The organism is Streptomyces sp. NPDC012466, assembly GCF_042955215.1.
In the GTDB taxonomy this organism is placed as follows: Bacteria; Actinomycetota; Actinomycetes; order Streptomycetales; family Streptomycetaceae; genus Streptomyces.
Genome location: NZ_JBIBEQ010000002.1, coordinates 960,774 through 1,057,358, shown reverse-complemented (window position 1 = coordinate 1,057,358; position 96,585 = coordinate 960,774). Strand labels below are relative to the sequence as shown.

The 96,585-nt window shown below is 72.1% G+C and carries 71 protein-coding genes, 1 rRNA gene and 1 other RNA gene (1 of these 73 cut by a window edge); 44 read left to right on the top strand and 29 right to left on the bottom strand.

The annotated features are described in order from the left end of the window. Window positions 1–92 (top strand): 5S ribosomal RNA (rrf, locus tag ACFY9E_RS12310); the annotation flags it as partial. Window positions 93–172: 80 nt separating this feature from the next. On the opposite strand, the gene ACFY9E_RS12305 is transcribed toward rrf, so the two are convergent. From ACFY9E_RS12305 to ACFY9E_RS12285, 5 genes are read right to left on the bottom strand one after another with little or no spacing between them, the layout of a single operon-like run. Then, a complete protein-coding gene (locus ACFY9E_RS12305; protein WP_390981996.1) occupies window positions 173–1,483 on the bottom strand; it encodes a DUF58 domain-containing protein in 1,311 nt (436 codons plus the stop codon). Beyond that, entirely contained in the window at window positions 1,483–2,472 is a 990-nt protein-coding gene (locus tag ACFY9E_RS12300) for an AAA family ATPase (protein ID WP_390981993.1), read from the bottom strand. Before ACFY9E_RS12300 ends, ACFY9E_RS12305 begins: the two co-directional genes overlap by 1 nt. Continuing rightward, window positions 2,472–3,668 (bottom strand): DUF4350 domain-containing protein, encoded by a 1,197-nt coding sequence (locus tag ACFY9E_RS12295; RefSeq protein WP_390981991.1) that lies wholly within the window; start codon window positions 3,666–3,668, stop codon window positions 2,472–2,474. Before ACFY9E_RS12295 ends, ACFY9E_RS12300 begins: the two co-directional genes overlap by 1 nt. Next, a complete protein-coding gene (locus tag ACFY9E_RS12290) occupies window positions 3,665–4,432 on the bottom strand; it encodes a DUF4129 domain-containing protein (protein ID WP_390981988.1) in 768 nt (255 codons plus the stop codon). Before ACFY9E_RS12290 ends, ACFY9E_RS12295 begins: the two co-directional genes overlap by 4 nt. Before the next feature lie 4 nt (window positions 4,433–4,436). Further along, complete coding sequence (locus ACFY9E_RS12285) at window positions 4,437–5,795, bottom strand: hypothetical protein (protein WP_390981985.1); 1,359 nt, start codon at window positions 5,793–5,795, stop codon at window positions 4,437–4,439. A gap of 140 nt (window positions 5,796–5,935) precedes the next feature. On the opposite strand from ACFY9E_RS12285, the gene mtnA reads away from it, so the two are divergent. The 7 genes from mtnA (at window position 5,936) to ACFY9E_RS12250 (ending at window position 15,220) form a co-directional block, all read left to right on the top strand. Beyond that, on the top strand, window positions 5,936–7,084 hold the full coding sequence (gene mtnA, locus ACFY9E_RS12280; RefSeq protein WP_390981983.1) for an S-methyl-5-thioribose-1-phosphate isomerase: 1,149 nt from the start codon (window positions 5,936–5,938) through the stop codon (window positions 7,082–7,084). A gap of 233 nt (window positions 7,085–7,317) precedes the next feature. After that, window positions 7,318–8,007 (top strand): two-component system response regulator MtrA, encoded by a 690-nt coding sequence (gene mtrA, locus ACFY9E_RS12275; protein ID WP_009188938.1) that lies wholly within the window; start codon window positions 7,318–7,320, stop codon window positions 8,005–8,007. A 1-nt stretch (window position 8,008) separates the two neighbouring features. Then, window positions 8,009–10,204 (top strand): MtrAB system histidine kinase MtrB, encoded by a 2,196-nt coding sequence (mtrB, locus tag ACFY9E_RS12270; protein WP_390981980.1) that lies wholly within the window; start codon window positions 8,009–8,011, stop codon window positions 10,202–10,204. Further along, window positions 10,194–12,023 carry an LpqB family beta-propeller domain-containing protein gene (locus tag ACFY9E_RS12265; RefSeq protein ID WP_390981978.1) on the top strand — a complete coding sequence of 610 codons (1,830 nt, stop codon included), beginning with the start codon at window positions 10,194–10,196 and terminating at the stop codon, window positions 12,021–12,023. Before mtrB ends, ACFY9E_RS12265 begins: the two co-directional genes overlap by 11 nt. Before the next feature lie 314 nt (window positions 12,024–12,337). Then, window positions 12,338–13,261 carry a ComF family protein gene (locus ACFY9E_RS12260; RefSeq protein ID WP_390981975.1) on the top strand — a complete coding sequence of 308 codons (924 nt, stop codon included), beginning with the start codon at window positions 12,338–12,340 and terminating at the stop codon, window positions 13,259–13,261. A 311-nt stretch (window positions 13,262–13,572) separates the two neighbouring features. Then, window positions 13,573–14,268 (top strand): ribosome hibernation-promoting factor, HPF/YfiA family, encoded by a 696-nt coding sequence (hpf, locus tag ACFY9E_RS12255; RefSeq protein WP_033308245.1) that lies wholly within the window; start codon window positions 13,573–13,575, stop codon window positions 14,266–14,268. A gap of 205 nt (window positions 14,269–14,473) precedes the next feature. Beyond that, window positions 14,474–15,220 carry a response regulator gene (locus ACFY9E_RS12250; protein ID WP_390981972.1) on the top strand — a complete coding sequence of 249 codons (747 nt, stop codon included), beginning with the start codon at window positions 14,474–14,476 and terminating at the stop codon, window positions 15,218–15,220. 8 nt (window positions 15,221–15,228) lie between these two features. Here the strand turns inward: ACFY9E_RS12250 and ACFY9E_RS12245 are convergent, their stop codons facing one another. Both ACFY9E_RS12245 and ACFY9E_RS12240 read right to left on the bottom strand, forming a co-directional pair. Then, window positions 15,229–16,401, bottom strand: a complete 1,173-nt coding sequence (locus tag ACFY9E_RS12245) for a DNA glycosylase AlkZ-like family protein (RefSeq protein ID WP_390981969.1) — start codon at window positions 16,399–16,401, stop codon at window positions 15,229–15,231. Between the two features lie 69 nt (window positions 16,402–16,470). Beyond that, window positions 16,471–17,037, bottom strand: a complete 567-nt coding sequence (locus ACFY9E_RS12240) for a GNAT family N-acetyltransferase (protein ID WP_390981966.1) — start codon at window positions 17,035–17,037, stop codon at window positions 16,471–16,473. Window positions 17,038–17,317: 280 nt separating this feature from the next. On the opposite strand from ACFY9E_RS12240, the gene secA reads away from it, so the two are divergent. Then, a complete protein-coding gene (gene secA / locus ACFY9E_RS12235; protein ID WP_390981963.1) occupies window positions 17,318–20,164 on the top strand; it encodes a preprotein translocase subunit SecA in 2,847 nt (948 codons plus the stop codon). Between the two features lie 65 nt (window positions 20,165–20,229). Here the strand turns inward: secA and ACFY9E_RS12230 are convergent, their stop codons facing one another. Further along, entirely contained in the window at window positions 20,230–21,225 is a 996-nt protein-coding gene (locus ACFY9E_RS12230; RefSeq protein WP_390981961.1) for an Rv3235 family protein, read from the bottom strand. Window positions 21,226–21,536: 311 nt separating this feature from the next. Between ACFY9E_RS12230 and ACFY9E_RS12225 the strand changes: the two genes are divergently transcribed. From ACFY9E_RS12225 to ACFY9E_RS12205, 5 genes are all read left to right on the top strand, one after another. Then, window positions 21,537–22,052, top strand: coding sequence for a DUF6912 family protein (locus tag ACFY9E_RS12225; protein ID WP_390981959.1), 516 nt, complete (start codon window positions 21,537–21,539; stop codon window positions 22,050–22,052). An 84-nt stretch (window positions 22,053–22,136) separates the two neighbouring features. Next, on the top strand, window positions 22,137–22,802 hold the full coding sequence (locus ACFY9E_RS12220; protein WP_390981956.1) for an HAD family hydrolase: 666 nt from the start codon (window positions 22,137–22,139) through the stop codon (window positions 22,800–22,802). Window positions 22,803–23,260: 458 nt separating this feature from the next. Then, window positions 23,261–28,210 (top strand): NAD-glutamate dehydrogenase domain-containing protein, encoded by a 4,950-nt coding sequence (locus tag ACFY9E_RS12215; protein ID WP_390981953.1) that lies wholly within the window; start codon window positions 23,261–23,263, stop codon window positions 28,208–28,210. Between the two features lie 112 nt (window positions 28,211–28,322). Then, entirely contained in the window at window positions 28,323–28,781 is a 459-nt protein-coding gene (locus ACFY9E_RS12210) for a GtrA family protein (protein WP_390981951.1), read from the top strand. Then, window positions 28,765–30,255, top strand: a complete 1,491-nt coding sequence (locus ACFY9E_RS12205; protein WP_390981948.1) for a hypothetical protein — start codon at window positions 28,765–28,767, stop codon at window positions 30,253–30,255. The genes ACFY9E_RS12210 and ACFY9E_RS12205 overlap by 17 nt, the downstream gene beginning before the upstream one ends. A gap of 151 nt (window positions 30,256–30,406) precedes the next feature. Here ACFY9E_RS12205 and ACFY9E_RS12200 read toward each other — a convergent pair whose 3' ends face one another. The 4 genes from ACFY9E_RS12200 to ACFY9E_RS12185 form a co-directional block, all read right to left on the bottom strand. Beyond that, on the bottom strand, window positions 30,407–32,053 hold the full coding sequence (locus ACFY9E_RS12200) for a glycosyltransferase (protein WP_390981945.1): 1,647 nt from the start codon (window positions 32,051–32,053) through the stop codon (window positions 30,407–30,409). Next, complete coding sequence (locus ACFY9E_RS12195; protein ID WP_390981942.1) at window positions 32,050–34,245, bottom strand: CDP-glycerol glycerophosphotransferase family protein; 2,196 nt, start codon at window positions 34,243–34,245, stop codon at window positions 32,050–32,052. Before ACFY9E_RS12195 ends, ACFY9E_RS12200 begins: the two co-directional genes overlap by 4 nt. A gap of 79 nt (window positions 34,246–34,324) precedes the next feature. After that, the gene (locus tag ACFY9E_RS12190; RefSeq protein WP_390981940.1) at window positions 34,325–35,155 is read right to left on the bottom strand and encodes an ATP-binding cassette domain-containing protein; all 831 of its coding nucleotides are present in this window, start codon (window positions 35,153–35,155) and stop codon (window positions 34,325–34,327) included. Beyond that, on the bottom strand, window positions 35,148–36,062 hold the full coding sequence (locus ACFY9E_RS12185; protein ID WP_390981937.1) for an ABC transporter permease: 915 nt from the start codon (window positions 36,060–36,062) through the stop codon (window positions 35,148–35,150). Before ACFY9E_RS12185 ends, ACFY9E_RS12190 begins: the two co-directional genes overlap by 8 nt. Before the next feature lie 186 nt (window positions 36,063–36,248). Here ACFY9E_RS12185 and ACFY9E_RS12180 point away from each other — a divergent pair, with 186 nt between their 5' ends. Next, on the top strand, window positions 36,249–36,875 hold the full coding sequence (locus tag ACFY9E_RS12180; RefSeq protein ID WP_390981934.1) for a TetR/AcrR family transcriptional regulator C-terminal ligand-binding domain-containing protein: 627 nt from the start codon (window positions 36,249–36,251) through the stop codon (window positions 36,873–36,875). 134 nt (window positions 36,876–37,009) lie between these two features. Here the strand turns inward: ACFY9E_RS12180 and galE are convergent, their stop codons facing one another. Next, entirely contained in the window at window positions 37,010–37,990 is a 981-nt protein-coding gene (galE, locus tag ACFY9E_RS12175; RefSeq protein ID WP_390981933.1) for a UDP-glucose 4-epimerase GalE, read from the bottom strand. A gap of 72 nt (window positions 37,991–38,062) precedes the next feature. Further along, window positions 38,063–39,718 carry a glycosyltransferase gene (locus ACFY9E_RS12170; RefSeq protein ID WP_390981930.1) on the bottom strand — a complete coding sequence of 552 codons (1,656 nt, stop codon included), beginning with the start codon at window positions 39,716–39,718 and terminating at the stop codon, window positions 38,063–38,065. Window positions 39,719–39,875: 157 nt separating this feature from the next. Between ACFY9E_RS12170 and ACFY9E_RS12165 the strand changes: the two genes are divergently transcribed. Continuing rightward, entirely contained in the window at window positions 39,876–41,426 is a 1,551-nt protein-coding gene (locus ACFY9E_RS12165; protein WP_390982095.1) for a hypothetical protein, read from the top strand. On the opposite strand, the gene ACFY9E_RS12160 is transcribed toward ACFY9E_RS12165, so the two are convergent. Next, window positions 41,356–41,871, bottom strand: coding sequence for a MarR family transcriptional regulator (locus ACFY9E_RS12160; RefSeq protein ID WP_390981928.1), 516 nt, complete (start codon window positions 41,869–41,871; stop codon window positions 41,356–41,358). The two genes, ACFY9E_RS12165 and ACFY9E_RS12160, sit on opposite strands and share 71 nt — an antisense overlap. Window positions 41,872–41,966: 95 nt before the next feature. Between ACFY9E_RS12160 and ACFY9E_RS12155 the strand changes: the two genes are divergently transcribed. Continuing rightward, entirely contained in the window at window positions 41,967–42,380 is a 414-nt protein-coding gene (locus tag ACFY9E_RS12155) for an organic hydroperoxide resistance protein (RefSeq protein WP_030837644.1), read from the top strand. Window positions 42,381–42,399: 19 nt separating this feature from the next. On the opposite strand, the gene ACFY9E_RS12150 is transcribed toward ACFY9E_RS12155, so the two are convergent. From ACFY9E_RS12150 to ACFY9E_RS12110, 9 genes are all read right to left on the bottom strand, one after another. Continuing rightward, window positions 42,400–43,959: a hypothetical protein gene (locus ACFY9E_RS12150; protein ID WP_390981925.1), complete on the bottom strand. Its 1,560-nt coding sequence runs from the start codon at window positions 43,957–43,959 to the stop codon at window positions 42,400–42,402. Window positions 43,960–44,031: 72 nt separating this feature from the next. Further along, a complete protein-coding gene (locus ACFY9E_RS12145; RefSeq protein ID WP_390981922.1) occupies window positions 44,032–45,870 on the bottom strand; it encodes a hypothetical protein in 1,839 nt (612 codons plus the stop codon). Then, window positions 45,867–48,107 (bottom strand): CDP-glycerol glycerophosphotransferase family protein, encoded by a 2,241-nt coding sequence (locus tag ACFY9E_RS12140; RefSeq protein WP_390981919.1) that lies wholly within the window; start codon window positions 48,105–48,107, stop codon window positions 45,867–45,869. The genes ACFY9E_RS12145 and ACFY9E_RS12140 overlap by 4 nt, the downstream gene beginning before the upstream one ends. Window positions 48,108–48,115: 8 nt before the next feature. Then, window positions 48,116–50,326 (bottom strand): CDP-glycerol glycerophosphotransferase family protein, encoded by a 2,211-nt coding sequence (locus ACFY9E_RS12135; RefSeq protein ID WP_390981917.1) that lies wholly within the window; start codon window positions 50,324–50,326, stop codon window positions 48,116–48,118. A gap of 158 nt (window positions 50,327–50,484) precedes the next feature. Continuing rightward, on the bottom strand, window positions 50,485–52,743 hold the full coding sequence (locus ACFY9E_RS12130) for a CDP-glycerol glycerophosphotransferase family protein (RefSeq protein WP_390981915.1): 2,259 nt from the start codon (window positions 52,741–52,743) through the stop codon (window positions 50,485–50,487). A 142-nt stretch (window positions 52,744–52,885) separates the two neighbouring features. Further along, entirely contained in the window at window positions 52,886–53,746 is an 861-nt protein-coding gene (locus tag ACFY9E_RS12125) for an ABC transporter permease subunit (protein WP_390981913.1), read from the bottom strand. Beyond that, window positions 53,743–55,089 carry an ABC transporter permease subunit gene (locus ACFY9E_RS12120; protein WP_390981910.1) on the bottom strand — a complete coding sequence of 449 codons (1,347 nt, stop codon included), beginning with the start codon at window positions 55,087–55,089 and terminating at the stop codon, window positions 53,743–53,745. The genes ACFY9E_RS12125 and ACFY9E_RS12120 overlap by 4 nt, the downstream gene beginning before the upstream one ends. 4 nt (window positions 55,090–55,093) lie before the next feature. Further along, window positions 55,094–56,506, bottom strand: coding sequence for an extracellular solute-binding protein (locus tag ACFY9E_RS12115; protein ID WP_390981908.1), 1,413 nt, complete (start codon window positions 56,504–56,506; stop codon window positions 55,094–55,096). Window positions 56,507–56,680: 174 nt separating this feature from the next. Beyond that, entirely contained in the window at window positions 56,681–60,712 is a 4,032-nt protein-coding gene (locus tag ACFY9E_RS12110) for an FtsK/SpoIIIE domain-containing protein (protein WP_390981905.1), read from the bottom strand. Window positions 60,713–61,075: 363 nt separating this feature from the next. Here ACFY9E_RS12110 and ACFY9E_RS12105 point away from each other — a divergent pair, with 363 nt between their 5' ends. From ACFY9E_RS12105 to ACFY9E_RS12090, 4 genes are all read left to right on the top strand, one after another. Continuing rightward, a complete protein-coding gene (locus tag ACFY9E_RS12105; RefSeq protein ID WP_390981902.1) occupies window positions 61,076–62,782 on the top strand; it encodes a protein kinase in 1,707 nt (568 codons plus the stop codon). Between the two features lie 122 nt (window positions 62,783–62,904). Next, window positions 62,905–64,152, top strand: a complete 1,248-nt coding sequence (locus tag ACFY9E_RS12100) for a protein kinase (RefSeq protein ID WP_390981899.1) — start codon at window positions 62,905–62,907, stop codon at window positions 64,150–64,152. A 58-nt stretch (window positions 64,153–64,210) separates the two neighbouring features. Then, a complete protein-coding gene (gene prfB, locus ACFY9E_RS12095; protein ID WP_390981896.1) occupies window positions 64,211–65,314 on the top strand; it encodes a peptide chain release factor 2 in 1,104 nt (367 codons plus the stop codon). Window positions 65,315–65,604: 290 nt separating this feature from the next. After that, window positions 65,605–66,228 (top strand): hypothetical protein, encoded by a 624-nt coding sequence (locus ACFY9E_RS12090; RefSeq protein WP_390981894.1) that lies wholly within the window; start codon window positions 65,605–65,607, stop codon window positions 66,226–66,228. Between the two features lie 104 nt (window positions 66,229–66,332). Here the strand turns inward: ACFY9E_RS12090 and ACFY9E_RS12085 are convergent, their stop codons facing one another. Continuing rightward, the gene (locus ACFY9E_RS12085; RefSeq protein ID WP_352118143.1) at window positions 66,333–66,524 is read right to left on the bottom strand and encodes a hypothetical protein; all 192 of its coding nucleotides are present in this window, start codon (window positions 66,522–66,524) and stop codon (window positions 66,333–66,335) included. Window positions 66,525–66,813: 289 nt separating this feature from the next. Here ACFY9E_RS12085 and ftsE point away from each other — a divergent pair, with 289 nt between their 5' ends. The 5 genes from ftsE to ssrA all read left to right on the top strand — a co-directional run bounded on the left by ftsE (window position 66,814) and on the right by ssrA (window position 70,715). Next, the gene (gene ftsE, locus ACFY9E_RS12080) at window positions 66,814–67,503 is read left to right on the top strand and encodes a cell division ATP-binding protein FtsE (RefSeq protein ID WP_003990615.1); all 690 of its coding nucleotides are present in this window, start codon (window positions 66,814–66,816) and stop codon (window positions 67,501–67,503) included. Window positions 67,504–67,543: 40 nt separating this feature from the next. Next, on the top strand, window positions 67,544–68,461 hold the full coding sequence (gene ftsX, locus ACFY9E_RS12075; protein ID WP_390981891.1) for a permease-like cell division protein FtsX: 918 nt from the start codon (window positions 67,544–67,546) through the stop codon (window positions 68,459–68,461). Window positions 68,462–68,529: 68 nt separating this feature from the next. Continuing rightward, complete coding sequence (locus ACFY9E_RS12070) at window positions 68,530–69,699, top strand: S41 family peptidase (protein WP_390981889.1); 1,170 nt, start codon at window positions 68,530–68,532, stop codon at window positions 69,697–69,699. 46 nt (window positions 69,700–69,745) lie between these two features. Further along, on the top strand, window positions 69,746–70,228 hold the full coding sequence (gene smpB, locus ACFY9E_RS12065) for an SsrA-binding protein SmpB (RefSeq protein WP_030837684.1): 483 nt from the start codon (window positions 69,746–69,748) through the stop codon (window positions 70,226–70,228). Window positions 70,229–70,326: 98 nt separating this feature from the next. Further along, window positions 70,327–70,715, top strand: a transfer-messenger RNA (tmRNA) gene (gene ssrA / locus ACFY9E_RS12060). 110 nt (window positions 70,716–70,825) lie between these two features. Here ssrA and ACFY9E_RS12055 read toward each other — a convergent pair. The 3 genes from ACFY9E_RS12055 to ACFY9E_RS12045 all read right to left on the bottom strand — a co-directional run bounded on the left by ACFY9E_RS12055 (window position 70,826) and on the right by ACFY9E_RS12045 (window position 75,371). Then, window positions 70,826–71,836, bottom strand: coding sequence for a substrate-binding domain-containing protein (locus ACFY9E_RS12055; protein WP_390981886.1), 1,011 nt, complete (start codon window positions 71,834–71,836; stop codon window positions 70,826–70,828). After that, window positions 71,836–74,085, bottom strand: coding sequence for an alpha-xylosidase (gene yicI / locus ACFY9E_RS12050; protein WP_390981884.1), 2,250 nt, complete (start codon window positions 74,083–74,085; stop codon window positions 71,836–71,838). The genes ACFY9E_RS12055 and yicI overlap by 1 nt, the downstream gene beginning before the upstream one ends. A 77-nt stretch (window positions 74,086–74,162) precedes the next feature. Then, complete coding sequence (locus tag ACFY9E_RS12045; protein WP_390981881.1) at window positions 74,163–75,371, bottom strand: MFS transporter; 1,209 nt, start codon at window positions 75,369–75,371, stop codon at window positions 74,163–74,165. Between the two features lie 249 nt (window positions 75,372–75,620). Here ACFY9E_RS12045 and ACFY9E_RS12040 point away from each other — a divergent pair, with 249 nt between their 5' ends. The 10 genes from ACFY9E_RS12040 (at window position 75,621) to ACFY9E_RS11995 (ending at window position 85,848) form a co-directional block, all read left to right on the top strand. After that, complete coding sequence (locus ACFY9E_RS12040) at window positions 75,621–75,866, top strand: hypothetical protein (protein ID WP_283973015.1); 246 nt, start codon at window positions 75,621–75,623, stop codon at window positions 75,864–75,866. Window positions 75,867–75,878: 12 nt separating this feature from the next. Next, window positions 75,879–76,718, top strand: a complete 840-nt coding sequence (locus tag ACFY9E_RS12035) for a hypothetical protein (RefSeq protein WP_390981878.1) — start codon at window positions 75,879–75,881, stop codon at window positions 76,716–76,718. A 77-nt stretch (window positions 76,719–76,795) separates the two neighbouring features. Then, window positions 76,796–77,761 carry a LysR family transcriptional regulator gene (locus ACFY9E_RS12030; protein ID WP_390981875.1) on the top strand — a complete coding sequence of 322 codons (966 nt, stop codon included), beginning with the start codon at window positions 76,796–76,798 and terminating at the stop codon, window positions 77,759–77,761. A 271-nt stretch (window positions 77,762–78,032) separates the two neighbouring features. Continuing rightward, window positions 78,033–78,938, top strand: a complete 906-nt coding sequence (locus ACFY9E_RS12025) for a hypothetical protein (RefSeq protein ID WP_390981873.1) — start codon at window positions 78,033–78,035, stop codon at window positions 78,936–78,938. A gap of 410 nt (window positions 78,939–79,348) precedes the next feature. After that, complete coding sequence (locus ACFY9E_RS12020; RefSeq protein WP_390981871.1) at window positions 79,349–81,547, top strand: polysaccharide deacetylase family protein; 2,199 nt, start codon at window positions 79,349–79,351, stop codon at window positions 81,545–81,547. Continuing rightward, a complete protein-coding gene (locus ACFY9E_RS12015; RefSeq protein WP_390981869.1) occupies window positions 81,544–82,854 on the top strand; it encodes an acyltransferase family protein in 1,311 nt (436 codons plus the stop codon). Before ACFY9E_RS12020 ends, ACFY9E_RS12015 begins: the two co-directional genes overlap by 4 nt. Before the next feature lie 78 nt (window positions 82,855–82,932). After that, entirely contained in the window at window positions 82,933–83,562 is a 630-nt protein-coding gene (locus ACFY9E_RS12010; protein ID WP_390981866.1) for a hypothetical protein, read from the top strand. Beyond that, entirely contained in the window at window positions 83,559–83,861 is a 303-nt protein-coding gene (locus ACFY9E_RS12005; RefSeq protein WP_390981863.1) for a hypothetical protein, read from the top strand. The genes ACFY9E_RS12010 and ACFY9E_RS12005 overlap by 4 nt, the downstream gene beginning before the upstream one ends. Further along, window positions 83,858–85,249 carry a hypothetical protein gene (locus ACFY9E_RS12000; protein WP_390981860.1) on the top strand — a complete coding sequence of 464 codons (1,392 nt, stop codon included), beginning with the start codon at window positions 83,858–83,860 and terminating at the stop codon, window positions 85,247–85,249. The genes ACFY9E_RS12005 and ACFY9E_RS12000 overlap by 4 nt, the downstream gene beginning before the upstream one ends. Window positions 85,250–85,257: 8 nt before the next feature. Next, the gene (locus tag ACFY9E_RS11995; protein ID WP_390981857.1) at window positions 85,258–85,848 is read left to right on the top strand and encodes a hypothetical protein; all 591 of its coding nucleotides are present in this window, start codon (window positions 85,258–85,260) and stop codon (window positions 85,846–85,848) included. Here ACFY9E_RS11995 and ACFY9E_RS11990 read toward each other — a convergent pair. Continuing rightward, window positions 85,831–86,373 carry a hypothetical protein gene (locus ACFY9E_RS11990; RefSeq protein ID WP_390981855.1) on the bottom strand — a complete coding sequence of 181 codons (543 nt, stop codon included), beginning with the start codon at window positions 86,371–86,373 and terminating at the stop codon, window positions 85,831–85,833. The genes ACFY9E_RS11995 and ACFY9E_RS11990 overlap by 18 nt on opposite strands. Window positions 86,374–86,497: 124 nt before the next feature. On the opposite strand from ACFY9E_RS11990, the gene ACFY9E_RS11985 reads away from it, so the two are divergent. The 8 genes from ACFY9E_RS11985 to ACFY9E_RS11950 form a co-directional block, all read left to right on the top strand. Continuing rightward, window positions 86,498–87,418 carry a hypothetical protein gene (locus ACFY9E_RS11985; protein WP_390981852.1) on the top strand — a complete coding sequence of 307 codons (921 nt, stop codon included), beginning with the start codon at window positions 86,498–86,500 and terminating at the stop codon, window positions 87,416–87,418. A gap of 158 nt (window positions 87,419–87,576) precedes the next feature. Next, window positions 87,577–88,962 (top strand): NarK family nitrate/nitrite MFS transporter, encoded by a 1,386-nt coding sequence (locus ACFY9E_RS11980; protein ID WP_390981850.1) that lies wholly within the window; start codon window positions 87,577–87,579, stop codon window positions 88,960–88,962. A gap of 116 nt (window positions 88,963–89,078) precedes the next feature. Continuing rightward, complete coding sequence (locus ACFY9E_RS11975) at window positions 89,079–90,230, top strand: uroporphyrinogen-III synthase (RefSeq protein WP_390981847.1); 1,152 nt, start codon at window positions 89,079–89,081, stop codon at window positions 90,228–90,230. A 548-nt stretch (window positions 90,231–90,778) separates the two neighbouring features. Further along, complete coding sequence (locus ACFY9E_RS11970) at window positions 90,779–91,372, top strand: ABATE domain-containing protein (protein WP_390981844.1); 594 nt, start codon at window positions 90,779–90,781, stop codon at window positions 91,370–91,372. A gap of 353 nt (window positions 91,373–91,725) precedes the next feature. Continuing rightward, on the top strand, window positions 91,726–92,247 hold the full coding sequence (locus tag ACFY9E_RS11965; RefSeq protein WP_010039908.1) for a sigma-70 family RNA polymerase sigma factor: 522 nt from the start codon (window positions 91,726–91,728) through the stop codon (window positions 92,245–92,247). Beyond that, on the top strand, window positions 92,247–93,074 hold the full coding sequence (locus ACFY9E_RS11960; RefSeq protein ID WP_390981841.1) for a zf-HC2 domain-containing protein: 828 nt from the start codon (window positions 92,247–92,249) through the stop codon (window positions 93,072–93,074). The genes ACFY9E_RS11965 and ACFY9E_RS11960 overlap by 1 nt, the downstream gene beginning before the upstream one ends. A gap of 99 nt (window positions 93,075–93,173) precedes the next feature. Further along, the gene (locus ACFY9E_RS11955) at window positions 93,174–95,498 is read left to right on the top strand and encodes a UvrD-helicase domain-containing protein (protein ID WP_390982092.1); all 2,325 of its coding nucleotides are present in this window, start codon (window positions 93,174–93,176) and stop codon (window positions 95,496–95,498) included. Window positions 95,499–95,839: 341 nt separating this feature from the next. After that, a protein-coding gene (locus ACFY9E_RS11950) for a malic enzyme-like NAD(P)-binding protein (RefSeq protein ID WP_390981839.1) crosses the window boundary here: on the top strand, window positions 95,840–96,585 show its 5' portion. 688 nt of this gene lie beyond the right edge of the window; only the first 746 of its 1,434 coding nucleotides appear in the window; its start codon is at window positions 95,840–95,842; its stop codon lies beyond the right edge, outside the window.

Sequence of the window (96,585 nt, the reverse complement as noted above, 5' to 3'; positions counted from 1 at the left end):
CGCCCGGTTACATTCCGAACCCGGAAGCTAAGCCTTACAGCGCCGATGGTACTGCAGGGGGGACCCTGTGGGAGAGTAGGACGCCGCCGAACAATTTTTGGGAAAACCCCCGCATCTTCGGATGCGGGGGTTTTCTGCGTTTCAGGGGCCCCTTTCGGGGCCCCTTTTTCGTTTAGAGGCGTCCGGCCGCCTTCAATGCCAAATACGCATCCGCCAGCGCCGGCGCCAGATCGTCCGGTGTGGCGTCGACGACCGTGACACCGTGGCGGCGGAGTTGCTCTGCGGTGCGGTGACGCTCCGACTGGGCCTGGGCGGCTGCGGCGGCCTCGTAGACAGCATCGACATCCCCGCGGGCCTTGGCCATGTGGGTGATGTGCGGGTCCGATACCGAGGCCACCAGGACCGTGTGGCGCTGAGTGAGCTGGGGGAGCACCGGGAGCAGGCCCTCTTCGACGGGAGCTGCGTCCAGAGACGTGAGCAGGACGATCAGGGAGCGGCGGGGCGACGTGCGCAGGGCGGTGGCGGTGAGGCCTCGGGCGTCCGTCTCGACGAGTTCCGGTTCGAGCGGGGCCATCGCGTTGACCAGGGCGGGAAGGACGTCGCCTGCGGTGCGGCCCTGGACGAGGGCGCGGACCTTCCGGTCGTAGGCGAGAAGGTCCACGCGGTCGCCGGCGCGGGAGGCGAGGGCGGCGAGCAGGAGGGCCGCGTCCATGGCGGCGTCCAGGCGGGGTGCGTCGCCCACGCGGCCAGCCGAGGTGCGGCCGGTGTCGAGGACCAAGAGGATGTGGCGGTCCCGCTCGGGACGCCAGGTGCGTACGGCGACCGTGGTCTGGCGGGCTGTGGCGCGCCAGTCGATGGAGCGGGTGTCGTCGCCCGGGACGTATTCGCGCAGGCTGTCGAACTCCGTGCCTTCGCCGCGGGTGAGGACGCTGGTGCGGCCGTCCAGTTCGCGCAGGCGGGCCAGCTTGGACGGCAGGTGCTTGCGGCTGGTGAACGGAGGGAGGACGCGTACCGTCCAGGGGGCCTTGTGGGTGCCCTGACGGGCGAAGAGGCCGAGGGGGCCGTACGAGCGGATGGTGACGCGGTCGGTCTGGCGGTCGCCTCGGCGGGTGGGGCGTAGGCGGGTCGTCACGCGGCGGCGTTCGCCCGGCGGGACCGTGACGCGGTGGCGGGAGGCCGTCGTTTCCGTGCCCGGCGTCCAGCTGCTGGGGGGCCAGGCGTCACGGAGCCGGGCGCGGAGGGGACGGCGGGACGGGTTGGTGAGGGTGAGGGTCACGTCCGCCGTGTCGCCCAGGCGTACGGAGGTGTCGCCGGAGCGGGTCAGGCCGAGGCGGCGTACGGGGGCTGCCAGCGCGAAGTCGCAGGCGCAGGCCGCGGCCAGGGGAGCGTTGACCGCCAGGATGCCCGTCCAGCTGGGCTCCCAGATGCCGACGGGGAGGGAGCCCAGGGCCGCGAGGAGGGCGGCGCGTCCGGTGAGTGCCATCAGCGGGGGACGGGGACGTGGGCGAGGATCGCGTTGATGACCGAGTCGGCTGTCACGCCTTCCATCTCGGCCTCCGGGCGGAGCTGCACGCGGTGCCGGAGGGTGGGGAGGGCGAGTGCCTTCACATCGTCCGGGATGACGTAGTCGCGGCCGGTCAGCCAGGCCCAGGCGCGGGCGGTGGACAGGAGGGCCGTGGCGCCTCGTGGGGAGACGCCGAGGGTGAGGGACGGCGACTCGCGGGTGGCGCGGCAGATGTCGACGACGTAGGCGGTGATCTCCGGGGAGATGGTCGTCTTGGCGACGGCGGCTCGGGCCGCTTCCAGGTCGGCGGGGCCCGCCACGGGGCGGACGCCGGCGGCCCGGAGGTCGCGCGGGTTGAAACCCTCGGCGTGGCGGGTGAGGACGTCGATCTCGTCCTGGCGGGACGGCAGGGGGATGGTGAGCTTGAGGAGGAAGCGGTCCAGCTGGGCTTCCGGGAGGGGGTAGGTGCCCTCGTACTCGACCGGGTTCTGGGTCGCCGCGACCAGGAACGGGTCGGGGAGGGGGCGGGGGGTGCCGTCGACGGTGACCTGGCGTTCCTCCATGGCTTCCAGGAGGGACGACTGGGTCTTGGGAGGCGTGCGGTTGATCTCGTCGGCGAGGAGGAGGTTGGTGAAGACCGGGCCGGGCTGGAAGGAGAACTCGGCGCTGCGGGTGTCGTAGACCAGGGAACCGGTCACGTCGCTCGGCATGAGGTCGGGGGTGAACTGGACGCGTTTGGTGTCGAGTTCGAGGGCGGAGGCGAGGGCTCGGACCAGGAGGGTCTTGGCGACGCCGGGGACGCCTTCGAGGAGGACGTGGCCGCGGCAGAGCAGGGCGACGACGAGGCCGGTGACGGCGGGGTCCTGGCCGACCACGGCCTTGGCGATCTCGGCTCGCAGGGCCTCCAGGGCGTCTCGGGCGGTGCCCGGGTCCCCGGTCTGCCCGGCGTTGTCAGTGGTCGGGTCCATCATGGACGGCGTACCTCTCTTTCGAGGGCGTCGAGTCGGTCGGCGAGTGCGATGAGGGCTGTGTCGTCGCTGGGCGGTGGTCCGAAGAGGAGTGCGTGCTGGTCCCGGCCGTCGCCCTGGAGGTGGGCGGACAGGGCGGGGAGCAGGGCCTCGGGCGTGTGTGCCTGGGTGACGGGGACGCCTACGAGGGGGGCGAGGCGGGTGCGGGTGGTGGAGCGAAGAGCGTCGGCCGCGCGGTCGCGGGCGTCGGCCTTGCGGTAGAGGCGGGCGCGGCCTTCGGCGGTTTCCGAGGCGCGGATCGCGACGGGGAGTTTCTCGGGCACGAGGGGGCCGAGTCGGCGTGCCCTCCAGAGGGCGGCCAGGGCTGCGGCGATGAAGAGCTGCAGGGTGCCCCAGAGCCAGCCCGAGGGGAGCAGGTCGAAGAGGCTGCGTTCGTCGTCGGCGTCGGTGGCCGACGTGTCGGAGAGCGAGGGGAGGTACCAGACCAGATGGGGGCGGGAACCGAGGAGTTGGAGGGCGAGCGAGGCGTTGCCCTGCTCGTCGAGGCGGTCGTTGAGGAGGATGTCGGGCGCGCCCAGGGCGATGATGTCGCCGTCCCCGCGTGCGTCCGGGACGCGCAGCAGGGTGGCCAGACGTTCGCTGGGGTAGCACTGGTCCGCGCCGAGGTGGGTGGTGGTGTAGCGGACGCCGCCGGTCTCGGCGGTGCCGGCGCGCCGGGCGGCGGGCAGGGAGCAGTCCGGGGAGAGCGTCGAGTCGAGGCTGGTGGCGGGGTCGGCGGTGACGCCGGGGGCGAGCCGTTCGATGGAGGCGCTGCCGGAGGCGACCAGGACGGTGCGGCCGCGGGAGTCGGCGAACGCGCGGTGCAGCCTGGTCTGCTGACGGGGGGTCAGCAGGTCGGGGACGGCCACCAGGAGGGTGGTGTCGGGCCCGGCTGCGGAGGCCGCGTCGTCCAGGCTGGTGACGACCCGGGTGTCCACGCCCCGGTCGGCGAGGAGTTCGGCGACGGCGCGGCTGCCGTTGGGGTCGGCGGAGCGCGGGTCGAGTTCGCCGTGGCGGGCGTCGGAGCGGATGACGGCGATGGCGACGGCTCCCACGACGAGCACCACGAGGGCGAGCGCGATCCCGCGGGCACGGGTCCACACCTGGCGGGCGGTGGGCGAGGCCGAGGTGGAGGAGAGGGTGGCCTCGGTGGTCATTCGGCGGCTCCCTGGCTGCTGTTGGGGGCCGTGCTCGCGCTGCTCGCCGTGAGCTGGGGCTTGGTGCGTTCCAGGTCGCGGTCGAGTTCCGCGATGCGATGGTACGACTGCTCGGTCGCCGAGCGGCCGCCGTACGTCACGTCGTCGAAGTCGCGGGCGGCGGTGCGCAGCCGGTCGGTGTGGGCCGGCAGGGCGCGGCCGGCTTCGGCTGCGGCCTCGTCGGCGGTGCGGCCGGGGCGGACGTCGAGGAGGGCGCGTTCCTCCAGGGCGCGGACGAGGGCCCGCATGCGTTCCTGGACGGCCTGGTTCCAGTGGCCCTGTGCGGCGTGTGCCTCGGCGGTGGCGCGGTGGTCGGCGGCGCTGCGGGGGCGGTCGTCGAACAGGGCGGCGGAGGAGGTGGGTTGGCGGCGGGGGGTGCCCAGGCGCCACCACAGGGCGGCCAGGAGCGCGATGACGGCCAGGATGATGACGATCAGGCCGAGTGTGCCGCCGGGGGTGGCGGACGAGGTGGCGTTGAAGAGTTTGCCGAGCCAGTCCCAGAAGGCGTCCAGGGCGCGCTGGAACAGGCTGGGGTCGTCCTCGTGGTACATCCGCTTGGACAGCTCGCGCCGGGCCGCCTCGCGGGCGGGGTCGCGCGGGATGGTGAGGGGCGGATCGTCGGCGGAGCGGGCCGGCGACAGCAGGGGTGTGTCGCCGGCGCTCAGCAGCGTCCGTATCCCGGCGCGTGGCAGCGCCGTGGTGAGAAGTTCCCCCGCCCTGCTCACCGCATCAGCTCCCCGGAGTGGCGCCGGGGGCGGGGGAGCCGTAGCCCTGGACGCCTGCGGCGCGGGCCAGTTCGAGGTCGAGGGCCTCGCGGCGGATGCGCTGGTCGATGTACAGGAGCACGGTGACGCCTGCCGTGATCGGGAGCGTGATCATGGAGCCGATCACCGAGCCGATGCCGCTGATGATGAGGAACGTCCAGCCGAGGCTGCCGACACCGGTGTTGAGCCAGCCGGTGAGGCCGTCGCCGCTGAGGGCCGCGGCGAGGAGGGTGAAGGGGATGACGATGATCGAGGCGACGACGTTCGCGATGAGCGTGGCGAGCAGCTGGATGCCGAAGATCCGCCACCAGGTGCCCTGGACCAGCTTGACGGAGCGGAGCAGGGCCTTCTTGATGCCCTGCTTCTCCAGCATGAGGGCGGGCGAGGCGAGGGAGAAGCGGATCATCAGCCACAGGGCGACGATGCCGGCGCCGATGACGCCCAGGACGGTCAGGGCGACCCCTGCTCCGCCGTTCACGGCGACGCCGACGAGGATGCCAGGCAGGGTGCCCACGGTGACGATGCCGGCTGTGATGAGCAGCAAGAGGCAGATCAGGCCGAACAGTTTGAGGACCTGAGGGCGGGCGTCCCGCCAGGCCTCCCCGATGGTCACCGACTTGCCGAGGACGGCACGGCTGGTGACGGTGGTGAGCAGCGCGGTCGCGATGACGGTGCCGACCAGGGAGATCACGAAGACGACGGTGGAGTTGAGCATGGCGTCGCCCATGGCGCGGGTCAGCTCGCTGAGGGTCGCGCTGGGATCGTTGAGGGCGTCGGTGGTGGAGTCGTCCAGGACGAGGCCCTGGAACAGGACGACGATGACCTCGGTGAGGACGGCGACGGTGAGCGAGATGCCCAGGACCGTGCGCCAGTAGGTGCGCATGGTGGAGACCGCGCCGTCGAGGATCTCGCCCACGCCGAGCGGGCGGAGCGGGATGACGCCGGGCTTGGCGGCGGGCGGGGGGCCGCCCCAGCCGCTTCCCCAGCCGCCGGGGGCGCCGTGTCCGGGTCGGCCTCCGGGGCCGTATCCGCCGGGACCGTGGCCGCCGGGAGGCTGGCTGCCCCAGCCCGGGCCGGGCGGCGGGGGCGGGGGGGCCTGGCCGGGGACGGCCGGGCCGCTGGGGGCGGACCACTGGGCCGGTGGCGGCTGCTCCTTGGACCACTGCGGGCCGGGGCCCTGCGAGGTCTGGCCGGGCTGTGCCGGCTGGTCCGCGGGCTGTGCGGGTCCGGGGCGGTCGGTGGGCTCGGCAGGGCCGGACTGATCCGGCTTCTGCCCGTCGGACGGGGCGGATCCGGGCGAGGCCCAGCCCGGAGTGTCGTTCATCGTCGCTCCTTCACGGTGCCCGTCCGCGGTCGCGGCGGCAGGTTGGCAGCCATCGTGCCATGGGGTGGTCTTCGAATGACCGGCCGCGGTATGGGCTGCGTCCCTTCAATTGTCCGCTGGATAGGGGGCAGACTGACGGCATGGCTGATCAGTACGCGCGCAGCGGCGATGACAAGCGGCCGACCGACATCCCTGCGATCCGCTGGGAAGAGCCACCGGAAGGCCCCGTTCTGGTCCTGCTGGACCAGACGAGGTTGCCCGTCGAGGAGGTCGAACTGGTCTGTACGGACGCGTCCGCACTCGTGGAGGCGATTCGCTCGCTCGCCGTGCGCGGAGCACCCCTGCTCGGCATCGCGGGGGCGTACGGGGTCGCGCTCGCGGCCGTGCGGGGCTTCGACGTGGACGAGGCCGCCTCCGCGCTGGCGAGTGCCCGGCCGACCGCGGTGAACCTGGCTGTGGGGGTGCGCCGGGCCCAGGCGGCTCACCAGGCGGCGCTCGCCGAGGGCGGTGACGTCCGGCAGGCGGCCGCGGCGGCGCTGGCCGCGGCGCGGCAGCTGCACCGGGAGGACGCCGAGGCCAGTGGGCGGATGGCCGAGCACGGGCTGGCGTTGCTCGACGAGCTGCTGCCCGGCGGCGGGCACCGGATCCTCACCCACTGCAACACCGGTTCGCTGGTGTCGGGCGGAGAGGGGACGGCGTTCGCGGTGGCGCTCGCGGCGCACCGCACGGGGCGGCTGCGGCGGCTGTGGGTGGACGAGACGCGGCCGTTGCTGCAGGGAGCTCGCCTGACGGCGTACGAGGCGGCCCGCAGTGGGATGGCGTACACGCTGCTCACCGACAATGCGGCGGGGTCGTTGTTCGCCGCCGGGGAGGTGGACGCGGTGCTGATCGGGGCGGACCGCATCACGGCGGACGGTTCGGTGGCGAACAAGGTCGGGAGCTATCCGCTGGCGGTGCTGGCGCGCTACCACCATGTGCCGTTCATCGTGGTGGCGCCGGTGACGACGGTGGATCTGGACACCGCGGACGGTGCGTCCATCGAGGTCGAGCAGCGGCCGGGGCACGAGGTGACGGAGGTGACCGCGCCGCAGGTGCCGGTGGCCGGTGCGGAGGCGGGCGGCGGGATTCCGGTGGCGCCGCTGGGGACGCAGGCGTACAACCCGGCGTTCGACGTGACTCCGGCCGAGCTGGTGACGGCGATCGTCACGGAGGAGGGTGTCGTTTCGCCTGTGACGGCTGAGGCACTCGCCGAGGTGTGTGCGCGGTCGCGACGGGTGTCGGCGGACTGAGCAGGGCGGTTGCGGAGGGTGCGCGGGGCGGGGCGGGCTCCGGGCACCTTCGCTTCTCGTCCGTTCGGTTCTGCGGTCTTCCCTGCCCCTGAGGGGCCCGGAAACCGGGCGGGTCCCGTCCGCGTCGAGATCATCGGCGGGCGGGCGAGGGCAGACAGTAGCGCTTGCTGCGACTATGGTCACTGGCCGGTGAGCTACCTCACCACTGCCTTCGCCACTGTTATGAGAATGGGATGATGTCGTTTATGAAGGGACGAGTCCTTGTCGTCGACGACGACACCGCACTGGCCGAGATGCTCGGCATCGTGCTGCGTGGTGAGGGTTTCGAGCCGTCGTTCGTGGCCGACGGCGACAAGGCGCTGGCCGCTTTTCGCGAGGCCAAGCCCGATCTGGTGCTGCTCGACCTGATGCTGCCCGGCCGGGACGGCATCGAGGTGTGCCGCCTGATCAGGGCGGAGTCGGGCGTGCCGATCGTGATGCTGACCGCGAAGAGCGACACCGTCGATGTCGTCGTGGGCCTGGAGTCCGGTGCCGACGACTACATCGTGAAGCCGTTCAAGCCGAAGGAGCTGGTGGCCCGCATCCGGGCGCGGCTGCGGAGGTCGGAGGAGCCCGCTCCGGAGCAGCTCGCCATCGGTGACCTGGTCATCGACGTGGCCGGGCACTCCGTGAAGCGGGACGGGCAGTCGATCGCGCTGACGCCGCTGGAGTTCGACCTGCTGGTCGCGCTGGCACGCAAGCCGTGGCAGGTGTTCACGCGCGAGGTGCTGCTGGAGCAGGTGTGGGGCTACCGGCACGCGGCGGACACGCGGCTGGTCAACGTGCATGTGCAGCGGCTGCGCTCCAAGGTCGAGAAGGACCCGGAGAAGCCGGAGATCGTGGTGACCGTCCGTGGTGTCGGGTACAAGGCAGGGCCGAGCTGACATGTCCGGCGACAGTGCCGCTTCGGCGCCCGGCCGGTCCGGGGCCCGCCCGGAGCGGCCTGTCGGGCGGAAGAAATCCGGCTCCCGCTGGGCGCGGTTCCTGGAGAGCGGGCTGCTGCTCCAGGGCGGCGTCCAGGGCAGTCCGGTCATCCGTCTGTTCATGCGGTGGGTGCGCCGGCCGTTGCTGCCCGTCATGCGGCTGTGGCGGCGCAACATCCAGCTCAAGGTCGTCGTCACGACGCTGCTGATGTCGCTCGGCGTGGTGCTGATGCTGGGTTTCGTCGTCATCGGGCAGGTGCGCAACGGCCTGCTGGACGCCAAGGTGAAGGCGTCGCAGAGCCAGGCCACGGGCGGGTTCGCGGTGGCCGGGCAGCGGGCCGACGAGGCGGCGAGCGGCACCGGCGCCGACATCGCCACGTCGGACGGGCGCCCCGCGCAGAATGTCGGCCCGTGGATGAGCGAACTCGTCTCCTCGCTGTCCAGCGGCGGCCAGGGCGCCTTCGAAGTGGTGACCCTACCGGCCTCCGGCGCGGACGGCGCGGGCGGCCGTGGGCAGCGTGCCTCCGGCGAGGTGGACTGGAGCAGGAGCGTGCCCGCCGACCTGCGCGAGCGGATCGACAGCAGTACGACGGCCGCGCAGAGCTACACCCGCATCACCTACAACAACGCGGCCAAGGACTCCCAGCCGGGCCTGGTCATCGGCAAGCAGGTCAGCGACCCCAACGGCGACCCGTACCAGCTCTACTACCTCTTCCCGCTCACCCAGGAGGAGAAGTCGCTGAGCCTGGTCAAGGGCACGCTGGCGACGGCCGGGCTGTTCGTCGTCGTCCTGCTCGGGGCCATCGCCTGGCTCGTGGTGCGGCAGGTCGTCACGCCGGTGCGGATGGCGGCGGGGATCGCCGAGCGGCTGTCGGCCGGGCGGCTCCAGGAACGTATGAAGGTCACCGGCGAGGACGACATCGCGCGGCTCGGGGAGGCCTTCAACAAGATGGCACAGAACCTCCAGTTGAAGATCAGCCAGCTGGAGGACCTGTCGCGGATGCAGCGCCGGTTCGTGTCGGACGTGTCGCACGAGCTGCGTACGCCGCTGACGACCGTCCGGATGGCCGCCGACGTCATCCACGAGGCGCGTGTGGACTTCGACCCGGTGACCGCCCGGTCGGCGGAGCTGCTCGCCGACCAGCTGGACCGGTTCGAGTCGCTGCTCGCCGACCTGCTGGAGATCAGCCGGTTCGACGCGGGCGCCGCGGCGCTGGAGGCGGAGCCGATAGACCTCAGGGACGTCGTGCGGCGGGTGGTCAGCGGGGCCGAGCCGCTCGCGGAGCGCAAGGGCACCCGCGTCCGGGTCCTCGGGGACCAGCAGCCCGTCGTCGCCGAGGCCGACGCCCGGCGCGTGGAGCGGGTGCTGCGCAACCTCGTCGTCAACGCCGTCGAGCACGGTGAGGGCAAGGACGTCGTCGTGAAGCTCGCCGCGGCCGGTGGTGCCGTCGCCGTGGCGGTGCGGGATTACGGGGTCGGGCTGAAGCCGGGCGAGGCGACCCGCGTGTTCAGCCGCTTCTGGCGGGCTGACCCGGCACGCGCGCGTACCACCGGTGGTACGGGTCTGGGGCTGTCGATCGCCCTGGAGGACGCGCGGCTGCACGGTGGCTGGCTGCAGGCGTGGGGCGAGCCGGGGGGCGGTTCGCAGTTCCGGCTGACGCTGCCCAGGACCGCCGACGAGCCGCTGCGTGGTTCGCCGATACCGCTGGAGCCCAAGGACTCGCGGCGCAACCGGGGGCTCGACGACGCCGGCCTGCCGAGCGGCGGGGACGACGAGAAGCGGGCGACGGTGCCGGCGCAGCCGGTGAGCGGTCCGGTGTCGCAGGCCACGAAGCGGGACCCGATACCGCCGCGTGTTTCTCCGACGGCGGATCCGACGGCGCTGCCCGGCAACGGTTCGCGCGTGGTGCCCAGGCCCGCCTCGGGCACACGGCGGCAGGACGAACCGGCCGGGGCGGAACAGTCCGCTTCAGGCGGGGGTGTGAGCGGCCCGGAGGAGACGGGGCCCGACGAGGGTGCCGGCGGCCGTGCCGGGCAGGCTCGGGAAACGGTCGTGCACAGGCCGCGGGACGAGGACAACCGCTCCGCGGGGCCGGGCGGCCGGGAGACCGAGCCCGGGGGCGTGGACAGGCAAGGGGAGGCATCTCGTGGGCGCTGACCGCGAGGGGCGCGGCCGGCGCAGGCCCGCGCGCGTGATGGCGTACGCCGCCGGTGGCGTTCTGGTGCTGGCGGGGTGCGCCTCGATGCCGGACAGCGGGGATCTGCGGGGCGTGGAGTCCACCCCGCGCCAGGAGACGCAGGTGCGGGTGTTCGCCGTGCCGCCGGGGGAGGACGCGCCGCCCTCGGAGATCGTGCAGGGCTTCCTGGAGGCGCTCACCAGTGACGATCCGCACTACAAGACGGCACGCCAGTACCTGACCGGCGACGCCGCGAAGACCTGGCGGCCCGAGGCGTCCGCCACCGTGCTGGCGGACGGGCCGGGCGCCAAGCCCGAGGCGGGCGGCGGTGGGGAGGACAGCGGCGAGATCTCGTACATGCTGACCGGCACCAAGGTCGCCACCGTCGACGCGCAGCAGGCGTACGCGCCCGCGACCGGGGCGTACGGCCGCAGCGTGCACCTGACGCAGGACGACAAGCGGCAGTGGCGGATCGACGCGCTGCCGCAGGGTGTCGTGATGGGCGAGTCGGACTTTCAGCGCAACTACATGTCCGTCAGCAAGTACTACTTCGCTTCGAACACCGACGCGGCCGGATCGAAGTCGCAGCCCACGGCGGTCGCCGACCCCGTCTACGTGCGCCGGCGGGTGGAGCCCATGACGCAGATGGTGAGCTCCCTGCTCAAGGGACCCACGCGGTGGCTGGGGCCCGTGGTCAGGTCGAGCTTCCCCACCGGTACGGCGCTGGCGAAGGACGCCGGGGCGCTGGCGCCCGACGACCGGAACAAGCTGACGGTCCCGCTCAACGACAAGGCCGCGGGCATCGGCACCAACCGGTGCGACGAGATGGCCGCCCAGATGCTCTTCACGCTGCGGAACCTCAGCCCGGCGGTGGACGAGGTCGAACTGCGGGCCGACGGGACGGAGCTGTGCTCGCTCACGCAGGGAGCGGCCGACGCGGCGGCTTCCCGCAGTTCGGCGCGGCACCCGGACTACCTGTACTTCCTCGACGGCAAGCACCGGCTCGTGCGGATCGCCGCGGGCAACAGCGACACCGATCCGGAACCGGCACCGGGGGCGCTCGGCGAGGGTGACACGGCGCTGCGGTCGGTGGCGGTCTCGCGCGACGAGCACACCGCGGCCGGTGTCAGCCTCGACGGCAAGTCGCTGTACGTGGGCTCGCTGGTCTCGGGCGGTTCGCTGGGCGAGCCGGTGCTGCGCAGCCAGGGCGGGGCCGAGAACCAGCGGCTGACGACGCCCAGCTGGGACGCGGACGACGGTCTGTGGGTGGCCGACCGCGACCCCGACCGTCCCCGGCTGCTCCTCCTCCAGGAGGGCAAGGGCGATCCGCTGGAGGTGCGCATGCCGCACCTGGACGGACGGATCCAGTCCGTGCGGGTGGCCGCCGACGGGGTGCGGATCGCGCTCGTCGTGGAGAAGGGCGGTAAGAAGACCCTGCTCATCGGGCTGATCGAGCGGGGCGAGAAGCAGGGCGGTGAGCCGGCCGTCAGTGTGGTGGAACTGCGCTCCGCGACACCGCAGTTGGAGGAGGTCACGGCCATGTCGTGGGCCGGGGACAGCCGGCTCGTGGTGGTCGGGCGCGAGCACGGGGGCGTCGAGCAGATGCGATACGTCCAGGTCGACGGTTCCACGCCGGACGTGCCGGCGCCCGCGGCCCTGACCGGCGTGAAGGACGTCACCGCCGCCGAGGACGACCAGCTGCCGCTGGTGGCGTACTCGGTGGACGGCATCGTCCGGCTGCCGTCGGGCGAGCAGTGGCAGAAGGTGACGGAGGGGACGGCGCCGGTTTATCCGGGGTGAGGTGTGAGCGTCCCGGCGGCGGGTGTGGCCGGGGTGTGCTGAACGCGGGCGGCCGCTTCTGCCGAGGGTCGACTCGGGAGGGGCGGCCGTCGGCGTTCGGGCGAGGCGGTTCACCGGGCTGCCGCTGGTGTGGGGCGGGGTTCGTGGGGGTCAAGCCTGGTGCGGGCGTCGCCCTGCGGGCTTCACTCGCGCGGGCTTCACTCGTTCCGGCTTCACTCGTGTGGGGGACGGCCAGGTCGCGGCGCGGCTGGTTGTCCACAGGGGGTTGTTCACAGGGGTGGTCGGGTCGGGCCCGGGTGGGCACAGTGGTGGCCATGCGGGGATGGTGGCAGGACCTGACCGACCTGGTGCTGCCGGGCGAGTGCGGGGGCTGCGGGGCGCTTCGTACGGTGCTGTGCGCGCGGTGCCGTGCGGTGCTGAGCGGAGCGGCGGTGCGTCGGGTGCGGCCGGTGCCGGAGCCGCCGGGGCTGCCCGTGGTGCACGCGGCGGCCCGGTACGCGGACGAGGTCCGGGCGACGCTGCTGGCCCACAAGGAGCGGGGCGCTCTGGCGCTGGCCGGGCCGCTCGGGGTGGCGCTCGCGGGGGCCGTGCGGGCGGGGCTCCGGGGCGCCTCGGCTCCGGCTTCGGCCGGGATGGCACGGTCCCGGGGTGGCAGAGCTCCTGTGCTGCTCGTGCCGGTGCCGTCCGGGCGGCGGGCCGTGCGGGCCCGGGGGCATGATCCGACACGGCGGATCGCGCTCGCGGCGGCGGCGGAGTTGCGGCGGAGGGGAGTGTCGGCCCGGGTGCTCGGCGTGCTGCGGCAGCGGCGGGCCGTGGCCGATCAGTCGGGGCTCAACTCCCGGCAGCGGCTGGACAATCTCGCGGGCGCCCTGGAGGTGGCTCCCGGAGGCGCCCGGCTGCTCTCCCGAGGGCCCGTCGTCCTCGTCGACGACGTGATGACCACCGGGGCCTCTCTCGCCGAGGCCGCACGAGCCGTGCGGGCGCTGTCGTACAGGCTCGCGATCCCGTACCGGGCGACGGGGCCGATTCCGAACCTTGCGGGGACTTCGGCCGTGTACGGGCGAGAGACGTGGGAAAGCAGAGAGGAACAGAACGTCGGATCAAGGCGAGAGAGGACGGGCCGGTGGCCCGCCCGGCAGGGAATCGCGGGCGCGGATGACGCCGACGGGGTCGTCGACGTGGTGTGCGGGGCAGTCGTCGCGGCATCACCGGACTCCTTGGAAATAAACCGGAACTGACTGAGATCTTGTGTCGTTGCAGGTAACGAGAGGGCCTATTCACCTGAACGGAGGTACGCCGCAGTAGAGGGTGACGACATCCGTCCGGGCGAGATATGTTCGGTTGAGAGGGAAAGCCGCAGGCCACACCTCTCAAATCCGAATGCCGTGCCGCGCGTTTTTCTTCATCACTCGCGACGGTGGAGTGGAGATCTTGCCCACGGGGGAGGAGGTGGAAGTCACCGAGTCCGAGGTTCCGGGGCTCACCGGAACCTGGTGCAAAAGGGAGACGCTCCGCATCGAAGCGGAGCGATCCGGGAACGGAGTTCTGCGTGGACATCGTCGTCAAGGGCCGCAAGACCGAGGTGCCCGAGCGGTTCCGGAAGCACGTGGCCGAGAAGCTGAAGCTGGAGAAGATCCAGAAGCTCGACGGCAAGGTGATCAGCCTCGACGTCGAGGTGTCCAAGGAGCCGAACCCCCGACAGGCCGACCGCTGTGACCGAGTGGAGATCACGCTCCGCTCCCGCGGTCCGGTGATCCGGGCGGAGGCAGCGGCGAGCGATCCGTACGCGGCGCTCGACCTGGCGGCGGAAAAGCTGGAAGCCCGGCTGCGCAGGCAGCACGACAAGCGGTACTCGCGCCGTGGAGCGCGCCGGATCCCGGCCGCCGAGGTCGCCGACCACGTCCCGGGCGTGGCGACGCTCAACGGCAACGGCCTGGTGCCGGCCTCCGAGGAGGAGCCCGAGGCCGTACCCACGAAGAAGATCGGCTCGCTGGAAGTGCAGGGTGACGGCCCCATCGTCGTCCGCGAGAAGACCCACGTCGCAGCGCCCATGACCCTCGACCAGGCTCTCTACGAGATGGAGCTGGTCGGGCACGACTTCTACCTGTTCGTCGACTCCGAGACCAAGGAACCGAGTGTCGTCTACCGACGGCACGCCTACGACTACGGCGTGATCCACCTCAGCACGGACACGATGGTCACCCAGGCGCACTCCCCCGACGCGGGCGGTGCGCTCGGCGGCTGACCGTGCCGGGTGACAGCGGAACAGGTGCCCCTGGAGCGCGTGTGCGCCCCCAGGGGCACCCCCGTGCGACCACTTCGCGCCCCGCTCCGGCACCCCGGTGCCGTCCGGGCATGAAATCATGGTGGCCACGGCCCAACCGGTGGGTCGTTGCTCTGGGTTGGCGATGGCTCAGGACCTCAGGCCACAGCCTTCAGGGGGAGGAACGATGGCGGACAGCTTCGGACCGATGCGTGACAAGGATGCCGACGACGGCGTCGTCGCCATGGGCCCGGACTCGGGGACTCCACGCAAGGAACCGATCAGAGTCCTCGTGGTGGACGACCACGCCTTGTTCCGCCGTGGTCTGGAGATCGTGCTCGCCGCCGAGGAGGACATCCAGGTCGTGGGAGAGGCGGGCGACGGCGCCGAGGCCGTCGAGAAGGCCGCCGACCTGCTGCCCGACATCGTCCTGATGGACGTCCGGATGCCCAAGCGGGGCGGGATCGAGGCGTGCACCTCCATCAAGGAGGTGGCACCCAGCGCCAAGATCATCATGCTGACGATCAGCGACGAGGAAGCCGACCTCTACGACGCCATCAAAGCGGGCGCGACCGGCTATCTCCTCAAGGAGATCTCCACGGACGAGGTGGCCACCGCCATTCGCGCGGTGGCCGACGGGCAGTCACAGATCAGCCCGTCCATGGCGTCGAAACTCCTCACCGAGTTCAAGTCGATGATCCAGCGCACGGACGAACGCCGGCTGGTGCCCGCGCCGCGCCTGACCGACCGCGAACTCGAAGTCCTCAAGCTCGTCGCCACGGGAATGAACAACCGCGACATCGCCAAGGAGTTGTTCATCTCCGAGAACACCGTGAAGAACCACGTCCGCAACATCCTGGAGAAGCTGCAGCTGCACTCCAGGATGGAAGCGGTGGTGTACGCGATGCGGGAGAAGATCCTCGAGATCCGCTAGGTCCCGTCTCAGCCGAGCAGGCGGGCGAGTTCCTTCGCCAGGGGCTCGCGCAGGTCCGGCGCGTCGACCCGATCCACGCGGACGTCCGTGCAGTCCACCCAGGTAGCCGCCTCGGCCAGGGCCTGGGCGACGGCCGGGACCGCCTTCGGGCCGTCGAGCGTGACCTGCTTGGCCACCAGCGTGCGGCCCTCGCGGGCCGGGTCCACGCGGCCGACGAGACGGCCGCCGGCCAGCACCGGCATCGCGAAGTAGCCGTAGACCCGCTTCTGTCTGGGGACGTAGGCCTCCAGGCGGTGCGTGAAGCCGAAGATCCGCTCCGTGCGCGCCCGCTCCCAGATCAGGGAGTCGAAGGGCGACAGCAGCGTCGTACGGTGACGCCCCCGCGGGGACGTCTCCAGGGCCGCCGGGTCGGCCCACGCCGGCTTGCCCCAGCCTTCGACCGAGACCGGGACCAGACCCGAGTCGGCGATCACCGCGTCGACCTGTTCACCCTTGAGGCGGTGGTAGTCGGCGATGTCCGCACGGGTCCCGACCCCGAGCGACCGGCCCGCCAGGCGGACCAGGCGGCGCAGGCACTCCGTGTCGTCCAGCTCGTCGTGCAGCAGCGCCTGCGGGACGGCCCGCTCGGCCAGGTCGTAGACGCGCTTCCAGCCGCGGCGCTCCACGCACACCACCTCGCCGTACATCAGGGCGCGTTCGACGGCGACCTTGGAGCCGGACCAGTCCCACCAGTCGTTCGTCTTCTTCGCGCCGCCCAACTCCGTGGCCGTCAGGGGGCCTTCGGAGCGGAGCTGCTTGATGACCCGGTCGTAGGCGTCGTCGGGCAGCTCGTGGTTCCAGTGCGGGCGGTCGCGGTAGGCGCGGCGGCGGAAGGCGAAGTGGGGCCACTCCTCGATCGGGAGGATGCACGCGGCGTGGGACCAGTACTCGAAGGAGTGGGTGTCCTGCCAGTAGGCGTCCTCGACCGTCCTCCGGCCCACCGCGCCCAGGCGGGCGTACGGCACGAGTTCATGGGAGCGGGCCAGGACCGAGATGGTGTCGAGCTGTATCGCGCCCAGGTGGCGAAGGACGCCGCGGACGCCGGAGCGACGGTCGGGCGCGCCGAGGAAGCCCTGGGCGCGCAGCGCGATTCTGCGGGCCTCGTCTGCGGAGAGGTCTGCTGTGGGGCGCGGGGTGGTCATGGTCGCAGCGTAGGGGGTGGGACTGACAACGGGGTGTGACCTGCGGGTTCGCCAGGGCGGCCGAGCAGGTCAGCGCGCCGGCAGGTACGGGGCGGTCGACGGGAGGCCCAGGTCCGAGGGGAGCAGCGAGCCCACCCAGGTGTCACGGCGTACCCCCTTGTTGTTCGTCGCGGAGCGCAGTGTGCCCTCGATCGTGAACCCCGCTCGTTCGGCCACCGCGCGGGACGCCCGGTTGCCCACCTCCGCGCGCCATTCGACGCGGTCGAGTGCGGCGCGGGTGAAGGACCAGCGGCAGGCGGTCAGGGCGGCCTCGGTGACGTAGCCGTTGGCGCGGTGCTGTTTCGCGGCCCAGAAGCCGATCTCGCCCATGCCCAGGGCGCGCATCGTGATGCCGAGCATCCCCGCCAGTTCTCCGGAGTGCAGGAAGACACCGAAGGTGAACATGGAGCCGTCCGCCCAGCCCTGCGGGGCCAGTTGCTCCGTGAAGTTCCGGGCGTGCTCGCGGAGGTAGGGAGAGGGGATCGTGGTCCAGCGCTGGATGTCGGGGTCCTGGCAGGCGTCGTACACCGCGTCGGTGTCCTGGGGACCCACCGGGCGAAGCAGCAGGCGGTCCGTGGTGAGGGTGACGGGGTCCATCGGCCGATTCTGCTCGGAGGCAGGCCGCGACGCCATGGGATTGCCGTGCGTGAGGGGGTGATCACGCATTGTGTGATTCGGCCGAGAGGTGCGGCACCATCCGGGAGGGCCGGACGTTGTCCCCTTTGAAGCAGACGTGAATCAGAATGGAAGCAGCGGACGGTCGCCGTCACGGCAGGCCCTCCCGGCGCGGTGGGGTCCTCGCATACGATGGCCGTTGCTCAGTAAGTCAAGTGGTAACCGACCGTCCCAGGCCCGACCGGCAAGGAGACCAACCCCCGTGTCCGTCCTCTCGAAGATCATGCGTGCAGGCGAAGGCAAGATCCTGCGCAAGCTGCACCGCATCGCGGACCAGGTCAACTCCATCGAAGAGGACTTCGTCGACCTCTCCGACGCCGAGCTGCGCGCCCTCACCGATGAGTACAAGCAGCGCTATGCCGACGGCGAGACCCTGGACGACCTGCTGCCCGAGGCTTTCGCCACCGTCCGCGAGGCCGCCAAGCGCGTCCTCGGCCAGCGTCACTACGACGTGCAGATGATGGGTGGCGCGGCGCTGCACATGGGCTACGTGGCCGAGATGAAGACCGGTGAGGGCAAGACACTCGTCGGCACGCTGCCGGCGTATCTGAACGCGCTGTCGGGCAAGGGCGTCCACATCATCACGGTCAACGACTACCTGGCCGAGCGCGACTCGGAGATGATGGGCCGCGTCCACCGGTTCCTGGGGCTCGAGGTGGGCTGCATCCTCGCCAACATGACGCCGGCTCAGCGCCGCGAGCAGTACGCCTGCGACATCACGTACGGCACCAACAACGAGTTCGGCTTCGACTACCTGCGCGACAACATGGCGTGGTCCCAGGACGAGCTCGTCCAGCGCGGCCACAACTTCGCCATCGTCGACGAGGTCGACTCCATCCTCATCGACGAGGCCCGTACGCCGCTGATCATCTCCGGCCCGGCCGACCAGGCCACCAAGTGGTACGGGGACTTCGCCAAGCTGGTGAAGCGCCTCAAGCGCGGCGAGGCCGGCCAGCCGCTCAAGGGCATCGAGGAGACCGGCGACTACGACGTCGACGAGAAGAAGCGCACGGTCGCCATCCACGAGTCGGGTGTCGCCAAGGTCGAGGACTGGCTGGGCATCGACAACCTCTACGAGTCGGTGAACACCCCGCTGGTGGGCTACCTGAACAACGCCATCAAGGCCAAGGAGCTCTTCAAGAAGGACAAGGACTACGTCATCATCGACGACGAGGTCATGATCGTCGACGAGCACACCGGACGTATCCTCGCGGGCCGCCGTTACAACGAGGGCATGCACCAGGCGATCGAGGCCAAGGAAGCGGTGCCGATCAAGGACGAGAACCAGACGCTCGCCACGATCACCCTCCAGAACTTCTTCCGCCTCTACAAGCGCCACGACCACAACGGCAAGGAACAGCCCGGTCTGTGCGGCATGACCGGTACGGCCATGACCGAGGCCGCCGAGTTCCACCAGATCTACAAGCTCGGTGTGGTGCCGATCCCGACCAACCGGCCGATGGTCCGCAAGGACCAGTCGGACCTGATCTACCGCACCGAGGTCGCCAAGTTCGAGGCGGTCGTCGACGACATCGAGGAGAAGCACCGCAAGGGGCAGCCGATCCTCGTCGGCACCACGTCCGTCGAGAAGTCCGAGTACCTCTCGCAGCAGCTCAGCAAGCGCGGCATCCAGCACGAGGTGCTCAACGCCAAGCAGCACGACCGGGAGGCGACGATCGTCGCCCAGGCCGGCCGCAAGGGCGCCGTCACGGTGGCCACCAACATGGCCGGCCGTGGTACGGACATCAAGCTCGGCGGCAGCCCGGAGGACCTGGCCGAAGCGGAGCTGCGCCAGCGCGGCCTCGACCCCGAGGAGCACATCGACGAGTGGGCGCACGCCCTGCCCGAGGCGCTCAAGCGAGCCGAGAAGGCCGTCCAGAACGAGAAGGACGAGGTCGAGAAGCTCGGCGGGCTCTACGTGCTCGGTACCGAGCGGCACGAGTCGCGGCGCATCGACAACCAGCTGCGCGGTCGTTCCGGCCGTCAGGGCGACCCGGGCGAGTCCCGCTTCTACCTCTCCCTCGGCGATGACCTGATGCGCCTGTTCAAGGCCCAGATGGTCGAGCGCGTGATGTCGATGGCGAACGTCCCGGACGACGTGCCCATCGAGAACAAGATGGTCACGCGCGCGATCGCCTCCGCCCAGTCGCAGGTCGAGCAGCAGAACTTTGAAACCCGTAAGAACGTCCTGAAGTACGACGAGGTCCTCAACCGCCAGCGCGAGGTCATCTACGGCGAGCGGCGCCGCGTCCTGGAGGGCGAGGACCTGCACGAGCAGGTGCAGCACTTCATGGACGACACCATCGACGCCTACGTCCAGGCCGAGACCGCCGAGGGCTTCCCGGAGGACTGGGACCTCGACCGGCTGTGGGGCGCCTTCAAGCAGCTCTACCCGTGCAACGTCACCGTCGAGGAGCTGGAGGAGGCGGCCGGCGACCGCGCCGGGCTGACCGCCGAGTTCATCGGCGACTCCATCAAGGACGACATTCACGACCAGTACGCGGCCCGTGAGGCGCAGCTCGGCTCCGAGATCATGCGTGAGCTGGAGCGCCGGGTCGTGCTGTCGGTCCTCGACCGCAAGTGGCGCGAGCACCTCTACGAGATGGACTACCTCCAGGAGGGCATCGGCCTGCGCGCCATGGCGCAGAAGGACCCGCTGGTCGAGTACCAGCGCGAGGGCTTCGACATGTTCACCGCGATGATGGAGGGCATCAAGGAGGAGTCCGTCGGCTACCTGTTCAACCTGGAGGTCCAGGTCGAGCAGCAGGTCGAGGAGGTCCCGGTCGAGGACTCCAAGCCGGTGGCCGACCTCGAGAAGCACGACGCGGTGCCGGCGCAGGCCGGCTCCCGGCCGGAGATCCGCGCCAAGGGGCTCGACGTCCCGCAGCGGCGCAACCTCCACTTCTCCGCGCCGACGGTCGACGGCGAGGGCGGCACCATCGAGGGCGACTTCACCGAGGACGGCGAGCCGGTGCGTTCCGAGGCCGACGGCCTCACGCGCGCGGAGCGGCGCAAGCAGGCGCGCAGCCGCGGGCGTCGTAAGAAGTGACGGTAGTCGCGTAGCGGATCGAGGGGCCGGACACCTGCGGGTGTCCGGCCCCTCGGCGTGAAGGCCTAGTCGGATTCCGGGCGGGGTGGGCGGGGGCCGCCGAGTTCCACCGCCGTGCAGCGCCAGCGGAGGTCCTGGCCCAGTTCCAGGCGGAAGGCCATGGCGCGCAGCCGGTCGCCGGCGCCGATGCGGGCGAAGGCCTCGATGGCGCCCGGGCGGGGCTCGAAGTAACCGATGTCGCGGACGACGGGGCGGGCGCCACGGGTGCGCAGGGGGCCGCGTTCGGCCAGCCAGGCCAGTTCGTCATAGGCGCGTCCGCGGGTGTGGCGGAGCATCGAGTGGACGGGGCGGTGCCCGCTCAGGACGGCGACGAGGAGGTCGGCGAAGAGGTCCGTGGGCCGGGGCTGGGGGACCGCCGCGTGGCGGAAGCCCTGGACCGGAACGCGCGGGGCGGCTTCGGTGGCGCCCGCGCGCGCCGGGGTGGTGGTGTCCGTCCTCCTGCGGGGCGCTGTGCGGGTGGTGGAGGGCGTCGGTGGACGCGTGTCCGCAGGGCGCGTGCGGGAGGTCCTGGTGCGGGCGGAGGCCGGTGGACGGCCACCCGCAGCCGGAGGCCGGGTGCGGCCGCTGCCGGGGGAGCGCGGGGGTGCGGCGCCGGCAGCGGCGGGCGGTGTGGTTCCGGTGCCGACGAGGACGGGCCGGGCGGCTCCGGCGCCGGAGGGGGTGCGCGTGCCGGGTGAGGTACTCGCCGGAGGGCGGGGTGCCGTGTTGCCGGGTGTGCCGGGTGACGTGCTGTGGGGTGTGCCGGGTGAGGTGCTCGCGGGTGTGCTGGGTGCGGTGCTGTGGCGGGTGGTGGGTGAGGTGCTCGCCGGAGGGCGGGGTGCCGTGTTGCCGGGCGTGCCGGGTGGCGTGCTGTCGGGCACACCGGGTGCGGTGTTCGCAGGAGTGTGGGGTGCCGTGTTCGCGGGAGCGTCGGGTGTGGTGCTCGCCGTGGGGCGGGCGGCCCTCGTGGTGGTCGGGGGGTGGGGCTCGTGGGTGGCCGGACGGTGCCGGGTCCTGGTCATGACCTTGTGCATGGGGGTCCCCGTTCGTGGGCCCGGTGGATACCGGGGAGTAACTTCGGGTCGGTGATCTTGTACGGGGCCGACGGGGGCGGCGGCAAGGGAAGCGTGACTCGGGTCGCGGGCGCCGGAATGTTCACCTATCCGGGTGATGTCGGGGGTGTGGTCCCTGTTGGCACGGGGATGCGCCGGGTGAATTCCGGGACCGGGGTGGACGCGTCGGGCGGCACGGGGCGGGACTCGAAAGGGGACGCCCCGCACGTATCCTGAAGGCCCTCCGGAGCCCTCCGACCCGACCACGAAAGCGGCCAGCCATGCGTGTCTACGTGCCCCTGACCCTCCCCGGTCTCGCCGAGGCGTACAAGGCGGGCCAGCTGGGAGCCGGGCCGTTCGTCGCCTACGCCGTGACGCCCGGGCTGCGCGAGTGGTACGTCTCCGACGACATCGAGGAGCTGGAGTACGCGGCGCTCAGCCGGGCCGCGCTGGCCTCGCTGCGGCTGCTGGCGGCCGACCCCGAGGCGCCGCGGCGCCGGGTCGTGGTCGCCGTCGACGTGGCCGACCGGGCCGTGAGCGCGGATCCGGACCGGGGACCCGATCCGTCGGCGCTGGGCGAGGTGCGGGTCGCGGGTGCGGTGCCCCTGGGCAAGGCGGCGTCGGTGCACGCCGACGCGGCGGACGCGGAGGCCGATGTGACGGCGGCCGTCGAGGCACTGCCGGCGGCGGACGGCGGGGACGACGACGCGCAGTTCGTCGTGGACGGGGCGGAGGACCACGAGCTGCTGTGGTTCGCCACGCAGGAGATCCCGAACCTGGTGGAGCGCGGGGCCTGACCGGCGCGGGGCCTGAACGGGCCGAGGGGGCGCGTTGAGGCGCCGTTCTCTTGATTGTCAGTGGAGGCGGGTACGTTTTCGGGCATGGGGATGAAGACGGGCGCGCACATTGTCTGGGACTGGAACGGGACGCTGTTCCACGACATCGACGCGATCATCGGGGCGACGAACGCGGCCTTCGCCGAGCTGGGGCTGGAGCCGCTGACGCTGGAGAAGTACCGGGAGCTGTACTGCGTACCGGTGCCGAAGTTCTATGAGCGACTGATGGGGCGGCTGCCGACCGAGGCCGAGTGGGAGGCCATGGACGACATCTTCCACCGGTACTACGCCGAGCACCGGACGACGTGCGGGCTGACGGCGGGGGCCGTGGAGCTGCTGTCCGGGTGGCGGTCGGCGGGGCGCAGCCAGTCGATCCTGAGCATGTACGTGCACGAGGAGCTCGTTCCGCTGGTGCGGGGCTTCGGGATCGAGCCGCACTTCATACGGGTGGACGGGCGGACCGGGCCGTCGGGGGGCAGCAAGGCCGAGCACATGGTGCGGCACCTGGCGTCCCTGAGCGGGGTGGCGCCGGAGCGGACCGTGGTGATCGGGGACGCCGCGGACGACGCGGTGGCCGCCCTGCACGTGGGGGCCCGGGCGGTGCTGTACACCGGCGGGTCGCACAGCCGGGTGAGCCTGGAAGCGGTCGGTGTCCCTGTCGTGGACACGCTGGAGGAAGCGGTCGCGGAGGCGGAGCGGCTCGCGGCCTGACGGGCAGCCCTGACCGGACCCCGTAGGGGCACTGTGCAGAACGTCAAACTTCCGGGGCTGGTTTTGTACACATACGGCTCATGACGGAGTACCTGCAAGGAGCGATAGCCTTGGTGGCGTGATCAGCGCGATAGTTCGCGGGGACGTCGTCGTCCCTGCCCTGCGCCCGGAGAGCACGGACGACATCCGTGACCGGGCGGCGGTCGCTGGTCTTCGCGGGCGGGACGTGGCATCGAGGACTCCCGGGGCGCCGAGCATCACCCGTACCCAGGCGTCGCAGAGAGCACCGTCACACCGGTGGCGCAGCTCAAGAATGGCTCAGACACCCCCGCTCATCTCACCTTGCGGCATAGCGTCGGAACAGACCGGATACCCCGTGTCACGACGTGAGGTCGTAAGCGCAGAGGCCGTACTTCCTTCTACGTCACGCAACGGCGCGCGACAGGAGCCAGAGGACAATGCAGACCAAGCTGGACGAAGCCAAGGCCGAGTTGCTCGAGAGGGCCGCCCGGGTAGCTGAGAACAGCCCGGTCGGGGGGCACCTACCGACCGGGTCGACGGGCGAGGAGACCCCAGACGCCCAGAAGGCCCCGGACCGCGAGACCCTCCTCACGTTCCTCCAGCGCTACTACCTGCACACGGCCCCGGAGGACCTCACCGACCGCGACCCGGTCGATGTCTTCGGAGCCGCCGTATCGCACTACCGGCTGGCCGAGAACCGCCCCCAGGGCACCGCCAACGTGCGGGTGCACACCCCGACGGTGGAAGAGAACGGGTGGACCTGCAGCCACTCCGTGGTCGAGGTCGTCACCGACGACATGCCCTTCCTCGTCGACTCCGTCACCAATGAGCTGACGCGTCAGGGGCGCGGGATCCACGTCGTCATCCACCCGCAGTTCGTGGTGCGGCGCGATGTCACCGGCAAGCTCATCGAGGTCCTGTCCACCCCGGCGACCGGCGACCTTCCGCACGACGCGCACGTCGAGTCCTGGATCCACGTCGAGATCGACCGCGAGACCGACCGGGCCGATCTGAAGCAGATCACCGCCGACCTGCTGCGCGTGCTGTCCGACGCCCGTGAGGCCGTCGAGGACTGGGGCAAGATGCGGGAGGCGGCGATCCGGCTGGCGGAGGGGCTGCCGGACGAGCCCATCCCCGCCGACCTGCCCGGACCCCAGGTCGAGGAGGCCCGCGAGCTGCTGCGCTGGCTGGCCGACGACCACTTCACGTTCCTCGGCTACCGCGAGTACCGACTGCGCGACGACGACTCGCTGGCCGCCGTGCCCGGCACCGGGCTCGGCATACTGCGCGCGGACCCGCAGCACGCCGGGGAGGAGAGCCACCCGGTCAGCCCGTCGTTCGAACGGCTGCCCGCCGACGCCCGGGCCAAGGCGCGCGAGCACAAGCTGCTCGTGCTGACCAAGGCGAACAGCCGGGCGACCGTGCACCGGCCGTCGTACCTGGACTACATCGGCGTCAAGAAGTTCGACGCCGAGGGCAACGTCATCGGCGAGCGGCGGTTCCTCGGACTGTTCTCCTCCGCCGCCTACACCGAGTCCGTGCGCCGGGTCCCGGTCATCCGGCGCAAGGTCGAGGAGGTCCTGGAGCGCGCCGGGTTCTCGCCCAACAGCCACGACGGCCGTGACCTGACGCAGATCCTGGAGACGTACCCCCGCGACGAGCTGTTCCAGACCCCGGTCGACGAGCTGCGGGCCATCGTCACCTCCGTCCTGTACCTCCAGGAGCGCAGGCGCCTCAGGCTCTACCTGCGCCAGGACGAGTACGGGCGCTACTACTCCGCCCTCGTCTACCTCCCGCGCGACCGCTACACCACGGCCGTGCGCCTGAGGATCATCGAGATCCTGAAGGAGGAGCTCGGCGGCATCAGCGTCGACTTCACGGCCTGGAACACCGAGTCGATCCTGTCCCGGCTGCACTTCGTGGTCCGGGTCCCGCAGGGCACCGAGCTGCCGGAGCTGTCCGACTCCGACAAGGAGCGCATCGAGGCCCGGCTGGTGGAGGCCGCCCGCTCCTGGGAGGACGCCTTCGCCGAGGCGCTCAACGCCGAGCTCGGCGAGGAGCACGCGGCCGAGGCGATGCGCCGGTACGCGCACGCCTTCCCCGAGGGCTACAAGGCCGACCACAACCCGCGCGCCGCGGTCGCCGACCTCGTCCACCTCGAGCAGCTGAACGCCGAGGCGGACGAGGACTTCGCGCTCAGCCTGTACGAGCCGGTGGGCGCCGCCCCGGAGGAGCGCCGCTTCAAGATCTACCGCACGGGCGACGCGATCTCCCTGTCGGCCGTGCTGCCGGTCCTCAACCGGCTCGGTGTCGAGGTCGTCGACGAGCGGCCGTACGAGCTGCGCTGCTCGGACCGCAGCGTGGCCTGGATCTACGACTTCGGTCTGCGCATGCCCCGCTCGAACGGCGGCGACCACTTCGGCGACGACGCCCGCGAGCGCTTCCAGGACGCCTTCGCCGCCACCTGGACCGGCAAGGCGGAGAACGACGGCTTCAACGCCCTCGTCCTGAGCGCCGGGCTGACCTGGCGCCAGGCCGTGGTGCTGCGCGCGTACGCCAAGTACCTGCGCCAGGCGGCGTCGACGTTCAGCCAGGACTACATGGAGGACACCCTCCGCAACAACGTCCACACCACCCGGCTGCTCGTCTCCCTGTTCGAGGCGCGGATGTCGCCGGACCGGCAGCGCGCCGGGCACGAGATCGTGGACGCGCTGCTGGAGGAGGTCGACGCGGCCCTCGACCAGGTGGCCTCGCTCGACGAGGACCGGATCCTGCGGTCCTTCCTCACCGTCATCAAGGCGACCCTGCGGACCAACTTCTTCCAGGAGGCCGCGGGCGGCAAGCCGCACGACTACGTCTCCATGAAGTTCGACCCGCAGGCCATCCCCGACCTGCCGGCACCGCGCCCGGCGTTCGAGATCTGGGTGTACTCGCCGCGCGTCGAGGGCGTGCACCTGCGCTTCGGCAAGGTCGCCCGCGGCGGTCTGCGCTGGTCCGACCGGCGTGAGGACTTCCGCACCGAGATCCTCGGCCTGGTCAAGGCGCAGATGGTGAAGAACACCGTCATCGTGCCGGTCGGCGCCAAGGGCGGCTTCGTCGCCAAGCAGCTGCCCGATCCGAGCGTCGACCGGGACGCGTGGCTGGCCGAGGGCATCGCCAGCTACAAGACGTTCATCTCGGCGCTGCTCGACATCACCGACAACATGGTCGCCGGCGAGGTCGTCCCGCCCGCGGACGTCGTCCGGCACGACGAGGACGACACCTACCTCGTCGTCGCCGCCGACAAGGGCACCGCGACCTTCTCCGACATCGCCAACGGCGTCGCCGAGAACTACAACTTCTGGCTCGGTGACGCCTTCGCCTCCGGCGGCTCCGCCGGCTACGACCACAAGGGCATGGGCATCACCGCCCGCGGCGCCTGGGAGTCCGTCAAGCGGCACTTCCGCGACATGGGCGTCGACACCCAGACCGAGGACTTCACGGTCGTCGGCATCGGCGACATGTCCGGTGACGTCTTCGGCAACGGCATGCTGCTCTCCGAGCACATCCGCCTGGTCGCCGCCTTCGACCACCGGCACATCTTCATCGACCCCAACCCGGACGCCGCGACCTCCTACGCCGAGCGGCGCCGCCTGTTCGAGCTCCCCCGCTCCAGCTGGGAGGACTACGACAAGGAGCTGCTGTCGGCCGGTGGCGGCATCTTCCCGCGCACGGCCAAGGCGATCCCGGTCAACGCGCATATCCGCGAGGCCCTCGGCATCGAGGCCAAGGTCACCAAGCTGACCCCGGCCGACCTGATGAAGGCGATCCTGCACGCGCCGGTGGACCTGCTGTGGAACGGCGGCATCGGCACGTACGTCAAGTCCTCGGCCGAGTCCAACGCGGACGTCGGCGACAAGGCCAACGACGCCATCCGCGTCGACGGCAAGGACCTGCGCGTCAAGGTCGTCGGCGAGGGCGGCAACCTCGGCCTGACCCAGCTCGGCCGGATCGAGTTCGCGCTGCACGGCGGCCGGATCAACACCGACGCCATCGACAACAGCGCGGGCGTGGACACCTCCGACCACGAGGTGAACATCAAGATCCTGCTCAACGGCCTGGTCACGGACGGCGACATGACCGTCAAGCAGCGCAACAAGCTGCTCGCCGAGATGACCGACGAGGTCGGCCGCCTGGTGCTGCGCAACAACTACGCGCAGAACACGGCGATCGGCAACGCCCTCGCCCAGTCCAGCGCCATGCTCCACGCCCAGCAGCGCTTCATGAAGCACCTGGTCAGGGAGGGGCACCTCGACCGGGCGCTGGAGTTCCTGCCCACGGACCGGCAGATCCGCGAGCGGCTCGCCCAGGGCCAGGGCCTGACCGGCCCGGAGACGGCCGTCCTGCTGGCCTACACGAAGATCACGGTCGCCGAGGAGCTGCTCCACACCTCGCTGCCGGACGACCCGTACCTGAAGGGCCTGCTGCACGCGTACTTCCCGACGGAGCTGCGCGAGCAGTTCTCCGACCGGCTCGACGGCCACCCGCTGCGCCGCGAGATCACCACGACCGTCCTGGTCAACGACACGGTCAACACGGGCGGTACGACGTACCTGCACCGCCTGCGCGAGGAGACCGGCGCGTCGCTGGAGGAGATCGTGCGGGCCCAGACCGCGGCCCGGGCGATCTTCCGCCAGTCCCCGGTGTGGGACGGGGTCGAGGCGCTCGACAACAAGGTCGAGGCCGAGGTCCAGACCCGTATCCGGCTGCACGCCCGCCGCCTGGTGGAGCGCGGCACGCGCTGGCTGCTCAACAACCGGCCGCAGCCGCTGGAGCTCGCCGGGACCGTCGACTTCTTCGCCGAACGGGTCGAGCAGGTCTGGGGGCAGCTGCCGAAGCTGCTGCGCGGCGCCGACCTGGAGTGGTACCAGAAGATCTACGACGAGCTGACGGGCGTCGGCGTGCCGGACGAACTCGCCACCCGGGTGGCGGGCTTCTCCTCGGCCTTCCCGACGCTCGACATCGTCTCGATCGCCGACCGCATGGGCCGGGAGCCGCTGGACGTCGCCGAGGTCTACTACGACCTCGCCGACCGGCTGCGCATCACCCAGCTCATGGACCGCATCATCGAGCTGCCCCGCTCCGACCGCTGGCAGTCCATGGCCCGCGCGGCGATCCGCGAGGACCTGTACGCGGCCCACGCGGCGCTGACCGCCGACGTCCTGGCCGTGGGCGACGGCACCTCGACGCCCGAGCAGCGCTACAAGGCGTGGGAGCAGAAGAACGCGGCGATTCTCGGCCGGGCCCGCACCACGCTGGAGGAGATCCAGAGCTCCGACGCGTTCGACCTCGCCAACCTGTCGGTGGCGATGCGCACGATGAGGACGCTGCTGCGCACGCATTCGTAGGCGTACGGCGTGACGAGCGCCCCGGGCCGGTTCCGGCCCGGGGCGCTTCTTCTTGGTGTGCCTTAGGGCGATTCGACTGGAGGACTTACCGGATCCGGCTAAGGCTTGGGTCGTGACTGTGAACCTCTCCGAGGAGCGGGTGGCCGCCCCCGCCCTCCCGGTCAAGCGCGTCCTCCTCGAAGTGGCGAACTTCGCGGTGGTCGGCGGCAGCGGTCTCGCCGTCAACTTCCTGGTGTTCAACGTGCTCCTGCACGGGCTGCACCGGGCCGCCATGGTGGCGACGGTGCTGGCCAGCCTGGTCGCGATGGGCGGCAACTACCTCGGCTTCCGGTACTTCGCCTATCGCGACCGGGCGTCCCGGACCCGGCGTCAGATCGGGCTGTTCTTCGTCTTCAGCGCGCTCGGCGTCGTCATGGAGAGCGGGCTGTTCTACGCCGGGTACCACGGCCTCGGCCTGGACGGGCCCCTCGAGTCCAATGCCGTCAAGGCGGCGTCCATCGTCCTGGCCTCCGCCTTCCGTTTCCTCGTCTACCGGACCTGGGTGTTCCAGCACGATGCGCGCCGCGCCTAGACCGGCCGTCGTCGCCGCGCAGGCCGCTGCCGCGGTGGTCGTCCTGCTGTTGCTCCTGGTCATCGTCCGGCTGCCGTGGGCCGGTGATCTCGGGATGCACGCGGCGACCGTCCAGCGGCTGCGGCACGACCTCGTCGACCCGGGCAATCCGCTCGTCGACGCGGACACGCCGAGCCCGTACTACTCGCCCTGGATGCTGGTGCTCGGCTGCGTCGCCCGGGTCAGCGGCCTGTCGGTCTTCGTCGTGCTGCGGCTGGCGGCACTGGCCGGGCTGGCGCTGCTGGTGACAGGAGTGTGGCGGTACGTACGGACGCTGACCGGTCATCGTGCCGCGCCCGCACTCGCCCTGCTGAGCCTGCTGTTCCTGTGGGGAACGGCCCTGTTCAAGTGGAGCGGCTTCCACGGGCTCAACTCGCTGGCGCTGACGGTGTCGTACCCGAGCCTGTTCGCGCTGGCGCTGGCGTTCCACCTCTGGGCGTGGCTGGGGCGGGCGGTGCGCAGCGGTGCCGGGTGGGGGGTGTGGCCCGGACTCGGGACGCTGTGGGCGGTGATTCTGCTGTGCCACCAGTTCTCGGGGGTGGTGGCGTCCCTGGGGGCGGTCGCGACGGTGGTGGCGGCGCGGCCCGGCCGGCAGGTGTGGCTACGGCTCGGCGGAGGGCTGGCGGTGGGGCTCGCGGTGCTGGCGCTGTGGCCGTACTACGACTTCTTCGCGCTGTTCGGGGCGGGGGACGGGCTGGAGGCGGTGCACCGGCCGTTGTACGAGGACCTGCTCGGGCGGTACTGGCTGGTGCTGCTCGGGGTGGTGGCCCTGGGGATGCGGGTGTGGCGGGACCGGTGGGATCCGCTGGTGCTGTTCTTCGTGCTGGGTGTCGTGGTGGTGGCGGTGGGCGGGGCCGGCGGGCACTACTCCTGGGGGCGGGCGCTGCCGGCGGCGCTGATCCCGGCGCAGCTCGCGGCGGCCGTGGAGGCGTGCGAGGCAGGGCGGCGCGCGGTGCGGGTCGGGTGGGCGTGCGTGCTGGGCGCGGCGCTGGCTGTGGGCGCGTGGACGCAGGTGGGGACGGTCGGGTACGTCGTGAAGCCGCGGGACCTGCCGGAGGCCGTCGCGGAGAAGTACCGGCGGCCGTGGGCCGGGTACCACTGGATGACGCGCTGGGTGAGGTACGGCGATGTGGTGATGGCGCGGGCGGGTCGGCCGGCCCGGCAGATCCCGGCGTACGGGGCGTACACGGTCGCACCGGGGTATCCCGACTTCTTCCTGCCGGACGAGGGGCGGCGGGAGCGGGCGGTGCGGAGGTACTTCGCGGACGGGGTGCCGGGGGAGGAGCGGGGGAAGATCCTGCGGGAGTACGGGGTGCGGTGGGTCGTGGCGGGGGCCGGGATGAGGGGCGCCGGGCTGCGGGAGGTGGCTCGGGGGCCGGAAGGGCAGGTGTTGTACGAGGTGCGGCATCAGGGGCTACTGCGAAGTGGGCGCTGAGGCCGGGTGGGTCCGCAACCCGGCGGAACGGGTGCGCCGCGCCCGCCCGCACCGCCCTGACGGCACGCATGCCCGCGGCCCGGTGGCGCGAGCGGGGTGCCTCTGGGGTCGTCCGTGGCGTCCCCGGTGGTGTGGCTGCCCGCACGGCGTGTTACTTCAATGCGCTCGCCACCAGACGCAGTGCCCTCTTCACCCTCGGGCGGGCCACCCTGCGTACCGTCGGGCGGATCACCCTCGCTGTCACTCCCACCGGCTCCCAGCGGACCTGCAGGCGGCCCGGGCCGTGGCCCTCCGGTTCCACCGTCAGGTGGTGGGAGGGGACGCGGGTCGTCAGCGTCGGGAAGGTCAGGGGCGCCAGCAGCAGGCCCGTGTGGGACAGGCCCTGGTGCTGGAGGCGGAGCAGCGGGTGGCGGATTCCGGCGAAGCCCTGGAGGGGGAGCGGGGCCGCCGCGAGGTCGAGGTGGGCGAGGCCTTCGAAGAGGCCGGGGCGGACGGGGGAGAGGCGGAAGTGGACGCGGAGGCGGCGGCCGCCCGGGGCGATGAGGAGCGTCGCGCGCTGGGGGCCGACGGGGAGGCGCAGCGCCGGGTCGTAGGTGCGGATCGTGAGGTCGATCGAAGCGCCCGGGCCTCGGGTGATCTCCTTGATCTCGTGGCGGAACTGGGCGCTCGGGAAGGGGCGGGTCTCCAGCTCCAGGTCGGAGACGTCCAGTTCGCGGCGTGACCACTCCGACCGGGGGACCTGGTCCCCCCAGTAGGTGCGGCCGTCCGCGTCGGTGACCACGCGCCTCGGTGCCACCCCGTGCCCCAGGCCCCGGGCCGCCAGACGCGCCTCCGGCAGACGGCGGTCGCGGATCAGCTGGATGACGACGCGTTCGGCACGCGGGAGACGCGCGAACGCGCCCGGGGTGAGCGTGTCGAGGTAGGGGGTGACGATGTCCGCGAAGGACGTCAGCCAGGCGTCGTCCCGGTAGGGCAGGTCACCGGCGTACATCCGCAAGTCGTGCTTGAGGAACTTGTGGTCCTTGTCCTCGCGCAGCGACTCGTGCCCGCTCTCGGCCAGGAACGCGTCGATGAGGTGCTGGACGTGGATCCGGTCCCGGACGTTGGCGAGCTTGTGCCGCTGGTTGGATATCGAGGCCGCCTCGGAGGCCGCGAAGGGCGCCACGTACCAGCGGTAGACCGGCTCCGGGATGATCGTGAAGCTTTTGGCCAGGCAGTACGCCTGCGCGGAGAACAGCTGGTCCTCGTAGTGGATGCCCTCGGGGAAGCGCAGGTCGTGCCGGTCGAGGAAGGCACGGGCGTACATCTTGCTCGTCGACAGGTGCTCGAAGAGCAGGCGCGGGTCCGACTCGATGCCGTCGAGGGTGCGGCGCTCGGCGACCAGGTGCGGCATCCAGGTCGAGCGGCGGCCGTTGTCCACCCGGACCCGCTGCACCGCGCCCATCGCGAAGTCGATCTCGCGTTCGCGATGCGCGGCGAGCAGCAGTTCGACGGCGTTGTCGGGGAGTTCGTCGTCGCTGTCGAGGAACATCAGGAACGGGGCGCGTGCGATCCGCAGGGCGCGGTTGCGGGGGGCGCTGCAGCCGCCGCTGTTCCGCTCCAGACGGAGGTGGCGGACGCGGGGGTCCTGGGCCGCCAGCCGCTGCGCCACCGCCGGGGTCTCGTCCGTGGAGTGGTCGTCGCTGATGACGATCTCGATGTTCGTGTGGGTCTGGCGGCGGACCGACTCGACCGCGCGGGTGAGCCGTTCGGCGTCGTTGTAGACGATGACCGTCACGGTGACGTCGGGGGAGCTCATGCGGTCGCCTCCTGCGGGGTGGGGGCCGGGGTGCGTTCCTCGACCGGCAGCACGGGCGGCAGGTCCCGTTCGTCCTGGCCGAGGAAGACCCGGCGCACGACGCGTTCGGCGGCGCGTCCGTCGTCGTACTCGCAGAACCGGCGCCGGAAGACGGCCCGGGTCTTCGCCGCGTTCTCGTCACGCCAGGCCTCGGTGGTGAGGATGTCCGTCAGCTCCTCCTGGGTGCGGGCGACCGGGCCCGGGGCCTCCGCCATCAGGTCGAAGTAGACGCCCCGGGTGGTGCGGTACGTCTCCCAGTCGTCGGCGTGGATCACGATCGGCCGGTCGAGGTTGGCGTAGTCGAACATGATCGAGGAGTAGTCCGTGACCAGGACGTCCGCCGCCAGGCACAGCTCCTCGACCGGGTCGTAGGAGGAGACGTCGATGATCCGGCCCGTGCGGCGCAGGTTGGTGAGCGGGGAGGCGGCGCCGCCGTAGAAGTAGTGGCCGCGCACGAGCAGGACCGTGTCCTCGCCCAGGCGGTCGGCGAGGGCGGCGAGGTCCAGGCGCGGGGTCCAGCCAGCCTCGTAGTCGCGGTGGGTGGGCGCGTAGAGGACGGCGCGACGGCCCGGGGCGATGCCGAGGCGGTCGCGGACCGCGCGGATGTCGCGGGCGCCGGCCGTGTAGTAGACGTCGTTGCGCGGATAGCCGTGGTCCAGGGAGACGTAGCGCGACGGGTAGGCGCGCTCCCACATGCGGGTGGTGTGGCTGTTGGCGGAGACGCTGTAGTCCCACTTGTCGATGCGCTCCAGCAGTGCGCGGAAGTCCAGGCCCTGCGCTGCGGCCGGGAATGCCATCTGGTCGATGCCCATGCGCTTCAGGGGCGTGCCGTGGTGGGTCTGGACGTGGATCGCGTCCGGGCGTTTGACCACCGCGTTCGGGAAGTTGACGTTGTTGACGAGGTACTTGGCGGTCGCCAGCACCTCCCAGTAGCGGCGGCTGCCGGGCACCACGTGGTCGGTGCCGGGCGGGAGGAGGGCCGCGTTCTCCTCGGTCACCACCCACACCGCGTGGATCTGCGGGGCGAGTGCGGCGAGCTTGGCGGCGATCGCGGCCGGATTGCAGGCCACGCCGCGGTTCCAGTACGCCGAGAACACCGCGAGATGCGGGTTGACGGGGCGGCCGAGCGCCCTGCGGTACTGGTGGTCGCGGAGCTTGGCACCGGCCTGGCGCTTCCGGGTCCGTACGGCCGACCTGGCGGTGCGGCGGGTGCGGTTGACGGCTTGGAAGGCCCGGTACTTCGCGTACGCGCCCTCCTCCAGCAGGGAGCGGCGGACGCCTTCGAGCCCGGCGGGGCGGCGGTAGCCCTCGGGGCGGCGGCGCAGGGCGGCCAGGGACGCCCGCTGGAAGAACTCCCGCGCGACCTCCTCCGGCATGCCGCCGCGGGCGAAGGTGCGCAGGCAGTCGCGGACCATGACGTCATAGAGCACGGTGTGCGCGGCGCGCCGGTCGCGGGTGAGGTCGAGGAGGGACTCGTAGCGCTCGACGAGGCCGTAGCGCCGCTCGGGTGTGACCGGGGGCAGGCTCGCGGGGCGCAGCCGGCGGTCCTCGTAGGCGACGTGCGGCAGGCAGGCGACGCGGTCGGCGAGCAGCAGGGCGGCCAGGGCGGCATGCGGCTCGTCGTCGGTGGCGAGCCGGTGCTCGTGCGCCCGCCAGTAGTCCGCGCGCAGGACGCGGGTGCCCAGCAGCGGGGTCAGCCGCAGCAGGGGCGCGCAGTCGTCGAGGGCGACGTCGGCGCGGCCCGCCCGGGCGAGGAGCGGGCCGTCCGGGGAGGGCATGCCGGAGGTGTGCCATGTGCTGCGGACGTGGTCGAGCAGGAGGACGTCGACCTCGCCGGGCAGTTCGGCCACCCGCTCCGCGACCGTGCGCGGCGTGCCGGCGGGCAGGCCGTCCTTGGCGCGCACGAAGTGCAGCCAGCGGCCGGACGCCCGGGCCGCGCCCGCCGCCCGGGCCGCCGCGTCCCCGGTGCCGTCCGGCAGCGGCACGACCTGGACGTCCGGGGCGTGCCGCTCGGCCGTCTCCCGGGCCCAGTCGCCGACCGCGGCCACGATCACCTCGGCGTCCGCGAGGGGGTGGGCGGCGAGGGAACCGAGGAGTTCCGTCAGATGGTCCTGGACGTTCGGCCCGTGGACGATGACACTGAGCTCGGCCATCCCGGGGACCCCCTCTCGCAGCTGCACGGTATGCGGTCATGCTGCCATCAATGAGACAAAAGGGCCGACCGGGTGGGCCTCACGAGGGAACGGCGGCCTTCGCCTTCGCCTTCGGCTTGGGCGCCTTGTCCCCGGTGAACGCCTCGTACTCCTTGAGGACGTCCTCCGTCGGCCCGTCCATGCGCAGCTCCCCGCGCTCCAGCCACAGCACCCGGTCGCAGGTGTCGCGGATCGACTTGTTGTTGTGGCTGACCAGGAACACCGTGCCCGCGTGCTTGCGCAGCTCGCGGATGCGCTCCTCCGAGCGCTTCTGGAAGGAACGGTCGCCGGTGGCCAGCGCCTCGTCGATCAGCAGGACGTCGTGGTCCTTGGCGGCGGCGATGGAGAAGCGCAGCCGGGCGGCCATGCCGGAGGAGTAGGTCCGCATCGGCAGGGTGATGAAGTCGCCCTTCTCGTTGATGCCGGAGAAGTCGACGATCTCCTGGTAGCGGTCCTTGACCTGCTCGCGGGACATGCCCATGGCCAGGCCGCCGAGGTGCACGTTGCGCTCGCCGGTGAGGTCGTTCATCAGGGCCGCGTTGACGCCGAGGAGGGAGGGCTGGCCGTCGGTGTAGATGTGGCCGTTCTCCACGGGGAGGAGCCCGGCGACGGCCTTCAGCAGGGTCGACTTGCCGGAGCCGTTGGTGCCGATCAGGCCGATCGCCTCGCCCCGGTAGGCGACGAAGGACACGTTCTTCACGGCGTGCACGCGGCGCACGCCCGACGCCTTCTCGGTCTGCCTGCGGCGCACGATGCGGTTGAGGGCGGCGGTCGCGGAGCCGCGTCCGGCGCCGGTGCCGTTGACGCGGTAGACGATGTCGACGCCGTCGGCGACGACGGTGGGGATCTTCTCGCTCGGGTGCTCAGCCACGGCCGTACGTCTCCTCAGCCTTCCAGAAGTAGATGAAGCCGCCGACACCGGCGACCACCGCCCAGCCGACGGCGAGCGCCCACACGTGGGCGGGGAGCTGGCTCGCGTGGAAGCTGTCGATCAGGGCGAAGCGCATCAGGTCGATGTAGACGGCGGCCGGGTTGGCCGCCAGGGCGATGGTCACCGCGTGGGGAAGGCTGTCCTTCTGTGCCAGCTTGTCGATGCTCCACATGACACCCGAGACATACATCCAGGTGCGCAGCACGAACGGCATCAGCTGCGCGATGTCGGGGGTCTTGGCACCCATCCGGGCCATGACCATGGAGACGCCCGCGTTGAACGTGAACTGCAGGAACAGGGCCGGCAGCGCCAGCAGCCAGGACACGCCGACCGGCACGCCGAAGCAGAGCAGGATGACGATCAGGGCGCCCATCGAGAACAGCAGCTGCTGGAGCTGCTGGAGGCAGAAGGAGATCGGCAGCGCGGCGCGCGGGAAGTGCAGGGCGCGCACCAGGCCGAGGTTGCCGGAGATGGCGCGGGTGCCCGCCATGATCGAACTCTGCGTGAACGTCCAGATGAACACGCCCGTGACCAGGAACGGGATGTAGTCCGGCACGCCGTGCTTGGTGCCGAGCAGCACGCCGAAGATGAAGTAGTAGACCGCCGCGTTCAGCAGGGGGGTCATCACCTGCCAGACCTGGCCGAGCTTCGCCTGGCTGTACTGGGCGGTGAGCTTGGCGGTGGCGAACGCGGTGATGAAGTGGCGGCGGGCCCACAGCCGGCGGACGTACTCGGGCAGGGAGGGCCGGGCGCCGCTGACCGAGAGGCCGTGGCGGGCGGCGAGGGCCGCGAGGTCGTCGTCGGCCGGGGCCGGGGTCTGGGGCGGTGTGTGGAGGACCGTACTCACATCCGCTGCTTTCGCTCGGGGGAACGGGGTGGGACCTGGGGGCCGTGGGGCTCCGGGAGGGGGTGGTCCTTACCGGACTCTTCACGCATTCTTACGTCGGGACGGGACCGTATCGTCGTAACGGGAGCGTACGACGGGCGAACGTCGGAACGCAACCGTTTCGTCGTGACGCCCTATGCTGTCGGCATGACGACGAAGCCCGACGAGCCCCAGCAGCCGCCGCGCCGCCGGGCCCCCGCGGGGGCCGCCGTACTGCGGGAGGACGTGACGGAAGCGATCCGGGCGGCCGTCTTCGAGGAACTCGCGGCCGTCGGCTACGCGCGGATGTCCATCGAGGGGATCGCGCGCCGGGCGGGCGTCGGGAAGACGGCGGTCTACCGCCGCTGGCGCTCCAAGCTGCACCTGGTGCTGGACATCGTCTCGGCGCTCGCCGTGCAGGGCCTGCCCGCGCCGGACACCGGCTCCCTGGAGGGCGACCTGCGGCTGCTCTACGAGGTGACGTCGCGTGCCTTGCGCCACCCCGTCGCCTCGCAGGTCATCCCCGATCTCCAGGCCGAGGCGGCCCGCAACCCCGACATCGCCGAGGCCATGCAGAAGGCCCTGCGCGAGGGCCAGGACGGCGTCGCCACCGGCATCGTGACGGCGGCGGAATGCCGCGGCGAGCTCCGCGAGGGCATCGACCACGACCTGGCCCTCGACCTGATCTCCGGCCCGCTGTACTGGCGCTCGGTGGTGATCCGCAGCCCGAAGCTGCCGAAGGGGTATCTGGGCGCGCTGGCCCGGGCCACGTCGGAGGGGCTCAAGGCGCTGTAGGACGGAACCTTGGCGGCTCGCTCGGGGCCGTGGTCCGAGGGGGGCCGCCAGGGTTCCCTCAGGGCCGTGGTCCGAGGCGTCGTGAGGCGGCCTCGCCCCTCGCCCCCGGAGGGCTCGTCAGAGGCTCGGGTGGATCAGCTCCGCCCCGCCTCCGGATGCAGCCGCAGCCACCCCTCCCACGCCGAGGTGATCATGTCCTGCACGTCGTGCCGGGCCTTCCAGCCCAGCTCCGTGGCCGCGCGGTCGGCGGAGGCGACGACCCGGGCCGGGTCGCCCGCGCGCCGGGGCGCCACCGTGGGGGGCCGGTCGTAGCCGGTGACCGCGTTGATGCGGTCGATCATCTCGCGCACGGACACGCCCGCGCCCCGGCCGATGTTCAGCGTGAGAGCGCGGCCGGGGGAGGAGCGCAGGACCCGGGCCGCCGCGACATGGGCCTCGGCCAGGTCGACGACGTGGATGTAGTCGCGCACACAGGTGCCGTCGGGGGTCGGGTAGTCGTCGCCGAAGATCCGCGGCGGCGCGTTCTCCGTCAGTTTCTCGAAGACCATGGGCACGAGGTTGAACACCCCGACGTCCGCGAGCTCCGGGGCCGCCGCGCCCGCCACGTTGAAGTAGCGCAGACACGCGGTCGACAGCCCGGTCGCCCGCCCTGTCGCGCGCACCAGCCACTCACCGGCCAGCTTGGTCTCGCCGTACGGCGACATGGGCACGCACGGCGTCTCCTCGGTCACCAGGTCCACGTCCGGCATGCCGTACACCGCCGCCGAGGAGGAGAAGACGAAGGACGGCACCCGCGCCGCCGTCACGGCGTCCAGCAGGACCCGCAGGCCCTCGACGTTCTCCCGGTAGTAGTGCAGCGGCAGGTCGACCGATTCGCCCACCTGCTTCTTCGCCGCGAGATGGACGACGCCGGTGACCGCGTGGTCCGCGAGGGCGCGGGCGAGCCGCTCGGCGTCCAGGGTCGAGCCCGCCACCAGGGGCACCCCGTCGGGCACGCGCTCGGCGATACCGGTGGACAGGTCGTCGTACACCACCGCCTGTTCCCCCGCCGCGGTCATCGCCCGTACGACGTGCGCGCCGATGTAGCCGGCGCCGCCGGTGATCAACCAGGTCATGTGCGGCCGTCCCCTCGTCAGTGGGCCCGTGGTGGTGGTGCTGTGCGCTGCTGCGTCGCGGGTGTCGCGCTCTCAGTGAAGCAGGCGGCGCAGTCGCGCGCGGGCGACCGACAGCACACCGCGTACGCCGGGGGCCACCCGCAGCGCCAGCGCGCCGGAGTGGGTGGTGTACGGCTGTACGAGTACCACGCCGTGCCGGGCGCTGGGGACGACGCTGCGGCGCAGCCCGGCGCCCGTGAGCGCGTGCGCGGTGACGTCGCGGCTCGCGCCGTCGCGGAAGCGGATGCGAAGGCGCAGGTCCCAGGTGCCCACGCCGAGTGCCGCCAACACGGCGAGGTCGACGGTCGTCTCCGCCCACCAGGTGCCGGTGTCCCCGGTGGTCCCGGGGCCCGTCGCGCACGGCACGAGCGCGACGGACGCGCCCCGGACCGCCACGTCCTCGTCGTCCCGGTGCCGCCACTGCGTCTCCACCGTCTCCGGTCCCGCCTGCGCCACCCGCCCGTACAGCTCGTGCAGGCACAGCCGCAGCCGGGTGTCACGCGCGCGTGGCCGCAGCTCCCCGTCGACGGCGAGGGGCAACGCAGCCACCGGCCTGCCCTGCAGAGGCTCCAGGGAGACCTGGGGGAGGCCGTCCGACCACACGGGCGTGCCGTCCGCGGCGCGGGCGTACGGCGGGTACAGGCGAGCCGGTCGGGCCGCCAGTTCCCGCAGCCGGGGCAGGTCGCGCGGCTCCGGGGAGGCCAGGACGACCCGTCCGGCCAGCCGGCCGGGAGCGCCCGGGTTGCGCGCCCAGTCGTCGGCGTCGTACTGCGCGAGGTGCGACCGCGTGAGCTCCCACCACGCGCGTCGGTACGCGGCGTCGCGCAACCCCAGTTCCCGCAGGTACATCCGCAGGTCGTGGTCGAGGAACTTGGCGCGCACGGCCCGCGCGAGTTCCTTGTGCCCGGCGCCCAGCAGCACTTCGTAGGCCTGTCGGCAGGCCTCCGTGCGGGCCCGCCAGTTCTCGACGCCGGCCCGGTTCAGGGAGATCGACAGTCGTTCGGCGGACCGGCGCACGTGCCAGACGTAGACCCGGTCCGGGACCAGGGCGATGCGCGGGGCCGCGGCGAGCACGCGCGCGGTGAAGACGACGTCCTCGTACGGGAAGCGGCCCTCGGGGAAGCGGATGCCGTGCGCGCGCAGGAAGCGGGTGCGGTAGAGCTTGTTGACGCAGAGCGTGTCGTGGACCAGGCGGGGCCGCTGCGCGGGGTGCGGCACCACGGCGTGCATCGCGTAGAGGCGCGCCTGCCAGGGGACCTCGCGCCCCGACGGCACCTCCCGGCGGACGCACAGGCCGCTCGCGACCTCCGCGTGCGCACCCGAGACCGCTTCGAGCAGCGCGTCGACCGCGCCGGGCGGCAGGACGTCGTCGCTGTCCAGGAACATCACGTACGGCGCGGTCACCGCGTCGAGTCCGGTGTTGCGCGGGGTGCCGCAGCCGCCGCTGTTGACCCGGCGGCGGATCACCTTCAGACGGGGCTCCGAGGCGGCGAGCCGGTCGAGCAGGCCGGCGCTGCCGTCCGTCGAGCAGTCGTCGACGGCCACCACCTCGCGCACGGCCGGGCCCTGGGCGAGCGCCGAGCGCACGGCGTCCGTCACATGGGCGGCGTCGTCGTAACCGATCACCACGACGGCGACCTCGGCGAGCGGACTCTCGGTGTCCGTCTCGGCATACATCACGGCATTCATCACGACGGATCGTAAGCCGGGCGAATGACATGAAAGTGATAACACACCACCAAACCCCGCTAACAGGTCTCGATCGCCACAGAATCGGGCCGTGAAGAGCGGACAGTCCAGGGGGAGCGGCCGGTTCGGCGCGGGTGTGGTGCCCGTGGCGGTGCCCATGGCGGTGATGCTCGCGATCGGGCTGTGGGGGCTGGACCGCGGCGGCATGTGGGGCGACGAAAGTGTCACCTTCCAGGTCGCGCAGCGCACGGTCCCGCAGATCTGGCGGCTGCTGCACGACGTGGACGCGGTGCACGGCCTCTACTACCTGTTCATGCACGCCGTCCTCACCGTCCATCCCGGCGAGGTCGTGCTGCGCCTGCCGTCGGTGTGCGCGGCGACGGCGACCGCCGGTCTGGTCGCGGCCCTGGGCGTCCGGCTGGCCGGGCCCCGGGTCGGCCTGTGGGCCGGTGTCCTCTACGCGATCACGCCGATGGCCGGCCACTACGCCCAGGAGGGACGGTCGTACGCGCTCGTCGCGGCGGGCGTGGCGGCCTCGACGCTGCTGCTCCTGAGGGCCGTGGACGGGGTGGGTGTCCGGGTCTGGGGGCCGTACGGGGCGGTCGTCGCCCTGACCTGTGCGCTGCACGAGCTGGCGGTTCCGGTGCTGTGCGCGCACGCGGTGACGCTGGCCCTGCTGCGGGTGCCGAGGGGGGTCTGGTCCGGCTGGGGGCGGGCGGCGGTGGCGGTGGCGCTGCTCCTGGTGCCGCTGGTGTGGGTGTCGCGGGGGCAGTCCGGGCAGGTGGCGTGGCTGGTGGCGCCGGGGTGGGACCGGGTGGAGAGGCTGGCCGGGAACTTCTCTCCCAGCCCGTCGGGGCCGGTGTTCTGGGGGTCGCTGCTGCTGTTGGCCGTGGGTCTGTGGGAGCGGCGGACGGCGGCGGTCGCGCTGCCGCTGCTGCTGGTGCCGCCGGCGATCCTGATGACCGTGTCGCAGGTCCGGCCGCTCTACCACGACCGGTATGTGCTCTACGCGCTGGCGGGCGCGTCCCTGCTGGTCGCGGCCGGGGCCGGGCGGGTGGCCCGGGCTCTGGGGCGGGTGCGGTTCGACGGGCGGCGGATGCGGGTCGGCGGCCGGCGGGTGCACGCCCTGCTGGGGGTCGCCGGTGTCCTCGCCCTCGTCGCCACCTTCCTGAGCCAGCTCCCCGTGCATCGCCAGGACCGTGCCGCCGCCCACCGCCCGGACAACCTCGCCGTGGTCTCCGCGCTCGCCGTCCGGCAGATGCGGCCCGGCGACCCGGTGCTGTTCGTGCCGTCGGTCGGCAGGCTCGCCGCGCTGGCCTACCCGAAGGGGTTCCAGCGGGCGCGGGACATCGCGCTGCGGGAGTCCGCGCCCCGCTCCGGGACGCTGTGGGGCCGGGAGGCGACCCCCGGGGAGCTGCGCCGGCGGCTCGCCACGGTGGACCGCGTCTGGGTCGTCGCCGAGCCGTACGCGCTGGACCCGCGCTGGACCCCGGCCGACCCGGCCGAGCGCGCCAAACTCGCCGTGCTGCGGGAGGAGTTCGTCGTCCGGGAGGAACACGCCCGGGACGGCGTGGTGCTCCGTCTCCACGTCCGGCGGCAGCCGGCGGACGAGCCGCCCGGCGTACCGCCCGGTGCCGCTACGACGGCCCGCCTGCCGGTGAGCCGCCCTGCGGCTCCCCGAGCGCGGCCGCGTCCAGGGCGGTGGTGAGCTCGTCGAGGCGGGCGCGCAGGGCGCGGATCTCCTCGGGGTCGAAGCCGGTCGAGGCGGCGATCCGGCGCGGCACCTGAAGCGCCCGCCCGCGCAGGGCGACGCCCTCCCCGGTCAGCCGCACCTCCACCGACCGCTCGTCGCGCGCGCTGCGCTCACGGCGCACCAGACCGGCCGCCTCCAGCCGCTTGAGCAGCGGCGACAGCGTGCCCGAGTCGAGCCGCAGGTGCTCGCCGAGCTTCTTGACGGGCAGCTCGTCGTACTCCCACAGCACCAGCATCACCAGGTACTGCGGGTAGGTGAGCCCGAGGTCCTTGAGGATCTGGCGGTAGACGCCGTTGAAGGCGCGGGAGGCCGCGTGCAGGGAGAAACAGATCTGCTGGTCCAGGCGGAGCCAGTCGTCGTCGGGCGTGTTCATGCGTCCAGGGTAGCTCGCGCCCACCATTCAATTGCGCACAACTTAATTGTGTGCTCTAATTCTGGGTGTCGGGCGGCCCGGAAGCGGGCCGCCGAACCATGACGTGAGAGGGAAGGTCTTCCATGGACGCGCTCTACACCGCTGTCGCCACCGCCACCCACGGCCGCGACGGCCGCGCCGTCAGCTCCGACGGCGTGCTGGACCTCGCCCTGGGCGTGCCCCAGGCGATGGGCGGCAACGGCCAGGGCACCAACCCCGAGCAGCTCTTCGCCGCCGGTTACGCCGCCTGCTTCGGCAGCGCCCTCGGCCTCGTCGGCCGCCAGGCCAAGGTCGACGTCAGCGACGCCGCCGTGACCGCCGAGGTCTCCATAGGCAAGCAGGGCGAGGGCTTCGGTCTCGCCGTCACCCTCCGCGTGGAGCTGCCCGACAGCGTGGACGAGGCGACCGGCCGCAAGCTGGTCGAGCAGGCCCACCAGGTCTGCCCGTACTCCAACGCCACCCGCGGCAACATCGAGGTCGACCTCGTCATCGAGTGACCCCGCGGGCCCGCGGAGGTCACCCCCCGACCCGCGCCAGCACCTCCCCCGTCCGTCTGCTCCACGCCACCACCACGGCCTCCTCGGGCACCGGGTGCCAGCGCGTCAGCAGCAGCCAGCGCACGTGATAGCGGCGGACGACGGCGGACCGCTCGGCGCGGGTCGAACCGGGGGCCAGATAGGCGCGGACATCGGCCGCCCTGCGCTCCCGCCGCCGCTCGTCCAGGGCCGGGTCGGGCCAGATGGGCGCCGCCAGGTTCGGCCCGTACCCGGCGATGGCGTGCGAGGCGAAGTACCCGTCGGTGATCACGACCTCGCCGGGCCCGATGTGCCGCGCCGCCCAGTCGTACGACGGCCAGCGCGTCGGCTGCGTGAACCCCACCGGGTCGACCGAGCGCGGCACGACCGCCCCGGCGTGCACGGCGACGAACCCGACGCACGCCGCGGCCACCGCCGCCCCGCCCAGCGCCCGCCTGGCCCGGCTCCAGGGCCGCGGCGCGGCCAGCTCCACCGCCAGCGCGAACTGCAGCGGCACCAGCACGGCCCACAGGGCCCGGGCGTACGTGTAGTGCCCGCTCACCCAGCCGTACGCCACCAGCAGGCACTCCAGCAGGAACATCCACACCAGCGGATCACGCGCCGACCTGCGGGCCCGCCCCCACAGCGCGGGCAGCCCGAGCAGCGCCAGCCACGCGTTGGCGAGCATCCTCTCGTAGAGCTGCCGGTGCATCGCGTCCATGCCGGTGTCGCCCACCAGCGTCAGAACGTCGTAGTACGGCCAGATCAGGGCGACCGTCGCGCAGGTCGCCGCGGTGAGCGCCCAGCGTGCCGCGACCGGCCGGCGCCAGCCGCGCTGCCGTGCCGCCACGATCGCCACCGCCCCGGTGAGCGCGGAGGCCGCCGTCACGGGGTGGGTGAGCAGGATCAGCCCGTACAGGGCGCCGATCCCGGCGTACCCCCACCAGCCGCCGAGGCCGCTCGGGCCGACGAACCGCACGGCGGGGGCGTCGTCCCGCGCGCGGGTGCCCGTCCAGGCCCACGCCCAGAACGTCAGGCCGATCGCGAGCGCGGACGGGTAACCCAGGTTCGTCGTCATCGACATCAGCCCGAGGTAGCCGCTCCACAGAATCCGCGCGGTGCCCCACAGCAGCGTCATGCACAGCAGCGCCCACACCGGCGCCCAGGGACGCGGGGTGAGGGTCCGTACGAAACGGCCGAGCCCCGTCAGCAGCACCAGCAGGTGCACCGGCCCGGCGAGTTTCACGACCTCCCAGCCCGACAGCCCCGCCAGCCGCGCCAGAACGCCCTGGGCGACGGCGTACGGGCCGTAGTACGGGCTGCCCTCACCCGGCAGATCGGCCATGGTGTGGGCCGGGTGCAGCAGATCGGCCTTCAGGCGCTCGACGACCGCCGCGTGCTGTCCGGCGTCGCAGCACAGCGGGATCCGCCAGTACGCCAGCGTCATCACCAGCCAGAACAGGGCGCCGTAGAGCTGGTACGGGGTGAGCCGCCCGGCACGGCCGCCGCGCAGGGCCGTCGCGCCGCGCACGGCCCGCCGGACGAGGACCGGGGCGCTCACAGGAGGGGGGAGGGGGTCTGGGGCATGCGCCGAATGTTCCCGCCCCTCCGCACGCCCTGACCCCGGGTCACTTCATCGGGTGAGGCCGCTACGCCCACCTGCCGGTCGGTCGCACAGCGCCTGCTGCGCCGCCGCCGGCCAGCGCGCGAAACGGAACCGCGTCCGCTCGACCGCCCCGGTGAGGTTCCGCCAGAACCGCTCGGCCGTGAGGGGCGCGCGCACCGACTCCCTCAGCTCGGCGAGTCGCCCGCAGCCCAGCGCGGCCCGGGCCGCCTCGACCGCCTCCCGGGAAGCCCCGGCCCGCAGCAGGTCGCGCCGCGGCGGTTGCTCCGCCGCCCACTCCGCGAAGACCCAGTAGTTGCGCAGGAACTTCTCGTGCCCGGGCCAGCTCCACCGCTCCAGCGCCAGATGCGCGCCGATCGGGCTGGCCAGCCCCCAGGCGTCGTTGACGTAGGCGTCCAGCGGCGCCGCCGCCCCCGTCACTCCGAGGTGACGTCCCACGATCACCACCCGGTACGGGGAGTCCGCGCGCGCCGGTGTGGCGTGCAGCCGCCGCCCGGCGTCGAAGTAGAGCAGCGTCGGCCCGGGCGCGCGCTCGGCCCGCGCCAGCATGGCGCGCCCCTCCGGCAGGGCGGGCCAGTTGGCCACCCAGGTGGCCGTGCGCACCGGGTTGTGGTCGCCGAGGCCCTCCACGTCGGAACTGCGCACGTTGAACGAGCCGGGCGTGCTGCGCACGTCGAACGGCGTCCGCAGCGGACTGACCGCCGCGCACAGCCACACCACCAGCAGCGCGCTCGCGACGCCCGTGAACCGGGTCGCGGGGACGACCAGCACCGGCAGGAGCAGCAGAAGCAGGGCGGGCAGGATCATGCGGGCGTGCATGTAGTCGCCGCCGACCCGGACGACGTACCCGGCCAGCAGCAGACCCGCCGCGAGCGGCGCCAGCAGCACCGCCAGGGAGGCCCGGCGCGGGGCGCGCTCCCGCCGCTGCCGCCGGGCGCGGCGCACCAGCAGGGCCGCCAGCGCCCCGAGCACGGGAACGACGGGCCACAGCCAGTAGGGCCCGAGCGTCTCCTGCACATACCCGGCGCCCCGGCTCCAGTCGCTGGCGCTCGCCTCCTTGGCGATGGCCGGCAGCGGCACCAAGACCCCGTAGTAGCCCGCCCGGAACACCTCGTACGCCAGCGGCACCGCTGCCGCCGAGGCCAGCATCACCGCCGTGTCCCGCCGGGAGGGACGCAGCACCCACCACTGCGCCGCCAGGAAACACGCCGTGACCACCGCCAGATCGGGCCGGACCAGCGGACCCAGCCCGAACACGAAGGCGGCCGGGTACGTCTCCCGGGCCTCCTGACCGCGCCGGGTCCGCGTCAGCAGCCACCACGACAGACCGGTCCAGAAGGTGCCGAGGCCGCTCTCCAGACCCGAGGTCATGTACGACCAGAACGGTGGCACGGCCAGCAGCACGAGCACACCGGCCGGGAGCAGCGGCCTCGCGCCCCAGTGCAGCCGGCCGGTGGCGAGCAGGGCGAACGCGAACCCGGCGGTGCTCAGCAGCAACCCCAGTCCGACCGCGAGGAACGCCGGGTCCTCCCCGGTGACCCGGGTGGCGAGCGCGAGCAGCCACTGCCACAGGGTGCCGGTCGAACTCTCCGCCCGCTCCCCGACGTTGAACACGGGCCCGTTGCCCGCCAGGATCTGCCGCACCGGGCGCAGGTAGATCAGCCCGTCGTCGCAGATCCAGCGGCGCCGGTAGCCCAGCACGAACAGGGCCGCGGTGGGCACCGCCACCAGGGCCGCGTGCCACCCGTGCACCCACGGCAGCCGCTCGGCGGCGGCGGGCGGCCGGGCGGAGGCGGCCCGCTGGCCCGGCAGGGAGGGGGCGGCCTCGGGGGTCGCGGGAGTTCTCATCTCTCGATCAGCGCCTCGGGTCGGGTGCGGACGCCCTCGGTCCGGCGGGCCGCGGGCAGCAGCGCGCCACCCCGCTCGCCCAGCATCAGCAGCCGGACGACCCGCTCGGCGGCCCGCCCGTCCTCGAACTCGCAGTAGCGCTCCCGGAAGCCGGAGCGCAGCCGCGCCGCCTCCGCGTCCTGCCAGGTGCCGGACGCGAACAGCCAGGCCAGCTCCCGGTACGAGCGCGACACATGGCCCGGCGCATCGGCCGTGATGTCGAAGTAGGCGCCCCGGCTGGCCGCGAACGCGCCCCAGTCGTCGGCGTGGACGACGATCGGCCGGTCCAGCAGGGCGTAGTCGAACATCAGGGCGGAGTAGTCGGTGACCAGCACGTCGGAGGCGAGCATCACGTCCTCCACGTGCGGCTCGTCGGTCGCGTCCACCAGCACGCCCCGCCGGTGCAGATCGGCCAGGCCGAGACCGCGCGCGACACCCGACGCCAGCGACGGGTGCAGCCGGACGACCAGCGTGTGCCCGGGGCCCAGGTCCTCGGCGAACCGGGCCGGGTCGAAACGGTCGACATGGCCGCCCCGCCGGTAGTCGCGCCGGGTCGGCGCGTACAGCACGACCCGGTCACCGGCCGGGATGCCGAGCCGCTCGCGCACCTCCCGGCCCCGCTCGGGTCCCGCGCCGACCAGCACGTCGTTGCGCGGGCTGCCGGTCCGCAGCGAGGTGAAGTGGCACGGATAGGCCCGCTCCCACGCCCGTTCCGCGTACCGCCCCCCGACCAGGCTGTAGTCCCAGCGGTCGGCCCGGCGCAGCATCTGCGGCACGTCGAAGCCGTGCCGGGCGCCCGGCTTGGTCAGCAGGTCGGCGCCCATGTATTTGAGCGGGGTGCCCTGGTGGGTGTGGATGTGGACGCTGCCGGGCCGCTTGGCCAGGGTGCCGGGCCAGTTGACGTTGTTCACCCAGTACGTGGCCCGCGCCATGACCTCGTGGTAGCGCCGCGACCCCGGCGTCACATGGTCGACGCCGGGCGGCAGCGCCTCCACCGCGTCCTCCCGGACCACCCACACGCCCCGGATGTGCGGGGCGATCTCGCGCGCCTTCTCGTAGATCGCGGCAGGGTCACCGGACACGCCCCGGTGGTGGGTCGCCGAGTAGACGGCGAGATGCGGATCCAGGGGGCGCTTCGACTGGGCCGTGTACCAGCCGCGCAGGGCCGTCTCCGACGCCTTCTTCGCCACCCGCCGCTGGCCGCTCATGGCGGTCGCGCGCAGATCCCGCAGCCCGCGCGCCACCGCGTACGACGCGTAGGGCGCCGAGGCCAGCAGCCGCATCTCGACCCCGCGCCAGCCGTCCGGCTGCGGGAAGCCGCCCTCCGGGAGGTGACGGCGGTGGAAGGCACGGATCTCGCGGTAGAAGTCGCCCCGGTCCGCGGGCCGCACCCGGTCCTCGCGGGCCAGCACGAACAGCATGTGGTCCAGCGCCCGCTCCAGCAGCAACGGCCGCGCCCAGGCGAGGTCGGGGCGCTGTTCCAGGAACGCGAACAGCCCCTCGTACTGCGGGAAGATGTCGAAGTGCCGGCGCCCCGGCGTCTTGGTGATCGCGCCCTGCCGGCGCTGCCGGTACTCCACGCCGATCCGGTCCAGACAGGCGATGCGGTCGGCCAGCACCATCGACCGGTAGGTGACCGGCGCGTCCTCGTACAGACCCGCCGCGTACCGAAGACCGTGCTCCTGGAAGAAGTCCCGCCGGTAGGCCTTGTTCCAGGCGACCAGGAACAGGTTCAGGTACTGCGGGCTCTCCCGGATGCCGAACGTCTCCAGGCCGGCCGAGGCCAGCAGGTCCGCCGCCTCGCTGCGCCCGCCCCGGCCCCACCAGTGGGTGCGCACATGGTCGAAGACCAGGATGTCCGGGTCGCCCGTCACCGCCAGGCGTGCGGCGACGGCGGCCAGCAGGCCCGGCGTGTAGAGGTCGTCGCTGTCCAGGAAGAGGACGTAGTCGCCGGCCGCCTGTTCCAGACCGGCGTTGCGGGCCCGGCCCAGGCCGACGTTCTCGGGCAGGTGCAGCGCCCGCACCCGGGCGTCGCGGGCGGCATACTCGTCGAGGATCGCGCCGCTGCCGTCGGGCGAGCGGTCGTCGACGGCGATCACCTCGAAGTCGCCGTAGGACTGGCCGAGCACCGAGTCGAGACACTCGCGCAGGAAGCCCTGCACCTTGTAGACGGGGACGATGATGCTGAAGCGGGGCACTTCTTCGGTCAGCTCCTCACGAAGGTGGCGGCGGGGGCCGGGACGCGCTCCGCGAGCGGGATCACGGGCGGGATCGCCTCGGGCGGCTCCCCCAGCAGCACCCGGCGCACGACGCGCTCGGCGGCGTGCCCGTCGTCGAACTGGCAGAAGCGCTCCCGGAACGCGGCACGCAGGACCGCGGCGGACCCGTCCGCGTAGGAGCCGTCGCGGAAGAGGGCCGCCAGCTCCCCGGGCGTACGGGCCACCCGGCCGGGCGGGAGTTCCATCAGGTCGAAGTAGACGCCGCGGGTCTCCCGGTAGACGTCCCAGTCGTCGGCGTACACGACGATCGGCCGGTCCAGGTTGGCGTAGTCGAACATGATCGACGAGTAGTCGGTGATCAGCGCGTCCGCGGCCAGGCACACGTCCTCCGACGAGCGGTGCCCGGTGACGTCGATGATCCGGCCGCCGCCCCGGGAGGAGCCCCGGTCGTAGAAGTAGTGGGCGCGCAGCAGCACCACGTAGTCGTCGCCGATGGCCTCGCAGAACTCGGCCAGGTCCAGGCCCGTCGCGAAGCCGGTGGCGTAGTCGCGGTGCGTGGGCGCGTAGAGCAGGGCCTTCTTGCCGTCGGGGACGCCCAGTTCCTTGCGGACGCGGGCGACGTCCTCGGCGGACGCCGTGCAGTAGACGTCGTTGCGCGGATAGCCGTACTCGAGGGTCTCGTGGGCGCTAGGGAACGCCCGCTCCCACATCTCGGTGGAGTGCCGGTTGGAGGTGAGGTTGTAGTCCCAGCGGTCCACCCGGGCCAGCAGCTTGGCGAAGCTGCCGGTCGCCGCGGCCACCACGGGGTAGGTCGCCTGGTCGGCGCCCATCGTCTTCAGCGGTGTGCCGTGCTGCGTCTGGAGGTGGACACTGCCGGGGCGCTTGACCACGGCGTCCGCGAAGTTGGCGTTGTTCACCAGGTACCCGGCGCGGGCCAGCGCCTCCCAGTACTTCCGGCTGCCGATCACCGCGTGTTCCACGTCCGGCGGCAGGCTGCCCACCGCGTCCGGCTCCACCAGGAACACCGCGCGCAGGTGCGGGGCGAGCTGGCGGGCCTTGGCGTGGATCGCCGCCGGATTGCAGGCGTAGCCGCGGCCCCAGTACGCGCAGTACACGACGAGGTTCCGGTCGAGCGGGAGGCGCAGGTGCACCGCGTACCGCAGCCGGGTGCGCAGCCCCCGGGGGCGGGGGAGCAGCCCGGTGGCCCGCAGCGCACTCCGGTTGGCGGCGCGCAGGGCGTGAAAGGCCGTGTACGAACCGGAAGCCAGCAGCCGGTGCTGGACGCCGAGGCTCCCGCCGGGCGTCCGGTGGCCGGCGGGGCGGTGCTGCCGGTAGAGCGCGCTCGCCCGCCGGAAGAAGGCACGGCGGCCGGACGTCAGCCGCCGCGGGTGGGCGGCCGTCTTCAGTACGGCGGTGAAGAGCTGCTCGAACAGCGGCGCCAGCCGGTCCGCCGAAAGCCCCTGCTCCACGGCCCGCGTCAGCACCAGTTCGGTCTGGTCGAGCAGCTCGGTGTGGTGCTCGCCGGGGAGGTTCAGGCGGTTGCCCTGCCGGCGCAGCAGATGCCGGACGACGACCGCGCGCAGGGCCGCCACCCGCTCCGCCCGCAGGGTGACCAGACCGCCGAAGCCGACGTCGGTGAAGTGGTCCCCGGGGAAGGTGATGCCCTGCTCGGTGAGGAAGGCCCGGCGGTAGACCGCGCTCCACGCCGGGAGTGCCACGCCCGTCAGCCACGGGGCCCGGCCGGGGGAGAAGGCCCCGTCCGGCGTCCTGGCCAGCACGGGGGCGGCCGGGTTGGTCGGCTCGCCCTCCCACCAGGGGGTGCGCTCGTGCTCGAAGTACAGGACGTCCACCGGGGCGTCCGCGTCACCGGCCTCGGCCAGCCGGGCGTCCAGCGCCGCCAGCGCCCCCGGGACCAGGACGTCGTCGCCGTCGAGGAACAGCACGTGGCCGCCGACCGCCGACCGCAGTCCGGCGTTGCGCGCCCCGGCCAGACCGGCCGACGGCGGCGAGTGCACCGGCGTCACCCGGGAGTCCCGCTCGGCGTACCCGGCGACGACGTCCGCCGCCGGCGCCTCGGGTGCGTCGCACACCGGGATCAGCTCGAAGTCGCCGAACGACTGGGCGAGGACCGAGTCCAGCGCCAGGGACAGCCGGCCCGCGACCCCATGGGACGGGACGACGATGCTGAAGCGGGGCATTCTGCTCTTTCTGTCAGGAGGCGGGTCTGCTGGAGTCGGGCCGTCTCACGCGGTGCGCGGGCGTCCCGGCCGCCCGGACGGACGACAGGAGGGCGGCCGGCTGGGTGTCGGCCGCGACGGGCTGGAGGGCATGCGGACTCCCCGAGTGAGAACCGTGGTCAGAGGCTGTCGGTGACGGCGTGGGGAGCGGCCGGCAGCGGCACCGTCGTGAGCGGCTCGCGGACCAGCGAGGCCGCCGAGGGGACCGGACGGCGCTCGCCGAGCGGCACGACCGGCGGCAGTTCCGACTCCCCGAGCACCACCCGGCGCACCACCCGCTCGGCGGCCCGGCCGTCGTCGTAGGTGCAGAACCGCTCGCGGAACGCCGCCCGCAGCTGGGCCGAGCGGGAGCCGCGCCAGTGACCGGTGGCGAAGATGTCGATCAGCTCGTCCTCGCCGCGTGCGACCGCGCCCGGCGGGATCTCGCGCAGGTCGAAGTACGTGCCCCGGGCCGCGTCGTACGCCTCCCAGTCGTCGGCGTGGATCACGATCGGCCGGTCCAGGTTGGCGTAGTCGAACATCAGCGACGAGTAGTCCGTGACCAGGGCGTCCGACGCCAGGCAGAGCGACTCCACGCTCGGGTGGCCGGAGACGTCGACGACCCGGCCGCAGGTGGTGGTCAGCGGGGCGTCGTAGGCGTGGTGGGCGCGGGCCAGGACGACGAAGCGCGGGCCGAGGCGCCGCGCGATCCGCTGGAGGTCGAGGGGGTGGCGCTGGGAGCGGCGGTAGTCGCGGTGGGTCGGCGCGTACAGGATCGCCACCGCGCCCCGGGGGATGCCGAGCGAGGCGCGCAGCCGGGCCACGTCCGCCGGGGTCGCCGTCCGGAACACGTCGTTGCGGGGGTAGCCGTACTCCAGCGTGGTGTAGCGGCCCGGGTGGACGCGCTCGTGGGTCAGCGTGGTGTGGCGGTTGGCGGACAGCACGTAGTCCCAGCGGTCGACGTCCTTCAGCAGCCGTGCGAAGTCCCGGCCGCGGGCCGCCGCGGGGCGCTCCTGGAGGTCGAGGCCGATGTGCCCCAGCGGGGTGCCGTGCCCGGTCTGGATCAGGACCTGGCCCCGGCGCTTGGCCAGGCGGTCGTCGAAGCCGGTGTTGCTGACCAGGTACCGGGAGCGGGCGAGCGCCGTCCAGTAGGCGGCCGTCCCGGGGACGAGGCGGCGCGGGCCGGGCGGGATCGTGTGGTGGTGCTCGCGGCGGGCGATCCAGGACGTGCGGATGTGCGGCGCGAGCTCGCGGAACGCGGCCTCCAGCGCGCCCGGGTTGCATCCGTGGCCGCGTCCCTCGTACGCGGCGAAGACGGCACGGTCGGCGCGCAGCGGCAGGCAGCGCTGGACGCGGTAGTGGGTCCTGAGGGCGGCCGACCGCAGGCCCCGCGCCAGCTTCCCGACGGCCTTGGCGGCGGCGCGGTGCACGGCCGACGCGAACTGGAGGGTGCGGTAGGTGCGGTGCAGACCGAAGCGGATCAGCACGTGGTGGATCCGGCAGCGCAGGGGGACGGGGGCACCGGGGGTGCGGTAGCGGCGGTAGTGGGCGCGGGCCCGGCGCAGGAAGTCGGCGCGCGAGCCCCGGGGCAGCCGGTCCCGCCGGGAGTACACGATCGCCAGGTGGTGCACCATGCGGCGGAACAACACCGGCCGCCACCGGTCCAGTTCGGGGCGCTCGTCGAGATGGGCGAAGACCCGGTCGTACTGCTCGAAGACGTCGAAGTGCCGCTCGCTGGTGGTGCGCAGGATGCTGCCCTGCCGCCGCTGCCGGTAGTGCACGCAGACCCGGTCGAGGGTCGCGATCGACTCGGCGGTCATCAGCACCGGATAGGTCCACGGCGTGTCCTCGTAGACGCCGGGCGGGAAGACGAACCCCTCCCGCTCGACGAACTCCCGCCGGTAGGCCTTGTTCCAGGCGACCATCAGCAGCCGCAGCAGGCCCGGCCGGTCCTCCAGGCGGAACGGCGCCGGGCCCTGCTCGGTCAGCTGCAGGGCCGCCTGGTTGCGGATCGCCTCACCCGTCCAGTAGCTGCGCGCGTAGTCGAACACCAGCACGTCCGGCTCGCCCGTCTCCTTCAGCCGGTCGGCGATCGACCGCAGCGCGTCGGGCGTGAAGGTGTCGTCGCCGTCGAGGAACAGCAGGTAGTCGCCGCTCGCGTGCGCCACGCCGGCGTTCCTCGCGCGGCCCAGTCCGACGTTCTCCGGCAGGTGGACGGGGCGTACGCGCGTGTCGCGGGCGGCGAACTCGTCGATGATCGCGCCGCACGCGTCCGGCGAGCAGTCGTCGACGACGATCAGTTCCAGATCGGGACAGGACTGGGAGAGCACCGACTCCAGGCACTCGTGCAGGTACGCCTGAACCTGGTACGCGGGGACAATGACACTGAACCTGGGCAAGAGGCCATCCATCGGTCGGCGCGGGCGTTCGGCCCGGGAACGGCCGGTGGGCCGACTTGGTTACGCCGGCTACGGCATCCGGGGGAACGCGGAAGGGGCGGACCGCCCCCGGCCCGCCCCTCCAACTACCGTGCTGTGAGAGCTACTTGACCGCGCCCGCCATGACGCCGGACACGAACTGCCGCTGGAACGCGAAGAAGACGGCCAGCGGGACCACCATGGAGATGAACGCGCCGGGTGCCAGCACGTCGATGTTGTTGCCGAACTGCCGTACCTGCGTCTGCAGTGCGACCGTGATCGGCTGGCTCCCGGAGTCCGAGAAGATCAGCGCGACCAGCATGTCGTTCCACACCCACAGGAACTGGAAGATGCCGAGCGAGGCGATCGCCGGGCCGCCGAGCGGCATCACGACACGGAAGAACAGGCGCAGTTCACCCGCCCCGTCCAGCCGAGCGGCCTCCAGCAGCTCGCGCGGGATCTCCGCGAAGAAGTTCCGCAGCAGGAACACCGCGAACGGCAGACCGAATCCGACGTGGAACAACACCACGCCGGTCACCGAGCCGAAGACGCCGATCTTGCCGAAGAGTTCGGCGATCGGGATCAGCGCGACCTGCACCGGTACGACCAACAGGCCGACCACGCCAAGGAACCACCAGTCCCGGCCCGGGAACTCCATCCAGGCGAAGGCGTAGCCCGCCAGCGAGCCGATGATCACGACCAGCAGGGTCGCCGGGACGGTGATCCACACCGTGTTCAGCAGGCTGCTGGTGATGTCGTCGTTCTCCAGCAGCTTCGAGTAGCTGTCGAAGGTGATCTGCGAGGGCTCGGTGAACACCTTCCACCAGCCGCTCGCCGCGATGTTCTCCGGCGAACGGAGACTGGCCAGCAGCAGACCGATCGTCGGCACCAGCCAGAACAGGCCGACCACGATGAGGAACACCCGCACCAGCCCGCCGCCGACCCCCTCGGCGAGCCGCGACCCCAGCGACTGCTTGGCCTTCATCGCCGCACCTCCCGCCTGAGCCTGCGTACGTTGAACCACATCACCGGGATCACGAGCAGCAGCAGGAACACCGAGATGGCGCTGGCGATGCCCGGCTGGTCCTCGGAGAAGCCCTTGCGGTACAGCTCCAGCGCGAGGACGTTCGCGTCGTCCTGGGCGGATCCCGGCGCGATGATGAAGACCAGGTCGAAGATCTTCAGCACATTGATCATCAGGGTGACGATGACCACCGCGAGGACCGGCGCCAGCAGCGGCACCGTGACCCGTCTGAACACCTGCCACTCGGTCGCGCCGTCGACCCGGGCGGCCTCCAGCAGTTCCCGGGGCACCCCCGCGAGCCCGGCCGCGATCAGCACCATCGCGAAGCCCGCCCACATCCAGATGTACGCGCCGATGATGGACGGGGTGACCAGGGACGGGCCGAGCCAGTCAAGGCCGTTGTACGCCTCCTTGAAGTTGCTCGCCGGGAGCCGCAGTTGGGCCCCGTCGGCTGCGGCGGGCAGGGTGAAGGTGCCGTCACCGGCGGCCGTCGCCGACGCCACGACCCTGCCGTCCTTCACGGCCTCGATCTTCATGCCGGCATAGCCGAGTTCGGCCGTGTCGACGCTGTTGAGCTTGCCGACACCCTTGCCGCGTGTGAAGTCCTGCCAGGCCGTCCCGGTGACCTTGTCCGGCTCCGGCTTCGGCGCCGCGGCGGCCTTCGCGCCGTCCGGCATCATGTCGGGCGCCACACCCACCAGGGGCAGTGAGACCGCCTCGCCGGTGCGCACGGGCGACGTGGTGATGAACGCGCCGCCGCCGGCCGGCTCCAGCGGCGAGTTCCGGCCCGGGTGGGCCTTCGGGAAGGCCGACGCCTGGGAGAACGTGTCGTGCACGCCCACCCACACGGCGTTCGCCACACCCTTGTCCGGGTCCTGGTCGTACACCAGGCGGAAGATGATGCCCGCCGCCAGCATCGAGATCGCCATCGGCATGAAGACGACCAGCTTGAACGCCGTACCCCAGCGCACCCGTTCGGTCAGCACCGCGAAGATCAGGCCGAGGGCCGTGGCGACCGTCGGCGCGAACACCACCCAGATGATGTTGTTCTTCAGCGCGGTGCGGATGCCCTCGTCGGTGAAGAGGGCCTGGTAGTTGTCTATTCCGGCGAAGCCGTCACCGGACTGGTCGTAGAAACTGCGCACGACCGAGTACCCGATCGGGTACACCACGAGCGCGCCGAGCAGGACGAGCGCGGGCAACAGGAACAGCGCCGCGACGGTCCTGCGCGTGCCGGTCACACTCTTGCGCGACTTGGGAGCGGCAGGGGGCGTGGTGCCCCCTGCCGCCGTCACCGACGTCATGACGTCAGTTCCCGTACGCCGCGGCCGCTTCGGTCTCCAGCTTCGCCTGCGTGCCCGCGATGTCCTTCGGGTTCTTCAGGAAGTCCTGGAGGATCTTCCACTCGCCCTTGCCGGGCGTCCCGCCGAACGCCTGCGGGGCCTGGTCGGACATGTCGAAGCGGAAGTCGTCACCGGCGTCGATGAGCGCCTTGGCGATCTTCTGCTGCACCGCGTTCGGGTACGCGGAGTTCGGCACGTTCTTGTTCGGCGAGAGGTAGCCGCCCAGCTTGGCCTGGATCTGCGCCGCGTCGGGCGAGGCGAGCCAGGTGGCCAGGGCCTGCGACCCCTTCGAGTCCTGAAGGATCACGGCCGCGTCGCCGCCCGAGACCACCGGTCCGTTGTCACCGACCGCCGGGAACGGGAACACCTTCGCGTCCGTGCCGATCTTCATGTTCTTCGGGATGTTGACCTGCGCGAAGTCACCCGCGGCCACCATGGCGGCCTTGGGCTGGTCCCCGCCGGTGAAGACCTGCGTGACGGACGCCGGGAAGTCGGTCTGCAACGCCCCGTTCGCCCCGCCCGCGATGTAGTCCGGCTTGCCCCAGACCTGCGCGAGCGTGGTCAGCGCGTCCTTCACGGACGGGTCCGTCCACTTGATCTCGTGCTTGGCCAGCTGGTCGTACTTCTCCGGCCCGGCCTGCGAGAGGTACACGTTCTCGAACCAGTCGGTCAGCGTCCAGCCCTCGGCGCCGCCGGCGGAGAACGGGGTGACGCCGGAGTCGTAGACCGTCTGCGCGGTGTTGAGCAGATCGGGCCAGGTCTCGGGCTCGCTCGCCCCGGCGTTCTCGAAGACCTGGTTGTTGTACCAGATCAGGGACTTGTTGGCGGCCTTGTAGTAGACGCCGTACTGCTTGCCGCCGACCTTGCCGATGTCCTGCCAGCCCTGCGAGTAGTTCTCGCCGAGCTCCTTCTGGGCGTCGGTGCCGAGGGGCTTGGCCCAGCCGCGGTCGACGGCCTGCTTGATGGCGCCCGGCTGCGGCAGCATCGCGATGTCCGGCGGCTGCCCGCCGGCCACCTTCGAGCCGATGAAGTTGATGATCGGGTCCTGTGCGGGCACGAACGTGACCTTGGCGCCCGTGCGCTTCTCGAACTCCGCCAGGACCTTCTTGAAGTTGGCCTGTTCCGTGCCGCTCCACACGGCGGCGATCTCCAGGCTCGTCCCGTCCAGCTTCGGAAGATTGACGCTGTTGGCGGTCTCCTCGCTGTCGCCCGTGCTTCCACTGGTGTCCTTGTCGCTGCCTCCGCAGGCGGAGAGCGAGAGCGCGAGCGCTCCCGCGGCGACGGCGGCCGCGGCCTTGGCGGCTCTGCGGTGCTGGGGGGTCGCCTTGTCCCGCTCGGGCGACCAGCGTGTCCGGATGGTGCTGCTCGTCATGCGCATGACTGCCCCGTTCTTCGTTCCTCGTCGAACGTCGAGCGCGCTCCCGTGCGATCTGGTCTACGCCCGGGTGTGCGGGGGCGGCAAGATGGCGTCGGCTGTCAAGCGGGCGATCGTGACTCCCTCGTGACCAGGGACGCGGCCCCATGACGCCGTGGGGCCGGCAGCCGTACCCGGTTACAGGAGCGACGGCACCTTCGCCGCCGCGACCTCCCGTGCCGCCCTTTCCAGCGCGCTGGCCAACAGTGCCAGGTCGGTCGGCCCGTTTCCGAGCTCCCGCACCGGACGGCGGGCCGGAGGGTCACCCATGCGGTGCCATTCCAGGGGCACGACCGTGGGGCGCAGCGTCGCCGTGCGGGGGATCCGGCCGGTGACCCGCCCGCCCTGGAACGGGGTGACCCGCCCGTCGGCACCGGTCAGCCGGCCCCGGCCGGGGGCCGCTTCGTCCGGGCCCGGGACCGGGGCGTCGAGCGCGACCCGCAGGGTGGCCCGGCGCGCCGGTTCCGTCTCCGCCGTACGGGGGCATGGACCGGTGGCCGCCACGAGATGGACGCCGAGCCGCTCGCCCTCCCGGGCGACGGCCTCCAGGGCGCGCATCACCGACCCGGCCGCGGGCCGCCCGGTCGAGCCGAGCGCCGGGGAGACCAGCGCGTCCAGGTCGTCGACGACCACGACGAGCCGGGGGAGCGGGGGCGCCGCCGCCTCCGTCTGCCGGCGGGCCGCTCCGGGCCGCAGCCGAATGGTGGAACTGGACGGCGAGTCGAGGTCGCCGGAGCCTCCCGAGGCGGGCAGCTGGGCCGGGGCGCCGCCCCGTGCCGTCGCCGTGCGCTGGGCGACCATACGGCCCGACAGCTCGCGCCCGGTGTGCCACTCGTCGAAGTCGGACCGCCCGAGCAGCTCGGCACGCCGCTTCAGCTCGGCGCTCAGCGACTGCGCGAACTCCCGCATCCGGACCGGGTCGTGCGCCATGAGCAGGGTGGTGACATGCGGTACGTCCGTACACACCCGCAGTCCCTCGCCGTGCCCGCCGCCCGCGCCCGGGCCGCCCCGGCCGTCGACCAGCACGATGCCGAGGCGGTCCGGCCGCTCGGCGGCGGCCAGGGACGCGACGATCGCCCGCAGCAGCTCCGTACGGCCGCTGCCCGGCGGGCCCTCGACCAGCAGATGCGGCCCCTGGGCCGCGAGGTCCGCGCAGACCGGGCCGCGCGGCCCGGCGCCCAGCACCGCGCGCACGCGTCCGCCCAGCGCGTCGGCGTCGTCGGCCGCGTCCGCCCAGCGCGCCATCAGCGAGGCCGGGGTGGCCCGGGCCAGGCCCAGCTCGTCGAGCAGCCGGGCCGCCTGCGGCAGTGGTGCGGAGACGCGCGGCTGGCGGTCGCTCGCCGGGCCGTCCGTCCGCAGCGGCGCCAGCGCCCGCGCGAACCGCTCGGCCCAGGCCGCGGAGACGGCGTCGACGGTGGCGATGGTGCCGTGCCCGACGGGCGCCGCCGGAGCCCCTTCGCCACCGGTCCGGGCCACGCGCATCAGCCGCAGGGCCGTCGCCACGTCCCCGCTGAGCAGCGCGACCGCGCCGCACTGCCGGAAGGTCGGTGCCGCCGAGCAGGCCGCCTCGTACGTCTCCGTCACCGGTGAGGCGGGGGAGGCGGCGGCCGTCTCGGCCAGGCAGATGACGTGGATCCCGGCCCCGGGGCCCTCCAGCGCCAGCCGCGCGATGGCTTTGCGCAGGTCGGCTCCGCCGGGGTCGCCGTCCACGACGAGCACGGTGTACGGGCCGGGGAAGGAACCGGTCGCGTCGAGGGCGGATGCGTCGTCACGGGCCCAGGAAGGGCGCCGGGGAGCCGGGACGGAGTGGCGCGGGGACGGGCCGGTACCCGTGGGCTGTGCGCCGCCGTGCACCGAGGCGCCCACCGTTGGACCTGCGGTACCGGCGGGGGCGGCGCCCGGACCCGCCTCCGCGAGGTGGTCCTCCAGGCGGCGGGTGAGCTCGTCGGTGCGGGCCGCGGCCTGCTCGCGGTCGTGGGCCAGGAGCAGCCGGCAGTCCTGCCCGTGCCCCGGGCGGACGTGCGGCAGCCAGCCCAGCCAGGACCACTCGGCGGTGCGCTCCTCCAGGGACCGGGCACGGTCCGCGGCGATCAGGACGATCTCCAGCGAGTCGGGGGAGTGCAGCGCGGTGAGCTGGGCCAGCACGGCACGGGCCAGCCCGGACAGCCGTGCCCGCGGCCCGGCAAGACCCAGGGCGCCGACCTCGCGCAGCCCGGCGGTCACGGGCACGGCGGGCAGCAGACCCGAGCCGTCCGGCGCCGCCCGGTCGGCCGTACCGAGGCGTACGGCGAGCGCCTCCGGGTGGCCGGGGTCGCGCTCCCACAGCCGGGGCCCCGGCCCGAGCGCCGTCAGAAGCAGGGTGGCCGGGTCCGGCCAGGTCTCCGGCGCGGCCGGCACGACGACCGGGTGGTGCTCCGCCGCCATGACCGCGGCCGGCTCGTCCTCGTACGTCCCGTGCGGCTGCGCCGCCTGCTCGCCACGCCCTCCGGCCAGCCGCCGGGCCCACGCGCCGAGCCCCCCGCGCCTGCGGGTGCCCGGGGGCACGTCGGTGCCGCGCAGGGGCGTGCCTTTGCGTCCCCGGCCGGCCGGCTCGTCCGCGAGGGCCGGGTCCACGGCACGGGCGGGAACAGCGGGATAGACCGACCCGTCCGGGCCCCAGGGATGAGGGCCGGTGCCGTCCGCGACCGTGGCGTCGTACGCCGTCGCGGGCCGGACGGGGGCCGTGTCGCCGAACGCCCCGGCCCCGGAACGACCCGCATGTGTGTCCCCGGCGCCGCTCCCGGCCCGGGCCCCGTCGCGCTGCCGCGCGGCCTCGGCCGGGGACGCGAAGGCACTCCCCTGAGCGGCGGCCCGCTGCCCGGTGGGTGCTCCGTGAGACCCGACGGCAGCCTGCGCGGCACCGGCGGTCCCTGACCGCGATCCATCGCGCGGGCCGGCGACCGGCGCCTCGCTCCGGTTGTCCCCGCCCTGGGCCGCGCGCCCGGCGTCCCGGGGCGGCGTCTCGCTCCGCCTGCCTTCCGGGTGGGCTGGGTCCGCGATGCCTCGCGAGGGGGTCTCGCTCCGGTCGTCTCCCGCGCGCGCCGCGCGCCCGGCGCCCCGGGACGGCACCTCGCTCCGGCTGGCTCCCGAGCGGGGTGCGTCTGCGGTGCCTCGCGAGGGCGCCTCGCTCCGGTGGTCTCCTCCATGGGCCGCGCGTCCGGCGCCCCGGGACGGCATCTGGCTCGGGCCGCCTCCCGAGTCGGCCTCGCCGCCGCTGCCCGCCAGGCGGGTCCAGCCGCCCTGATCCCGTCCCAGCGGCGCTTCGGACTCAGCGCCCGCGCCTCCGCTCTCGATCCTCGGCGCCCCGCCCTGCCCCGGCACCACGGCCGGATCGGCGGAACCGTGTTCCGAAGCACCCGGCGCGCCCCAGGCCGCCGAGCCGTGGGCGTGATGCGTGGGACCGAGGGGCCCGGCGGGGCCCGGGTCCGCCGCGCGCGCGGGGGGTGCGGGGGATTCCGCCCCGCCCCCGGCGGGCCCGGGCACGCGCACGTGCCCCTCCCCGTCCGGAGTCGTCTCCACCCGGGCGCCCGGCCCCCCGGCGGGAGCCAGGCGCAGGGCCGATTCGCCGATCCGCAGCAGTGCACCCGGCGCGAAGGGGACCGCCCGGCCACCCACGCGCGTGCCGTCCACCGTCGTGCCGTTCGTGGAGTCCAGGTCGGCGACCTCGACGCGGCCGTCCGCGCTCACCGTCACCGCGCAGTGCAGCCGGGAGACGTCCGGGTCGTCCAGCGGCACGTCGGCGTCGGCGGAGCGGCCGATGCGGATCTCGCCGCCGTGCAGCAGATGGACGCCGCCGGCGTCGGGTCCGGCGACGACCTGGAGCTGGGCCGGGGCGTCGTCCAGCTCGGGGTGCGGCTCCGGCTCCCCGGGCGCGCCCACGGACAGCACGGCGCCGTCGGTCAGCGGGGGCTCGCCGAGGGTGCAGCGCTGGGCGTCCAGCCGCTGCTCCCCGGCGTACAGCACCGGCGTGCCCGAGCCGTCACCGCCGAGGACCACCTGGGCCAGCGCCGACGCCACCGCCGCGAGCGCCGTACCGGCGGGTGCCGTGACCAGCACGTCGCTGCGCGGGGCGCGGTCCCGCGCCGGCGCCGACGGGCCCAGCGGATCTACGACGGTCAGCCGGATCTGCATCGCCGTCAGCGGTCCCTTCTGCCACGGGCGCGGAGTCCCCCACCCCGCCCCAGCACGTCGGCCAGTACTGCACGCATCCTCGCACCTGCCACTGACAATGCGCCCGTCTCTCGGGAAAAGGTGATCTTGATTGGTCGGCTCTGCCCGCAAAAGTGCCTGAGAGATGACCCACGGGCGACCGCTTGAGATCGGTCACGTTCGTTCCCGGCAACCACAAGACCGAGGTCAGCGTCTTTCCTTCGAACGAGTGTGAGAGCGGAAACGTAAGACCCACAGAAAGACGACACTCCGGTCCTCGGCCGCCCGGCACTACAGTGGTTCGGACAGGCCAGCAGGCAAGGCAAGCACCAGGGAGCGCATGACGTGCGGCCGGTAGGCAGCAAGTACCTGCTCGAGGAGCCGCTCGGACGCGGCGCCACGGGCACCGTCTGGCGAGCCCGCCAGCGCGAGACCGCGGGCGCCGAGGCGGCCGTGCCGGGGCAGCCCGGCGAGACCGTCGCGATCAAGGTCCTCAAGGAAGAGCTGGCCGGCGACCCGGACATCGTCATGCGGTTCCTCCGGGAGCGCTCCGTCCTGCTCCGGCTGACCCACCCGAACATCGTCCGGGTCCGTGACCTGGTGGTCGAGGGCGAGCTGCTGGCGCTGGTCATGGACCTCGTCGAGGGCCCCGACCTGCACCGCTACCTGCGGGAGAACGGGCCGTTCACCCCGGTCGCCGCCGCCCTGCTCACCGCCCAGATCGCCGACGCGCTCGCCGCCAGCCACGCCGACGGCGTCGTCCACCGCGACCTCAAGCCGGCCAACGTCCTGCTCCAGCAGTACGACGGGCAGATGCACCCGCTGCTGACCGACTTCGGCATCGCCCGGCTGGCCGACTCCCCGGGACTGACCCGCACCCAGGAGTTCGTCGGCACGCCCGCGTACGTCGCGCCCGAGTCCGCCGAGGGCCGCCCGCAGACCTCCGCCGTCGACATCTACGGCGCCGGCATCCTGCTGTACGAGCTGGTCACCGGCCGCCCGCCGTTCGCCGGCGGCTCCGCCCTGGAGGTGCTGCACCAGCACCTGAGCGCCGAGCCGCGCCGTCCCTCCACCGTCCCCGACCCGCTGTGGACGGTCATCGAGCGCTGCCTGCGCAAGAACCCGGACGAGCGGCCCAGCGCCGAGAACCTCGCCCGCGGCCTGCGCGTCGTCGCCGAGGGCATCGGGGTGCACGCGAACTCCGCGCAGATCGCCGCCGCCGAGGGCGTCGGCATGCTCCTCGTGCCCGACCCGGCCCCCGCGCCGGTGCCGGACACGCCCGGCGCGGCCGACCCGACCCAGGTCCTCCCGCAGAACGCGGGCGCGTACGACCCGAACGCCGCGACCAGCGTGCTGCCGCACACCGGCGGTCCGGCCGGCGCCGCCGACCCCACCGCCGTCATGCCCCACCGGGGCGCGGCCGACCCGACCGCCGTCATGCCGCCGGTCCCGCCGGGCTCGCCCGGTCACCCCGGCCAGCAGGGTCAGCAGGGCGGCCCCGAGGACCCGCACCCCTGGCAGAACCAGCTGCGGGCCGCCCGCGACCGCAACGAACAGACGCAGGTCCAGTACCTCGACCCCGGCCAGGACCCGCTGCGCCGCCGCCCCCAGCGCCAGGTGGCCCGGCCGCAGCCGCAGCCGCAGCAGCAGCCCCCGCGCCGCCAGGCGCCCCCGCCCGGGCCCGGCTACGGCCATCCGCAGCAGCAGCCCCAGCAGTACGCCCCCCAGCCCCAGCGGCCCCAGCCGCCGCAGCGCTACGCCCCGCCCGCGCCGCCGGCCCAGCCCCAGCAGCCGCAGCCGCCGCAGCGCGAGCCCCGGCAGCCGAGGCAGCGCAGTGCCAACCGGATGCGGATCCCCGGGCTCGGCTGCCTGAAGGGATGTCTCTTCACGATCGTCATCCTGTTCGTCGCCGGCTGGCTGGTCTGGGAACTGAGCCCGCTCCAGGAGTGGATCGGCACCGGCAAGGGCTACTGGGACCAGCTCACCGACTGGTTCAGCACCGTGACCGGCTGGTTCGAGAAGCTCGGCGGGAGCGGTTCCGGCACGAACTGACCGGAACCGCCCTGCGGGGTTGGTGATTTGTCGACACCCGGCGGGTGATTTACGCCTCCACGGTGAAGGTTGGCTCTCCGGACGCGTAGTTTTAGCGACAACACGCGTCGGTAGGAGCAGCCTTGGCACGGAAGATCGGCAGCCGGTACACCGCCCACCAGATCCTGGGGCGGGGCAGCGCCGGCACGGTGTGGCTGGGTGAGGGCCCCGAAGGCCCCGTCGCCATCAAGCTGCTGCGCGAGGACCTCTCGTCCGACCAGGAACTCGTCGGGCGCTTCGTGCAGGAGCGCACGGCGCTGCTCGGCCTGGAGCACCCGCACGTGGTGTCGGTGCGCGACCTGGTCGTCGACGGCAACGACCTGGCGCTGGTCATGGACCTCGTCCGCGGCACGGATCTGCGGACCCGGCTGGAACGGGACCGGCGCCTGGCCCCCGAGGCGGCCGTCGCCATCGCGGCGGACATCGCCGACGGACTGGCGGCCGCCCACGCCGCGGGTGTCGTGCACCGGGACGTCAAGCCGGAGAACGTGCTCCTGGACATGCAGGGCCCGCTCGGACCCGGCGGCTCGCACCGCGCGCTGCTGACCGACTTCGGTGTGGCCAAGCTCATCGACACTCCGCGCCGGACCAAGGCCACGAAGATCATCGGCACCCCGGACTACCTCGCCCCGGAGATAGTCGAGGGCCTGCCCCCGCGCGCGTCCGTCGACATCTACGCGCTCGCCACGGTCCTCTACGAGCTGCTGGCGGGATTCACCCCGTTCGGCGGCGGCCACCCGGGCGCGGTCCTGCGCCGGCACGTCACGGAGACGGTCGTCCCGCTGCCCGGCATCCCGGACGAGCTGTGGCAGCTGCTGGTGCAGTGCCTGGCCAAGGCCCCGGCCTCGCGGCTGCGGGCCTCGGAGCTCGGCGCCCGGCTGCGGGAGCTGCTGCCGATGCTGGCGGGCATGCCCCCGCTGGAGGTGGACGAGCCGGACACCGACTCCGCGGAGGAGGCCGACCGCGAGGAACAGCCCGCCGGACCGGCACCGGCCCGCGAGCGGGTCCGGCGGCGGGGCGCGGTCCCTCTGGTGCCGGGCGCGAAGCCGGCCGACTCCAACCGGGACACCCACACCTCGATGCGCGTCCCCGCCCCCGACGAGCTGGCCGGCGGCGCCCACGGGACGGCCCGGGCGCCCCGCGCGCCGGGTGCCCCCCGCCCGGGCTCGGCCCGCAACCGCGCGGCCACCCGGCGCCGCCGGGTGGCCCTGGGAGCGGGCGCGGTCGCCCTCGCGGCGGCGATCGGTGTCGGAGCCTGGCTGACCACGTCGGACGACGACGGCGGCGCACCTCCCCAGGACACGAAGAACTCCGCCCCGCAGACCCCCTGAGCAGCCGTCTCCGGCCGCCCGGCGATGGCCGCCGGGCGGAGCCGTTACGCTGGAGGGCGTGGCAGTCGTCGACGTATCCGAAGAGCTCAAGTCCCTCTCCTCGACCATGGAGTCGATCGAGGCCGTTCTGGACCTCGAGAAGCTGAGGGCAGACATCGCCGTGCTCGAGGAGCAGGCGGCCGCGCCGTCCCTCTGGGACAACCCCGATGAGGCGCAGAAGATCACCAGCAAGCTGTCCCATCTCCAGGCCGAGGTGCGCAAGGCCGAGGCCCTGCGCGGTCGCATCGATGACCTGGGCGTTCTCTTCGAGATGGCCGAGGAGGAGGACGACCCGGACACCCGCGCCGAGGCCGAGTCCGAGCTCGCCGCCGTGAAGAAGGCGCTGGACGAGATGGAGGTCCGCACCCTCCTCTCCGGTGAGTACGACTCCCGTGAGGCGCTGGTGAACATCCGTGCCGAGGCCGGTGGCGTCGACGCCGCCGACTTCGCCGAGAAGCTCCAGCGCATGTACCTGCGCTGGGCCGAGCAGCGCGGCTACAAGACCGAGATCTACGAGACCTCCTACGCGGAAGAGGCCGGCATCAAGTCGACCACCTTCGCCGTGCAGGTCCCCTACGCCTACGGCACCCTCTCCGTCGAGCAGGGCACGCACCGCCTCGTGCGCATCTCGCCCTTCGACAACCAGGGCCGCCGGCAGACCTCCTTCGCGGGCGTCGAGATCCTCCCCGTGGTCGAGCAGACCGACCACATCGAGATCGACGAGTCCGAGCTGCGGGTGGACGTGTACCGCTCGTCCGGCCCCGGCGGCCAGGGCGTCAACACCACCGACTCCGCGGTGCGCCTCACCCACCTCCCCACCGGCATCGTCGTCTCCTGCCAGAACGAGCGGTCGCAGATCCAGAACAAGGCGACCGCCATGAACGTTCTCCAGGCGAAGCTGCTGGAGCGGCAGCGCCAGGAGGAGCGGGCCAAGATGGATGCCCTCAAGGACGGCGGGAGCTCCTGGGGCAACCAGATGCGTTCCTACGTGCTGCACCCGTACCAGATGGTGAAGGACCTGCGCACCGAATTCGAGGTCGGCAACCCCGAGGCCGTGTTCAACGGCGAGATCGACGGGTTCCTCGAGGCCGGAATTCGCTGGCGCAAGCAGCAGGAGAAGTAAGTTTGTCGACAAGGCAACTGCCGCTTCCTGGGCGGCAGTTGCCTTTTCTGTGCCCGCATGTCTGGGTTTTACATCACACTCACAGGCTCAGACTCCCGGCATAGCCCCCGTAGTTGGACATGGCGGCTGCAAACGGCCTTGACGTGTTCTTGAAAAGTGGGAAGGGTAAAGCGCGGCATGCGTGTCTCTGGGGCGCATGTGAACCGGGGGGCCTTTCACCGCAGCTTCCCCCGTCGAGCACAGCCCCGAGCGCTGCCTAATGACGATGAGCTACTGGGGGTAGCAACCACATGACGAAGAAGACGCGGATCCGTGTCGCGCGGATAGCGGCCGGTGCCGTGATCGCCGCCGGTGCCTCGCTGACCGCCGCCGGTGCCGCATCCGCAGCGGAGACCGAGGACTGCCTGCTCGGCATCCTGTGCGCCGACGAGTCGCCGGCCCCGACGCCGACCGACCCGCCGACCGAGCTCCCGACCGACCCGCCGACCAGCCTCCCGACGGACCCGCCGTCGACCGAGGAGCCCACGGAGGAGCCGACCGAGCCCACCGAGGAGCCCACCGAGCCGACCGAGGACCCGACCGTCGCCCCGACCGACCCGGGCAACGGGAACGGCAACGGCGGTGGCAACGGTGGCGGCAACGCCAACGGTGGCAACAACGGCGGCGGCAACAACGCCGACCCCGACGGCGGCACCTCGCCGCAGGAGGAGGGCTCCTCCTCCCTCACCGAGATCGGCTCGGACTCCACCCCGGCCCCGCAGGCGCAGGCGCAGGGCAGTGGTGAGGAGCTCGCCGAGACGGGTGCCGCGCAGACCACCTTCCTGGTGATCGGCGCCGCCACGATGATCGCCGGCGGTGTCGGCTTCCGTCTGCTGCCGCGCCTCGTGGGCGGCCGCGGCGGGGCTGCCGCCTGACGGTAGGCGCGTCCGTACGGACCGTGCGCTCAGCGCAACACCGAGGGCCCGGAGCGAAACGCTCCGGGCCCTCGGCCATGTCCGGGAAGGCGGCTGCCGCGCCCTTACGCGGTCTGGTGCGCCAAGAGGGCCACCGCCGCGATCAGCACCGTCAGCAGTGCGATCAGCGCCATCGGGTTCAGACCCGCGAAGAAGTTCTCCTGCTGCAGCCGCTCGCGGTTCGCGCGGCACACGGCGCAACGGCCCTCGTTCACGGGGGACGCGCAGTTCGCGCACACCAGCCGGTCGTACGTCATGCGCTTGCCCTCCTTGCGCCGGTATCCACGGTTCCAACGTGTGGGGGGACGGGAATGTTCCCCCCTCTACTCTGCCAGGTTCCCGCGGAGGGTGCGCGGCTCGCTCCCGAAGGGGTGGTCGCGCGGATTCCCTCCGCTGCGGGCCATGGGGCCGACCGTGCAGGTCCCCGCGTTGCCGGGGGCGTACAAAACGGCACAACCGATGCGCAACCGCGACCGGTGACTGCGGTGCCCTACCCGGTTCGCGTATGGTCACGCTCATCTACCCCCGGCGACCCGTGGTGCATCCGTGATCCGATTCGACAATGTCTCCAAGGTCTACCCCAAGCAGACCCGCCCCGCCCTCAGGGATGTCTCCCTGGAGGTCGAGAAGGGCGAGTTCGTGTTCCTCGTGGGGTCCTCCGGCTCCGGAAAGTCCACCTTCCTGCGGCTGATCCTCCGCGAGGAGCGGTGCAGTCACGGGCAGGTGCACGTTCTGGGCAAGGACCTCGCCCGCCTCTCCAACTGGAAGGTCCCGCAGATGCGGCGCCAGCTGGGGACGGTTTTCCAGGACTTCCGCCTGCTGCCCAACAAGACGGTCGGCGAGAACGTCGCCTTCGCGCAGGAGGTCATCGGCAAGTCGCGCGGCGAGATCCGCAAGTCCGTGCCCCAGGTGCTCGACCTCGTCGGGCTCGGCGGCAAGGAGGACCGGATGCCCGGCGAGCTGTCCGGTGGTGAGCAGCAGCGCGTCGCGATCGCGCGGGCGTTCGTCAACCGGCCGAAGCTGCTCATCGCCGACGAGCCCACCGGCAACCTCGACCCGCAGACCTCCGTCGGCATCATGAAGCTGCTCGACCGCATCAACCGGACGGGCACGACCGTGGTGATGGCCACCCACGACCAGAACATCGTGGACCAGATGCGCAAGCGCGTCATCGAACTGGAGAAGGGCCGCCTCGTGCGCGACCAGGCCCGCGGTGTCTACGGCTACCAGCACTGATACCGCACCCGAGATCCACGGAAAGGCATAACCAGTCGCCATGCGCGCCCAGTTCGTCCTGTCGGAGATCGGTGTCGGTCTCCGCCGCAACCTGACGATGACGTTCGCCGTCGTCGTCTCCGTCGCCCTCTCGCTCGCCCTGTTCGGCGGGTCGCTCCTGATGAGCGACCAGGTCAACACCATGAAGGGCTACTGGTACGACAAGGTCAACGTCTCGATCTTCCTCTGCAACAAGAGCGACGCCGAGTCCGACCCCAACTGCGCCAAGGGCGCGGTGACCGACGACCAGAAGAAGCAGATCAAGGCCGACCTCGGCAAGATGGGCGTCGTCCAGACGGTCACGTACGAGTCGCAGGACCAGGCGTACAAGCACTACAAGGAGCAGTTCGGCGACTCCCCGCTCGCCAGCTCCCTCACGCCGGACCAGATGCAGGAGTCGTACCGCATCAAGCTGAAGGACCCGGAGAAGTACCAGGTCATCGCCACCGCCTTCAACGGCCGGGACGGCGTGCAGTCGGTGCAGGACCAGAAGGAGACCCTGGACAACCTCTTCAAGCTGCTGGAGGGCATGAACTGGGCCGCGCGCGCGGTGATGGCGCTGATGCTGGTCGTCGCCCTGATGCTGATCGTCAACACGGTGCGCGTCTCGGCGTTCAGCAGGCGGCGTGAGACGGGCATCATGCGCCTGGTCGGCGCCTCGGGCTTCTACATCCAGGCGCCGTTCATCATGGAGGCCGCGGTCGCCGGACTCATCGGCGGCACGGTCGCGTGCGCCTTCCTGCTGACCGCCCGGTACTTCATCATCGACCACGGACTTGCCCTGGCCGATCAGCTCACACTGATCAACTTCATCGGCTGGGACGCCGTCCTCACGAAGCTGCCGCTCATCCTCGCCACGAGCCTCCTGATGCCCGCGTTGGCCGCGTTCTTCGCGCTGCGCAAGTACTTGAAGGTGTGACGCATGCCAAGAGGGGCCGTGCGGTCAACCGACCGTACGGCCCTTCCTCTTGTCCTAGACTCACCGGCATGTCAGGTCGTGACCCGTTCTGTCAGCCCCGTCGCATCCGCCGCGGGGCCGCCCTGACCTTGGTGTTCGCGAGTGTGCTCGTCGCCGGTGCGGCCACGGGGGCGTTGCCGCAGGACGACCGGAACTCCGCGCCGGACAAGGTCCGTTCGGCCCGCCCCGCCGGGCCCCGGACGGACGTCGCGCGGGCGGCCGAGGAGGCCATGGCCGACGGCACGTCCCCGATGGAGGCCGCGAAGCGCGCCGTCAGCCGCAGCGGGGACCGCTGGGGCGCCGTCTACTCCCGGGGCGAGTACGAGGAGTTCGAGGAGGCCCTCGACGGCCAGTACACCGGCGTCGGCCTCTGGGCCCGCAGCGAACGGGACGGCCGCGTCGAGGTGACCAAGGTGCGCGCCGGCTCGCCCGCGGCCATCGCCGGGATCCGCCCCGGGGACCTGCTGCGCAGCGTCGACGGCGAGAAGACCGACGGCCGGCCCGTCACCGAGGTCGTCTCCTTACTGCGCGGGGACGCCACCGACGCCCCCGCCGGCACCGCCGTCCGCCTCGGCCTGGAGCGCGGCTCACGCGCCTGGACCCAGACGCTGCGCCGGGCCCAGCTGTCCACCGACTCGGTCACCGTCCGGGAACTCGCCGGCCGGGTCACCGTCATCAAGGTCGCCACCTTCACCAAGGGTTCCGGCCACCAGGTCCGCGCCGCCGTCCGCCGGGCCCCGCGCGGCGCCGGGATCGTGCTCGACCTGCGCGGCAACTCCGGCGGCCTGGTCACCGAGGCCGTGACCGCCGCCTCCGCCTTCCTCGACGGCGGCCTGGTCGCCACCTACGACGTCGACGGCGAGCAGCGCGCCCTGCACGCCGAGCCCGGCGGCGACACCACCCGGCCCCTGGTCACGCTCGTCGACGGCGGGACGATGAGCGCGGCCGAGCTGCTCACCGGTGCCGTGCAGGACCGGGGGCGGGCGCTCGTCGTCGGCTCCCGCACCTTCGGCAAGGGCTCGGTCCAGATGCCGAGCCGGCTGCCCGACGGCTCCGTGGCGGAGCTCACCGTCGGGCACTACCGCACCCCCTCCGGCCGCGGAGTCGACGGCCGGGGCATCACGCCCGACCTGGAAACCGACGAGGACGCCCTCCAGCGGGCCCAGGCCGTGCTGCGCGGCCTCGCGAGCCCCTCGTAATCGACTTTCCGCAGAGCCCCTCCGTAGTGCGAAAATGGTCGGCACTATGGCTAAGGAAAAAGGGCGCAAGCTGATCGCGCAGAACAAGAAGGCGCGGCACGACTACCTCATCATCGACACCTACGAGGCCGGCCTGGTCCTCACCGGGACCGAGGTGAAGTCCCTGCGCCAGGGGCGGGCGTCGCTGGTCGACGGCTTCGTCCAGCTGGACGGGAACGAGGCGTGGCTGCACAACGTGCACGTGCCGGAGTACAGCCAGGGCACGTGGACCAACCACAGCGCCCGGCGCAAGCGGAAGCTGCTGCTGCACCGTGCCGAGATCGACAAGCTGGAGTCGAAGACGGGGGAGACGGGTCACACCATCGTGCCCCTGGCGCTCTACTTCAAGGACGGCCGGGCCAAGGTCGAGATCGCGCTGGCGAAGGGCAAGAAGGAGTACGACAAGCGCCAGACGCTCCGCGAGAAGCAGGACCGGCGGGAGACCGACCGCGCGATCGCGGCGGTGAAGCGGAGGCAGCGCGGGGCGTAGGGAATACGCTGGCACCGACCTGCGTTGGTCACGTACGATGGTGCCTGCACCCCACAGCGGGTGCGCGCCCCTCTCCGGAGGGATTGTCAACACAACATGGGGATGATCGGTTTCGACAGCGGCTGTCGAAGCAGGGGAAGCGTGTCGAGGAAGCGGCAATGATCTCGTAAACCATATGTCGCAAAAAATAATCGCCACTACTAAGCGCGATTCCCAGTCCTTCGCCCTCGCTGCCTGATAAGCAGTGAGTGAAGGACCCTAAATGGGTGTCAGCCCGGGAGTGTTCCCGGCCCGGATCCTGGCATAATCTAGGGAACTAAACCATCGAGCCCGGTCACGGGGCTCGATGGGAAACCAAACAGTGACTGGGCCCGTCGGCGACTTGTTCGCGTGATCGCCGGGGCCGAGAAAATCACAGCGAACTGCACACGGAGAAGCCCTGATTCTGCACCGTTGGACGCGGGTTCGATTCCCGCCATCTCCACTCATCCCATGTGGGCAAAGGCCCCGTCGCTTTCGAGCGGCGGGGCCTTTGTCATGAAGCCCCCGGCTCCGGTCCGGCCAGTTCGGGGGCCTCCCGTTCGGACACGACCTGCCCTAGGCCGGCCCCCGGCGTGACGTGCTGGCCCGTTCCGTCAGGTGCGGGGGCAGCAGCGTCGTCTGCGGTACCGGGGTGCCGTGCAGCTTCCGCATCAGGAGCTCCACCGCGCGGGTGCCCAGCTCGTCGGCCGGGAGGGACACGGACGTGACCGGGAGGCCGGGCGTCGTCGCGAGGTCGTCGGGGCAGACGGCGATGACCGACAGGTCGCCGGGGATCCGCAGGCCGAGCCGCCGGAACGCGTGGATCAACGGTTCCAGAAGGGGTTCGTTGTGCATCACCACGGCGCTGAGGGCGGGGTGTTCGCGCAGCAGCCGCTCGGCGAGGGCTGGGGCCGTGGCGGGGTCGGGGTCGCCCGGGTGGACGGACGTGACCAGGCCGCGGCGGGTGGCGGCGGCGGTGAAGCCCCGCATGAGGTGGTGGGCGTAGGCCGTTCCGCGGAGGTAGACCTCCGGGGGTGAGCCGACCAGGGCGATCCTGCGGTGGCCCAGCTCCGCCAGATGGTTCACACACGCCTCTCCCGCCGCCCTGAAGTCGAGGTCCACGCAGGTCAGACCGTGCGGGTCCGTGGGAAGGCCGATCAGGACCGACGGGCGGTCCAGCGCGCGGAGCCGGGGCAGGCGGGGATCGTCGAGCTCGACGTCCGTCAGCAGCAGCCCGGCCACCGAGTCCGTGCCCAGGGCACGGCTCAGTCCCACCTCGGCCTCATCCTGGGTGAGCAGCAGGACGTCGTGGCCGTGGGCCCGGGCCGTCGTCACCACCGACACGGCCAGCCGCATCACCACCGGGACCTGCACGCCGGGGCGCAGCGGCGCGGCGAGGGCCAGGACGTTCGGCTCGCCGCCGGCCAGGGCCCGGGCGCCCGCGTGGGGGCGGTAGCCCAGCTCGCGGACGGCCGCCTCGACGCGCCGCCGGGTCTCGTCGGAGATCGGACGCTTGCCGCTCAGCGCGTAGGAGACGGTGCTGGGGGAGACCCCGGCCCGGCGCGCCACGTCCGTGATCTTGACCATCAGTCCAGCTCCAGCAAGAGGAGAGCCGTACCGGGCGGGGCCTGGACCTCGCGTTCGCCCGCGGCCAGGGTCCAGGCGGCTGCCGGCGTGCCGCACGTGGCCCGCAGCCGGTTCCCCTCCCGGACGACCGTGAAGGTCACGTCCCCGACCGGCACCGTCACCTCGTCGCCGGGCCGCAGGCCGTACGCCCGCAGTGTCACCCCGTCGGCGTGGTCGTAGTCGGGCCGGTCGTCCCGCGCGCCGACCGGGATCACCGCGCCGGGCCGCACCAGCAGGGGCGCGCTCAGGAAGCCGTGGCGCTCGCGCACCCAGCGCGGGCCGGTCACCGTCTCGCCGGTGAGGAAGTGGGTCCAGGTGCCCTCGGGGACGTAGTACGTGACGTCGCCGTCGTCGCCGAACACCGGGGCGACCAGCAGGTCCGGGCCGAGCATGTACTGCCGTTCCAGGTGCGCGCACCCCGGGTCGTCCGGGAACTCCAGCACCATGGCCCGCATCACGGGCAGGCCCTCGGTGTGGGCCGTGCGGGCGGTCTCGTACAGGTAAGGCATGAGGCGGAGCTTCAGCCGGGTGAAGTGGCGGGCCACCTCGACCGACTCCTCGTCGAAGTGCCAGGGCACGCGGTAGGAGCTGCTGCCGTGCAGGCGGCTGTGGGAGGAGAGCAGTCCGAAGGCCAGCCAGCGCTTGAACAGGGCCGGGGTGGGGGTGCCCTCGAAGCCGCCGATGTCATGGCTCCAGAAGCCGAAGCCCGACAGGCCGAGGGACAGACCGCCGCGCAGCGACTCCGCCATCGACTCGTACGTCGCCTCGCAGTCGCCGCCCCAGTGCACGGGGAACTGCTGGCTCCCCGTCGTCGCCGAGCGGGCGAAGAGGACGGCCTCCTGCTCGCCGCGGTGCTCGCGCAGCACCTCGAAGACCGTGCGGTTGTACAGGTAGGTGTAGTAGTTGTGCATCCGCTCCGGGTCCGAGCCGTCGGACCAGACCACGTCGAGGGGCACCCGTTCGCCGAAGTCGGTCTTGAAGCAGTCGACGCCCTGTGCGAGCAGTGTCTCCAGCTTGCCGGCGTACCAGTCGCGGGCGGCCGGTGACGTGAAGTCGACCAGGGCCATGCCGGGCTGCCACATGTCCCACTGCCAGACACCTCCGTCCGGGCGCTTCAGCAGATGCCCGAGCGCCTTGCCCTCGGCGAACAGCGGGGAGCGCTGGGCGATGTACGGATTGATCCACACGGAGACGCGCAGGTCACGGGCCTTCAACCGGGCCAGCATGCCCTCGGGGTCGGGAAACACCCGTGGATCCCACCGGAAATCGCACCAGTTGAACTCCCGCATCCAGAAGCAGTCGAAGTGGAAGACGGACAGCGGCAGTTCACGCTCCTTCATGCCCTCGATGAAGGACGTCACCGTCTCTTCGTCGTAGGAGGTCGTGAAGGACGTCGACAGCCACAGGCCGAACGACCAGGCGGGCGGCAGGGCCGGACGGCCGGTCAGGGCCGTGTACTTGCGGAGGATCTCCTTCGGGGTGGGGCCGTGGATGACGTAGTACGTCAGCTCCTGTGTCTCCGCGCTGAACTGCACCCGGGAGACCACCTCCGAGGCGACCTCGAAGGACACCTTGCCCGGGTGGTCGACGAAGACGCCGTAGCCCGCGTCCGTGAGGTAGAAGGGCACGTTCTTGTAGGCCTGTTCGCTGCACGTGCCGCCGTCGGCCTGCCAGACGTCGACGACCTGGCCGTTCTTCACCAGCGGGCCGAAGCGCTCACCGAGGCCGTAGACGGAGGTGCCGACCTTCAGGACCAGTTGCTCGCGCAGGTGGTGCGCGCCCGAGGCGTCCCGCATGATGCCCGCGTTCTTGTGGCCGCTGCTGGTGAGCGTGCGGCCGTGCGCGAGGAACTCGACGTGCCAGGGGCCGCCCCGGGCCAGCCGGACCGACAGGTCGCCCGAGGTCAGGGTCGCGTGCTCGTCGTCGTACGCGATCTCCGCGGTGGTGTCCGACGCCGTGAGCTCGAATTCCGGGCCGCGGGGCGGTCCGCCGGTGAAGTGCGTCAGCGTCAGGCCGATGACGTCCGGCATGGGGGTGTGCGCCCTGACCGTGAGGACCGGGCCGGTCATCAGGTCGCCGCGGGAGCGGACGGGCCGGGTCGGGGCGTGGATCTCCAGTGCGCCGTCCGACTCGGTGACGTCGAGGGCCTGGGCCGGGTGGGCCGCGGTGACGCCCTCGCGCAGGAGCCAGTAGCCGTCGGTGAACTTCATGTGGGGGTTCCCTACTCTCCCGGCGCATGACGTCGAAGCGCTTCGACGGTCGAACGTATGCGGGGTGCGTAAGGGCGTCAATGGGGCGCGGGGCACTCGGTGAAGCGATTCGAAACGGGGCGCAGGGACAGGGTCAGGGCCATGGCCGCTGCCGTCACCGGTACCGCGAAGCCCGCCGTCGGCGAGAGGTGCTCCACGGTCCAGCCGCCGATCGCGCTGCCGCAGGCGATGCCGCCGAGCAGGCCGGTCACCGCGAGGGTCATGCCCTCGTTCAGCCGCCCCTCGGGGGTGCGCTGCTGGACCAGCGTCATGGTCGTGACCATCGTCGGGGCCGTCGCCATCCCGGCCACCAGCAGCGTGGCCGCCAGGAGGAGGAGCGAACCGGTGAGGGCCGCGGCCAGCAGCGGCAGGGTCAGCAGCGCGGCCATCGCCGCCACGCACCGGGACAGCCGGGCCTCGGCCGGTCCGCCGGGCTTCACGGCGCCGTACAGCAGGCCCGCCACGCAGGAGCCCGCGGCCTGGAGGGCGAGGATGGCACCGGCGGCCGACTGCCGCCCCTGCGCGTCGGCGAACGCCAGTGTGACGACCTCCGTCGCGCCGAAGATGCCGCCCATCGCCAGGCAGACCGCGAGCAGCGGGGGGATGCCGGGGGCGCGCAGGGGCGCCTTGCCGGGTATGCGCGCGCCGACCGGGGGCTCCGTCGCACGCCGGGTCGTGAACAGGACCATGCCGGTCAGCAACAGCACCGCGCCCACGAGGGTGCCCGCCTCCGGGAAGAAGGTCCCGCACAGGAAGGCCGCGAGCACCGGGCCCAGCATGAAGCACAGCTCGTCCGCCGCCTGCTCGAAGGAGTTGGCGGTGTGCAGTGCCTTCGGGTCGCCGCCCAGCAGATGCGCCCAGCGGGCCCGTGCCATCCCGCCGGTGTTGGGGGTCGTGGCGGTCGCGGCGTAGGAGGCGAACAGGGTCCAGTCGGGGGCGTCGTGGCGCACGCACAGCAGCAGGGAGAGGGAGCCGAGGACGGCGATCACCGTGGCGGGCAGGGCGATCCGGGCCTGGCCGTGCCGGTCGACGAGCCGCGCGATCCAGGGCGCGACCAGTGCGGTCGCCGCCAGTCCCGTCGCCGTGACGGCACCGGCGAGGGCGTACGAGCCCCGGGTCCCGGCGATCATCACGACCGCGCTGATGCTGAACATGCCCATCGGCAGCCGGGCGATGAGGTTCCCGGCGGTGAACGCGCGGGCGCCCGGCAGGCGGAACAGGCGGCGGTACGGGGAGAGGTGCGGCATGCGTCCACCGTCGCCCGGGGACGATCAAGCGGTCCAACACCTGTTCCGCGCGCAGTCACGCACCTGGGTTGTGGATCCATGGCCGGAAGGCCGAAACCTCATGGCCGGAAACATTCGCTCCCTGTTCTTCATACAGAGATATGGAGATTCCTAATGCTCCTCATGGCGCGTGGAAAAGATGTTCATTCGGGAAAATCCTTCACTCGTTTGCCGCGCATCCGCCGAAGTGGGCCGACGGTTAGTGGGTACATGACCGAGGCGACCAGGAAAGACGGCTGGGCGGTAACGCTCGGCCCGTATACCTACATTCCAGCACCAGCGCACTCGTCGGCGACAGTCAACGGCACGCTCACCAGAGGCGGTTGCCCAGTTGCTTTGCAGGTGACCGAGCCGGTGCTCCGCGACTTCATCGACGCCATGAGTGCACTGGAAAAGGATCTCGCCCGGCGATGGATCAGTGCGACGGATTGGCCGGCTTTCGCGCTTTCGAAATAGTCGGGTTACGCCATGTACGACAAAGTCGAGGGCACTGGCCGGCACCGGGCTCCGGCCCGGGATTTCATCACTCCCCTGACACCGCCGGACCCGACCTGGGACCCCGCCGAGGAACTGGCGTTCATCCTCGAGGAGGCCCTCGGGGAGCAGGCGGCGAGGATCCCCGCTCCCCGTGACGAGGACCCGGCCGAGGCCGCGGAGCCGGCGCCGGTCTCCGTCCCGGGCACCCACATGCGGCGGCTGCAGGACATCACCGAGGAGCTGCCGCCCGTGCGGGAGGTCCCCCGGCGTCACCGCAAGGTCCGGACCCGCAAGGCCCCGCGCGTACTGCGCACCACCAGCTTCCTCGTCGCCGCCCTGGCGGCCGTCATCGCCTCCGCCGTGAGCCTCCTGAGCGGCATCGTCGCCTACGACCCCTTGCGTCTGGTCGCGGTGTCCCCCGCGGCGCGGGGCCTGCGCACCTGGTGGCCCCTGCTGGTGTACGGGCCGTGGCTGGTGGGCTCCCTGTCCGTCCTGCGGGCCGCCCTGCACCAGCGCCGTGCGGTGCACTCGTGGTGTGTGGTGGTGGTCTTCTCGTGCATCGCCGTGCTGCTGTGCGTCGTCCAGGCGCCGCGGACGATCCTCGGCACCGCGGCGGCCGCCCTGCCCGGCCTCGCCGCCCTCGCCTGCTTCCAGCAGGTGGTGCGCCAGATCACCCTGACCCGCCCGCCGATGCGCTCGCTCCCACGTCACCGAGTGGGACAGGCTCCGGCGCCGGCCGGCGTGGAGGGCCAGAGGGGCGCGGAGGGTTTCAAGGGCGCGGAGGTTCAGCCGGGCGAGACGGAAAGGTTCCCGAAGAACACCCGCCCGTGAGGCCAGAGATACCGCCCCCTGAGCGCCGGGCCCCCGGGGCCCGGCGCTCCCGGCGTCCGCCGCTGTAGGTTCACCGCATGCCTGCCCACCTCGAGCCCCGTCTGCTGCGGGCCTTCGTCACCGTTGCCGAGGAACTGCACTTCACGCGGGCCGCCGTGCGGTTGCATGTGGCTCAGCAGGCGCTCAGCCGGGACGTGCGGCGGCTGGAGCGGGAGCTGAGGGCCGAGTTGTTCGTGCGGACCACCCGGCAGGTGACGCTGACACCCGACGGGGAGCGGCTGCTGCCGTACGCCCGTCGGGTGCTCCGGGCGCAGGACGAGCTGCTCGCCGCCTTCGACCAGGCACGGCCCCTGCTGGTCGACCTCAACTCCCCGGGCCTGGTCACCGCCCGCCGCGTGCTGCACCGGGCGCGGGAGCTCGCGCCGGGCCACGAACTGATGGCCCGCTACGAGAGCGGCCTGACCGGAGCCGCCGGTGAGCTGCTCGCTGGCCGGCTGGACGCGTCGTTCGGACGGTTCGCCGGGCTGGACCCGGCGCTGCGGGCGGGGCTCGGCCACCTGCCCGTGCGGTACGAGCCGATGGCGGTCGTGCTGCCCGAGGACCACCGGCTGGCCGCTCTGGAGGCGGTGCCGCTCGCCGAGCTGGCCGGCGAGACCGTCTACGCGGGCGCCGGGAATCCGCGCACGCCGGAGTGGACCGGCCTCGCCAGGCTGCTGTTCGAGGGCCGGGGCATCGAGATCGCGCCACCCGCGCCGCTGGCGGTCGGCGAGGAGGAGTTCCAGCGGGTCATGGCCAGAACGCGCAACCCGATCCTGGCCGTCGTGGGCTTCCCGGCCCTGCCGTCGACGGTGTTGCGGCCCCTGATCGACCCCGTGCCGCTGTCCCCCCTGTCCCTGGTGTGGCGCAAGGGCCTGAGGCACCCCGCGTTCGACGCGCTGCGGCAGGCGGCGGCCCGTCTCGCCGCCGAGGAGGGATGGCTGCGGCGGCCCTCCGGGGGATGGATTCCGGCCGGTGACGATGTCCTCATGACGTCTCACGACTGACACGATTCGCTACCCGCGCTCACACACAACCTTTCCGTGCGCTACATTCAATGCCTGAGCACGGTGTGGTAATAGGGGGCGCTCGGACGGGTGGGGGCCCGATCCGACGACGGGTGTTCAGGTCGTACGCGCACCCGAACCATCCCGTGGGGGGAAGTGCGTGCGTGTGACAAGTTGGCGAGAAGACGCCCAACCCGAGTGGCCCGAGGCCGCGGCGGCGACCGGGGAACTCCCTGCGAACGGCAGAGTCCGGAACCGGAGAGTCACCCAGGTGCGCGACGGTGACGACTGGGCGAGCGACTACCGGCTGCACGCCGGTACGGAGATACTGCGCGGCATCCCCCGGCAGAGCGAGGGCGAGGCCGACTCGTTCGACTCGTTCGACTCGGGCACCGAGTCCCGGAACGCGGTCCGCGACCCCTGGCAGGAGGACGCCCACCCGGTCGGGCGCGCCCACGACCCGGCCGGGACCCCCGGCCCCGCCGGGCACACCCATGACCCGCACGAGGTCACCATCCAGCTCGACGCCGTACAACTCGGCGACGGGTTCGTGCGCCGGGTCGAGGAAGGTATCGGCGTGGGCCCGGCCCCCGCCGACCGGCCGGTCTTCGTCGACGAGTCGGGCCGCCGCAGCCGCCGCTTCCGCCGGATCGGCATAGTCATCGCCCTGGCCTGCGGGGTCTACGCCGTCGTCATCGTCGCCACGCTGCTGTCGGGCAACTCCAACGCGCCCTGGCTGCCCGTACCGGGCCAGAAGCAGGATCCGTCGGCCGGGCAGGTCGACACCCCGCCGCTGCCCGAGCAGTCGGACCCGGCCACCGGCACCGGCACCACCGCCCCGGGCAGCGCGCCGACGGCCGACGAGGCCACGTCCCCCTCGCCCGATGCCAGCGCCGTCGAACGCGCTGAGACCGCCGAACCCGGCCGACGTGGCGCGACGGCACGCCCCTCGCCTACCGCGACCCGGGCCACACCGGACCCGGGCACCGGCGTGACCGACCCGGTTCCGACCAAGCCGGCCGACCCGCCGACCACGCCGGCCCCCGACCCGACGCCGACGGGCGAGCCCACGCCCGTGCCGACGGAAACCTTGGGCGCCGGCGACAGCGACGGCACCGGCACGGTCGCCGAAGGCCCGGCCGAGACGCCGCACGCCGAACCGACGCCCACCGTCTAGTGCTGATGGCCGGACCGGTTCGCCGGACAGCTCGCGGCGTCCGGCGCGGTGCGCACGGCGGAGCATCGCCCGTGTACCGGATGTGCCCGGGTGGTGCGACAACGCGGCGAGGTGCCCTGCCGTGCATCGCGAGCCGGTGAACCTTCCCGGCCGTCAGCACTAGTCCGGCCGCGCGGGCGGTACCTGCCCCGTCGCCCGCCCGGGGAGATCCGGGGGAAGGGCCCTCCGGCGCCTCACGCTCGCGGGCTCCGGGCTCCGGGTCCCCTGGGCAGAGAGGGACCCGCCGACGGCGCCGCGGAGCACGCCGGCACCGTCCCCGCAGCACCCGCGTCCCCGCACCACCCACCGTCCCCGCAGCACCCACCGTCCCCGCAGCACCCCATCCCGCACCACCCGGAGTACCACCACCCATGGCATCCCGTACCCGCCGTTCCGGGCCGGCGCCCCGAGCCCGTGGCGGCTCCAGGCGCCGCCTGCCGCTGCGCCTGCTCCTGCCCCTGCTCGTCCTCGTCGCGCTCATGGCGATGCTCATGCTGCGCGGTTACGTGCACAGCGAGATCCTCGCCGACCACCGGGTCCGGCCGCCCGCCGCCACCGACCAGGTGCCGGAGAAGATCATGAGCGGTGGGCCCGTCATCGACACCCGCAGCGGCCGCACCGAGAGCCTGCGCGTGCCCGACCACCGCCTGGTGCTCACCTTCGACGACGGCCCCGACCCGCTCTGGACGCCGAAAGTCCTGGACGTTCTGAAGAAGCACGACGCACACGCGGTCTTCTTCGTCACCGGCACCATGGCCTCCCGCTACCCCGACCTGGTCCGGCGCATGGTCGAGGAAGGCCACGAGGTCGGCCTGCACACCTTCAACCACCCCGACCTGTCCTACCAGTCCAAGAAGCGCATCGACTGGGAACTGTCCCAGAACCAGCTCGCCCTCTCGGGCGCCGCGGGCATCCGCACCTCCCTCTTCCGGCCGCCGTACTCCTCCTTCGCCGACGCCATGGACAACAGGTCCTGGCCGGTGACCGAGTACATCGGCGACCGCGGCTACATCACCGTCGTCAACAACACCGACAGCGAGGACTGGCGCAAGCCCGGCGTCGAGGAGATCATCCGCAAGGCCACGCCCAAGGGCGGCAAAGGCGCGATCGTCCTGATGCACGACTCCGGCGGCGACCGACACCAGACCGTCGAGGCACTGGACCGCATGCTGCCCGACCTGCGCGAGCAGGGCTACGCGTTCAGCAACCTCACCGAGGCCCTCGACGCCCCGAGCGCGCACTCCCGGGTCACCGGCCTCGACCGGTGGAAGGGCGCGGCGTGGATCTTCCTGGTCACGGCCTCGGAGCACCTCACCGACGGGCTGGTCGTCGGACTCGCGATCGTCGGCACCCTCGTCATCGGCCGTTTCGTGCTGATGCTGCTGCTCTCCGGGGTGCACGCACGCCGGGTGCGCCGCCGCGGCTTCCGCTGGGGAGCGCCGGTCACCGAACCGGTGTCGGTCCTGGTCCCGGCGTACAACGAGGCCAAGTGCATCGAGAACACGGTCCGTTCCCTCGCCGACAGTGACCACCCCATCGAGGTCCTCGTCATCGACGACGGCTCCTCCGACGGCACGTCACGGATCGTCGAGGCCATGGGCCTGCCGAACGTCCGGGTCGTCCGCCAGCTCAACGCGGGCAAGCCGGCCGCGCTCAACCGCGGTGTGGCCAACGCCCGGTACGACCTGATCGTGATGATGGACGGCGACACGGTCTTCGAACCGTCCACCGTGCGCGAACTGGTGCAGCCCTTCGGCGACCCGCGCGTGGGCGCGGTGGCGGGCAACGCCAAGGTCGGCAACAAGGACACCCTCATCGGCGCCTGGCAGCACATCGAATACGTGATGGGCTTCAACCTCGACCGCCGGATGTACGACGTACTGCGCTGCATGCCGACCATCCCCGGCGCGGTCGGAGCCTTCCGCCGCAGCGCGCTGGAACGGGTCGGCGGCATGAGCGACGACACCCTCGCCGAGGACACCGACATCACCATGGCCCTGCACCGCGACGGCTGGCGGGTGGTCTACGCGGAGAACGCCCGTGCCTGGACCGAGGCGCCGGAGACGGTCCAGCAGCTGTGGTCCCAGCGCTACCGCTGGTCGTACGGCACCATGCAGGCCATCTGGAAGCACCGCCGGGCCCTGGTGGACAAGGGCCCCTCGGGCCGCTTCGGCCGCGTCGGCCTGCCGCTGGTGGCCCTCTTCATGGTCCTGGCACCCCTGCTGGCCCCGCTGATCGACGTGTTCCTCGTCTACGGTCTCGTGTTCGGCCCCACCCAGAAGACGATCATGGCGTGGCTCGGCGTCCTGGCGATCCAGGCGGTCTGCGCGGCCTACGCCTTCCGGCTCGACCGTGAGCGCATGACCCACCTCGTCTCGCTGCCCCTGCAGCAGATCCTGTACCGCCAGTTGATGTACGTCGTACTGCTCCAGTCCTGGATCACCGCCCTCACCGGCGGCCGGCTGCGCTGGCAGAAGCTGCGGCGCACCGGTGTGGTCGACGCACCCGGCGGCGGCCCCGTGCCGCGCCAGCGGTCCCAGAGCAACTCCGAGCGGAGGCCGGTGGCATGACCCACGGAAACCCGATCCCCACGTCATCGGCGGCGTCCGGCATGCCGCAGGCGCCCTACGGCATGCCGCAGCAGCGCACGACCGACACCGCACCGGCGGGCGGAACCGCCACGGCGACCGCCCCCACCGCGCCGGCGCGCCAGGGCGGCGGCCGTGACCGCTACCTCGACCTGCTGCGCTCGATCGCCCTGGTCCGGGTCGTCGTCTACCACCTGTTCGGCTGGGCGTGGCTGACGGTGCTGTTCCCGTCGATGGGCGTGATGTTCGCGCTGGCGGGCTCCCTGATGGCGCGCTCGCTGAACCGCCCGGCGCTCGGTGTGATCCGGGGCCGGATCCGCCGCCTCCTGCCCCCGCTCTGGGTGTTCGGCGTGGTGGTGCTGGCGATGATGTTCGCGGCCGGCTGGAACCCGCTGAAGGACCCGGACCACGGCGGTGCCTGGGGCCTGGTCGATCTGGCCAACTACTTCTTCCCCGTCGGCGCCCCGCCCTTCCCCTGGCACCTCGGCGCCAAGTCCGGCCTGCTGGAGGAAACCTGGGCGGTGCAGGCGGCCGGTCCACTGTGGTACCTGCGGGCCTACCTCTGGTTCGTCATCGCCTCCCCGCTGCTGCTGTGGGCGTTCCGCCGGGCACCGTGGCCGACGCTGCTGGCACCGCTGGGCCTCACGGCGATCGTCGGCACGGGCCTGGTGAAGATCCCCGGCGAGACGGGCAACGCGGTGACCGACTTCGCGGTCTACGGCGGCTGCTGGGTCCTGGGCTTCGCCCACCACGAGGGCCTGCTCAAGCAGATCCCCCGCTACCTGGCGATCTCCTGCGCGGCCCTGCTCATGGCCTTCGGCCTGTGGTGGGCCTCGGGTCACCTGGGCCCCGACGGCTGGGACCTCAACGACATCCCCCTGGCCCAGGCGGCCTGGTCCTTCGGCTTCGTGGTCGTCCTCCTCCAGTACTCCCCGTCCTGGCGCGAACTCCCCGGCCGCCTGGCCAGGTGGGACAAGCTCGTGACCCTCTCCAACAACCGCGCTGTCACGATCTACCTCTGGCACAACCTCCTCATCATGGCCACGGTCCCGATCCTCGACCTGTTGTACGAGCTGCCGTTCCTCCAGAGCGACAGCGCGGTGTCCGCCCTGGACACCACGTACACCGTCTGGATGTTCGCCCTGGTCTGGCCGCTGATCGGCGCGGCGATCCTGGCGTTCGGCTGGGTCGAGGACGTCGCGGCGAAGCGGAAACCCCGTTTGTGGCCGAACAGTGCCCCTCGGGTGAGGGTTCGTGGCAGCCGGAAGCGCTCGGCACCCGGAAGCTAAGCTGACCCGGCATCGGCGGGGCGGACGACGAGCGGCCCTTTCCGAGGGTTCCTTTTCGGCCCAGGTGAGAGAACGACAGTGACACAGGCACGGACGCCACAACCGGCCGGACCGCGCGCGCCGGTCTTCGGACTGATCACGCCCGAGGACTGGTACCGCATTCCGCTCCTGCCCGCCGACCGCCGCGAGGCGTCCGTGAACGCGCTGATCCGGCGGCAGTTCACGGGCGTCGACGACCAGCCGGTGCTGCGCCGGAAGGCCCAGGAGCAGTTGCTCGGCACGGCCGAGGCCGCGGTCGAGCAGGGCGGTGTGGTGCTGTACCTGTCGTTCCTGGAGGCGGGCGGCATCCCGTTGTCGGCCTCCCTGCTGGTCTCCCGCCTGCACGAGAGGTTCGACGGCCTCGACACCGTCGCCGCCCTGGCCGGCTCCGGCGAGGTCACGCTGGAGTCGCTGCCCGCCGTGGGGCGTGTGGCCCGGGTGCTCCGGCGGGAGCGGACGAGGCAGTCGCGGAAGCTGGGCTCCGAATTCGAGGACACGGTCGTCGAGTACTTCGTACCGGTCCCGGACCGCGACGAGGTGCTGATGCTGACGTTCAGCACACCACTGGAGCCGATCGCGGACGCCATGGTGGAGTTGTTCGACGCGGTGGCCGGAACCCTGCGCTGGCAGCCCCGCGACGAGGAGCAAACGGGGGAGGAACGGCAGTGAGCAAGAAGCTCAGGGTCTCGACACAGGATCTCGAAACGGCCGGAAACGGACTGCGGACGGTGGCGACGGAGCTGGAAGGGCTCGACAAGCTCATGGACGCCTACGACCGCCGCACCGTCGGCCACCAGACGCTGCACGACCGGCTCCAGGAGTTCTCCGACGGCTGGGACGACAACCGCAAGAAGATGATCGAAGAGATCCAGGGGCTCGGGAAGATCGCCAAGGAGTCCGGGAAGGCGTACACCGAGCTCGACACCGCTCTGTACAACGCGCTCACGGGCAAGGGGAAGAAGAAGTGACCCGCCCCGCCGACCACCGGTGGGAGGTACTGGGGGAGAGCGCTGACCCCGTGCCCGGTGACGTCCATGACATGAAGGCCCTCGCGCGCCGGTTCACGGCCACGGCCGAGACCATCACCAAGACGGCCGACGCGCTGCGCCGGATCGGCAACCTGGAGAGCTGGGACTCCGAGGCGGGCCGCGCCTTCGCCGAGAAGGCGAACGACACCGCCAAGACGGTGAGCAAGGCTCACGACCGCTACGCCGACGCCGGGGTCGCCCTCAAGGACTACTCCACCGATCTGGAGACCGTCCAGGAGGAAGCGGACAAGCTTCTCACCCAGGCGGAGACGAAGCACAACAGCCTGGCCACCGCGAAGTCCAAGGCCGAGAACCCGCCCAAGGGCACCGACGACGCCGGGCAGGACAAGCTCGACAAGGCGGTCACCGACCTCCAGGAGGGGCTCGACGGGCTGCGCGGTCAGCTCGCCTCGCTGAAGACCCGTCACAAGGAGGCCGGCGACAAGGCCGCCAAGCGCATCCACGACACCACCGAGGGCGACGGCCTCAACGACGGCTGGCTGGACGACCTGCGCGACACCCTGAAGCTCGTCAGCGACATCACGGGAGCCATCGCCGCCGTCTGCGGGGTACTGTCCCTGCTCGTCGGCTGGATCCCTGTCATCGGACAGGCCCTGGCCGGTGTGCTCGGCACCATCGCCCTGGTCATGACGGCGATCTCACTGGTCTGCCACGTGCTGCTCGCCATCAACGGCGACGGCTCCTGGGGCGATGTGGCGATCGACGTGCTGGGCCTCGCCACGTTCGGCATCGGACGCGTCTTCTCCGCGGGCGCCAAGGCCGCCGCCACCGTCGGCCGCAGCCGCGTCTGGACGGCCGCCACACAGTACGTGCGCGGCTGGAACCCGGGAATGAACTCGGCCGCGCGCCGCGCACTCGTCGAGTCCATGGTCGGGGCACGGGCCGGAGCACGCCCCGGAGCGGCCCTGCCCGAGGTGGGCCTGAGGGCGGCCTTTCGCGGACTGCCGAGCTCCTTCGCGGACGACCTGGCCACCATCCGGGGCAACTGGCGGGACCTGTTCAAGGCCGGCGACAACCTCTCGGCGGCCCGCGACGCCTACAACGCCGCCGGACCGCGCGGCCTGGCCAGCATGTACGCGGGCCCTGGCATGGTCGACGAACTCGCGCGCATCAAGAACATCGACCCGGCGGACCTGCGCATCATCGGAACGCCCGACGCGTTCAAGCAGGCCATGGCGTACAACGCCGTCGGCCTCGGCGGCACCGGGACGGGCGCGGCCTCCGACACCAACAGCTTCGTCGGCCTGTTCGGCGGCGACCCGGAGATCGACGTCACCGGCCCCGACGCGTCACTGGCCGGACGGTGAGCCCGGCCATGTCGCACCCGGCGGACTGGCGGGAGTGCCGCGTCGCGCTGCCCGCCCACCACAACTGGCTGGTCCTGGACCTGCGGAGCGAGGACCCCGAGACATGGGCGCGCACCCTCGCCGAACAGCACCTCGGCGGTGATGTACCCGAGCAGTGGCGGGAGGCGTTCGCGACGGACCTGCTCTGGTACCGGGGTGCGGCGGTCCGGCAGGGCGCCCTGTGCGCGGCGGTCCTGGCACCCCAGGACGGGCCCGTCGTAGCGAGTTACACGGTGCGGGAGCTGAACATCCCGCGGGAGTCCCTGACGGTGGCCGCTTTCCGGGCCGAGGCGGAGCGCGCGGACGGCCCGTACTTCGGCGGGGAGCAGATGCTCACCGAGGTCGAACTACCCCTGGGACCGGCCCTGCGCGTGCACCGCCAGGAGCCGACGGATCCGGACGCGGACAGCGGAACGATCGTCGAGGGAGTGGCCCACTACGTCCTGCCGCGCCGGCACCCCACCGCGCTGGAAGGCCGGCTGCTGTGGACGTCCCTGGGACTCGGCGCGGAACTCGTCAAGGTCGCCGACGAGCTGGCGGACTCACTCCGCCTGGCGTGACGTGGCGGAACCCCGGCGCTTGGCGAACACATCGCCGAGACCGAACCGCTCCCAGGGGACCACCGCGAGCGGCATCCAGCTGAACCCGACGGCGAAGACGGCGACGACGGTGGTGATCTGAGCCGGGAGGAACCACCCCAGCTGGGCGACGAGCAACGCCACGACCAGCAGCCAGACGTCGAACACCAACAAGGCCAGCACCTTGCGCACCGCCGCTCCCGGACCGACCCGGGGCGTGTCCTCGTTCCCCCGCACCATGCCGAACAGGATCACCGGCAGCATCAGCCCGGTCAGCCCGCCGACCGCGATGCCTCCCACCACCAGGGCGTTGTTCCCGGCGTCGGGCACCATGCCGGACAGCGGGGCCGCGTCCACCGCCCCGCCCAGCAGGGCCACGGCCGCGAACGCGCCGAGCGTCGCCGTCGCCAGCACGAGGAGCATTCCTGCTCCGAAGGCGACGTTTCCGGCGAAGGAGCGCTGCGGGCGCTGCGCCTCAGGCCGCTCGGCCCCCGACTCAGCGGACATGGACTCTTCCCTTCCCGTGTGCGGTCCGCAAGAGGATAACGGGACCCCGTTCCCCGGGGCTTTGCCCGTGTGGAAAACTGCCCCGGTTGCGCTTGTGAACAAGGTGGTCGGCGGGAGCGGTGGGATGAGTAAGCGGCAGATGCAGAAGATGCTGCGGCTGATGGCGAGCGGGGAACCCGTAGAGCTCACCAGCCCGATGGCGTCCGTGAAGAAGCTCGCCCGACTGGCCTTCGTGGCGCAGCAGTTCGGCTACGAGTACGCCGACGTCCGCCAGAGCAGCGGCCGCAACGGCGCGCTCACCATGCTGCTCGTGCCCGACCCCGGCCCGCAGGCCAGGGCCCGGGCAGGGCAGAACTGGGCGCAGTACCCCAACGCGGCGGACGGTGTCTCCCTGCCGCCGCTCGTGCCCGACGCCTTCGAACTCCTGAAGGCCCGCATCAACTTCGACCTCACCGGCAAGCACGCCGAGAAGCGCATGGCGTACGGGGCCCTGGGCGCCACCCTCGGCTGTGTGATCCTCGGCTTCCGTTTCGGGGGCGAGTCCGCCGACTTCATCGTGGCCGGTGTGGTGTGGCTGCTGTTCATGGCGATCTTCGGCATCGGCCTCGGGGTCACGCGCAAGCGCAACGCCAAGTTCGCGGCCCGGCTGCGGGCGGCCGGCTTCGTGCCGGTGAACGACGAGAACGGGCGGCTGCGGTACCTGCCGCCGGGGGCGCGGCCCCCGGGGCAGGGCAATCCGTTCGCGGGCGGGCCGTACGCGCAGCAGGCCCCCGGGCCGTATGCCCAGCCGGCACCGGGACCGTACGCCGGCCGGCAGCCCGCCCCCGGTCCCTACGGCGGTCAGCCCGCACAGGGCCCGTACCCGGGTCCGGCCGCTCCCGGTCCCTACGGCGGTCCGCCCGTGCCCGGCCCGTACCCGGGGCAGTCCTCACCAGCCCCGCACCACGGCCATCCCGCGCCCGGCCCCTACGGGGCGCAGCCTCCCGGCCCGTACAACCAGCCGTACCCCCAGCCCCACCCCCACGGGCAGCCCCCGCAGCACTGACACGGAAACCTTCCGCAACCTCTCATCCCGCCCGAGCCCGGGGTGAGAGCAAAGTTCCCTCGCGGTCACCCGGTGCCACAGACAGGAAACGCGTCCTCCCTACCTTCGGGATCAGTCACACGAAGTACGACCGAGCCCCGGAGCACAGTGGAGGCGTCATGACAGGCCCTGGCACGGCACCCGCACCCCCGAGCAAGGGCGGACGCTGGATCCGGCACTGGGATCCCGAGAACGAGACGTTCTGGAAGGAGACCGGGGAGAAGGTCGCCCGCCGGAACCTGTTCTTCTCCGTGCTCTCCGAGCACATCGGCTTCTCGATCTGGACCCTGTGGTCCGTGCTGGTGCTCTTCATGGGCCCGGAGTACGGACTGACCCCCGCCGACAAGTTCATGCTGACCTCGATGGTCACGCTGGTCGGCGCGGTCGTCCGCGTCCCCTACACGTTCGCCGTGGCGATCTTCGGCGGACGGAACTGGACGATCATCTCCGCGGCCCTCCTGCTGGTCCCGACCGTCGCCGCGTTCACCGTGATGGAGCCGGGGACCTCCTTCTCCACGTTCCTGCTCGTCGGACTGCTCGCCGGTGTCGGCGGCGGCAACTTCGCCTCCTCCATGACCAACATCAACGCCTTCTTCCCGCTGCGGAAGAAGGGCTGGGCGCTCGGCCTGAACGCGGGCGGCGGAAACATCGGCGTGCCGGTGGCGCAGCTGGTCGCCCTGGCGATCATCGGCGCGGGCGGCGGCCCGCGGGTGCTGCTCGGGATCTACATCCCGCTGATCGTCGTGGCCGCGGTCATGGCCGCCCTCTTCATGGACAACCTCGAGCACGTGAAGAACGACACCGGCGCCGCCAAGGACGCGGCGCGGGACGGCCACACCTGGATCATGTCGCTCCTCTACGTCGGCACCTTCGGCTCCTTCATCGGATACAGCTTCGCCTTCGGCCAGGTCCTGCAGAACCAGTTCGGACGGACCCCGCTGGAGGCCGCGTACGTCACGTTCCTCGGACCGCTGCTCGGCTCCCTGATCCGGCCCGTCGGCGGCCGGCTCGCCGACCGGTACGGCGGCGCGCGGATCAGCCTGTGGAACTACGTCGCCATGGGCGTCGCGACGGCGGTCCTGATCGGCGCCTCCATGGAGAAGTCGCTGGCGCTGTTCACCGGGGCGTTCGTGGTGCTGTTCGTGCTCAGCGGGCTCGGCAACGGCTCGACGTTCAAGATGATCCCGGGCATCTTCCAGAACAAGGCCCTGGCCAAGGGGCTGGAGGGCGAGGAGGCGGCGGCCTACGGGCGGCGGCTCTCCGGGGCCTCCATGGGCCTGATCGGCGCGGTGGGCGCGCTCGGCGGCGTCGGCATCAACCTCGCCTTCCGCCAGTCCTTCCTCTCCTACGGCTCCGGCACCGGGGCGTTCGTCGCCTTCCTCGTCTTCTACGCGGTCTGCTTCGCGGTCACCTGGGCCGTATACCTTCGCCGTACGGCTCGCCGGGTGCCCGTCACCTCGGCGACCTCGGAGGCGAAGCCGCAGCTCAGCTACGCCGAGGTGTGACGTAACACCAGCGACATCACGCCGATCCGAGCCTGTCACGAGCCGTTGACAGGCTCGATCGGCATGTAGGTACGCCGTACCCACGAAGTACGACGACTGGATGCGGGACGAGAGCCATGTACGAGGAAGAACAGCGACCGGACCACGGACCCCTGGCGGGTTTCACCGTAGGTGTGACGGCCGCGCGCCGGGCCGATGAGCTCGGGGCGCTGCTGCAGCGACGCGGTGCCGCCGTCCTGCACGCCCCTGCCCTGCGCATCGTGCCGCTCGCCGACGACAGCGAACTGCTGGCCGCGACGAAGGAGATCGTCGAGCAGCTGCCGGACATCGTCGTGGCCACGACCGCGATCGGCTTCCGGGGCTGGGTCGAGGCCGCCGACGGCTGGGGGCTGGGCGAGGAACTGCTGGCGCGGCTGGGCGGCGTACGGATCCTGGCGCGTGGGCCGAAGGTCAAGGGCGCGGTCCGGGCCGCCGGCCTGACGGAGGAGTGGTCGCCGTCGTCGGAGTCCATGGCGGAGGTGCTGGACCGGCTGCTGGAGGAGGGCGTCGACGGCCTGCGCATCGCGATCCAGCTGCACGGTGAGCCGCTGCCCGGGTTCGTGGAGGCGCTGCGGGAGGGCGGGGCCGAGGTGGTCGGGGTGCCCGTGTACCGCTGGATGCCGCCGGAGGACATCACACCGGTCGACCGCCTGCTGGACGCGACGGTCGCCCGGGCCGTGGACGCGGTGACCTTCACCAGCGCCCCGGCCGCGGCCTCCCTCCTGTCCCGGGCGGAGGAACGCGGAATGCTCGACGAGGTGCTGGCGGCGCTCGGCCACGACGTCCTGTCGGCCTGCGTGGGCCCGGTCACCGCCCTGCCGTTGCAGTCCCGCGGCATCGACACGATCCAGCCCGAACGCTTCCGCCTCGGCCCCCTCGTCCAGCTCCTGTGCCAGGAACTCCCCGCGCGGGCGCGCTCCTTCCCGGTCGCCGGGCACCGTGTGGAGATCCGCGGCCACGCCGTCGTGGTCGACGGCGACCTCAAGCCGGTCCCGCCCGCCGGCATGTCCCTTCTGCGCGCCCTCTCCCGCCGCCCCGGCTGGGTCGTCGCCCGCGCCGACCTCCTGCGCGCCCTGCCCGGCTCCGGCCGCGACGAACACGCGGTGGAGACGGCCATGGCCCGCCTCCGCACGGCCCTCGGCACCCCGAAGCTGATCCAGACGGTGGTCAAACGGGGCTACCGCCTGGCCCTGGACCCCAGCGCCGAAACGAAGTACGCGGACGCGTGAGCCCGCCCGGAGGTTGATCCAGAACACGCCGGATGTGGTCCCGCCGGGCGCGTGGCCCCGCCTGGGGGAGTCCGGCCGGGCGTGACGCCCGCGAGTGGATCGACCTGGGGAGTCCGGCCCGGTGCGGCCCGTGAGGCGTTGTCGGGCCGGTGCCCGCCGGTGCCCGCCGGTGCCCGCCGGTGCCCGCCGGGGCGTGACGGGGCGTGACGGGGCGGGACGGCGGCGGTGGGCGCGGGTCGGCACGGGGGAGGCCGTCCGGGGTCGGCTCGGCTTCGGGAGGTGGTGCCCGGTGGGTGTCCCCGCGACCGGGACGTGCGCTCGCGGCGCGGGCGGGCCGGTCTGGTCGCGTCCGACCACCGGGTGGGACGACCGGCCCGGGTGGCCTGAACGGGGGCCCCGCCGGGCGGCCGTCGGGGCGAGGTGTGCGTGAGGGGTTTTCGGCGTCGTCGCGGGCAGGCACTGTAAGAGGGAACGGTTTCCCGGCCCTCTCACTGGCGTCTCACCGAAGCCCTCGCGACCGGGGTGAACCCCTAGGCGGTGACAGGCACATGGCACTGGGTACGGCCACGGCCCCGTACGAGCTGCGCTTCGACGCCGGGCGGATCTGCCTGGACCTGCTCTCCACCACGCACCCGCAGGAGCGGCTCGGCTCCGTCGACGTGCTGCGCGCCTGGATCACCGGCTCCGGGCTCGTCCCGGCGGACACCGCCCTGGCCCACGCCGACACCGGCTGGCTGCTCGCCTTCCGTGAACTGCGCGCTCAGGTCGACCGGTTGGTGCGCTGCCGGCCGAGGCCCGGAGTCGCGACGTACGACCTGGCCCTCGCCCGCGTCAACGACCTGGCCCGCACCGCGCCCCCGGCCCCGCGCGCGGTCCGCGGCGAAGACGGCCAGTTGCTGCGGCGGTTGGACGCCCCGCCCGGCTGCGCCGCCCTGCTCGCGGTCGTCGCCCGGGACGCCGTGGACCTGCTGACCGACCCCGTCGCCCGCGCGGCCCTGCGCCAGTGCGAAGGGGACAACTGCCCCATCGTGTACCTCGACACCTCCCGGGGACGCAGGCGGCGTTGGTGCTCCAGTGAGGTCTGCGGAAACCGCGAACGAGTCGCCCGGCATCGTCGGCGCGCGGCACTCGCCCGCGCGTAAAACGGAATTGAGTGGTCCGTGCACTCAATTTCCCTGTCCTAAATGCGACTTCTGCGGGGGCGACGGCAAAGTGATTTCGATTACACGCCGTTTACCTACGCCACCGTAGGGAAGGCCTGGCTTGATCTGGCCGATGTGGCGGAAATGTAAAGAACGCGGGGTGGGAATGTGCACCCATGTCCCCCCTCGTCACGTCACTTAGAAGAAATCTGTCGCGTCTCTTTGAACGCCCAACCGCTCCCGTCCGTACGGCTTGTGGAGCGACCGACTGGGGGAACCCCCGGACACCGGAGGTGGGCGTGCGCAAGGATTCCGTCGTGGCCAATGAACGTGCACCGAGGGCCCGACATCGCATGTCCCAGCCCTCGGAACCCGACGAGGAGCTGATGCGTGCGCTCTATCGCGAACACGCCGGACCCCTTCTGGCATATGTCCTGCGCCTGGTCGCCGGAGACCGGCAGCGCGCCGAGGACGTCGTCCAGGAGACGCTCATCCGTGCCTGGAAGAACGCCGGTCAGCTCAATCGGGCGACCGGATCGGTACGCCCCTGGCTGGTGACGGTCGCCCGGCGCATCGTCATCGACGGCCACCGCAGCCGGCAGGCCCGGCCGCAGGAGGTCGACCCGTCGCCGCTGGAGGTCATCCCCGCGGAGGACGAGATCGACAAGGCGCTGTGGCTGATGACTCTCTCGGACGCACTCGACGACCTGACCCCCGCCCACCGGGAGGTGCTCGTCGAGACGTACTTCAAGGGGCGTACCGTCAATGAGGCGGCCGAGACCCTGGGCATACCCAGCGGCACCGTCCGCTCCAGGGTGTTCTACGCCCTGCGTTCGATGAAGCTGGCACTGGAGGAGCGGGGGGTGACGGCGTGATGAGTGTTTACGGGGGTAACCAAGGGTTCGGTACGGGAGGCATGGGTATGTCTGGTCCCATGCAGGAATCTCCGGTGCCGAACGAGCACGAGACCGTCGGCGCCTACGCCCTCGGCATCCTCGACGACGCCGAAGCAACCGCTTTCGAGGCCCACCTCGCCACCTGTGAATGGTGCGCCCAGCAGCTCGACGAACTGGCCGGCATGGAGCCGATGCTCGCCGCCCTCGCCGATCTGCCCGGCTCCGGCAGCACGCCCGCGATCGGCGAGTCGCTGTCCGCGAAGCCCCGTCCGCGCCTGGTGGAGAAGCTGGTCGACGAGGTAGCCGACCGCCGCGCCCAGAAGCGCCGCCGCAGCTTCTACATGGTGGCCGCGGCCGGTGCGCTGATCATCGGCGGCCCCTTCGTCGCGGTCGCGACGAACGGCGGCAGCAGCAGCGGCGCGGAGAACCGCCCCCTCGCGGCGAGCCCCGCCAAGGCTGCCTTCGACGGCATCTCCGACAAGATCACCGCCACGGACCCGAACACCAAGGTCTCCGCCACCGTCGCCCTCCAGAAGAAGGACTGGGGCACGGGCATGGTCCTGGAGCTGAAGAACGTCAAGGGCCCGCTGAAGTGCGCCCTCGTCGCGGTCGGCAAGAACGGCGAGCGCGAAACCCTGTCCTCCTGGTCCGTCCCGGAGTGGGGCTACGGCCTCCCGGACGCCAAGTCCGACAAGGCCAAGGAACCGCTGTACGTCCAGGGCGGAGCCGCCTTCGACCCGAACGAGATCGACCACTTCGAGGTCGTGACCTTCGACGGCAAGCGGCTGGTCGAGGTCGACGCGTAGGTCCGTTCGGCGGCCCGGCGGGCGCCATCGGGGCAACAGGTCCCGCGGCCGCCCGCCCGCCCGTAGCCTCCAGGGGTCCCCTTCGCGTACGGTTGACGGCTGCCCAGCACGTCAGAAGGGGGCCCGGTGGCCGTTCAGGCTCACAGACAAGACGCGGTCGGTTCGGTGCACGATTCGGTTCGTGACCGGGAGATCCGCGTCGAACAGGAACACCTGGACCGGGTCTACCGGCGCCTCGAGGAGAAGATCCACGAGGCGGAGTTCCTCATGCAGGACGCGGCCCGGCGCGGCCAGGTCGGCACCCCCGGCGCACTGGCCGAGCGGGACGCCCAGGTCTTCCGCGCGGGCATCCACCTCAGCCGGCTGAACAACGAGTTCGAGGACTTCCTCTTCGGCCGTATCGACCTGCTGACCGGCAAGGACGGCAAGAAGGGCCCCGACGGGGCGTACACCGCGATCGAGCCGGCGGAGGGCGCCGTACGCCCCGACAACACCGCCGACATCGCCGAGACCCTGCACATCGGCCGCATCGGCGTCCTCGACCAGGACTACGCGCCGCTCGTCATCGACTGGCGGGCCCCGGCCGCCGCCCCCTTCTACCGCTCCACCCCCGTCGACCCCGGCCGTGTCGTCCGCCGCCGCGTCATCCGCTCCAAGGGACGCAGGGTGCTGGGCGTCGAGGACGACCTGATGCGCCCCGAACTGACGGGGTACCTCGACGGCGACGAGCTGCCCGTCATCGGTGACGGCGCCCTGATGGCCGCGCTCGGTCAGGCGCGCAGCCACACCATGCGCGACATCGTCGCCTCCATCCAGGCCGAGCAGGACCTGGTCATCCGCGCGCCCGCCGCCTCCGTGACGTACGTCGAGGGCGGCCCGGGCACCGGCAAGACCGCGGTCGCCCTGCACCGCGCCGCCTACCTCCTCTACCAGGACCGGAGGCGGTACGCGGGCGGCATCCTGATCGTCTCGCCGACCCCGCTGCTCGTCGCCTACACCGAGGGCGTGCTGCCCTCCCTCGGCGAGGAGGGCCAGGTCGCCATCCGCGCCATCGGCTCCCTGGTCGAGGGCAGCGAGGCCACCCTCTACGACTCCCCGTCCGTGGCCCGCGCCAAGGGCTCCTCCCGCATGCTCAAGGTGCTGCGGAAGGCCGCGCGCGGCGCCCTGGAGGGGAACGAGCCGCCCGCCCGGCTGCGCGTGGTGGCCTTCGGCCGCCGTCTGGAGCTGGAGGCCGGGGAACTGGACGACATCCGCCGTGCCGCCCTCGGCGGGACCGCCCCGGTGAACCTGCTGCGCCCTCGCGCCCGCAAGCTCCTCCTGGACGCCCTGTGGGAGCGGTCCGGCGCGGCCGGCCGGCACAGCGACCCGGAGCTCGCGGCCGAGCTGCGCTCCTCCTTCGACGAGGACATCACCTCCGAGGACGCCTTCATCGCGTTCCTCGACGCCTGGTGGCCGGAGCTGACCCCCGCGGCCGTTCTGGACGCCATGGCCGACGAACGCCGCCTCGGCCGCTGGGCCCGGCGGATCCTGAACCCCGGCGAGGTCCGCAAGGTCGCCCGCTCCCTCAGGCGCGAGGGCCGCTCGGTGCACGACATCGCCCTGCTCGACGAGCTCCAGGCCGTCCTCGGTGCCCCGGCCCGCCCTCGCAAGAGGCGCGAACTCGACCCGCTCGACCAGCTCACCGGCCTGGAGGAGCTGATGCCGGTGCGCGAGGAGTCGCAGCGCGAGCGCGCCGAACGCCTCGCCCAGGAGCGTGTCGAGTACGCCCACGTCATCGTCGACGAGGCCCAGGACCTCACCCCGATGCAGTGGCGCATGGTCGGCCGCCGCGGCCGGCACGCCACCTGGACGGTCGTCGGCGACCCGGCCCAGTCGTCCTGGTCCGACCCGGACGAGGCCGCCCAAGCCCGTGACGAGGCCCTCGGCAGCCGCCCCCGCCGCCGCTTCGAACTCACCGTGAACTACCGCAACCCGGCCGAGATCGCCGACCTGGCCGCGAAGGTCCTCGCCCTCGCCATGCCCGGCTCCGTGTCGCCGAAGGCGGTCCGCTCCACCGGTGTGGAGCCCCGCTTCACCGTCGTGGAGGACACGCTGGCCGCGACCGTCCGCGACGAGGCGGCCCGGCTGCTGGAGCGCGTCGACGGCACGGTCGGCGTGGTCGTCGCCATGCAGCGCCGCGAGGAGGCGCGCCGCTGGCTCGCCGGTCTGGGTGACCGGGTCGTGGCCCTCGGCAGCCTGGAGGCGAAGGGCCTGGAGTACGACGCGACGGTCGTGGTCTCCCCGGCGGAGATCGCCGACGAGTCCCCGGCCGGCCTGCGTGTCCTGTACGTCGCGCTGACCCGGGCCACCCAGCAGCTGACGGTCGTCTCGGCGGACCGGGACGAGCCCGACGCGGCGGGGGTTCCCGATCTGCTCAGGGACTGAGGCGCGATACCCACTTGTCGGCGAAATGAACTACCGGTACGGGAATGGCCTTACGGGATCTGTTTGTTAGCCTGGATGTGGCACCGGCTCGATCCAAGCCCCCGGGCCCAACCTTCGTCGCTACGAGCGACCACTTGCCGCGAGGCGAGCATGGCGGGTCGGTGCCACTTACTTCGGAAGAGACTCACGTCCACGTGACGTGGGTCTCTTTTTTCCGGCCCCTTCCACCCCGTTCCGCGAACAAAACGTTCGCAATCGAGGGCGGCTACCTGCTACTCAGCGGTAGGTGCGACGATCGGACGGCACAACTCAGCGTCAGGTGAAAGCAGAGGAAGTCGGCCATGGCAACGGCGCCCAGCGTCTCCTACTCGATGACGGTCCGGCTGGAGGTGCCCGCGAGCGGAACCGCCGTCTCGCAGCTCACCACCGCCGTGGAGTCCTCCGGAGGCTCGGTGACCGGCCTCGACGTCACCGCATCCGGTCACGAGAAGCTCCGTATCGACGTCACCATCGCGGCGACGTCGACCTCGCACGCGGACGAGATCGTCGAGGAACTCCGCGGCATCGAGGGCGTCACGCTGGGCAAGGTCTCGGACCGGACCTTCCTCATGCACCTCGGCGGCAAGATCGAGATGGCGTCCAAGCACCCCATCCGCAACCGTGACGACCTGTCCATGGTCTACACGCCGGGCGTGGCCCGCGTGTGCATGGCGATCGCCGAGAACCCCGAGGACGCCCGCCGCCTCACCATCAAGCGCAACTCCGTTGCGGTCGTGACGGACGGCTCGGCCGTGCTGGGCCTGGGCAACATCGGCCCGAAGGCGGCCCTGCCGGTCATGGAGGGCAAGGCCGCCCTCTTCAAGCGGTTCGCCGGCATCGACGCCTGGCCGATCTGCCTCGACACCCAGGACACCGACGCGATCGTCGAGATCGTCAAGGCGATCGCCCCCGGATTCGCGGGCATCAACCTCGAGGACATCTCCGCGCCCCGCTGCTTCGAGATCGAGGCCCGGCTGCGCGAGGCCCTCGACATCCCCGTCTTCCACGACGACCAGCACGGCACCGCGATCGTCGTCCTGGCCGCTCT

What these genes read in the sequence shown, in the direction of transcription:
- ACFY9E_RS12020 (WP_390981871.1), top strand. Translation starts at nt 79,349, where the DNA reads ATGGCATCCCGTACCCGCCGTTCCGGGCCGGCGCCCCGAGCCCGTGGC.
- ftsX (WP_390981891.1), top strand. Translation starts at nt 67,544, where the DNA reads ATGCGCGCCCAGTTCGTCCTGTCGGAGATCGGTGTCGGTCTCCGCCGC.
- ACFY9E_RS12240 (WP_390981966.1), bottom strand. Translation starts at nt 17,037, where the DNA reads ATGGACCCCGTCACCCTCACCACGGACCGCCTGCTGCTTCGCCCGGTG.
- ACFY9E_RS12090 (WP_390981894.1), top strand. Translation starts at nt 65,605, where the DNA reads ATGACGAAGAAGACGCGGATCCGTGTCGCGCGGATAGCGGCCGGTGCC.
- ACFY9E_RS11985 (WP_390981852.1), top strand. Translation starts at nt 86,498, where the DNA reads ATGAGTAAGCGGCAGATGCAGAAGATGCTGCGGCTGATGGCGAGCGGG.
- ACFY9E_RS11980 (WP_390981850.1), top strand. Translation starts at nt 87,577, where the DNA reads ATGACAGGCCCTGGCACGGCACCCGCACCCCCGAGCAAGGGCGGACGC.
- ACFY9E_RS12110 (WP_390981905.1), bottom strand. Translation starts at nt 60,712, where the DNA reads ATGCAGATCCGGCTGACCGTCGTAGATCCGCTGGGCCCGTCGGCGCCG.
- ACFY9E_RS12160 (WP_390981928.1), bottom strand. Translation starts at nt 41,871, where the DNA reads ATGGTGGGCGCGAGCTACCCTGGACGCATGAACACGCCCGACGACGAC.
- ACFY9E_RS12180 (WP_390981934.1), top strand. Translation starts at nt 36,249, where the DNA reads ATGACGACGAAGCCCGACGAGCCCCAGCAGCCGCCGCGCCGCCGGGCC.
- ACFY9E_RS12230 (WP_390981961.1), bottom strand. Translation starts at nt 21,225, where the DNA reads ATGACCAGGACCCGGCACCGTCCGGCCACCCACGAGCCCCACCCCCCG.
- ACFY9E_RS12040 (WP_283973015.1), top strand. Translation starts at nt 75,621, where the DNA reads ATGACCGAGGCGACCAGGAAAGACGGCTGGGCGGTAACGCTCGGCCCG.
- ACFY9E_RS12035 (WP_390981878.1), top strand. Translation starts at nt 75,879, where the DNA reads ATGTACGACAAAGTCGAGGGCACTGGCCGGCACCGGGCTCCGGCCCGG.
- ACFY9E_RS12120 (WP_390981910.1), bottom strand. Translation starts at nt 55,089, where the DNA reads ATGACGTCGGTGACGGCGGCAGGGGGCACCACGCCCCCTGCCGCTCCC.
- ACFY9E_RS12205 (WP_390981948.1), top strand. Translation starts at nt 28,765, where the DNA reads ATGCGCGCCGCGCCTAGACCGGCCGTCGTCGCCGCGCAGGCCGCTGCC.
- galE (WP_390981933.1), bottom strand. Translation starts at nt 37,990, where the DNA reads ATGACCTGGTTGATCACCGGCGGCGCCGGCTACATCGGCGCGCACGTC.
- ACFY9E_RS12135 (WP_390981917.1), bottom strand. Translation starts at nt 50,326, where the DNA reads ATGCCCCGCTTCAGCATCGTCGTCCCGTCCCATGGGGTCGCGGGCCGG.
- mtrB (WP_390981980.1), top strand. Translation starts at nt 8,009, where the DNA reads ATGTCCGGCGACAGTGCCGCTTCGGCGCCCGGCCGGTCCGGGGCCCGC.
- ACFY9E_RS12170 (WP_390981930.1), bottom strand. Translation starts at nt 39,718, where the DNA reads ATGAATGCCGTGATGTATGCCGAGACGGACACCGAGAGTCCGCTCGCC.
- ACFY9E_RS12085 (WP_352118143.1), bottom strand. Translation starts at nt 66,524, where the DNA reads ATGACGTACGACCGGCTGGTGTGCGCGAACTGCGCGTCCCCCGTGAAC.
- ACFY9E_RS11990 (WP_390981855.1), bottom strand. Translation starts at nt 86,373, where the DNA reads ATGTCCGCTGAGTCGGGGGCCGAGCGGCCTGAGGCGCAGCGCCCGCAG.
- ACFY9E_RS12305 (WP_390981996.1), bottom strand. Translation starts at nt 1,483, where the DNA reads ATGGCACTCACCGGACGCGCCGCCCTCCTCGCGGCCCTGGGCTCCCTC.
- ACFY9E_RS12295 (WP_390981991.1), bottom strand. Translation starts at nt 3,668, where the DNA reads ATGACCACCGAGGCCACCCTCTCCTCCACCTCGGCCTCGCCCACCGCC.
- yicI (WP_390981884.1), bottom strand. Translation starts at nt 74,085, where the DNA reads ATGAAGTTCACCGACGGCTACTGGCTCCTGCGCGAGGGCGTCACCGCG.
- ACFY9E_RS11995 (WP_390981857.1), top strand. Translation starts at nt 85,258, where the DNA reads ATGTCGCACCCGGCGGACTGGCGGGAGTGCCGCGTCGCGCTGCCCGCC.
- ACFY9E_RS11960 (WP_390981841.1), top strand. Translation starts at nt 92,247, where the DNA reads ATGAGTGTTTACGGGGGTAACCAAGGGTTCGGTACGGGAGGCATGGGT.
- ACFY9E_RS12030 (WP_390981875.1), top strand. Translation starts at nt 76,796, where the DNA reads ATGCCTGCCCACCTCGAGCCCCGTCTGCTGCGGGCCTTCGTCACCGTT.
- ACFY9E_RS12215 (WP_390981953.1), top strand. Translation starts at nt 23,261, where the DNA reads ATGCAGACCAAGCTGGACGAAGCCAAGGCCGAGTTGCTCGAGAGGGCC.
- ACFY9E_RS12070 (WP_390981889.1), top strand. Translation starts at nt 68,530, where the DNA reads ATGTCAGGTCGTGACCCGTTCTGTCAGCCCCGTCGCATCCGCCGCGGG.
- ACFY9E_RS11975 (WP_390981847.1), top strand. Translation starts at nt 89,079, where the DNA reads ATGTACGAGGAAGAACAGCGACCGGACCACGGACCCCTGGCGGGTTTC.
- mtrA (WP_009188938.1), top strand. Translation starts at nt 7,318, where the DNA reads ATGATGTCGTTTATGAAGGGACGAGTCCTTGTCGTCGACGACGACACC.
- mtnA (WP_390981983.1), top strand. Translation starts at nt 5,936, where the DNA reads ATGGCTGATCAGTACGCGCGCAGCGGCGATGACAAGCGGCCGACCGAC.
- ACFY9E_RS12260 (WP_390981975.1), top strand. Translation starts at nt 12,338, where the DNA reads ATGCGGGGATGGTGGCAGGACCTGACCGACCTGGTGCTGCCGGGCGAG.
- ACFY9E_RS12200 (WP_390981945.1), bottom strand. Translation starts at nt 32,053, where the DNA reads ATGAGCTCCCCCGACGTCACCGTGACGGTCATCGTCTACAACGACGCC.
- ACFY9E_RS12250 (WP_390981972.1), top strand. Translation starts at nt 14,474, where the DNA reads ATGGCGGACAGCTTCGGACCGATGCGTGACAAGGATGCCGACGACGGC.
- ACFY9E_RS12125 (WP_390981913.1), bottom strand. Translation starts at nt 53,746, where the DNA reads ATGAAGGCCAAGCAGTCGCTGGGGTCGCGGCTCGCCGAGGGGGTCGGC.
- ACFY9E_RS11970 (WP_390981844.1), top strand. Translation starts at nt 90,779, where the DNA reads ATGGCACTGGGTACGGCCACGGCCCCGTACGAGCTGCGCTTCGACGCC.
- ACFY9E_RS12285 (WP_390981985.1), bottom strand. Translation starts at nt 5,795, where the DNA reads ATGAACGACACTCCGGGCTGGGCCTCGCCCGGATCCGCCCCGTCCGAC.
- ACFY9E_RS11965 (WP_010039908.1), top strand. Translation starts at nt 91,726, where the DNA reads ATGTCCCAGCCCTCGGAACCCGACGAGGAGCTGATGCGTGCGCTCTAT.
- ACFY9E_RS12045 (WP_390981881.1), bottom strand. Translation starts at nt 75,371, where the DNA reads ATGCCGCACCTCTCCCCGTACCGCCGCCTGTTCCGCCTGCCGGGCGCC.
- ACFY9E_RS12155 (WP_030837644.1), top strand. Translation starts at nt 41,967, where the DNA reads ATGGACGCGCTCTACACCGCTGTCGCCACCGCCACCCACGGCCGCGAC.
- ACFY9E_RS12245 (WP_390981969.1), bottom strand. Translation starts at nt 16,401, where the DNA reads ATGACCACCCCGCGCCCCACAGCAGACCTCTCCGCAGACGAGGCCCGC.
- smpB (WP_030837684.1), top strand. Translation starts at nt 69,746, where the DNA reads ATGGCTAAGGAAAAAGGGCGCAAGCTGATCGCGCAGAACAAGAAGGCG.
- ACFY9E_RS12115 (WP_390981908.1), bottom strand. Translation starts at nt 56,506, where the DNA reads ATGCGCATGACGAGCAGCACCATCCGGACACGCTGGTCGCCCGAGCGG.
- ACFY9E_RS12145 (WP_390981922.1), bottom strand. Translation starts at nt 45,870, where the DNA reads ATGAGAACTCCCGCGACCCCCGAGGCCGCCCCCTCCCTGCCGGGCCAG.
- ACFY9E_RS12165 (WP_390982095.1), top strand. Translation starts at nt 39,876, where the DNA reads ATGGCGGTGATGCTCGCGATCGGGCTGTGGGGGCTGGACCGCGGCGGC.
- ACFY9E_RS12195 (WP_390981942.1), bottom strand. Translation starts at nt 34,245, where the DNA reads ATGGCCGAGCTCAGTGTCATCGTCCACGGGCCGAACGTCCAGGACCAT.
- ACFY9E_RS12225 (WP_390981959.1), top strand. Translation starts at nt 21,537, where the DNA reads ATGCGTGTCTACGTGCCCCTGACCCTCCCCGGTCTCGCCGAGGCGTAC.
- ACFY9E_RS12300 (WP_390981993.1), bottom strand. Translation starts at nt 2,472, where the DNA reads ATGGACCCGACCACTGACAACGCCGGGCAGACCGGGGACCCGGGCACC.
- ACFY9E_RS12055 (WP_390981886.1), bottom strand. Translation starts at nt 71,836, where the DNA reads ATGGTCAAGATCACGGACGTGGCGCGCCGGGCCGGGGTCTCCCCCAGC.
- ACFY9E_RS12220 (WP_390981956.1), top strand. Translation starts at nt 22,137, where the DNA reads ATGGGGATGAAGACGGGCGCGCACATTGTCTGGGACTGGAACGGGACG.
- ACFY9E_RS12015 (WP_390981869.1), top strand. Translation starts at nt 81,544, where the DNA reads ATGACCCACGGAAACCCGATCCCCACGTCATCGGCGGCGTCCGGCATG.